The organism is Streptomyces sp. 35G-GA-8 (assembly GCF_023534745.1).
GTDB lineage: Bacteria > Actinomycetota > Actinomycetes > Streptomycetales > Streptomycetaceae > Streptomyces.
Genome location: NZ_JAMHJQ010000004.1, coordinates 403,700 through 512,803, shown reverse-complemented (window position 1 = coordinate 512,803; position 109,104 = coordinate 403,700). Strand labels below are relative to the sequence as shown.

Annotated in this window: 133 protein-coding genes, 1 tRNA gene and 1 pseudogene (2 of these 135 only partly in view); 28 read left to right on the top strand and 107 right to left on the bottom strand. The window is 69.6% G+C overall.

Features of this window, described 5'->3' with window-relative positions; all coding sequences use genetic code 11:
• The 3 genes from iolD to asnB form a co-directional block, all read left to right on the top strand.
• Positions 1-1,392, top strand: the 3' portion of a protein-coding gene (gene iolD / locus M1203_RS11635) for a 3D-(3,5/4)-trihydroxycyclohexane-1,2-dione acylhydrolase (decyclizing) (protein ID WP_249949509.1). 483 nt of this gene lie to the left of the window's left edge; the window shows 1,392 of its 1,875 coding nt (coding positions 484-1,875); its start codon lies beyond the left edge, outside the window; the stop codon is at positions 1,390-1,392.
• Positions 1,393-1,406: 14 nt separating this feature from the next.
• Positions 1,407-2,906: a CoA-acylating methylmalonate-semialdehyde dehydrogenase gene (mmsA, locus tag M1203_RS11630; RefSeq protein WP_249949508.1), complete on the top strand. Its 1,500-nt coding sequence runs from the start codon at positions 1,407-1,409 to the stop codon at positions 2,904-2,906.
• A gap of 486 nt (positions 2,907-3,392) precedes the next feature.
• Positions 3,393-5,234: an asparagine synthase (glutamine-hydrolyzing) gene (gene asnB, locus M1203_RS11625; protein WP_249949507.1), complete on the top strand. Its 1,842-nt coding sequence runs from the start codon at positions 3,393-3,395 to the stop codon at positions 5,232-5,234.
• A gap of 60 nt (positions 5,235-5,294) precedes the next feature.
• Here the strand turns inward: asnB and M1203_RS11620 are convergent, their stop codons facing one another.
• Positions 5,295-6,215, bottom strand: a complete 921-nt coding sequence (locus M1203_RS11620) for a TIGR03620 family F420-dependent LLM class oxidoreductase (protein WP_249949506.1) — start codon at positions 6,213-6,215, stop codon at positions 5,295-5,297.
• A gap of 280 nt (positions 6,216-6,495) precedes the next feature.
• Between M1203_RS11620 and M1203_RS11615 the strand changes: the two genes are divergently transcribed.
• Together M1203_RS11615 and M1203_RS11610 are read left to right on the top strand one after the other, a co-directional pair.
• Positions 6,496-9,132, top strand: coding sequence for an alpha/beta fold hydrolase (locus M1203_RS11615; protein ID WP_283958459.1), 2,637 nt, complete (start codon positions 6,496-6,498; stop codon positions 9,130-9,132).
• Positions 9,129-9,989 (top strand): ABC transporter permease, encoded by an 861-nt coding sequence (locus M1203_RS11610; RefSeq protein ID WP_249949505.1) that lies wholly within the window; start codon positions 9,129-9,131, stop codon positions 9,987-9,989. Before M1203_RS11615 ends, M1203_RS11610 begins: the two co-directional genes overlap by 4 nt.
• Before the next feature lie 40 nt (positions 9,990-10,029).
• Here M1203_RS11610 and M1203_RS11605 read toward each other — a convergent pair whose 3' ends face one another.
• Positions 10,030-10,740 (bottom strand): DNA-binding response regulator, encoded by a 711-nt coding sequence (locus M1203_RS11605; RefSeq protein ID WP_249949504.1) that lies wholly within the window; start codon positions 10,738-10,740, stop codon positions 10,030-10,032.
• Positions 10,741-11,035: 295 nt separating this feature from the next.
• On the opposite strand from M1203_RS11605, the gene M1203_RS11600 reads away from it, so the two are divergent.
• On the top strand, positions 11,036-11,497 hold the full coding sequence (locus tag M1203_RS11600; protein WP_249949503.1) for a DUF1772 domain-containing protein: 462 nt from the start codon (positions 11,036-11,038) through the stop codon (positions 11,495-11,497).
• A 98-nt stretch (positions 11,498-11,595) separates the two neighbouring features.
• On the opposite strand, the gene M1203_RS11595 is transcribed toward M1203_RS11600, so the two are convergent.
• Positions 11,596-12,219: an ATP-binding protein gene (locus tag M1203_RS11595; RefSeq protein ID WP_249949502.1), complete on the bottom strand. Its 624-nt coding sequence runs from the start codon at positions 12,217-12,219 to the stop codon at positions 11,596-11,598.
• 199 nt (positions 12,220-12,418) lie between these two features.
• On the opposite strand from M1203_RS11595, the gene M1203_RS11590 reads away from it, so the two are divergent.
• From M1203_RS11590 to M1203_RS11580, 3 genes are all read left to right on the top strand, one after another.
• Positions 12,419-13,279, top strand: a complete 861-nt coding sequence (locus M1203_RS11590) for a helix-turn-helix transcriptional regulator (RefSeq protein WP_249949501.1) — start codon at positions 12,419-12,421, stop codon at positions 13,277-13,279.
• On the top strand, positions 13,279-13,512 hold the full coding sequence (locus M1203_RS11585) for a DUF397 domain-containing protein (RefSeq protein WP_249949500.1): 234 nt from the start codon (positions 13,279-13,281) through the stop codon (positions 13,510-13,512). The genes M1203_RS11590 and M1203_RS11585 overlap by 1 nt, the downstream gene beginning before the upstream one ends.
• Before the next feature lie 154 nt (positions 13,513-13,666).
• A complete protein-coding gene (locus M1203_RS11580) occupies positions 13,667-14,485 on the top strand; it encodes an SAM-dependent methyltransferase (protein ID WP_249949499.1) in 819 nt (272 codons plus the stop codon).
• 43 nt (positions 14,486-14,528) lie between these two features.
• Here M1203_RS11580 and M1203_RS11575 read toward each other — a convergent pair whose 3' ends face one another.
• A complete protein-coding gene (locus tag M1203_RS11575) occupies positions 14,529-15,473 on the bottom strand; it encodes a phosphotransferase enzyme family protein (protein WP_249949498.1) in 945 nt (314 codons plus the stop codon).
• A gap of 387 nt (positions 15,474-15,860) precedes the next feature.
• Between M1203_RS11575 and M1203_RS11570 the strand changes: the two genes are divergently transcribed.
• Positions 15,861-16,349: a hypothetical protein gene (locus M1203_RS11570; protein WP_249949497.1), complete on the top strand. Its 489-nt coding sequence runs from the start codon at positions 15,861-15,863 to the stop codon at positions 16,347-16,349.
• Between the two features lie 123 nt (positions 16,350-16,472).
• On the opposite strand, the gene M1203_RS11565 is transcribed toward M1203_RS11570, so the two are convergent.
• Entirely contained in the window at positions 16,473-16,868 is a 396-nt protein-coding gene (locus tag M1203_RS11565; protein WP_249949496.1) for a fasciclin domain-containing protein, read from the bottom strand.
• On the opposite strand from M1203_RS11565, the gene M1203_RS11560 reads away from it, so the two are divergent.
• The gene (locus tag M1203_RS11560; RefSeq protein WP_249949495.1) at positions 16,855-17,187 is read left to right on the top strand and encodes a hypothetical protein; all 333 of its coding nucleotides are present in this window, start codon (positions 16,855-16,857) and stop codon (positions 17,185-17,187) included. The two genes, M1203_RS11565 and M1203_RS11560, sit on opposite strands and share 14 nt — an antisense overlap.
• 221 nt (positions 17,188-17,408) lie before the next feature.
• Here the strand turns inward: M1203_RS11560 and M1203_RS11555 are convergent, their stop codons facing one another.
• Positions 17,409-18,524 (bottom strand): YbhN family protein, encoded by a 1,116-nt coding sequence (locus M1203_RS11555; protein WP_249949494.1) that lies wholly within the window; start codon positions 18,522-18,524, stop codon positions 17,409-17,411.
• Positions 18,525-18,879: 355 nt separating this feature from the next.
• Entirely contained in the window at positions 18,880-19,254 is a 375-nt protein-coding gene (locus M1203_RS11550) for a hypothetical protein (protein ID WP_249949493.1), read from the bottom strand.
• A gap of 1,118 nt (positions 19,255-20,372) precedes the next feature.
• On the opposite strand from M1203_RS11550, the gene M1203_RS11545 reads away from it, so the two are divergent.
• The gene (locus M1203_RS11545; protein ID WP_249949492.1) at positions 20,373-20,600 is read left to right on the top strand and encodes a helix-turn-helix transcriptional regulator; all 228 of its coding nucleotides are present in this window, start codon (positions 20,373-20,375) and stop codon (positions 20,598-20,600) included.
• An 18-nt stretch (positions 20,601-20,618) separates the two neighbouring features.
• Here M1203_RS11545 and M1203_RS11540 read toward each other — a convergent pair whose 3' ends face one another.
• The 8 genes from M1203_RS11540 to M1203_RS11510 form a co-directional block, all read right to left on the bottom strand.
• Positions 20,619-20,807 carry a hypothetical protein gene (locus M1203_RS11540; protein ID WP_249949491.1) on the bottom strand — a complete coding sequence of 63 codons (189 nt, stop codon included), beginning with the start codon at positions 20,805-20,807 and terminating at the stop codon, positions 20,619-20,621.
• Positions 20,808-20,850: 43 nt separating this feature from the next.
• Positions 20,851-21,348: a hypothetical protein gene (locus M1203_RS11535; protein ID WP_249949490.1), complete on the bottom strand. Its 498-nt coding sequence runs from the start codon at positions 21,346-21,348 to the stop codon at positions 20,851-20,853.
• A gap of 271 nt (positions 21,349-21,619) precedes the next feature.
• On the bottom strand, positions 21,620-21,751 hold the full coding sequence (locus M1203_RS38705) for a hypothetical protein (RefSeq protein ID WP_283958455.1): 132 nt from the start codon (positions 21,749-21,751) through the stop codon (positions 21,620-21,622).
• A gap of 593 nt (positions 21,752-22,344) precedes the next feature.
• On the bottom strand, positions 22,345-22,515 hold the full coding sequence (locus tag M1203_RS11530) for a hypothetical protein (protein ID WP_249949489.1): 171 nt from the start codon (positions 22,513-22,515) through the stop codon (positions 22,345-22,347).
• Positions 22,512-22,673: a hypothetical protein gene (locus tag M1203_RS11525; RefSeq protein ID WP_249949488.1), complete on the bottom strand. Its 162-nt coding sequence runs from the start codon at positions 22,671-22,673 to the stop codon at positions 22,512-22,514. The genes M1203_RS11530 and M1203_RS11525 overlap by 4 nt, the downstream gene beginning before the upstream one ends.
• The gene (locus M1203_RS11520; protein WP_249949487.1) at positions 22,670-23,143 is read right to left on the bottom strand and encodes a hypothetical protein; all 474 of its coding nucleotides are present in this window, start codon (positions 23,141-23,143) and stop codon (positions 22,670-22,672) included. Before M1203_RS11520 ends, M1203_RS11525 begins: the two co-directional genes overlap by 4 nt.
• Positions 23,144-23,424: 281 nt before the next feature.
• Positions 23,425-24,600, bottom strand: coding sequence for a helix-turn-helix domain-containing protein (locus M1203_RS11515; protein ID WP_283958454.1), 1,176 nt, complete (start codon positions 24,598-24,600; stop codon positions 23,425-23,427).
• A gap of 87 nt (positions 24,601-24,687) precedes the next feature.
• Positions 24,688-25,329 carry an HAD family hydrolase gene (locus M1203_RS11510; protein ID WP_249949485.1) on the bottom strand — a complete coding sequence of 214 codons (642 nt, stop codon included), beginning with the start codon at positions 25,327-25,329 and terminating at the stop codon, positions 24,688-24,690.
• Positions 25,330-25,438: 109 nt separating this feature from the next.
• Between M1203_RS11510 and M1203_RS11505 the strand changes: the two genes are divergently transcribed.
• Positions 25,439-25,639, top strand: coding sequence for a hypothetical protein (locus M1203_RS11505; protein WP_249949484.1), 201 nt, complete (start codon positions 25,439-25,441; stop codon positions 25,637-25,639).
• Between the two features lie 154 nt (positions 25,640-25,793).
• The gene (locus tag M1203_RS11500; RefSeq protein WP_249949483.1) at positions 25,794-26,000 is read left to right on the top strand and encodes a hypothetical protein; all 207 of its coding nucleotides are present in this window, start codon (positions 25,794-25,796) and stop codon (positions 25,998-26,000) included.
• 60 nt (positions 26,001-26,060) lie between these two features.
• On the opposite strand, the gene M1203_RS11495 is transcribed toward M1203_RS11500, so the two are convergent.
• From M1203_RS11495 to M1203_RS11295, 42 genes and pseudogenes are all read right to left on the bottom strand, one after another.
• Positions 26,061-26,681 (bottom strand): hypothetical protein, encoded by a 621-nt coding sequence (locus M1203_RS11495; protein WP_249949482.1) that lies wholly within the window; start codon positions 26,679-26,681, stop codon positions 26,061-26,063.
• 3 nt (positions 26,682-26,684) lie between these two features.
• On the bottom strand, positions 26,685-26,888 hold the full coding sequence (locus tag M1203_RS11490; RefSeq protein WP_249949481.1) for a hypothetical protein: 204 nt from the start codon (positions 26,886-26,888) through the stop codon (positions 26,685-26,687).
• Positions 26,888-27,466 (bottom strand): hypothetical protein, encoded by a 579-nt coding sequence (locus M1203_RS11485; protein ID WP_249949480.1) that lies wholly within the window; start codon positions 27,464-27,466, stop codon positions 26,888-26,890. The genes M1203_RS11490 and M1203_RS11485 overlap by 1 nt, the downstream gene beginning before the upstream one ends.
• A complete protein-coding gene (locus M1203_RS11480) occupies positions 27,466-28,200 on the bottom strand; it encodes a hypothetical protein (RefSeq protein ID WP_249949479.1) in 735 nt (244 codons plus the stop codon). Before M1203_RS11480 ends, M1203_RS11485 begins: the two co-directional genes overlap by 1 nt.
• Positions 28,197-28,760, bottom strand: coding sequence for a hypothetical protein (locus tag M1203_RS11475; RefSeq protein ID WP_249949478.1), 564 nt, complete (start codon positions 28,758-28,760; stop codon positions 28,197-28,199). The genes M1203_RS11480 and M1203_RS11475 overlap by 4 nt, the downstream gene beginning before the upstream one ends.
• 13 nt (positions 28,761-28,773) lie before the next feature.
• Complete coding sequence (locus M1203_RS11470) at positions 28,774-29,913, bottom strand: DUF5047 domain-containing protein (RefSeq protein WP_249949477.1); 1,140 nt, start codon at positions 29,911-29,913, stop codon at positions 28,774-28,776.
• Positions 29,913-30,512: a hypothetical protein gene (locus tag M1203_RS11465; RefSeq protein WP_249949476.1), complete on the bottom strand. Its 600-nt coding sequence runs from the start codon at positions 30,510-30,512 to the stop codon at positions 29,913-29,915. Before M1203_RS11465 ends, M1203_RS11470 begins: the two co-directional genes overlap by 1 nt.
• A 3-nt stretch (positions 30,513-30,515) precedes the next feature.
• Positions 30,516-31,394 (bottom strand): hypothetical protein, encoded by an 879-nt coding sequence (locus tag M1203_RS11460; protein WP_249949475.1) that lies wholly within the window; start codon positions 31,392-31,394, stop codon positions 30,516-30,518.
• Positions 31,394-34,150 (bottom strand): hypothetical protein, encoded by a 2,757-nt coding sequence (locus M1203_RS11455; protein WP_249949474.1) that lies wholly within the window; start codon positions 34,148-34,150, stop codon positions 31,394-31,396. The genes M1203_RS11460 and M1203_RS11455 overlap by 1 nt, the downstream gene beginning before the upstream one ends.
• Before the next feature lie 18 nt (positions 34,151-34,168).
• Positions 34,169-34,699 (bottom strand): hypothetical protein, encoded by a 531-nt coding sequence (locus M1203_RS11450; RefSeq protein WP_249949473.1) that lies wholly within the window; start codon positions 34,697-34,699, stop codon positions 34,169-34,171.
• Positions 34,692-35,015 carry a hypothetical protein gene (locus tag M1203_RS11445; protein WP_249949472.1) on the bottom strand — a complete coding sequence of 108 codons (324 nt, stop codon included), beginning with the start codon at positions 35,013-35,015 and terminating at the stop codon, positions 34,692-34,694. The genes M1203_RS11450 and M1203_RS11445 overlap by 8 nt, the downstream gene beginning before the upstream one ends.
• Positions 35,016-35,018: 3 nt before the next feature.
• Entirely contained in the window at positions 35,019-35,243 is a 225-nt protein-coding gene (locus M1203_RS11440; RefSeq protein WP_249949471.1) for a hypothetical protein, read from the bottom strand.
• Between the two features lie 9 nt (positions 35,244-35,252).
• Positions 35,253-35,321, bottom strand: a pseudogene (locus tag M1203_RS39195) (hypothetical protein); the annotation flags it as partial.
• The gene (locus M1203_RS11435; RefSeq protein WP_249949470.1) at positions 35,305-35,571 is read right to left on the bottom strand and encodes a hypothetical protein; all 267 of its coding nucleotides are present in this window, start codon (positions 35,569-35,571) and stop codon (positions 35,305-35,307) included. The gene M1203_RS11435 and the pseudogene M1203_RS39195, both read right to left, overlap by 17 nt.
• Positions 35,572-35,574: 3 nt before the next feature.
• A complete protein-coding gene (locus M1203_RS11430; RefSeq protein ID WP_249949469.1) occupies positions 35,575-36,096 on the bottom strand; it encodes a hypothetical protein in 522 nt (173 codons plus the stop codon).
• The gene (locus M1203_RS11425) at positions 36,093-36,890 is read right to left on the bottom strand and encodes a hypothetical protein (protein ID WP_249949468.1); all 798 of its coding nucleotides are present in this window, start codon (positions 36,888-36,890) and stop codon (positions 36,093-36,095) included. Before M1203_RS11425 ends, M1203_RS11430 begins: the two co-directional genes overlap by 4 nt.
• A 61-nt stretch (positions 36,891-36,951) precedes the next feature.
• Complete coding sequence (locus M1203_RS11420; RefSeq protein ID WP_249949467.1) at positions 36,952-37,644, bottom strand: hypothetical protein; 693 nt, start codon at positions 37,642-37,644, stop codon at positions 36,952-36,954.
• Positions 37,644-37,883, bottom strand: coding sequence for a hypothetical protein (locus tag M1203_RS11415; RefSeq protein WP_249949466.1), 240 nt, complete (start codon positions 37,881-37,883; stop codon positions 37,644-37,646). Before M1203_RS11415 ends, M1203_RS11420 begins: the two co-directional genes overlap by 1 nt.
• On the bottom strand, positions 37,880-38,743 hold the full coding sequence (locus M1203_RS11410; RefSeq protein WP_249949465.1) for a hypothetical protein: 864 nt from the start codon (positions 38,741-38,743) through the stop codon (positions 37,880-37,882). Before M1203_RS11410 ends, M1203_RS11415 begins: the two co-directional genes overlap by 4 nt.
• Before the next feature lie 70 nt (positions 38,744-38,813).
• Positions 38,814-40,559, bottom strand: a complete 1,746-nt coding sequence (locus tag M1203_RS11405; protein WP_249949464.1) for a major capsid protein — start codon at positions 40,557-40,559, stop codon at positions 38,814-38,816.
• Positions 40,560-40,693: 134 nt separating this feature from the next.
• Entirely contained in the window at positions 40,694-40,846 is a 153-nt protein-coding gene (locus M1203_RS11400; RefSeq protein ID WP_249949463.1) for a hypothetical protein, read from the bottom strand.
• 1 nt (position 40,847) lies between these two features.
• Positions 40,848-42,101 carry a hypothetical protein gene (locus M1203_RS11395; RefSeq protein WP_249949462.1) on the bottom strand — a complete coding sequence of 418 codons (1,254 nt, stop codon included), beginning with the start codon at positions 42,099-42,101 and terminating at the stop codon, positions 40,848-40,850.
• 2 nt (positions 42,102-42,103) lie between these two features.
• Positions 42,104-42,907, bottom strand: a complete 804-nt coding sequence (locus tag M1203_RS39020; RefSeq protein WP_249949461.1) for a phage minor head protein — start codon at positions 42,905-42,907, stop codon at positions 42,104-42,106.
• Positions 42,904-44,736: a hypothetical protein gene (locus M1203_RS11385; protein ID WP_249949460.1), complete on the bottom strand. Its 1,833-nt coding sequence runs from the start codon at positions 44,734-44,736 to the stop codon at positions 42,904-42,906. The genes M1203_RS39020 and M1203_RS11385 overlap by 4 nt, the downstream gene beginning before the upstream one ends.
• Complete coding sequence (locus tag M1203_RS11380) at positions 44,736-45,029, bottom strand: DUF1360 domain-containing protein (protein ID WP_249949459.1); 294 nt, start codon at positions 45,027-45,029, stop codon at positions 44,736-44,738. Before M1203_RS11380 ends, M1203_RS11385 begins: the two co-directional genes overlap by 1 nt.
• A gap of 14 nt (positions 45,030-45,043) precedes the next feature.
• On the bottom strand, positions 45,044-46,426 hold the full coding sequence (locus tag M1203_RS11375; protein WP_249949458.1) for a terminase large subunit domain-containing protein: 1,383 nt from the start codon (positions 46,424-46,426) through the stop codon (positions 45,044-45,046).
• A complete protein-coding gene (locus M1203_RS11370) occupies positions 46,423-46,896 on the bottom strand; it encodes a hypothetical protein (RefSeq protein ID WP_249949457.1) in 474 nt (157 codons plus the stop codon). The genes M1203_RS11375 and M1203_RS11370 overlap by 4 nt, the downstream gene beginning before the upstream one ends.
• A 9-nt stretch (positions 46,897-46,905) precedes the next feature.
• Entirely contained in the window at positions 46,906-47,220 is a 315-nt protein-coding gene (locus M1203_RS11365; protein ID WP_249949456.1) for a hypothetical protein, read from the bottom strand.
• Positions 47,217-47,441, bottom strand: a complete 225-nt coding sequence (locus tag M1203_RS11360) for a holin (protein ID WP_249949455.1) — start codon at positions 47,439-47,441, stop codon at positions 47,217-47,219. Before M1203_RS11360 ends, M1203_RS11365 begins: the two co-directional genes overlap by 4 nt.
• A gap of 14 nt (positions 47,442-47,455) precedes the next feature.
• The gene (locus M1203_RS11355; RefSeq protein ID WP_249949454.1) at positions 47,456-48,376 is read right to left on the bottom strand and encodes an N-acetylmuramoyl-L-alanine amidase; all 921 of its coding nucleotides are present in this window, start codon (positions 48,374-48,376) and stop codon (positions 47,456-47,458) included.
• A 181-nt stretch (positions 48,377-48,557) separates the two neighbouring features.
• A complete protein-coding gene (locus tag M1203_RS11350) occupies positions 48,558-49,160 on the bottom strand; it encodes a hypothetical protein (protein WP_249949453.1) in 603 nt (200 codons plus the stop codon).
• 136 nt (positions 49,161-49,296) lie between these two features.
• Positions 49,297-49,485, bottom strand: a complete 189-nt coding sequence (locus M1203_RS11345) for a hypothetical protein (protein WP_249949452.1) — start codon at positions 49,483-49,485, stop codon at positions 49,297-49,299.
• A gap of 149 nt (positions 49,486-49,634) precedes the next feature.
• Positions 49,635-50,021, bottom strand: coding sequence for a hypothetical protein (locus M1203_RS11340; protein WP_249949451.1), 387 nt, complete (start codon positions 50,019-50,021; stop codon positions 49,635-49,637).
• A gap of 235 nt (positions 50,022-50,256) precedes the next feature.
• Complete coding sequence (locus tag M1203_RS11335; protein WP_249949450.1) at positions 50,257-50,430, bottom strand: hypothetical protein; 174 nt, start codon at positions 50,428-50,430, stop codon at positions 50,257-50,259.
• Between the two features lie 44 nt (positions 50,431-50,474).
• The gene (locus M1203_RS11330; RefSeq protein ID WP_249949449.1) at positions 50,475-50,642 is read right to left on the bottom strand and encodes a hypothetical protein; all 168 of its coding nucleotides are present in this window, start codon (positions 50,640-50,642) and stop codon (positions 50,475-50,477) included.
• A gap of 89 nt (positions 50,643-50,731) precedes the next feature.
• Positions 50,732-51,349 (bottom strand): hypothetical protein, encoded by a 618-nt coding sequence (locus M1203_RS11325; protein WP_249949448.1) that lies wholly within the window; start codon positions 51,347-51,349, stop codon positions 50,732-50,734.
• Entirely contained in the window at positions 51,346-51,846 is a 501-nt protein-coding gene (locus tag M1203_RS11320) for a hypothetical protein (protein WP_249949447.1), read from the bottom strand. The genes M1203_RS11325 and M1203_RS11320 overlap by 4 nt, the downstream gene beginning before the upstream one ends.
• Positions 51,843-52,613, bottom strand: a complete 771-nt coding sequence (locus tag M1203_RS11315) for a hypothetical protein (RefSeq protein ID WP_249949632.1) — start codon at positions 52,611-52,613, stop codon at positions 51,843-51,845. The genes M1203_RS11320 and M1203_RS11315 overlap by 4 nt, the downstream gene beginning before the upstream one ends.
• The gene (locus M1203_RS11310) at positions 52,613-53,629 is read right to left on the bottom strand and encodes a hypothetical protein (protein ID WP_249949446.1); all 1,017 of its coding nucleotides are present in this window, start codon (positions 53,627-53,629) and stop codon (positions 52,613-52,615) included. Before M1203_RS11310 ends, M1203_RS11315 begins: the two co-directional genes overlap by 1 nt.
• A 75-nt stretch (positions 53,630-53,704) precedes the next feature.
• Positions 53,705-53,857 (bottom strand): hypothetical protein, encoded by a 153-nt coding sequence (locus tag M1203_RS11305; RefSeq protein WP_249949445.1) that lies wholly within the window; start codon positions 53,855-53,857, stop codon positions 53,705-53,707.
• The gene (locus M1203_RS11300; protein WP_249949444.1) at positions 53,857-54,120 is read right to left on the bottom strand and encodes a hypothetical protein; all 264 of its coding nucleotides are present in this window, start codon (positions 54,118-54,120) and stop codon (positions 53,857-53,859) included. Before M1203_RS11300 ends, M1203_RS11305 begins: the two co-directional genes overlap by 1 nt.
• Positions 54,120-54,437, bottom strand: a complete 318-nt coding sequence (locus M1203_RS11295) for a hypothetical protein (protein ID WP_249949443.1) — start codon at positions 54,435-54,437, stop codon at positions 54,120-54,122. Before M1203_RS11295 ends, M1203_RS11300 begins: the two co-directional genes overlap by 1 nt.
• Positions 54,438-54,632: 195 nt before the next feature.
• Here M1203_RS11295 and M1203_RS11290 point away from each other — a divergent pair, with 195 nt between their 5' ends.
• The 4 genes from M1203_RS11290 to M1203_RS11275 all read left to right on the top strand — a co-directional run bounded on the left by M1203_RS11290 (position 54,633) and on the right by M1203_RS11275 (position 56,919).
• On the top strand, positions 54,633-54,932 hold the full coding sequence (locus M1203_RS11290; RefSeq protein ID WP_249949442.1) for a hypothetical protein: 300 nt from the start codon (positions 54,633-54,635) through the stop codon (positions 54,930-54,932).
• Positions 54,925-55,272, top strand: a complete 348-nt coding sequence (locus M1203_RS11285) for a DUF6221 family protein (protein WP_249949441.1) — start codon at positions 54,925-54,927, stop codon at positions 55,270-55,272. Before M1203_RS11290 ends, M1203_RS11285 begins: the two co-directional genes overlap by 8 nt.
• 186 nt (positions 55,273-55,458) lie before the next feature.
• Positions 55,459-55,782, top strand: a complete 324-nt coding sequence (locus M1203_RS11280) for a DUF6233 domain-containing protein (RefSeq protein WP_249949440.1) — start codon at positions 55,459-55,461, stop codon at positions 55,780-55,782.
• Positions 55,783-55,881: 99 nt separating this feature from the next.
• Positions 55,882-56,919, top strand: coding sequence for a hypothetical protein (locus M1203_RS11275; RefSeq protein WP_249949439.1), 1,038 nt, complete (start codon positions 55,882-55,884; stop codon positions 56,917-56,919).
• An 83-nt stretch (positions 56,920-57,002) separates the two neighbouring features.
• Here M1203_RS11275 and M1203_RS11270 read toward each other — a convergent pair whose 3' ends face one another.
• From M1203_RS11270 to M1203_RS39190, 32 genes are all read right to left on the bottom strand, one after another.
• Complete coding sequence (locus M1203_RS11270; RefSeq protein WP_249949438.1) at positions 57,003-57,677, bottom strand: HNH endonuclease family protein; 675 nt, start codon at positions 57,675-57,677, stop codon at positions 57,003-57,005.
• 134 nt (positions 57,678-57,811) lie between these two features.
• Positions 57,812-58,588, bottom strand: a complete 777-nt coding sequence (locus M1203_RS11265) for a phage antirepressor KilAC domain-containing protein (protein ID WP_249949437.1) — start codon at positions 58,586-58,588, stop codon at positions 57,812-57,814.
• Positions 58,589-59,175: 587 nt separating this feature from the next.
• On the bottom strand, positions 59,176-59,364 hold the full coding sequence (locus tag M1203_RS11260; protein WP_249949436.1) for a hypothetical protein: 189 nt from the start codon (positions 59,362-59,364) through the stop codon (positions 59,176-59,178).
• A gap of 116 nt (positions 59,365-59,480) precedes the next feature.
• Positions 59,481-59,756 (bottom strand): hypothetical protein, encoded by a 276-nt coding sequence (locus M1203_RS11255; protein ID WP_249949435.1) that lies wholly within the window; start codon positions 59,754-59,756, stop codon positions 59,481-59,483.
• Between the two features lie 2 nt (positions 59,757-59,758).
• Positions 59,759-60,160 carry a hypothetical protein gene (locus M1203_RS11250; RefSeq protein ID WP_249949434.1) on the bottom strand — a complete coding sequence of 134 codons (402 nt, stop codon included), beginning with the start codon at positions 60,158-60,160 and terminating at the stop codon, positions 59,759-59,761.
• Positions 60,153-60,440, bottom strand: a complete 288-nt coding sequence (locus tag M1203_RS11245; protein ID WP_249949433.1) for a hypothetical protein — start codon at positions 60,438-60,440, stop codon at positions 60,153-60,155. The genes M1203_RS11250 and M1203_RS11245 overlap by 8 nt, the downstream gene beginning before the upstream one ends.
• The gene (locus tag M1203_RS11240) at positions 60,437-60,829 is read right to left on the bottom strand and encodes a hypothetical protein (protein ID WP_249949432.1); all 393 of its coding nucleotides are present in this window, start codon (positions 60,827-60,829) and stop codon (positions 60,437-60,439) included. Before M1203_RS11240 ends, M1203_RS11245 begins: the two co-directional genes overlap by 4 nt.
• Positions 60,830-61,046: 217 nt before the next feature.
• A complete protein-coding gene (locus tag M1203_RS11235) occupies positions 61,047-61,436 on the bottom strand; it encodes an SLOG family protein (protein ID WP_249949431.1) in 390 nt (129 codons plus the stop codon).
• A 38-nt stretch (positions 61,437-61,474) separates the two neighbouring features.
• Positions 61,475-62,788, bottom strand: coding sequence for a hypothetical protein (locus M1203_RS11230; protein WP_249949430.1), 1,314 nt, complete (start codon positions 62,786-62,788; stop codon positions 61,475-61,477).
• Between the two features lie 74 nt (positions 62,789-62,862).
• A complete protein-coding gene (locus M1203_RS11225; RefSeq protein WP_249949429.1) occupies positions 62,863-63,282 on the bottom strand; it encodes a DUF4326 domain-containing protein in 420 nt (139 codons plus the stop codon).
• Between the two features lie 48 nt (positions 63,283-63,330).
• Positions 63,331-63,630, bottom strand: coding sequence for a hypothetical protein (locus tag M1203_RS11220; RefSeq protein ID WP_249949428.1), 300 nt, complete (start codon positions 63,628-63,630; stop codon positions 63,331-63,333).
• 65 nt (positions 63,631-63,695) lie between these two features.
• Positions 63,696-63,869 carry a hypothetical protein gene (locus M1203_RS11215; protein ID WP_249949427.1) on the bottom strand — a complete coding sequence of 58 codons (174 nt, stop codon included), beginning with the start codon at positions 63,867-63,869 and terminating at the stop codon, positions 63,696-63,698.
• A complete protein-coding gene (locus M1203_RS11210; RefSeq protein WP_249949631.1) occupies positions 63,866-64,579 on the bottom strand; it encodes a hypothetical protein in 714 nt (237 codons plus the stop codon). Before M1203_RS11210 ends, M1203_RS11215 begins: the two co-directional genes overlap by 4 nt.
• Entirely contained in the window at positions 64,576-65,457 is an 882-nt protein-coding gene (locus tag M1203_RS11205) for a hypothetical protein (RefSeq protein ID WP_249949426.1), read from the bottom strand. Before M1203_RS11205 ends, M1203_RS11210 begins: the two co-directional genes overlap by 4 nt.
• Before the next feature lie 91 nt (positions 65,458-65,548).
• Complete coding sequence (locus M1203_RS11200) at positions 65,549-65,920, bottom strand: hypothetical protein (RefSeq protein WP_249949425.1); 372 nt, start codon at positions 65,918-65,920, stop codon at positions 65,549-65,551.
• On the bottom strand, positions 65,917-66,144 hold the full coding sequence (locus M1203_RS11195; RefSeq protein WP_249949424.1) for a hypothetical protein: 228 nt from the start codon (positions 66,142-66,144) through the stop codon (positions 65,917-65,919). The genes M1203_RS11200 and M1203_RS11195 overlap by 4 nt, the downstream gene beginning before the upstream one ends.
• On the bottom strand, positions 66,141-66,407 hold the full coding sequence (locus tag M1203_RS11190) for a WhiB family transcriptional regulator (protein ID WP_249949423.1): 267 nt from the start codon (positions 66,405-66,407) through the stop codon (positions 66,141-66,143). The genes M1203_RS11195 and M1203_RS11190 overlap by 4 nt, the downstream gene beginning before the upstream one ends.
• Positions 66,404-66,823 carry a hypothetical protein gene (locus tag M1203_RS11185; protein ID WP_249949422.1) on the bottom strand — a complete coding sequence of 140 codons (420 nt, stop codon included), beginning with the start codon at positions 66,821-66,823 and terminating at the stop codon, positions 66,404-66,406. Before M1203_RS11185 ends, M1203_RS11190 begins: the two co-directional genes overlap by 4 nt.
• Positions 66,820-67,419 (bottom strand): hypothetical protein, encoded by a 600-nt coding sequence (locus M1203_RS11180; RefSeq protein WP_249949421.1) that lies wholly within the window; start codon positions 67,417-67,419, stop codon positions 66,820-66,822. Before M1203_RS11180 ends, M1203_RS11185 begins: the two co-directional genes overlap by 4 nt.
• On the bottom strand, positions 67,416-67,715 hold the full coding sequence (locus tag M1203_RS11175) for a snapin/pallidin family protein (protein WP_249949420.1): 300 nt from the start codon (positions 67,713-67,715) through the stop codon (positions 67,416-67,418). The genes M1203_RS11180 and M1203_RS11175 overlap by 4 nt, the downstream gene beginning before the upstream one ends.
• Positions 67,716-67,738: 23 nt before the next feature.
• Positions 67,739-68,485, bottom strand: a complete 747-nt coding sequence (locus M1203_RS11170; RefSeq protein WP_249949419.1) for an exonuclease domain-containing protein — start codon at positions 68,483-68,485, stop codon at positions 67,739-67,741.
• The gene (locus M1203_RS11165) at positions 68,482-69,642 is read right to left on the bottom strand and encodes a hypothetical protein (RefSeq protein ID WP_249949418.1); all 1,161 of its coding nucleotides are present in this window, start codon (positions 69,640-69,642) and stop codon (positions 68,482-68,484) included. The genes M1203_RS11170 and M1203_RS11165 overlap by 4 nt, the downstream gene beginning before the upstream one ends.
• Entirely contained in the window at positions 69,642-70,559 is a 918-nt protein-coding gene (locus tag M1203_RS11160; RefSeq protein ID WP_249949417.1) for a hypothetical protein, read from the bottom strand. The genes M1203_RS11165 and M1203_RS11160 overlap by 1 nt, the downstream gene beginning before the upstream one ends.
• Positions 70,556-71,104, bottom strand: coding sequence for a hypothetical protein (locus tag M1203_RS11155; protein ID WP_249949416.1), 549 nt, complete (start codon positions 71,102-71,104; stop codon positions 70,556-70,558). The genes M1203_RS11160 and M1203_RS11155 overlap by 4 nt, the downstream gene beginning before the upstream one ends.
• Positions 71,101-71,490, bottom strand: coding sequence for a hypothetical protein (locus tag M1203_RS11150; protein WP_249949415.1), 390 nt, complete (start codon positions 71,488-71,490; stop codon positions 71,101-71,103). The genes M1203_RS11155 and M1203_RS11150 overlap by 4 nt, the downstream gene beginning before the upstream one ends.
• Positions 71,483-71,899, bottom strand: coding sequence for a hypothetical protein (locus tag M1203_RS11145; protein ID WP_249949414.1), 417 nt, complete (start codon positions 71,897-71,899; stop codon positions 71,483-71,485). Before M1203_RS11145 ends, M1203_RS11150 begins: the two co-directional genes overlap by 8 nt.
• Positions 71,889-72,032: a hypothetical protein gene (locus M1203_RS11140; protein ID WP_249949413.1), complete on the bottom strand. Its 144-nt coding sequence runs from the start codon at positions 72,030-72,032 to the stop codon at positions 71,889-71,891. Before M1203_RS11140 ends, M1203_RS11145 begins: the two co-directional genes overlap by 11 nt.
• On the bottom strand, positions 72,029-72,631 hold the full coding sequence (locus tag M1203_RS11135) for a hypothetical protein (protein WP_249949412.1): 603 nt from the start codon (positions 72,629-72,631) through the stop codon (positions 72,029-72,031). The genes M1203_RS11140 and M1203_RS11135 overlap by 4 nt, the downstream gene beginning before the upstream one ends.
• Positions 72,628-72,954, bottom strand: a complete 327-nt coding sequence (locus M1203_RS11130; protein ID WP_249949411.1) for a hypothetical protein — start codon at positions 72,952-72,954, stop codon at positions 72,628-72,630. Before M1203_RS11130 ends, M1203_RS11135 begins: the two co-directional genes overlap by 4 nt.
• Positions 72,951-73,349, bottom strand: a complete 399-nt coding sequence (locus M1203_RS11125) for a hypothetical protein (RefSeq protein ID WP_249949410.1) — start codon at positions 73,347-73,349, stop codon at positions 72,951-72,953. The genes M1203_RS11130 and M1203_RS11125 overlap by 4 nt, the downstream gene beginning before the upstream one ends.
• A 150-nt stretch (positions 73,350-73,499) precedes the next feature.
• Positions 73,500-73,829, bottom strand: a complete 330-nt coding sequence (locus M1203_RS11120) for a hypothetical protein (protein ID WP_249949409.1) — start codon at positions 73,827-73,829, stop codon at positions 73,500-73,502.
• On the bottom strand, positions 73,732-74,052 hold the full coding sequence (locus M1203_RS39190) for a helix-turn-helix domain-containing protein (protein ID WP_374402762.1): 321 nt from the start codon (positions 74,050-74,052) through the stop codon (positions 73,732-73,734). The genes M1203_RS11120 and M1203_RS39190 overlap by 98 nt, the downstream gene beginning before the upstream one ends.
• A 275-nt stretch (positions 74,053-74,327) precedes the next feature.
• Between M1203_RS39190 and M1203_RS11115 the strand changes: the two genes are divergently transcribed.
• Positions 74,328-74,726: a hypothetical protein gene (locus tag M1203_RS11115; RefSeq protein ID WP_249949408.1), complete on the top strand. Its 399-nt coding sequence runs from the start codon at positions 74,328-74,330 to the stop codon at positions 74,724-74,726.
• A 389-nt stretch (positions 74,727-75,115) separates the two neighbouring features.
• Here M1203_RS11115 and M1203_RS11110 read toward each other — a convergent pair whose 3' ends face one another.
• Both M1203_RS11110 and M1203_RS11105 read right to left on the bottom strand, forming a co-directional pair.
• Positions 75,116-76,087, bottom strand: coding sequence for a tyrosine-type recombinase/integrase (locus tag M1203_RS11110; RefSeq protein WP_249949407.1), 972 nt, complete (start codon positions 76,085-76,087; stop codon positions 75,116-75,118).
• Between the two features lie 112 nt (positions 76,088-76,199).
• Positions 76,200-76,272, bottom strand: a tRNA-Arg gene (locus M1203_RS11105).
• A gap of 317 nt (positions 76,273-76,589) precedes the next feature.
• On the opposite strand from M1203_RS11105, the gene M1203_RS11100 reads away from it, so the two are divergent.
• The 7 genes from M1203_RS11100 to M1203_RS11070 all read left to right on the top strand — a co-directional run bounded on the left by M1203_RS11100 (position 76,590) and on the right by M1203_RS11070 (position 85,689).
• Positions 76,590-78,188, top strand: a complete 1,599-nt coding sequence (locus tag M1203_RS11100; protein ID WP_249949623.1) for a dynamin family protein — start codon at positions 76,590-76,592, stop codon at positions 78,186-78,188.
• 314 nt (positions 78,189-78,502) lie between these two features.
• On the top strand, positions 78,503-80,401 hold the full coding sequence (locus M1203_RS11095) for a GTPase (protein ID WP_374402678.1): 1,899 nt from the start codon (positions 78,503-78,505) through the stop codon (positions 80,399-80,401).
• A 103-nt stretch (positions 80,402-80,504) separates the two neighbouring features.
• Positions 80,505-81,038, top strand: coding sequence for a single-stranded DNA-binding protein (locus tag M1203_RS11090; protein WP_249949406.1), 534 nt, complete (start codon positions 80,505-80,507; stop codon positions 81,036-81,038).
• A gap of 222 nt (positions 81,039-81,260) precedes the next feature.
• A complete protein-coding gene (locus M1203_RS11085) occupies positions 81,261-82,685 on the top strand; it encodes a Cys-Gln thioester bond-forming surface protein (protein ID WP_249949405.1) in 1,425 nt (474 codons plus the stop codon).
• 199 nt (positions 82,686-82,884) lie between these two features.
• Positions 82,885-84,549, top strand: coding sequence for an energy-dependent translational throttle protein EttA (gene ettA / locus M1203_RS11080; RefSeq protein WP_249949404.1), 1,665 nt, complete (start codon positions 82,885-82,887; stop codon positions 84,547-84,549).
• Between the two features lies 1 nt (position 84,550).
• The gene (locus M1203_RS11075) at positions 84,551-84,994 is read left to right on the top strand and encodes a thioesterase family protein (protein WP_249949403.1); all 444 of its coding nucleotides are present in this window, start codon (positions 84,551-84,553) and stop codon (positions 84,992-84,994) included.
• Positions 84,991-85,689, top strand: a complete 699-nt coding sequence (locus M1203_RS11070) for a hypothetical protein (RefSeq protein ID WP_249949402.1) — start codon at positions 84,991-84,993, stop codon at positions 85,687-85,689. The genes M1203_RS11075 and M1203_RS11070 overlap by 4 nt, the downstream gene beginning before the upstream one ends.
• A gap of 76 nt (positions 85,690-85,765) precedes the next feature.
• On the opposite strand, the gene M1203_RS11065 is transcribed toward M1203_RS11070, so the two are convergent.
• The gene (locus M1203_RS11065) at positions 85,766-86,170 is read right to left on the bottom strand and encodes a globin (RefSeq protein WP_249949401.1); all 405 of its coding nucleotides are present in this window, start codon (positions 86,168-86,170) and stop codon (positions 85,766-85,768) included.
• A 151-nt stretch (positions 86,171-86,321) separates the two neighbouring features.
• On the opposite strand from M1203_RS11065, the gene M1203_RS11060 reads away from it, so the two are divergent.
• Positions 86,322-87,407, top strand: a complete 1,086-nt coding sequence (locus M1203_RS11060) for a methyltransferase domain-containing protein (RefSeq protein WP_249949400.1) — start codon at positions 86,322-86,324, stop codon at positions 87,405-87,407.
• Here the strand turns inward: M1203_RS11060 and M1203_RS11055 are convergent.
• The 14 genes from M1203_RS11055 to M1203_RS10990 form a co-directional block, all read right to left on the bottom strand.
• On the bottom strand, positions 87,388-88,563 hold the full coding sequence (locus tag M1203_RS11055) for an FHA domain-containing protein (RefSeq protein ID WP_249949399.1): 1,176 nt from the start codon (positions 88,561-88,563) through the stop codon (positions 87,388-87,390). The genes M1203_RS11060 and M1203_RS11055 overlap by 20 nt on opposite strands.
• 100 nt (positions 88,564-88,663) lie before the next feature.
• Positions 88,664-90,025 carry a VWA domain-containing protein gene (locus tag M1203_RS11050; protein WP_249949398.1) on the bottom strand — a complete coding sequence of 454 codons (1,362 nt, stop codon included), beginning with the start codon at positions 90,023-90,025 and terminating at the stop codon, positions 88,664-88,666.
• A 150-nt stretch (positions 90,026-90,175) separates the two neighbouring features.
• Positions 90,176-91,675 carry a PP2C family serine/threonine-protein phosphatase gene (locus M1203_RS11045; protein WP_249949397.1) on the bottom strand — a complete coding sequence of 500 codons (1,500 nt, stop codon included), beginning with the start codon at positions 91,673-91,675 and terminating at the stop codon, positions 90,176-90,178.
• Positions 91,676-91,678: 3 nt separating this feature from the next.
• Positions 91,679-94,402, bottom strand: a complete 2,724-nt coding sequence (locus M1203_RS11040) for a serine/threonine-protein kinase (protein ID WP_249949396.1) — start codon at positions 94,400-94,402, stop codon at positions 91,679-91,681.
• Positions 94,403-94,508: 106 nt separating this feature from the next.
• Positions 94,509-95,840 carry a hypothetical protein gene (locus tag M1203_RS11035; protein ID WP_249949395.1) on the bottom strand — a complete coding sequence of 444 codons (1,332 nt, stop codon included), beginning with the start codon at positions 95,838-95,840 and terminating at the stop codon, positions 94,509-94,511.
• Between the two features lie 85 nt (positions 95,841-95,925).
• On the bottom strand, positions 95,926-96,984 hold the full coding sequence (locus M1203_RS11030) for a glutamate ABC transporter substrate-binding protein (protein WP_249949394.1): 1,059 nt from the start codon (positions 96,982-96,984) through the stop codon (positions 95,926-95,928).
• A 17-nt stretch (positions 96,985-97,001) separates the two neighbouring features.
• Positions 97,002-98,414 carry a hypothetical protein gene (locus tag M1203_RS11025; protein ID WP_374402671.1) on the bottom strand — a complete coding sequence of 471 codons (1,413 nt, stop codon included), beginning with the start codon at positions 98,412-98,414 and terminating at the stop codon, positions 97,002-97,004.
• Positions 98,415-98,725: 311 nt separating this feature from the next.
• Positions 98,726-99,736, bottom strand: coding sequence for an N-acetylglucosamine kinase (locus tag M1203_RS11020; protein ID WP_374402669.1), 1,011 nt, complete (start codon positions 99,734-99,736; stop codon positions 98,726-98,728).
• A 2-nt stretch (positions 99,737-99,738) separates the two neighbouring features.
• Positions 99,739-101,004, bottom strand: coding sequence for a 6-phospho-beta-glucosidase (locus M1203_RS11015; protein ID WP_249949393.1), 1,266 nt, complete (start codon positions 101,002-101,004; stop codon positions 99,739-99,741).
• Between the two features lie 5 nt (positions 101,005-101,009).
• The gene (locus M1203_RS11010) at positions 101,010-101,921 is read right to left on the bottom strand and encodes a carbohydrate ABC transporter permease (RefSeq protein ID WP_249949392.1); all 912 of its coding nucleotides are present in this window, start codon (positions 101,919-101,921) and stop codon (positions 101,010-101,012) included.
• 1 nt (position 101,922) lies between these two features.
• On the bottom strand, positions 101,923-102,864 hold the full coding sequence (locus tag M1203_RS11005; RefSeq protein ID WP_249949391.1) for a carbohydrate ABC transporter permease: 942 nt from the start codon (positions 102,862-102,864) through the stop codon (positions 101,923-101,925).
• An 18-nt stretch (positions 102,865-102,882) separates the two neighbouring features.
• Complete coding sequence (locus M1203_RS11000) at positions 102,883-104,217, bottom strand: ABC transporter substrate-binding protein (RefSeq protein ID WP_249949390.1); 1,335 nt, start codon at positions 104,215-104,217, stop codon at positions 102,883-102,885.
• Between the two features lie 78 nt (positions 104,218-104,295).
• Complete coding sequence (locus M1203_RS10995) at positions 104,296-105,519, bottom strand: ROK family transcriptional regulator (protein ID WP_249949389.1); 1,224 nt, start codon at positions 105,517-105,519, stop codon at positions 104,296-104,298.
• 174 nt (positions 105,520-105,693) lie between these two features.
• Positions 105,694-106,761: a mechanosensitive ion channel family protein gene (locus tag M1203_RS10990; RefSeq protein ID WP_249949388.1), complete on the bottom strand. Its 1,068-nt coding sequence runs from the start codon at positions 106,759-106,761 to the stop codon at positions 105,694-105,696.
• A 275-nt stretch (positions 106,762-107,036) separates the two neighbouring features.
• Between M1203_RS10990 and M1203_RS10985 the strand changes: the two genes are divergently transcribed.
• Positions 107,037-107,576, top strand: coding sequence for an HNH endonuclease (locus M1203_RS10985; protein ID WP_249949387.1), 540 nt, complete (start codon positions 107,037-107,039; stop codon positions 107,574-107,576).
• A gap of 80 nt (positions 107,577-107,656) precedes the next feature.
• On the opposite strand, the gene M1203_RS10980 is transcribed toward M1203_RS10985, so the two are convergent.
• A protein-coding gene (locus M1203_RS10980; protein ID WP_249949386.1) for a beta-N-acetylglucosaminidase domain-containing protein crosses the window boundary here: on the bottom strand, positions 107,657-109,104 show its final stretch. The gene runs 1,582 nt beyond the window's last position; the window shows 1,448 of its 3,030 coding nt (coding positions 1,583-3,030); its start codon lies off the right edge, out of view; it ends in the stop codon at positions 107,657-107,659.

Genomic DNA, 109,104 nt, shown 5'->3' with positions numbered 1-109,104 from the left:
CTGATCCCGGCCGCGCTCGCCGCGATGCGCGTGCTCAGCGACCCTGCCGAGACCGGGGCCGTCACCCTCGCCCTCCCTCAGGACGTGCAGGTGGAGGCGTACGACTGGCCGGAGGAGTTCTTCTCCGAACGCGTCTGGCGAGTCCGCCGTCAGGCGCCCGATCCCGACGAACTCGCCGAGGCGGTACGGCTGGTACGGGAAGCGCGCCGTCCCCTGCTCGTCGCGGGCGGCGGAGTGCACCACAGCGCGGCGGAGGACGTGCTCGCCACGTTCGCCGAGGCGACCGGGATTCCGGTCGCCGCCACCCAGGCCGGCAAGGGCTCGCTGCCGTACGACCACCCCTGCGAGGTCGGCGGCATCGGCCACACCGGCACGGCCACCGCCAATGAACTGGCCAGGACCGCCGATCTGCTGATCGGCGTCGGCACCCGCTGGTCGGACTTCTCCACCGCGTCCGGCACGCTCTTCTCGAACCCCGACGTCCACTTCCTCAATCTCAATGTCACCGGCTTCGACGCCCACAAGCTCGCGGCCGACCCCCTGGTGGCGGACGCCCGTACCGCCCTGCAACTGCTCGCCGCGGGGCTCGTCGGCCACCGTGTCGCGCCCGCCTACGCGGCCGAGTACACCGAGGACAAGGAGCGCTGGGAGTACCGCGTCGCCGCCGCGTTCACCGCCGACGAGGATCTCGTACGCCCCACCCAGGCCCAGGTCCTCGGCGCGCTCGACGCCCTGGTCACTGGCGAGGACATCGTCATCAACGCGGCCGGATCGCTCCCCGGCGATCTCCACAAGCTGTGGCGGGCCCGCTCCCGTGACCAATACCACGTGGAGTACGGCTACTCCTGCATGGGCTACGAGATCCCGGCGGCCATCGGCGTGCAGCTCGCGGCGCCGGGCCGGCCGGTCTGGGCGCTCGTCGGCGACGGTACGTATCTGATGAACCCCACCGAGATCGTCACCGCCGTCCAGGAGCGGCTGCCCTTCAAGGTGGTGATCCTCCAGAACCACGGCTACGCCTCCATCGGCGGCCTGTCCGAGACGGTCGGCGCGGAACGGTTCGGCACGGCCTATCGTTTCCGTGCCCCCGACGGGACCTACACCGGCGCGCCGCTGCCCGTCGATCTCGCCGCCAACGCGGCCTCTCTCGGCATGCGGGTGATCCGTGCCAAGACTGTTCGTGACCTGCGTGAAGCCCTGGCCGAGGCGCGCGCCGCCGACGTTCCCACATGTGTCTACGTCGAGACCGAAACGGCAGACACTGTGTCGGGCGTCCCGCCGGCCCAGGCGTGGTGGGATGTCCCCGTGGCCGAGACCGCGACGCGTCCGTCCGCGGTCAAGGCCCGTGAGCAGTACGACCGGCACGTAGCCGCCCGCCGCCGCCAGCTGTGAAGGAGCACAACGGAATGAAGACCGTCAACCACTGGATCGGTGGCAAGACCGTCGAGGGCGCGTCGGGCAACTGGGGCCCGGTGACCGACCCGGCGACCGGCGCCGTCACCACACAGGTCGCGCTCGCCTCCGCCGAGGAGGTGGACAGCGCGGTCGCCGCCGCGAAGGCCGCCTACGCCACCTGGGGAACCTCGTCCCTCGCCCAGCGCACGGGCATCCTCTTCCGCTACCGCGCGCTGCTGGACGCACGCCGCGAGGACATCGCGGCCCTGATCACCGCCGAGCACGGCAAGGTGCACTCGGACGCGCTCGGCGAGGTCGCCCGGGGCCTGGAGATCGTCGAACTGGCCTGTGGGATCACCACCCAGCTCAAGGGCGAGCTGTCCACACAGGTCTCCAACCGCGTCGACGTCTCCTCGATCCGCCAGCCGCTGGGCGTCGTCGCGGGCATCACGCCGTTCAACTTCCCGGCGATGGTGCCGATGTGGATGTTCCCGCTGGCGGTCGCCTGCGGCAACACCTTCGTACTCAAGCCCAGCGAGAAGGACCCCTCGGCGGCGAACCTGCTGGCGGAGCTGGCCGCCGAGGCCGGGCTGCCCGACGGCGTGCTGAATGTCGTGCACGGCGACAAGGTCGCGGTGGACGCCCTGCTCGCCCACCCGGATGTGGCGGCGGTCTCGTTCGTCGGCTCCACCCCGATCGCCCGCTATATCCACACGACGGCCGCCGCCAACGGCAAGCGGGTCCAGGCGCTCGGCGGCGCCAAGAACCACATGCTGGTCCTGCCGGACGCGGACCTCGACGCCGCCGCGGACGCGGCGGTCTCGGCCGCCTACGGTTCGGCCGGCGAGCGCTGCATGGCGATCTCCGCGGTCGTGGCGGTGGGCGCGATCGGCGACGAACTGGTCGCCAAGATCCGCGAGCGCGCCGAGAAGATCAAGATCGGCCCCGGCAACGACCCGGCCTCCGAGATGGGCCCGCTCATCACCAGGGCCCACCGCGACAAGGTCGCCGGCTATGTCACGGGCGCCGCGGCCCAGGGCGCCGAAGTCGTCCTGGACGGTACGGGGCACACGGTCGAGGGCTTCGAGGAAGGCCACTGGATCGGGCTCTCGCTGCTCGACAAGGTCTCCACCGACTCCGACGCGTACCGTGACGAGATCTTCGGCCCGGTGCTGGTCGTGCTGCGTACGGAGACCTACGAGGAGGGCGTCGACCTGATCAACGCCTCGCCCTTCGGCAATGGCACGGCCATCTTCACCCGCGACGGCGGCGCCGCCCGCCGCTTCCAGCTGGAGGTCGAGGCCGGCATGGTCGGGGTGAACGTACCGATCCCGGTGCCCGTCGGCTACCACTCCTTCGGTGGCTGGAAGGACTCGCTCTTCGGCGACCATCACATCTACGGCAACGACGGTGTGCACTTCTACACGCGCGGCAAGGTGGTCACCACCCGCTGGCCGGACCCGTCCGAGGCTCCGACGGGTGTGGACCTCGGGTTCCCGCGCAACCACTGACGCACCACGCCCGGACGGACCAAGCCCGGACGCACCACTCTCGAAACGCACCACTCTCGAAGCGCACCACCCGGGACGCACCGCTCCCGGGCCTGATCGCAGCCGTGGCCCGTACGACGTCCCGCGTCGTACGGGCCACGGGCGTCTACCGCGTTCGTCCGGTCACCGGCCGGTTGATGAAGTCTTTGCCCATGGCCTGATCGGGACTCTCCTCGCGCCGCCGCCACCGCCGCGGCCCTGGTGCGCCCCCGGATCCCGCTCCAGAGCAATTCATTACCTTTCGCGGCGTACGGCTGAAAGTGCCCGGTTCGCGTAACCGGGTGCCGGGCGACCGCGTTGACCGGGCGCAGTCGTATGACTCACGCTCGTAATATAGGTGCTGGATACAACTGATCTGGCCCGGTGCCCCGTCCTGCCGTGAACCCCAGGCTTGTCCACGGTCTCTGACCTGCGCTCCGGCCTGGGATCGGAAGCAGGAGGACACACATGTGTGGCATCACCGGCTGGGTCTCCTTCGACCGTGATCTGCGTTCCGCGTCCGAGACATTGGATGCGATGACGGAAACCATGGCCTGTCGGGGCCCCGACGACCGAGGCACCTGGATCAGCGGCCCCGCGGCCCTCGGCCACCGCCGACTGGCGATCATCGACCTGCCGGGCGGACGTCAGCCCATGACGCTCGACACCCCGCAGGGCACCCTGGCGCTCGTCTACTCGGGCGAGACCTACAACTTCACCGAGCTACGGCGCGAGCTGACGGACCGGGGCCACCGGTTCCTCACCGACTCCGACACCGAGGTCGTCCTGCACGGCTATCAGGAGTGGGGCGAGGCGATGGCGGAACGGCTCAACGGCATGTACGCCTTCGCGATCTGGGACGGCCGCACCGAGACGCTGGTGATGATCCGCGACCGGATGGGCATCAAGCCCTTCTACTACTATCCGACCCCCGACGGTGTGCTGTTCGGCTCCGAGCCCAAGGCGATCCTCGCCAACCCGCTCGCCCGCGCCCGTGTCCGGCTGGACGGGGTGCGTGAACTCTTCTCCTTCGTGAAAACGCCCGGCCACGCCGTGTGGGACGGAATGCACGAGGTCGAACCCGGCACCGTACTGACCCTGAACCGGGCGGGACTGCGCCGGCGGCGCTACTGGTCGCTGGAGACCCGGCCGCACACCGACGACCGTGACACCACGGTGGCGCGGGTGCGGACCCTCCTCGACGACATCGTGCGGCGCCAGCTCGTCGCCGACGTACCGCGCTGCACGCTCCTCTCCGGCGGCCTCGACTCCTCCGCCATGACGGCGCTGGCCGCCCGTCAACTCGCCGAGACCGGCGAGCGGGTCCGCAGCTTCTCCGTCGACTTCCTCGGCCAGACCGAGAACTTCGTCGCCGACGAACTGCGCACGACTCCGGACGCCCCGTTCGTCCACGACGTCGCGCGCGCGTCGGACACGGAGCACCAGGACATCATGCTCGACTCCCACGCCCTGGCCGACCCGGAGGTGCGCAGCCGGATGATCCGGGCCCGCGACCTCCCCATGGGCTTCGGTGACATGGACTCCTCCCTCTACCTTCTCTTCCGGGCCATCCGGAAGCACTCGACGGTCGCGCTCTCCGGCGAATCGGCCGACGAGGTCTTCGGCGGCTACCTCCAGTTCTTCGACGAGGAGGCCAGGCAGGCCGAGATGTTCCCGTGGCTGGTGCGCTTCGCCGACCACTTCGGGGACGACGCCGACGTACTGCGCGCCGATGTGAGCGCGGCCGTGAACCTGCCGGACTTCCTCCACGAGAGCTATGTCACGGCCGTCGCCGGCATCGAACGCCTCGGCGGTGAGAGCGACTTCGAGTACCGGATGCGCAAGATCTGCTACCTCCACCTGACCCGCTTCGTACGGATCCTGCTGGACCGCAAGGACCGCGCGAGCATGGCCGTCGGCCTGGAGGTCAGGGTGCCGTTCTGCGACCACCGGCTCGTCGAATACGTCTACAACGCCCCGTGGTCCCTGAAGTCCTTCGACGGCAGGGAGAAGACCCTGCTGCGGGAGGCGACGGCCGATCTGCTGCCGAAGTCGGTGTACGACCGGGTGAAGAGCCCCTACCCGTCCACCCAGGACCCGAAGTACGCCGTCGCCCTCCAGGAACTCGCCAAGGACCTGCTCGCGCAACCGTCCCACCGGGTCTTCGACCTGGTGGACGCCGACCGCATCCGACAGGTGACGGAGCGCGACACCCCCCAGATCGCCCAGGCATCGCGCCGCGGCCTGGAACGCACGCTGGACCTGGCGATCTGGCTGGACATGTACAACCCGGAGATCACTCTCACCTGAGGGGCCGGGCTGCCGGAATCGCCGGCAGCCCGTCCCTCCCGCGGTCCGGATCACTCTGATTCAGGGCAGCAGGGCGGGAGCCAGCTCGCGCCATTCGCGCTCCGGCGCGGAGGCCGGGTCGGTGGTGAGGATCTGCAGACAGACATGGTCGGCTCCCGCGTCGAGGTGCTGCCGCACGCGTCGGCCGATCGCCTCCAGGTCTCCATAGGCGACGATCGCGTCCACCAGCCGGCGGCTCGGGCCTCCGACGATGTCGGCGTCGCCGAAGCCGAGCCGCCGTACGTTCGCCTCCTGGTGCGGCGCCATGGAGACATAGGCGGCCACATGGGCCGTGGCCACCTCGCGGGCGCGGGCGAGGTCGGTGTCCAGGACCACGGCCTGTTCGACGCCGAGAAAGGCAACCGGCCCCATGATCCGGCGCGCCCGTACGGTGTGCTCGACGGGTACGAAGTACGGATGCGCGCCCCAGGTGCGCCGGGCGGCCAGCTCCACCATCTTCGGGCCGAGGGCGGCCAGTAGGCGCCGCGGAGCGGGGTCCGGCACGGGGCCGTGGTGGGGGACGGCGTCCATGGCGTCCAGATAGGCGCGCATCGTGGACAACGCCCTGCCCCGGGCCGGCATGGGATATCCGTCTAGCTCATGGACGGTGTCGTCGATCCGGTGTCCGCCCAGGCCCAGCACATAGCGCCCGGGAAACGCCTCGCCGAGCGCGCGTGTCGCGGTAGCGGTGGCGATCGGGTCCCGGAACGCGATATTGACGATGCCGGACGCGACCACGATGCGGCGCGTTGCCGACAGCAGTAACCAGGCCTGCCCCACCGCGTCACGGCCGAGCGCCTCGCCGTACCAGATCGCTCCGTATCCCAGCTCCTCGATCTCCGCGGCGGATTCCCGTACGCGGCCGGCGGGCTGTCCGTCGAAGGCCAGGGTCCAGATACCGACCCGGCCAAGCTCATCGCACGCGCTGTCTGTTGTCCCCACGCCGTACTCCTCGGGTCGCAGCTTTCCGGAGGCTACCTCCGGTTGATCCAAGATATGGAGGGAGCCTCCGATTTGGCTACCCCGGAAAATGCCGCGACCGACGAAGGCGGGGACGACCATCACGCGCGGCCGGGCGATCCCCATCCCTTTTCCGTCGCCTCGGGAAGGTTCCGCATACCGCGTCTGGTGTACGGGGACGCCCTCCGTACTACCCGGGGAGACATTCGAGTTCCGACCGGTGTCAGTACGGTCGGGGCCGGGGCCCGTTTAGGGTTCAATCATGGAGCTACGAACCCCCCGCCGGTTTCGGCCGCGCGCGCGATGGCTCGCGGGCCTGGGCGTCGCCGCCGTGCTCGTCGGAGCAGGGACCTGGACCGCGGTCGCCTCGGATGGCGCGCCCGCCGTGCACCGTACGGATCAGGTGCTGTCGATGGACGGCGCCCGGATCGACACCTCGTACTTCACCGCCGGCAGCGGGCGGCGGCCGGCCGTGCTGGTCGGGCATGGTTTCGGCGGCAGCAAGGACGACGTACGGGCCCAGGCCGAGAAGCTCGCGCGGGACGGTTACGCGGTACTGACCTGGTCGGCGCGTGGTTTCGGGAAGTCGACCGGTGAGATCGGGCTCAATGATCCCGATCATGAGGTCAAGGACGTCTCCCGGATGATCGACTGGCTCGCCGCCAGACCCGAGGTGCGGCTCGACGCGAAGGGCGACCCCCGGGTCGGGGTGACCGGCGCCTCGTACGGTGGCGGCATCTCGCTGCTCGCCGCCGGATACGACAAGCGGGTCGACGCCATCGCCCCGCTGATCACGTACTGGAACCTCGCCGACGCGCTCTTCCCCAACGGCGTCTTCAAGAAGCTCTGGGCCGGGATCTTCTTCTCCACCGGTGGTGGCTGCCAGACGTTCCAGAAGGAACTCTGCGACATGTACCAGCGGGTCGCCGTCTCCGGCACACCCGATGACGCGGCCCGCAAGCTCCTGGAGGAGCGCAGCCCGTCCGCCGTCGGTGACCGTATCGACGTGCCCGCGCTGATCGTCCAGGGCCAGACCGACTCGCTCTTCCCGCTCGGCCAGGCCGACGCCATGGCGAAGGCGATCAGCGCCAATGGCGCACCCGTCGACGTCGACTGGATGGCGGGCGGGCACGACGGCGGTGACCGCGAGAACGCCCGGTTGGAGGGCCGGATCTCTTCCTGGTTCGACCGCTATCTCAAGGACGACAAGGGCGCGGACACCGGACCCGCGTTCCGCGTCAGCCGGACCGGAGGTATCGACTCCACCGACGGTCAGGCCCTGTTGCGGGGCGCGAGCAGCGACCGCTACCCCGGCCTGGAGAGCGGCACCACCGGCGTCCCGCTCAACGGCGGCACACAGACCTTCGCCAATCCGGCGGGCGGAAGCCCGCCCGCCATCTCCGCCGTACCGGGCGTCGGCGGCGGACTCTCCCAGCTCTCCTCGTTCGGCGTCGGGCTCTCCCTCGACTTCCCCGGACAGCACGCGCGCTTCGACTCCGCACCGCTCGACCGGTCGCTGCGGATCACCGGCTCGCCGACCGTCCGGGCCACCGTCACCTCCGACAGCGGTGACGCGGTTCTCTTCGCCAAGCTGTACGACGTCGGGCCCGACGGCCGCCAGCAAGTGCTGCCCAAGCAACTCGTCTCGCCCGTACGGGTCGAGGACGCGCGCGACGGCAGAACGGTGGAGCTCACCCTGCCCGCCGTGGACCATCAGGTCGTGCCCGGGCACCGGCTCCGCGTCGTGCTCTCCGCGACCGACCTCGGCTATGCCTCCCCGGCGGCCCCGGCCACCTACCGGGTCTCCGTCGACGGCCCGCTGACCGTGCCGACCGTGCCCGCGCTCACCTCCGGATCCACCGCACTGCCCTGGTGGACCTGGGGGCTGCCGGCCGCCGGTGTACTGATCGCGGCCACACTGCTGCTCACCGCCCGGCGCCGCACCAGCGCGCCGGCGCCCGATCCCGCGCTCGCGGACGTGCCGCTGCGGATCACCGGGCTGACGAAGCGGTACGCCGGAGCCGCCGACCGCTACGCGGTCCGTGATCTCTCCTTCCAGGTCGAAAAGGGCCAGGTGCTCGGTCTTCTCGGCCCGAACGGTGCCGGCAAGACCACCACCCTGCGCATGCTGATGGGGCTGATCAGCCCCGACGCGGGCGAGATCCGTGTCTTCGGGCACGCCATCAGGCCGGGCGCTCCGGTGCTCTCCCGGGTCGGCTCGTTCGTCGAGGGCGCGGGCTTCCTGCCGCATCTGTCGGGCCGGGCCAACCTGGAGCTGTACTGGCAGGCCACCGGCCGGCCCGCCGAGGACTCGCATATTGAGGAAGCCCTGGAGATCGCCGGGCTCGGCGACGCGCTGGCACGGGCCGTACGCACCTACTCGCAGGGCATGCGACAGCGGCTCGCGATCGCCCAGGCCATGCTCGGCATGCCGGATCTGCTGATCCTCGACGAACCGACCAATGGTCTCGACCCGCCCCAGATCCGTGAGATGCGGGACGTGATGATCAGATACGCGGCCGATGGCAGGACCGTGATCGTCTCCAGCCATCTCCTCTCCGAGGTCGAGCAGTCCTGCACCCATCTGGTCGTCATGGACCGCGGGCAGCTCGTCCAGGCCGGTCCGGTCGCGGAGATCACCGGCGCGGGCGACACCCTGCTCGTCACCACCGCCGAGGAGGTGCCGGAGCCCGTCGTCGAGAAGATCGCCACGCTGGCGGGCATCGGCTCGGCGGTCCGCACGGACGACGGACTCGGTCTGCTCGTACGGCTCGACGGGGCGAGCACCAACGCGCTGGTCACCGAGTTGATCCGGCTGGATGTCCCGCTGACGGGTGTCGGACCGCACCGCCGCCTGGAGGACGCGTTCCTCACCCTGATCTCAGGAGGCACCGCATGAGCGCGCTGATGGAATCGGCCCCCGGCTACCGGGCCCGGCGCACCCTGCCCCTGCGGGTCGAGGCGCTGCGCCAGCTGAAGCGCAGACGGACGTTGGCGATGGGCATCCTGCTCGCCGCCCTGCCCTTCATCCTGATCGTGGCGTTCGCGATCGGCGGCACCCCGGGCGCGGACGGCGAGAACAACCGGGTGACCCTGATGGACACCGCGACCGCCTCCGGCGCCAACTTCGCGGCCACCTGCCTCTTTGTCTCCGCAGGCTTTCTGCTGGTGGTCCCCGTCGCGCTGTTCCACGGGGACACGGTCGCCTCCGAGGCGAGCTGGTCCTCGCTGCGTTATCTCCTCGCCGCGCCCGTGCCACGGACCCGGCTGCTCTGGAGCAAGCTGGCGGTGGCGCTCGGTATGAGCGCGGCGGCGATGCTGCTGCTGCCGCTGGTCGCCCTGGCGGCGGGCACCGCGGCCTATGGCTGGAAGCCACTCGAACTGCCGACGGGCGGCTCCCTGGCCATCGCCGACGCGGTGCCCCGGCTGGCACTCGTCGTCGCGTTCATCTTCGTCTCCCAACTGGTGACCGCGGGCCTCGCGTTCTGGCTGTCCACCAAGACCGACGCACCCCTGGGCGCGGTCGGCGGGGCGGTCGGGCTGACGATCATCGGGAACGTGCTGGACGCCGTGACGGCGCTCGGTTCCTGGCGGGACTTCCTGCCGGCACACTGGCAGTTCGCCTGGGCGGACGCGCTCCAGCCGCAACTGGAGTGGAGCGGCATGGTGAAGGGCGCGGCGATCTCGGTGACCTACGCCGTGGTCCTGTTCGCGCTGGCCTTCCGGGGCTTCTCGCGCAAGGACGTCGTTTCGTAGCCGCCCGGCAGAGCCATCCCTGCTATTGCCGGGAGGGGCACTAGATCCACCCCCTTCGAGCCGCTTCCGCACCCGCCCGGAAGCGGCTCGTCGTGCCGAGGGCGGTGAGCAGATCGCCCACCCGACGGCTGTACGTACGGCTGGACATGCCCAGCCGGGTCGCGGCCGTCTCATCGGTGAGACCGGCGAGCAGCGCCTCCAGGACGGGCCGCAGATGTCCCGGCAGACCGCCGGGCGAGGGGAGCGCGGCGGTCGGCAGCTCCTCACCCGTGTCCCACCACGTCTGGTGCGTACGGACCAGGGCCTGGACAACCACCGGATCGCGGATCAACAGCAGCCCGTGGTAGTGGAGTTGGAGATCGAGAGGGACCGCGGCGACCGAGCGGTCCACCAGGACCATCTTGAACGGGATGGAGTCCGTCTGCCTGGCCCGGCCGGGCAGGTCCCGGGGGAGTGGATACGCCAGCCCGGCGAGCCCATGGCGCGGCACGATCCTGCGGACGCCGACCGCGCTCGACCGTCCGCGCGCTCTGCCTCCCGGGCCGCCGTCGTGCCAGCTCTGCTCGCCCGCCGCACGCACACAGGCACCGGCGAACTCAAGGAACTGCTCCGGGATGCACTGCCCCAGACAACTGCCCGGGTCGTCGAAGATCAGCAACTCCCGGCGGGCGGACCGGACCAGTGCCGTCAGCGTCGCCGTCACCTCCCGCACACCCTGGATCGGTCGGCCGGGCGGATGGGGCGTGTCCACCACGTCCTCCCGCGCTCCGCCCACCGGCAATGTCGACCTGTTGAGCACAGAACCCGAAACCTCTGCCACGGCTGACCACCCCCGCCATCCCCTCGGAGCCGTACGCCACTCCATGTACGCACATCATTGCTCACCGTGACAAGTGCCGGTACGGAGAGTGGCGACTCCATGCCAGAGCTTCCACAACCGGCTCATACTGCCGCAGTCTGGGTGATCGGCGCCGATCGAACCGGTGTGATCGAGAAGCCCTCAAGAACCCTGCCCCGGCGGCCTTTCCGTGCGCCATGATGTGCGCATGGCCACTCTGCTGCTCGCTCTCGCCGTGATCTCCACGGGTCTGTTCGCGGGGTACTTCCTGATCTTCCAGACCGGCATCATGCCCGCCCTGGGCCGGTTGAACGACGAGCAGTTCGTCGCGGCCATGCGTCGGGTCAACGAGTACGTTCCCCGCCCGGTCTTCCTGCTCACCTTCCTCGCCGTGGTGGCGTTCCCGGCCGCGGCGCTCGCCGTACCCGTCGACGGGCGCTCGGACACACAGCGCTGGCTCCTGGTGGCCGGACTGGTCTGCGCCGTCCTCAATCATCTGGTCACCATCGGCGGCAACGTACCGCTCAACAACGCGCTGGCTTCGGCGACTTCTTCACCCGACGGAGTGGCACGCGCGGCCTTCGAGTCCCGGTGGAACACCTTCCACCTCATCCGCACGCTCTTCTCCGTCGCGGCCTTCGCGCTGGTGGTCGGCGCCGCTCTCGCATAATCCGCGGCGGCCCCGGGTCGGCCCGGCCGGGCCGACCCGATCGGCAGACCCCTGTACTGCCGGTCGGGACGGCGACAGCCCGCGCCCCGACACGCCGTTCAGATGCCGGACCCGTGACCGTGACTCAGCGGGAGCATCGCCCACACCGTGCGCCCCGCCCCGCCCTCGCGGGATCCGACGCCCCATGCCTCGGCCAGACTCTCCACCAGCAGCAGTCCACGCCCGTTCTCCGCGCGGAAGTCGGGGCTGCGGGGGCTCGGTCCGCCCTCCCGCGCGCCCTGGTCGTGGACATCGAGCCGGACATGCTCGGCCAGGAGGCGGACCTCACAACTGATCAGCGCGCTGGCCGTGTGGAGCACGGCATTGGTGAACAGTTCGGAGACGACGAGAACGGCGACATCGCACAGATCCGTGTGCAGTCTCCACCGCTGAAGCTCATCACGGAGCCAGTGCCGCGCTCTGGAGACGGAGTCCCGCCGGCTGGGGAGCGTGAAGGCGCTTCTGTACGCGGGGTGCCGGCCGTGTTCGCGCAGGTCGTGCGCGTTCGTCTCGTGCGCGTACGCGTCGTGCCCATGCGCGTCGTGTCCGGGCGCCTCATGCCCATACGCGTCATGACCGTGGGTGTCGTGACAGTGCGTACGCGCACGGAGGCCGGGGCCGGTTCCCTCGTCCGGTCGGCTGACCGAGGCACACCAGGCGCCCCAGGGATGCCGAGCGCGCACTTGTAACTCCTGGGCGAGGGGCTGGGGTTGCTTGTGTGCACGGTGATCCGTGATGTGAGCCACGAGTTCACTATGGGCGTTGGCGGTCACAGGCCGCAACCGATCGTTCTGATAATTTCACAATGCTCCACATCTCCCTGGATAGAGCACCACTCACCTGTCAGACTCCATGAGATGAGTCGACGTCAGGAGACCCCACATGAGTGAGGCTCGTCCGGGAACCGCGCCCACCGTCCTCCGAATCGTTCTGGGCAAGCGGCTCGGGGCACTCCGTGAGAAGGCGGGGGTGTCTCGTGAGGCGGCGGCGAAAGTCCTGGATGTCGCTCCGCTGACCATTCGGCGTATGGAGAATTCCGAGGTCAGCCTCAAACTCCCCTATGTCCTGCTGCTGTTGCAGGCGTACGGAGTCACGGAGAGCGAGGCCGAGGAGTTCGCCGAGCTGGTCAAGGTCGCCAACAGGCCCGGCTGGTGGCATCGCTATCGGGACGCGCTGCCCGGCTGGTTCAGCGCGTACATCAGCCTGGAGGATCAGGCCAGTCTGATCAGGACGTACGAACCCCACTATGTGCCGGGCCTGTTGCAGACCGAGGAGTACGCCCGCGGCGTGCTGCGGGCGGGCTCGCACCGTAACGCCGAGGAGCTGGAGCGGCGCGTCGCGCTGCGCGTCAAGCGTCAGCAGCTGCTCGCCAAGGCACACGCGCCCTTTCTGTGGATTCTGATGGAAGAAGCGGTCCTTCGCAGACCCGTCGGCAATCCGGAGGTGATGCGGGCGCAGGTCGACCGGCTGCTGGAAACCACCGAGATCCCCAACGTCACTTTGCAGATCATGCCGTTCTCGATCGGACCGCATCTCGGGGCGTTCGGACCGTTCCATCTCTTCCGGTTCGACATACCCGAACTGCCCGATGTCGTCTACACCGAGAATCTCACCGGCGCCGTCTATATGGATCAGCGCCCCGATATCGCCGCCTATCTGGAAGTCCTGGACAATATGTCCGCCCGGGCGGCCCCCGTTGACGAAACCAGAGCTTTTCTCCAAGGGATACGCAAGGAGCTCTAATGCGGGAGATTTCCAACGGTATGCCGGCCGACGAACTGGGAGCCGACGGCTGGGAGAAGCCGTGGAGCGGTCCCAACGGCGGCAGTTGCGTCGAGACGAAGAAGGTGGACGGCGAGCGGGTCGCGATCCGCCAGTCGGCGGATCCGTCGGGACCGACCCTGATCTGCACCGCGGCCGCCATGGCCGACTTCGTCGCAGGCGCCAAGAACGGTCTCGCCGACTTCCTGCTGTAGTCGCCACCTCCGCCGGGCCCGCCCGGCTGCCCCCCGCCCCCCCTCGGACACCTCGCCCCCCAGCGATCCCCCACGGCCCCGAAGCCCCAAAGCCTCCAAGCCTCAAGTCCCAAAGCCCTCAAACCCCCCACGAGCCAGAAACGGACGGCCCCGCATGACGGACCTCGACCACCCGTCGGTAGACGAGATCGACACCACCAAGCCCCACCCGGCCCGGATGTACGACTTCTATCTCAACGGCAAGGACTACTACGAAGCCGACCAACTGGCCGCTGCCACCGTCGAGTCGGTTTTTCCCACCGTCAAGATCTGCGCCCAGACGAACCGTCATTTCATGCACCGGGCGACCCGCTGGCTCGCGGCGGAGGCCGGCATCCGGCAGTTCCTGGACATCGGTACGGGCATCCCCACCCGGCCCAATCTCCACCAGATAGCCCAGGAGGCCGCCCCGGACTCCCGTGTCGTGTACGTCGACAACGACCCGATCGTCCTGCGGCACGCCGAGGCCCTGATGCGCAGCTCGCCCGAGGGCCGAACCGCGTACATCCACGCCGACGTCCGGGACCCGAAGACCATCATCGAGTCGGAGCGGTTGCGGGACACGATCGACCTGACCCGCCCGGTCGCGCTGTCCCTCAACGCGCTGCTGCATTTCGTGCCGGACGAGTTCCGTCCGTACGAGACCGTCGGGTGTCTGGTCGACGCGCTGCCCTCCGGGAGCTACCTGGTTCTCTCCCACTGCACTCCGGACTTCGCGCCGGAGATGTGGGAGCGGGTGATCGGCGTGTACCACCGTGGCGGTATCCCCGCTCAGGTGCGCTCCCGGAGTGACGTCCTCCGTTTCTTTGCCGGGCTCGATCTGGTCGAACCCGGCCTCGCGGTGCCGCATCGCTGGCGCCCGGACGGCGAACCGCAGGACGGCGCCACCGATGCGGCGGTCTCCATCTACGCGGGCGTGGCGCGCAAGCCGTAGCGGAGGCCGTAGCGGACGTCGGCACCACGCGCGCGCCGTCCGGTCATACGAACGCCCCCAGGGCGCCGCTCTCCAGACGGGCCAGCGTACGGAGTCCCCGGGCCGTGACGTCGTGTTCGCCATGGTCCGGCCCGTACGCGAGACAGCTCGCGGCGTCGAGCGCGGCCAGACACGGCAGCGCTTGGCGCTCCGCGTCGGTCAGCGGGCGGCCGTACCCGTGGAAGAACGCGTCGCGCAGATCGTCGCGGTCCTGCCAGGGGCCGCAGGCCAGCCGTACGAAGTCCTGTACGGCGGGGGCGTACCGGGACCGCTCGAAGTCGATGACCGCCAGCTGTCCCGATGCCTCCCGCGTCGATGCCCGCTGTCCTGGCACCGCCGGGCCGGTCCAGAGGACGTTGCGCTCCTGGGCGTCGCCGTGGATATGGGCGGGCGCGAGCAGATCGGTCAGTTTCCTTACGTGGTCGGCCGAGCGGCGTACGAGCGCGCGCCGGCCCTCGGACATCAGGTCACCGGCGCGGGTGAGGTGGTGCTCGGCATCGTCGGCCAGCCGTTCCAGTGCGGTCCGGGCCTCCCGCCGCCCGGCACCCGGCATTTTGTCCGTGCCGTGCAGACGGCGCAGCAGTGCCCCGAACTGCCGGTGTGCCGAGCGGTGTTCCGGGCCGGAGAGGACGAGCCGCGATACGGGGGTGCCCGGCACGGCGGTCAGCAGCAGCGCCAGCTGTCGGGGGTCGGTCTCCACGAGCCGTGGGGCGCGGCCGAATCCCAGGGCGGGTACCGCGGACTGGTACCCGAAGGTCTCCCTCTCGTACAACGCGGCACTCGCCGACTGCTTGATGAAGAAGCGCCGGCCGCGACTGTCGGTGACATCCCAGACCCGGGAGGTCTCGCGTGGGTGTGACGCGTCCAGGACGGCGGGGAGGGGCCCGACGACGCGTTCCGCCCAGACGCGCAGCGACGGCGGCAGGGACTTGTCGTGACCGTGACTCATGCGCCCCACCTCGGTGACGGTCGTGATGACAGATCCGTGGCGGCCGGAACAGAAAGCACGGGAAGCACGGGAAGCGCCGACGACACCAGGGAAACGGGAGGCGCGGGGAGAGGGACGGGAGCGAGACGGGCGGGGGCGGGAACAGGTCGCATGATTCCTCCGGAGCGCGGGGTGTTGGAGTGGGCGCCCGGACAACGTCCCTGATCAAGAGCGTGTAACGGGGCACACCGGGGGAATCATAGAACAGACGTTCGATGGATTGAGGACCGCCGCGCGGCTTGATCTGCGCCGTTGACGGCCGGGGGGCGAAACGGGAAGCTCGGCGCGGCAGCGTCCGACGAGGGCCAATTCGGACCTCGGGTCAGCTGCAGGGGAGGGGTGGAGAACATGGTTGAGCGGAGAGTATCCCGATGGGCGTCGGCGGTGGCGCTGGTCGCCGCCGGGGCGGTCCTGGCCGTCGGCACGGCGGGCGCGGCCCACGCGGCGGGCGGGGCTCCCGAGGCACCGGCGGCGCGAGCGGCCTCAGCGGGGAGTGTCGCGTTCAGTAGCGATCCCACGCCGGAGGAGCAGGAGCGGCTTCGGCAGATAGCCGGCGCCATCTGGAACGACTCGCTGGCCGCCGGCTGGAACATGAACAGCGATGTGGCGGCCGTTCTCTCGACGGCCACCGGCGAAATCCTGAAGTGCTCGGAGGCGTTCGCGCTCGTACCCCGGCCCGCGGGCTTCGTTCCGGGGCTGGGTTATCTCGTCAACTACTGGAAGAACCTGCGTGACTACTTCCTCGTGGTCACCAACGACCGTACGTACGGCGTCTGCGTGAAGGCGACCGCGCTGAATTACCGCTCCGCCATCGAAATGGCCTCGGCGGGCATCTGACGCGTCCTCGGCACGGTGGATGGGCGGGCCCGGTCTCGCGAGCCCGCCCATCCGGGATTGTGCGTACGACGATGTGTGGACGCCCCGCCGAACGGTGATGTGCGTACGGCGAGGCGTGACGCGCTACTTCGGCGTCAGAACGGTGTCGATGGTGTACACCGTGGCGTTCGCCGTCTTGATGTTGCCGCACAGGATCTTCGCCGTGTCGTTCACCTTGAACGTCCGGTCGGACCCCGAGGTGGAGAGGGTCGTGCCCTCCCAGGTCGAGAAGACGCCGTTGGGGAGCTGGTCGGGGGCGACCTTCTTCTCCGCGATGTGGTACTTCACGACCTTCCTGAGCTGCGACTCGTTGTTCTTGATCTGGTCGAGTTCCGCCGTCGAGAGCTTCTTGAACGCCTCGTTGGTCGGCACGAAGACCGTGATGTCCTGCGCGCTGTTCAGCCTGTCGGTCAGCCCGGCCTTCTTCACCAGGGAGACGAACGTGCTGAAGTCCGGGTTGTGGGAAATGGCCGTCCCCACCGGCTCCTTGGCCATCTCGACGAAACTGCCGGTGCCGGTCTTCGGGATCGACGAGCATCCGGGACCGAACGGGACGGCCGCGTTGGGCACCGCGGTCCTGCTCGGTGAGGTGGACGGGCTGGGCGAGGTGGATGTGCCCGGCGACGTCGACTCGCTCGGCGACGCGGAAGCGCTCGGTGACGTGGGCGTGCCGGGTGTCACGGGCGCGCTCGGCGGTGTGGGGGTGCCGGGCGTGGCGGGGTCCGCGAAGGCCTGGGGTGCCATGACACCCAGGGAGACCGGGAGGGCCACCACGGCGGCAGCGGCCACAACGGTATGACGGATGCGGGAGGACTTCATGGTTCGATTCCTCTTCCTGTGGGAGGAGGGCCCCGGCTCGGGCCCGGGAGGCGTCGATGGCGGCCGGGGCGGCCGGTCCTGCAGGTGGCGCGGGATGCCGGACGGGGCGTTCTCACCGGTCCGGCCTGTCAATCGGTCAAGCCACCGCATAAAGCGTAGCCGCACCTGGTGGATATGAGCATCTTGGGAGGTATGACCAGGTCAGGCGCGGCTGTCGGCGGCGGACTCGCCGTCGGACCTGCCGTCGGACCTGTCGTCGGACCCGGGACCGGCGTGGCCGCGGCTCAGTGTCAGCCCGAGCCCGCTCACCCAGCCGATCGGCTGGAGCACCCAGTAACTCAGCACTCGGTACAGGAGGGTGACGGCGATCGCCTGCTCGGTGCTCAGCCCGTACAGCACGAGCAGCGCCGTCAGGCTCGTCTCGACCACGCCGAGACCGCCCGGCGTGAGCCGCAGGCTTCCGGCGAACTGCGTCAGCGCGTAGACGGCGAGAACGCCGTGCCACGGGACGGCGATCCCGAGACTCCACACGCACGCGACCAGACACGCGAGGTCGAAACACCAGTTGAGCACCGCCAGCGACGACGGCCACAGCCACGGGCGTATACCCGGCCTGGTGGTACGGACCTCATGGCGCAGACGCGACAGCGCCCGCTCGATGTCCCACAGCCGTCGGGAGCGCAGTCCGATCCGCCGCCACACCCGCAGGGCCCGGCGCCTTACCCGGGGAAACCGGAACAGGCCGGCCGCCACGCCCGCCACCAGGACCGCCACGGCGGCGAGCCCGATGACCACCGGCCGTACCCCGGCGACCGGGCCCGACGAACCGGCCGCCAGTACGCCCACCATCAGAAGGACGAAGAGGCTCAGCCCGGACAGCAGCCCCGCGACCACCAGCACGGTCCCGGCGAGGACCTGCCCCGCGCCCCTGCGGCGGAACTGCCGGAACACCCACGCTGCCGCGAACGCCGCCCCACCGGGCAGCGCCCCCGCGATGGCGTTGGCCGCCAGCACGACGGCGCCGACGACCCGGAGCCGGATCCGCGCACCCCCCGCGCGCAGCAGCCAGTGCTGCACGGCCGCCAGACAGGCCAGGGAAGCCGCCTCGAACCCGGCGGCGATCAGCAGCCTGGGGAGCCGGACGTCATCGATGAGATGTACGGCGGTGACCAGTTCGTGGCGCCGGGTGAGTGTGACGACCACGGCGGCGGCCACCAGCAGGGCGGACACGGCCCACCAGAGCGGCCGTACCGACGTGACCGCATCGGCCAGGGCGTGTCGCGAGGCCCCCTTGTGCCCCCCGGGGCGGCCCGCCACGCTGTCCACGATACGACCCGGTCGGCTCTCCGGCCGCGAGCCGTACTCCCCGGGTCCGCCGCACGGTATGCCGGGATCCGGTTCGTGACACTGGGCCGTTCGGGTGTTGAGCGAGCCGTCGGCGAGCAGTTTCAGCGGACCTGTCTCCTGCCGTACGCCGGGGATCCCCCCGGCGTACGCCCCCCTGGAGCCGCGCGTCGTTCATCTCGGTGGTCACGGACGACAGTTGGGCGGTGGCCGTGGGCGCCGGATCACCGGGGACCCGACACCCGGTGATCCGGCATGGCCGTGGGGGCATGTCACTGAAGTGTGCCGCCGCGGCCGGCCGCATATGTTCGGTGGATTCCCGGAACCGTCACAGACAGTTGGGAATTCCGGGGGTGAGCTTTTCGAGCTTGAAGCCGACGATCCACCTGTTGGGCTGCCCCTCAAGCTGGTACCAGGTGTATCCGCCGCCGCGGCCCTTGCACTTCAGATGGACCGTCTCCGTGTTGTAGATCAGCCCCCACTCCTCGGCGTTCAGGTGCTTGGCCTTGTGGACATTCGCGTTCTGGGGGCCCTTGATGACGCCGGTGTACTCCGCCTGCGGCTCCATGGCACCACGCGGCGCTCCGGAGGCGGAGCCGGAGCCGGAACCCTCTGTCTGTACGGCCGAGGCGATTCCCGTGCCACCGACCGCGAGTACGGCGAGAACGGTGAGGACACCGGCCTTGCTGCGTAATCTGCGCATGCTTCCCTCATTCCATTGACGGGGAATTTCCCCCGTCCTTTATGGCACTCCGGAAAGTGCGCAGGGAAGGGGGAGCGAGTGCATGTCATCCGTACGAGTCCTCGGCACCGGTGAATACGATGTTCACGCGAGGGGAAAGCTCCGGCGCACGCCGGGAATCAATGTGACATTTGGCATTGCCGCGCCAAATGAATACGCAATCCGCTACGCATAATGTGATTCATTCTCCATGGCCCACGCAATCATGCCGGGCGTCGGGGCGTCGGGGGCGTCTCGGCGCCGGGGGCCGACGGCCGGCGCCGGGGGCCGGGGAGCGGCGTGGGTAACGGACTACGGGCACACCCGGGGGCTGCCCGGTCGTCGCCGTCGCCGTCGCCGTCCGGCCGATTCCGTTGCGCCCCGACCTGCCGACGCCCTCGCACGCGACGCGCCGAGCGGCCTCGGCCGAGCGCGCGAGGTGCCGCCTTCGAGCAGACGCCGGGGACGGACAGGAGCTCTGTCGCGAGGGCCCGGTCCTGGTGGTGTCGGGAAGGCGTCCGGGCGGGCCAGGGGTCCGGCAGGGCCGGGTAACTCCCCGGGCGCCGGCGTCGGTGGCGCCGGTGCTTACGCCAGCGCTACGCCGCACCCGCTAAGGTGCCTCTGACCTGCGGAAAGGCCCTCCCTTGGGGAGGGCCGCGCACCGCGCGTAGAAAAGCGCCCCCGGCAGGACTCGAACCTGCGGCCAAGTGCTTAGAAGGCATACGTGTCTGAGCGATGTGCTGACCTGCGTTTTCCCTGCTCCGCGTAAACCAAAGTAGGGAAAGGCACTTGGCCTATCTCCGGGGAAGATTCGGCGGAGAATCGACGGTCCGTGCTTCGCCGCCCTGCGCTCCAAGGCGGAGCGCAGGGCGACCCGGGAGCGGCGGCTCCACCATCTGAGTGGAGCGGCTGACCTCGCGCGAGATGCCTGCCGTCGCCCCCTCGGTCCGCCGGTGTCGGCGGACATCCAAGGTGGGGAAGTCGCCCGTGGGCGAGTACCCCTGGCCATCAAGATCAAACATTTTGTTATGCATCGTAAAGACAATTGATCATCCGGCGACAACTGTGAGCGGGTGCCGTCTTCCCGTCCGACTGAGCGTGTGCTCACCCGCCGCCGGGAGATCGGGGATCACATCCGGGGTGCTCGCCTGCACGCGAACCTCACCCAAGAGGCGGTTGCGCTTCGAGCAGGAATGACGCTGGCGCAGTACAACCGGATCGAGCAGGGCCACTCGTCTCCATTGCTCGACACACTGATCCGCATCGCCGACGCGATCGGCGTGCCCCTCGCGCACCTCGTGAGAGAAGAGCCCCGGCCGGCGCCGTGACGTCGGCCGGAGCGGTAATCAGCGACCCGTCTTGTACGGAGTCAGGGTCGCCGGGTCAACCACGATGACGAACGGGTCACCGTACGGTCGCTTCGACCAGCCCTTGCGTCGTGGCTGCGGCCCCGCGGCGGACTTCGTAGTCCGATAGCGGGCCACCACCTCGGCATATCGCGGATCGATCCACTCGTCCATGGGCTTGTTCTCCATCCTCTGACGGTAGAGCCGACGGTGAACCGGGCGCCATCAGACGTCAGTTCGGGCCGGTGTTGGAGCAGTCGCCGTTGCAGGTGCCCTCGGGCGGGGCCGGGGAGTGCTCGCAGCTGGCGGCGACAGGGATGCTCGTGTCGCTGGGGCCGGTCCACATGGCAGGTACGGGGGTGTAGCCGGCCGCCTCGATGGCGGCCTGGGTGCGGGCCAGGGCGTGCGGGTCGTGGCGGCTGGTGTCGGGGGCCTCCGGTACGTGGTGCACGAAGATGCCCAGTGTCTTGGCGAGTCGGGCCTTGATGCGGGTGTGGAGGATCAGGGCGTGCCAGCCCTCATCAACCACCCTGCTCGGCTTCAGACGGGCGCCGGGGTTGAAGGCGCAGGCGGCCTCGAACTTCAGGGCCTCCAGCGTGATTTCCTCCGCGACGGCGGTGCCCATGCCGGGGTTGTTGATCTGGACCGTGGCGGTGACGGCCTCAAGTTCCTCGGCGGTGAGAAGGTCGCGGGCGTCCCGTGTGACGGGTGCCTCGGTGGTGATACTCATGGGTGGCGCCTCCTGGTCTGGTGGATGGGTGGTGCAGCCGCTCCGGCCGGTCTCCTTGCTGGGATACGGCCGGCCGGGGCGGGGTTTGTGGCCGCTCGGCGGCTGGGTGGCTCAGCGGCCCGCAGGGGCCATCGGGCGGATGCGGCCGCTACTTCTTGTGCTGTGCGCGGGGGAGCTTTATCGGGACAGGGCCGACGGCCGTGACAGGCGTTGACCCTGTCCCATCCGTGCTCCCGCGGGGGAACGGCGGAGCACGGAGTCTGTGATGTAGCTACGCCCGGATCAGCCGCATGACCACGGCCGCGACGAGGGCGACGAGCGCGGCCATCAGCAGCCACACGCCCGCGCAGCACCTGATGATCGTCGTGTATTCCGCCTTGTCCGGCCGCTTCATCGTCGCCACGACGGAGGCCGCGGATCGTCGGGGTGCTCGGTGACGTAGGCGTCTACAACTTGCTGCGGAAGTGCTCCGCCGTCGGACAGAAAGTGGCCGCGCGTGTGGGCCCACTTCCGGACCCGCCGTGCCCATGCCGCCGCGACCTGACGCGGGGTGCGCGGCGGCTCCGGAGGCTCTGCGGGGATCGTGTCTGCCCTCGTGTCCGGATCCGTGGGGACTGCCCGCCACATCGTGGTGGTCGTGGCCCGGTAGTCCCGGTGAGACGGGTTCTGTCCGGTATGGAGCAGCGCCCATACCTCCGGGCCAATCCGTGACCCTTCTTCAGCCGGTGATCGCTCACCGCACGTGGCGCACTCAGACTGATATGAGGGCGGCACCGGGGCGCCGTGGGACGCGTCCTGGCGGAGCGTCCAGAGAACCGACCGAATGATCGTTCTAGGTGCCACGGGGCGCCCCTCCGTCCTTCCGGTGGAGTGGACAGCCGCACTCGGGGAACCGTGACGTCTCGTCAGGCTCTTTCGCCGGCGTCACCGTGTGGAGAGGCTTGACGGTGGTCCGCTTCCCGGTGGAGCTGCTCGTTCGGTAGACCCGGATCCACATCATTGCGTCGTCCGCTGCTGGTGGCAGGAGCACGCGCAGCGAAGGGTCTCGATGGGCGGCTGCGTGGCCGTCTGCCAGTCGAGTCGTGTCTCCCCGGGGCCGGGGCATTCGCCGTGCTCGTCGATCGTGCAGGCGGGCATGGTGTACGCGCCAGCCTTGGTCGTTGTCACTGTGTCTCACCCGCTTCGCGTGGCCAGGATGCGTGGCTGTGGCAGTGGTAGTGATCGCCGTCGTGGCCGTCGTGCTCGGTGCAGCGCAGGACATCGTCCGGCCGCTCGATCCAGCAGAGCGAGGGGATGTGGGTACGGGGCGTCTCGGGGTCGATCACGGTGCGACACCTTCGAGGCGGGCCCGCCCGACCCGAAGCAACTCGGCCACGGCCGCAGCGGAACACAGCCTCCCCGCCTGCTCCACGGGAACGGCCCAGTACGGGGTGACCGGTGTCGGCTCCGTACGGTCCGGGCGGGGGATGCCGAGCCAGCCGCCTCGGCCGCGGACCACAGCTTCCGCCGACCGCCACGTCTCGCAAGTTCCCGGCGGTACGAGCGCGTAGTACCAGTGACACGGGTGACAGATCACCGGGCCGTCGAGGACCTCGGCCAGCACGCCGGCGACGACGTCCGGGGCGCGGCTCTCGGCCGCCGCGTGGACCAGGACGAGCGGCATTCGGACGGCGTCGTAGGGGCCGCCGGTGCGCAGCATTGCGGGGCGGTCGTGCTGCCATGCCTCGTGGGCGGCTGCGGGAGTCGGGCTGGAGGACGTCAGCCACCGCGCCACTTGGTCGGTCGATGTGATCACGATCGGTCTCCTGCCTTGCAGCCGCAGGTGACGATCGGCCAGACTCGGCAGGTGCCGACGAGCGTGATGCGGCCAGCCGAGGCGAGCGACTTCGAGACAGCTCCGCAGTAGAAGCACGCCTCGCCGTGCAGGCGGGCGATGCTGACCGGTCCCTCTACCGGGGTAGGGGGCGGTTGCAGTACATCGGGCATCTCGGGTCCCATCTGGCTGTCGATGTGCGGACAGACAGATGGTGGGCCTGGGCAAGGCCCCTAAGTACTACAGCGTGTATCACCCCAGACTCAGATGGCGCCGATCCATTCGGCGAACGCCGTGAGTTCCTCGTCGGAGCGCTTCACACGGCGAAGGGTTGCCGTGTCCTCACGCGCCCAAGGATGCTCTCGGGTGTGCTGAGGAGCTGCGGTTCGGGCGACCTTAAGGGACTCGAAGGCGTCATCCATGAGACCCGCCCACAACTGAGCTCGGGCCAGCTCGATGTAGAACGCGCTACGTCGCTCGCTGGGGAGGTCCCGCGGCGGCTTCCACTCTTGCGCCACGTCCAGGGCCCGCGAGACATGGGCGGCACCGAGGCTCACGGCAACGGATACCTGGTGAATGCGCAGTGAGCTGGGGCCGAACGCGGTTCCGTCGTAGATGTCCTCCGGCACGAGCGCGGCCAGAGTCTCGGCCTCGGCGAGGTGGGTGTCCGCAGCCGTCTCGTTTTCTGCTCGTCCAGCGACGACGGCGGCCCGCATGTGGAGCGCGCCGCGCGCTGCGATGGACCTAGGGTCCGTGGGGGGCGGGGCCGCGTCTACGGCGGCTTCGAGAGCACGGAGACCGACGGCGTAGGACCGTGCGGCGAGAAAGGTCTCAGTGCGCACGTACGCGGTAGTCGCGTTGAGAAGCGGGTCCTCAGCCTGTGTGCAGGCCCACCGCATCAGCTCAACAAGTCTGGCGGAGAGGTCGTAGGCACCGAACTTGTACGCGACGGCGTCTGCGGCGCGCGCAGTTGAGGCGAGCAACTGCGCGGCGCCCTTCTGCTGGCGGCCCTTGGCCGTGTGCAGAGTACGCAGCGCGTCACCGAGCAGGGCCGGTGCCTGGACTGCGAGGCGGCTGTACTGCGCGCCGAGGCGCCAGCTCACGGCGTCGTTGACCGCGGAGGTCAGCTCCGGCAACTTCCGGGCTGCCGGGCCGTCGGGGATGTCGTATCCGGCGATGGCCGCAGAGATGTGAGGGAGCGCGCCGTGTACGCGTCCGGACGTACGGGAGTTTCCGTTGACCAGCCGGGAGGGGTCGACATCGAGAGCGGCGGCGAGGCTGTCGAGGGTCTTGTCGCTCGGAGAGCGGACGCCGCGCTCGATCCCCCTGATCATGGACAGCGACACGAATGACGCTCGGGAGAGGTCGGCCTGAGTCATACGGCGCGCGTGACGGCGTGCCGCGATGCGCTTTCCGACGTGTCCTGGCGTATCGGCCATGTGTCTCCCTCGTGCGCCGTTGTCGGCACCGTACCCAAGCGGCGGCAGGCCGGCCCCGAAAACGGACGCGCTGCACCCTGCCGAGTGTCAGGGGGCGACGATCGAGGCGAGCTGGGTCAGGCTGTCGATTCGCCAGTCCGCCGCCTCGATCACCTCCGGGTCGTCCGCCCACAGATAGCCCCATGGCCCGCGCCGCAGATGGGCGACAAGCAGGCCGGCCTCCCGGGCGGGGAAGACGTCGTTGGCTGGATGGTCGCCGACGTACAGGGTCTCGTATGCGAGCGCGCCGGACGCGTCGAGGGCGCGAGCAAAGAACTCCGGGGACGGCTTGGCCACGCCCCACTCGCCCGAGGTGGCGATGAAGTCGACAGGCAGGTCAAGGTCACGCAGCAGCTGTGCGGCTTTCACGGTCTGGTTGCCTGCAACGACGACGCGGACGCCGAGGGCCCGGACGCTGGCCAGGGCAGGGCGCACATCGGGATAGAGGTCGGATTCGTCGAGGTGCTCTCCTCGGCCGGCAGCCTCGCGTGCTTGGTATTCCGCAGCGACGTCGATGTCTGGCCGGATGAGTCGGAGGGCGTCGGCGTTGTCCCGGCCTTGAGCGACGACGGCGCCGACCAGAGCAGCGACGGTATGTCTGGGAGCGTCAAGCCAGTCAGCCCATGCGGTCCAGTAGCGGTCGTCTCGTACGAGGGTTTCGCCAACGTCGAGGATTACTGCGCGGATCATGGCGGCGAGTGTATGGAGATTTCCATACGTTGAGGAGGGCGTATCGGGCGCACGGCACGCTGGCGCGCCGATCGTGCTGGCGGGTAGGCCGGCGCTTACGATCCGCCTCGTGGCAATCGAACTGAGTGACGAACTAGTCCGGCTCGAAGAGAGAGCTTGGCAAGAGCAGCAGCACGGCGCCCTCACCGTGGAAACCGCGAACGCCGTACAGGACGCCATCACCGCCCACGCTGCGGCGACCGGCCAGAACCGGTACGAGGTGGAAAAGGAGCTGAAGCGGGTTGTACGGCACCCCGAGCCGGACGAGTAACAGATCCCGGACGCGCGAAGGCGCCCCCTGCCCAGCCCGCGCAAGCGCCCCTGACCTCCCGTAGGAGAACAGGGCCGCGGCCGTGTGATACCGCTCACGCGTGGTGTGTGCCGCAGGACCAGACACCGGGCGGGCCCCGCGTCACCCTTGGGGCATGACGAGATACTTCTACGTGATCACGATCGACACGGGCGCTGGCATGGTGTCGGTGGACAGCACACTGCACGCGTCTGAGGTGACCACGAGGCAGCAGCGGTATAAAGCCGCGTACGCCGACGCGTGCAAGAAGATCAGGGCCTCCAAAATCGACATCCCGGACGGGGCGCCGACGCTCTTCTACACGTGCGAGCCAGACGAATAGAACCTCGGGCGGAACAACGGCGCCCCTGCCCCGGCCGAGGCCAGGACAGGGGCCCGTCGCTTACCCCTGCGTCATCCGAATGAGCGTCAGGTTCCGGTTGTTGACCGTGATCGACGGGATCGTCGCCGTATGCGTCGGCGTCCACGCCAAGTTGAAGAAATCCGTCGTGCCGTTACACAAGGCGCCACCGGACGTCACCAGCTGGGCCGTCCCATCCGCGGCCAAGGTGTTGCCGTTGATACCGCTCCTGCTCACGATCGTGGAGTCGTTGAGCAGGAGCACGATCGACGTATTGATCGGAGCCACCCCACCCGCCACCTTCGGGAAGCTCGCAGCACCGAACGCCATCCAGAACCCCGGCAGCTTCGGGATCACACGGTAGAAACTTCCCGCACCGATCACCTGATAGTTCTGCTGGTTGAAGCCGTTGCCCGCGACCGCGGCGCCCACGTTGAAGTCGAAGTACTCGAACGGTAGACCGCGTAGCGAACCGGAGACGACGTTGTTGTACTTCGCCGTGGACTGTCCGACCGCCTTCACTGAGGGGCGCGAAGAAATGCCGTTGTAGACCGCCTGCACATCCGTATCGACAGCCGACGCCAGATCCTGCATCGCCTGCGGCACGTCCGCCGGATCATCAGGCACCGGATACGGATAGCCGCGCGTAGTGGTGGCCGGCATCGGTCAGCCTCCCGTCCCGGGGCCGGTCTCCTCGCCGTTGTCCGGCGGCGTAGGCGGCTCCGGCTCGGGCGGTGGGGGGTTCTGGGGGTCGTCGCCGGGGGTGCCGACGCCGGTGGTGGGGTCAGGCTCCGGCGGGGTCTCGGGCTCCGGTCCGGGGCCGGGCTCTTCGGGGCCGGGGGTCCAGGCGTCTTCGGGGATGGTCGTCATTACGGGAGTCCTCCAACGATTGAGATTCGGGTGGCTGTGAGGTTGCGGGCACCGACGGATTTGGCGGTGGTGTGGTCGTGGAAGAAGCTGACGCCGAGGGTCTCGCCGACGGCGGCGACGTAGTAGATGGCGTACAGGTCAGGGCGCGTGGGCCCGGTCTGAGACATACGGAGGGACTGAGCGACGGGTGTCGGCCCGAAGGCTCCGGAGGTGACCATCTGGGTGTACGTACCGACCTCGGTTGCGGTGCCGCTGACCGCGACCTCAAGGCGGGTGGAGAGCAGGTAGATCCCGGTGGCCGTGAACGTGATCACCGTTGGGGTGGCCGCGTTCCACATGCCCGCGTTGTCGTACGAGGCCGCAGACCATGTCAGCGGCGTCACTGTGGAGCCGTTCACGCTCTGCGCGGTGGAGCTGCCCACGCGCACGGTCGGCTCGTCCAGAGCAGCCAGCCGCGCCGCGTCCAGCACCGCCACGTCGTTGTTGACCGCGGTCGCCAGGGCCTGAAGGTCCGCGGGCGGATTCTGCGGGTCGGTGTACAGCGGGTACGGATACCCGCGGGACGTGTTCTGCGGCATCAGGTCCTCCGTCGTGCTACGGCCAGGTCCCAGTTCAGGGACGCGTCCGCGCTGGTCGTGGAGCGGAGCGCGATCCGCATGTAGCCGGTCACCGGCGCCGTCACAGTGCCCGACAACGTCGAGAACGGCGGCGCGGCCGGCACGTCCACCGCGCTGGCGATGACCGTGTCTGCGGACGAGGTCGTCGGGTACAGGTCCGCCGGGGCGGCGAACCACAGCGCGAGCAGATCCCCGTCCGCGGTCTCCGGGGCGTCGGCGACGTAGCTGCCCCACACGTACACGGACACCGCGAAGGCATCGCCGATCGTGACGGGGATGGGATCGGAGTAAAGCAGAGCCACCGCGGGCGCTCCGTCGGTGGCGGCGTTGACGTAGAAGGCGCCGTCGGGCGCGCTGTCCACGGGCCCGACGAGGGTGATGGATGAGGCCCCGGACAGGTCGTACGCCGTCCAGTTGATGATCTCGGAGGGGTTGTCCTCGAAGCTCGCATTGATGATCTCGTTGCTGCCGACGCCGGCCAGCGCACCGAGCACGCACCATGACGCGTCCTGCCGAAGCAGGAGCACGAGGTCGCCCTCTGTCGCTTCGTAGCCGATGAGGTAGCTCGCGGTGATGGTGGTGCCGGCCACGTTGACGCGGAGCGTGTTGTCGGAGACGCCGGTGATGCTGCCGGTGCGGACCTGTGCATACGGGCCGGTCTGCGCGGCCACGAGCATGGGAGTGGAATTGGTCATCCGGCCACGATCCTGACCAGCTCCATGCGGGAGCCGAACGTGATCGACGTGCCGGGGGCGGCGTGGCGGATCTGGTTGGTGAGGAAGTCGCCCTGGTCCAGGTGCAGGGAGTAGAAGAACTGCTGCGCCTGCGCGCTGATCCCATTCGTGTTCCGGCTGTAGCCCTGCCAGTTCCCTCGGGGCGCCCCGTTGAGGGTGAGACGCGAGCGCAGGTGGAGCTGGAGGGTGGACGTGGCGAAGACGTAGCCCATGACGAGGTACCAGCCAGAACGCTGGATGGCGAAGCCGCCGCGCGCCGGGTCCCACAGGCCGACCCGGTTGTTCCAGGAGAAGCCGCCATAGACGACGTTGAAGTCGGACTCGGTGGTCGTGATGCCGTTGGCGAAGATCTTGGCGCAGTCCGGGTACGCCATCTCGTCGGAGATCCGGTCCCGGAGCGTCTGCACGTCCGCGTTGATGGCATCCGCGAGCCCCTTCACCTGGATGATGTCCGAGGCATCCTTCTGCACCGGCGGCTCGCACTCCGGGTACGGGTAGCCGCGCGCGGTCGTCTGCTTCATACGGTCTCTCCTCTCAGGTCAGCGTGTCGGGCGGCACCGGGCCGCGGCCGGCCAGGGACTGCGCGGTGGTGGTGTCGAGCGGGTAGGTGATGCGGTCGAGGATCTGGTCGCCCATGAGGCGGTCGTTGGTGCCGGTGCCGGAGACGATGTAGCGGAGGGCGTCGCCGGGTTCGAGGGAGTAGTCCGGTACGCAGGAGACGTCCCACTGTTCGGTGAGGCCGATGGACGCGCCGAGCTGCGCGAGCGACAAGGTTTTGGCCTCGGCCTGGGTCAATGGCGTCTGCACGGAGATGACTTGGGCGACGCGGCCGAAGCGGTCGCCGTACCGGGTGGGCGAGCCGCTGGCGGTGTTGCGTGAGGTGGAGCGCACCGGGTTGGTGCCGTCGGTCCGTTCGGACACCACGGTCACGGAATTGGCGACGCCGTCGCGGGACCGGCTGATCCGGGCCGCGCTGATCGTCCCGCCCGGCCCGTCAGTGAGGGTGACGGACGGCGTACCGATCACGTACGGCAGCCGCTGCACGGTGAACGAGCCGTCACCACGGGCGTACCACCGGGCGCCGAGCGCCTGCGCGAGCTGATCGAGCGCCTGGCCTCGGTCCTTGTCCCAGTTGAGCTCTGGCACGCGCGCGTCGACCGCGTCGCTGGCCGTGAATGTGGCGGAGGGGAGTGCATCGCGGATGAGTGCCCGGATCTCCGCAAGCACGCTGCCCCTGTTGCGGACGGTCCAGATCTGTTCGAGCTGGCAGCCGACCACGTCTGCGGCAAAGTCGTCGCACTGCACGGTGACCTCACCGGCCTCGGTCCGCGTCACGTCGTACACCCTGCCGGTGAAGACCGGGAAGGTTTCCTCGGTTCCGTCCCCGTACCGCAGCCCGGCGCTGATCCGGATCACGGCTGCCTCCGGGGCGAACGCGGCTGATGCCGTGCGCGGGTACCAGTCGTCCGTGACGGTCAGCGTCGCCGTTCTCGTCACCCGGTTCGTCATTGACGCCGTCACGGATCCCTTGGAGAACGGAATGTCGCGCAGCAGCGGCGCCCCCAGCGAGTCGACCGTGAGGGGCACCCCGGCGATGTCAGTTGAGGTGACGTGGAAGGCGACCTGGTGCGGCCGGGCCAGGGCTTGCCGGTAGAGGGCGGAGGTCGGTCGCATCAGGCGATACCGGCCCATGTCGCGTTGGCCGACGGGGTGATCCCTGTCATGGTGATCGTTGCGGGCAGCGATGTCTGCGCGGCCGGACCGTTCGCGAAGCGCGAGGCCCCGGTGGCGAGGTTGAAGTTGCCGACGGTGGACGCGGACGAGGACGACTGACCGAGCGCCGGCGGCGTGCCAGCGTTCGCGAGGACCGCGACGTAGTAGCGGCCCGGCACCGCAGCGTACGGCGCGGTGAGCGCGATGACCTTAGCGCCGCTGGTGGAGAAGTCGCCGGTGCAGTCCGCGGACTGGGCAAGCCGGGTGCCGCTGGAGGAGTAGAGGCCCACGAAGTTCTGTCCGGCCGTACCGCCGGTCGCCGCGGTGTTCACGTGGAGGGCCACGGACGTGATGCTCACAGACTGCGTCACATAGGGCAGTTTGATCAGTCGAACCGTCCCAGACGTTGGCGCGGCTGAGGTGCTGATCTGCGCCACGTCGTACGTCCAGGCCAGCAGGCCGTGGTCGTTGGCGTCGAAACCCCCGTGCGCAAGCGCCGCGAGCGCGAAGTTGAGAGGGCTGCCCCACGAGGGGGTGCCGACAACAGGCAGGGTGATCATGCTCTAGCCTCCGTAGATTCCATCGCCATACAGTCCGTCGCCGTAGCCGTCTGTACTGGTCCCGCACACGAGCGTCCCGGCCGCCAGGTCCTGGTAGGTGCCGCCCGCCGCGGCGAGGTCGGCGAAGGTCGGGAAAACCTCCTCCACCACGCACCAGTTCGCGCACGCCGAGCCCTGCTTCGGCCCCACCGGCGCATCCACCACCGTGTACGGCATCGTCCACATCCGATGCGGGCGCCGCTGGTCCGCATACAGATACGACTCCCGCAGCCTCCCGGGCTGGATGTAGATGTCCGGCTGCCCGTACACCGGCGGGAGTTGGAGCATGAGCGGGCCGCCGGCCGTGAACAGGTCGTAGACCTCGTCCTTCGCGTCCAACGTCCGGGTCATGAACGAGATCGTGCCGCCGTGGCTCTTGCGGCGGGACCAGACCACGGCCGGGGTCTCGGACCCGGTCAGGGGGAACAGGCCGGCGTCCTCCTCGCGGTCGCGGTCCCCGAACCCGACCCACACCCGTTCGGGGTTCGGCGTGCTGCACACGTCGCTGTGGCCCTCGATGCCGCCCGAACAGAAGTCGAAGTCCCGGTCTGCCCAGGGCCTCAGAGGGTCCTTCACCCACACCGAACCCTCCTGCGGCAGCTGCGCGGGGCCCGCGAACAGCTCCTGGTTCGTGCCGGGATGGCCGATGGCCCGGTACCAGACAGGGGTGCCGATCGGTGCGCCGGTGTCGTAGAAGACCGCCCTCTGCCCCAAGAGCGGCACGGTCTGGAGGAATGTCCACGGGCCCGCCGCAGACACGGCGGAGCGGTAGATGTCGCCGGTGGTCTGCGTGCCCGCGGTGCCGGTCCAGGTGACCGTGAGGACGACGTATGGATCGGTCATCAGAAGCGGACCCCCTGCGCGGCCACGCGGTCACGCGCCGCCTGACGCTCGTCGATACGGACGGTGACGTACCGGTCGACGGCCTCATTGCCGATGGTCACGAACACCGGTGGCGGCGTGTAGGCCACCTGAGGGCGCACCATGCGACCTGAGTCGGTCTGCGCTGGCAGCATTCCGGGGAGTGCCACCGTGACGTCGTTGAGCTGCCGTTTCAGGTCGGGGATGGAGTCGCTGATGCCCTTCGTGAAGCCGTCCATGATCGAGCGGCCAGCGGGGATCAGGATCCGCTTGTCGAGGTCTTCTGGGCCCTTCCAGTCGGGGATCCGGCTGGTGATTCCGCTGAGGACGCTGGTAAGGGATCCGATCATCGACCGGATACCACTGATAAGGCCTGAGATGACGGATCGTCCGGCCGCGAAGAGGAGCCCGCTCATATTTCCTACGGCGGATCGGATCTGGCCGGGGACCGCACGCATGCGCGTAAGGAGATTATTGATTCCTTGGACGATCCCTTGCACGAGTCGCTGCCCCGCTTCTGTTGCCTGTCCAGCGATGGTGGAAACGATCGACACCATGATGTTAGTAATCTGAGTTTTCAGGTTGTTGAAGCCCTGTACAGCGTTATTGACCATTTGGTTCACCATTTGTACTGCGCCATTCAGGGCACCCCGGAAATCTCCGTTGAGGAGATCTGCCACGATTCGGATCGCGGGGATCACTACGTCACGCAGGACATCGGAGATGAAGTGAAGGGCGCCGCCGAGGAGGCTGGTCAGGATCCGGGCTAGGTCCGCCACCACAGGCATCACGAAGCTGAGGACTGCCACCTGGAATTCAAGAAACTTGGCGATCAAAGGAGCAAGTTCAACCAGAAGTTCCGCTGTGGCGGTCGTAATTTCCAGCAGAGACGGGGCGAGGTCAATCAAAGTCTGCGTAAGTAGAGGGATTACCTGCTCGGCGAGTTCGAGGAATTTCGGAAGAATTTGCTCAAGAATTGGGGTAATCGATTCGAGCAAAGGTACGAGCTGAATTCCTATATTTTCCGCTAGTTGGGCGATCAGGGGATTGAGTAGAGCGATTGAATCCCCAAGAAATTCAAAAAGCGGGAGGAGTGCGGGAAGAATTGCGACTGCCAAATCGCCAGCCAGGGTAATCAAAGGTGATGCGGCAACGATAAGGCCACCGAAGGCTTCAGCGAGGGCCAGCAGAACCGGATCAAGTTCGGTCAGGATTCGACCGAGTTGTTGCCCGAGCAACTCAATGATCTGCTGCACCGGCGGGGCCAGTGTGGTGATGATCGGCCCAAGAATCGCGAAAGCCTGCGCGAGGAGCGGCCCGACGGTCCGAGCCAGCGTGCTCATCACGTCGGACAGCGCGCCAAGGGCATCCTGAAAGCCCTTGGTGGCCGTGATGTCGGCCAGCGTCCCAGTGATGGTCTCCAGGACCGTGAAGAGGCCCTCGCCGTCCTGCGCGACCGCGCCCATGACGTTGCCGAGGATCTGGAAGACGTCCCCGGCGATGCGGCCGAGCTGCACGAGCAGATCGACCGCTGTACCGATCGCTTCCTCCAGCGCCCCGGACGCGAACGCCTTGGAGAGAGACGCGGCAACTTTGTCAGCGACCCCGGCCGCCGCCGTGGTAATCCGCTCAAACGACGGGCCAGCCGCTGCGGCAAGCTGCCCGAACGCGGTAACCGCCTGACCAGGGAGCCTCTCCAGATCCACCAGGCCCGCGTTCGCCGACTTCAACGCGGCCCCGAGAATGCCCGAGGTGCCCAGCGTGACCGCTGCATCGGACGCTCCGATGGCCATGCGGTTGAGGGAGACGGCACTCGCGTTCAAAGACGCCTGGACGTCTGGCAGTACGGATCGGCTCAACTCCCGGAGCGAGTCGTCAAAGTCCTGAAAGAACCGATCCTGAACTCCCTGCTGAAGGCCCCGCAGTTCCTTCTGCATCCCCTGAAGCTCGGTGACGAACGCCTTCGCCTCTGGAGCCAGCTTCTCCATCGCCTTGGCGAGGTCTTCCGGTGTGGCCTCAGGATCAAAAGCGGTCTCGATCGCGTCCGATACTCCGATCATGGCCAGCTTCACGGCGCCGGAGGCCGACTGGAGAGCCAGCAGCCCCGTCGTCGCCACGGCCGAGGCCGGCAGGAGGTTTTCCACTGCCGTGACCACGCCCGCCAGCAGGGGCGCCGCAGTGCCGGCCGCCGCGCCCGCCGTGCCGAGCGTCCCGCTGAGTCCCCCCAGCGCGCCGACGGCCGACAAGACGGAGCGGGAGAGCCGGTTGGTGGAGTCGTCGACTCTCCGCAGGGAGTCATCATCGACGCGTACACCGATACGGATATCCGGGGCAGTGGCTTGCGCAGTTGCGGCAACACGTTGGAGTTGGCCCCGTACGGCGCGCAGGGTTTCGGGGCCGTTGAGCACTCCCTGAAGCGTCACCGGGTCGACCGCTGAGCCGGTGGTCGCGGCGGCGGTCACCCTGTTCAGGTCCGAGCGGAGTTGGCGGAGGGTCCGCTGCTGGTCCAGGACCGCGTCGAGGTCGATATCGGCGGCGCCCGCCGCTGCGGCGGCGACGGCTCGGTCGAGGTCTCGGTTCAGACTGTCGATGCTCTGTGTCAGGTCCAGCGCGGCTTGGACGTCGACATCAGGTGCGCCGTTTTCGGCGATGGTGACGATGCGCGACAGGTCCCGCTCCAACTCGGGGAGAGCGCGGGTCGCGTTGATGATGAGATCGACCTCAGCCTCTGACGCCATGATTCACCTCCTCTCCTCTCAGCTCATGCCGGGCAGGTTGCGGGCGGCTTCGGCCATCGCGGCGAAGTCCTGGTCGTCGTCCCACTCGTCCTCGAAGCCGGGCGGAGGCGCGGCCAACTGCGAGTCGAACTTGAAGACGTCCTGCTCCTTGGCATTGCGAGTCAGCAGCGTGTAGACCGCCGCGCACCACTCCCCGAGCGTCCGTTCCGTCGGGTCGACTCCGGCGAGCACCAGGTGCCCGAGGGTGGCCGTGTCCGTGCTGAGGACGCCGAGCCGGTACGTCTCCCACCACGGCCGGCCGCCGACCGCGGTGAGCGCGTCGTATGAGCCCTGCACCGCGGTCTCCAGAGGCAGTGTCCCGGCGGCGAGCTGGTCGATCAGCCATGTCCGGGACGACTCGTCGGCGACCCGCATGAGGGCGAGTGAGGGGCGTGAGTCCGCGAGCGCGGTGAGCCACGCGGCGGCCGGCCGGTACGGGATCGTGACGGGGTACCCCGCCACGGTGATGGTGACGGGGCTTCGGGAGATCGCGGCGTAGGGGTCAGTCACCGGTCTTGCCGGACAGCTGGGTGAGGACACTGGTCATCTCAGAGAACTCCACGACGCCGGTGAGGAGCTGTTCGTTCATCCAGCGCCAGTTGGCATCGCCAACAGCCGAGCGGATGACCGTGCGGACGGCGGCGAAGAGGGCGTCAGTCCCGTCGTCCTTGGACATCTGGATGGCGACGAGCTGCCCTTCGGTGACGCGCTTCCCGCGCAGCGTCTTCCCGGCGAAGACGAAGTTCAGGGGCAGTTCCACCCGCTCGGGCTGCGGAATGGTCTGCTCGATGGGCCCTTGTGTGGCGATGTCCAGCGTGTTCATCATGTGTTATCCCTGTCTGAAGCTGTATCCGCGTGCTGCGGCTGTCTCTCGAAGCGCCTGGTCCAGAAAGGGGCGGGCGCGGGTGCCGGGGTGGTGGACGACCTTCGCGTAGACGACCCGGCCGCCGATCACGAATCTGAGGGCCTGTGCGCGGCGTGGCCGGATGATGTGCGGGCCGGTGCCGTCGTTGACCATGGCCGCGTACTCCACGTCGGAGCCGACCGTCACCATCGGCCGAAGCGTGAAAGTTCGGCGGAACTCCATGCGCAAGCTCGTGCGCAGGCGCCCCGTATCAACCGGGGCCAGCACGCTCGCCCGATTCAGAAGCTGCCGGCCCGCCGTCTCCAGCTCCCTGCGGTTCGCTCCACGGATCGTTCGGTTCAGCGCCGCCCGGTCCAACCTGATTCGTGCCACCGGCGTCCACCACCTTCACGAGCCCCGCGTTGATCCAGCCCTGCACCCGTCCGTTCAGGTCGACGGCCCCGGTGTCCCCGGCGACCATGCCGTTGAAGGATGTGAGGACCTCGATCCGTACACGCGTGGTCTTCTTCCGTGTCATGTCTCAGCACTCCGAGCAGTCGAGGGTCACCAGCACGCTCTGCGTGGACCACAGCGCGCCGCCTTCCGGACCGTGCGGCACCCAAGCGCCCGGAGCGGCAGCAGCCACGGGGAAGTTGTCAGTTACGACCGGCGTGAAGCAGCACAGTGCCCGGCGCATGGCCGCCGCGTCCGCGTCCATCAGCAGCGCCGCAGCCGTCCACTCATCACACGATGGGCCCGCCGCGACCGTTCCGTACGGCAGGCAGCGGACCGCAGCCATCTCCAGCTCGATCTGCCACGCGCTGGCAGAGCAGTTCAGCTCCGTGTCGGCGCCGCCCGGGATCAGAACCTGGGCCGGGCTGATCCCGACGACCCGCACCCACGCCAGGCCACACGCCTCGTTCTCCGCCGTCCCGGCCGAGATGGGGATCGTCTCGCCCGCGCGCAAGCAGACTTTGTCCGCAGGGATCGGCGCCGGGCCGGCATCCAGCTCGGCGTGGAAGCAGGTGAGGAGCTGCTGCGCGAGGTCTCCGGGGAAGCTCATGACACCCACCTCGTGGCCGGGACGTCCGGGGAGTGGACGCGCGAGCGTTGGCGCTTCCCGGTGGGGTTGACGGAGCGGATCCAAAGGTCGACGTTTGCGATGCCCGTCATCCCTTCGGAGAGCACGGCCTGCGGGTCCACGACCTGGACGTTGATGCCCTGGCGGGACAGCGATTGGAGCTGCTGCGGCAGGGCACATGAGGAGTCGCCCGCGCATGCCTTCGCGAACTCGCACGCGAGCTCACCGGCGGCGATCGCACCCGCAAGCGGGAGGGACAGGCCGCGTCGGTACGTGACCGCGAAGGCTCCCGCCTCGCCGACGCCGAGTCCCATGTCCTGGCACTGGGGCCAGCACTCGCCGTCCGTACGGACCAGCAGATATCCGCTGTCAACCCGGTACGCGGTCGGGTCCAGGACCAGGCCGTCGACACGGACCTCGGTGACCTCGTCGACCGGGCCGGGCAGTGGCACCTCGCAGCGGGCGCGGCAGGTACAGGACCCCGAGCACGAGCAGTTCCGCCACGCGCCGGCGCCGTCGATGTACGGCAGCATCCACGGCATGCCGTTGCTGCGGTTGTAGCCGTCACGGGTGACGGGGAACGTCATGTAGCCGCCCCAGTCGGCGCACTTGGGGCCGCAGGGGCGGACGGTGACGGGGCACTGGCTGAACTGGTGGCCGGTGAGGCTGTCGAGGATTCCCATGGCCCACGCCGTGGCGGCAGCCTGAACGGCCGGGTCGTAGCTGCCCCAGTCGGGGCAGCACGACGTGTCCAACGTCCAGTCGCATGCGGGCATGGCGCTCCTCGCGCTTGGTCCGGGCCCGCCGCCGGGGGTGGAACGGCGGGCCCGGAGCGGGTTAGGACGCCAGTGCTACGGCGCCGCAGGCGGGGGTGGGCGGGGTGACCGTGGTGACCTCGAAGTGCTGGTGCACGCTCGCGCCGATCGCGGTTTCGAGGGGGCCCTCGGCGAACGGGGTCACGGCGCTCTTGACGACGTCGTACGGGCCGACGCCCCAGCCTGATCCGGTGCTCGTGCGCGCGGTCAGCGTGAGGGTGAGGGCCGCGTTCGCGATGGTGGCCTCGCCGATGCGGGCCTGGACGACGAACGGCCAGAGCCAGTAGCCGTATTCGAGGCCGCCCGTGCCGCAGGACTGGCCGGTCTTCCCGGACCAGACCTCCAGTGCGAAGTTCGCGGTGCCGGTGAGGTCGGAGTCGAGGCGCCAGCCGACGCTGGACGGCGTGGTCGCATCGTTCACCACCAGCGGGTTCCCGGTGATGATGTTGATCGCCTCGGGGTCGATGTTGCAGAACACCATGCTCAGGTCGACCCAGCGGAGCGCCGGGCGCCCCTGGTCATCGATGCACAAGTCGCCGTTGGCGTCAGGCTGTGTGATCTCCTCCGGGTCCTGATAGTTCGGCGTCATACCGACGCTCACGAACCCCTTGGTGACCAGCGTGCCGGTCGGGCCGGGCACGGGCGTACCGCACTCGTCCAAGCGCGTCAGACGCATGACCTTGCCGCGCGCGTAGCTTCCACAGATGGCAGGCATCAGGCGCCACCCTTCTTTGTCGTGGTGGAGGCGGCGCGGCGCTTCGAAGCGGCGCTGACCTTGTCGTGGTAGGCGTCAGCCAGCTCGGCCGGGACGACGAACTCGTTGCCGCCCGCGACCGTGCGTACGTCCTGCGGGTCGTCGGCCAGCTCCAGCAGCAGCCGGGCCGTGTCCTTGGTCTCTCCGGGCGGCGGGACCACCCGGCTGTGCTCGCTCATCAGCGTCTCCATGGGGGTCATGCCGGGGTGATATCGACGGTGGCCGGGGCGGCGACGGGTACCTGCACGGCGTGGACGATGGGGCAGGCCCACGTGTGCGCGTACACCCGCTCCGCGAGCGCCATGTACTGGTTGTGGATGCGGTCCATCGTCTGGACGACGTCCGGAACGATCGGCCGGGCCATACGGCGGATCCACACCGGTGGCGTCATGAACGCCCACACCGATCCGGCAGCCGGGGCGGCGCCGGCCGGGCCGGTGATGCCGTAGCCGGAGCCGATGGACCACTGCGAACCGAGCGGCGTGGTGAGAACGCCGGCCGACGGAGAGTCGCTGATCAACTCGGCGTAGGTGAGGGCCGCGTACGCCCTCGTGTTGATGTGGATGGTGCCGATGTAGCCGTACGCGTCGTAGAAGGACTGTTCCAGCGCGGCGATCGCGGCGCCGGCGCCGGGTGCGTCCGGGGTGACCGTGACGACGCCTGCCGTGGTGGTGAGTGCCGGGTCCACGGGCGGGCTCGTGCCGCCCCAGATCGCGGCCTCTACCTGCTCCTGTTCCGCGCCCGCCAGTTTCCGCCGGACGGTCCGCTCGATCTCCTGCGGGGTGCGGCCCACGCTGCCGCACTTGTGGGTGGCGTACACCCAGTACGGGTCACCCGCGACGTAGCCGAGGCCCTCGTCGAAGGTCTTTGTTGGGTTGGTGTCGCAGTTTGCGTCGTACAGGCGGGCGACGCCGCAGTCCTCCGCAGGGAACTGGAAGCCTGCGGCGACAGTGCGGTCGTCGAGGTCGTCCGTGAGCCGAGCTGCGGTGAAGACGCCGTACCGCAGCCTGCCCGGTGAAGGCGCCTCGACGAGCTGGGGATTGGTGAGGATTCCTGCCATGGTCCCTCCCTTCTGTGGTGAGTGGCGGCCGGGCCAGGGACGGGGCCCGGCCGCCGGTCAGAGGGGAAGGTCAGGCCGCGGCGGCAGGAACGGCGCAGGACGACCAGACCTGAGCGCCGGTGGCGCCGGACGGGCAGAGCTGCGCGGTGTACTGGCGGACGGAGCCGCACGGGTAGATGGGCTGGAAGCCCTCCTCGCTGAAGAGCCTGGTGAACAGGTTCTGCTGGAGGTTCGCCGCGTCGTACACGCTGGAGAGGGTGACGACGTCCTGGCGGGCGAGGACGACCGCGCCGGCCGGGTAGATCAGGAAGGTCACGGTGACTGGGAGGGCCGTGAGCGCCGCCGTGCCGCCGGGGAGGCCGGTGGGCGGGGTGGTGGCGTAGGCGTCCTGGAAGTCGTACACGAACTGCGGCCGGATGTTCCGGGTCGTGAACCAGTTGACGATCATCTGGTTGGTGATCGCGAACGGGTCGTTCGGGTACGCGTTCCGGCGGGACAGGTCCGCGCGGATCTGCGCGAGCGACCACGCCGGGAGGATCACCTCGAACGTCTGCGAGAACGGCATCCGCTCCCGGTACCGCATGTCCGTCGCCGCGAGCTCCAGCGCCGCCAGCAGAGACGCCGTCGCCGACGAGTCCGGGCCTGAGCCCGGCGCCGGGGTCGCGCCCTGAGCGGGGATCACCGTGGCTGCGCCGGCCTTGGTGGCGATCCTCGCGATGATGTTGCCGTTCAACCTGTGGGAGTGGTTGGTGAGCAGGCCGTCGACGTAGTTGTTGACCCACTCCGGGTATCCGGCCATCTGCATGAACGACGCGGTGATGCAGGACACCGCGACGTCGAGGCGGGCGTCCGTAAACGTGGGGCAGGGGATCTCGGCGCAGTTCTTTGCGGTGTCGGCGATGACCTGCGCCTCGGTGAGGACGGTGAAGCTCGTGGACGCCTGGAGATCCGCGTACGTGGGCTGGTTGCTCGCGTAGTTGAAGCCACCGCGCGACGCGGTGAGGGTCGGCAGATCGAGCATGCCGTCCATGGACCACAGGCCACAGGTGTCGTACAGGTTCTCCGACGGCGCACACCATCCGGCCGCCGCAGTCAGCGAGTTGGCGTCCTCGGTGACCTGGGCACCCCACGCCTTGAGGAGCGATCCGCCATCGAGGCGCGACTCCTTCCGGGCGCGCTCGATCGCCGTGTAGTCGTCCTCCTCGCCGCGGCCGAGCTGGAACTCATCGCCGCGGTTACGGGTGAACTGGGCCAAGGTGCGCTTGCTGGACTGGCCCCCTCCGGCACGCCCGTACGAAGAGAAGCTCTTGGCGACGGCTGCGGAGACGTCGGCGACGGTGACCTCCTCCCCGTAGCGCTTGCCCACGGAGGCGGCGCCGTCGGAGGTGAGGACGATGGAGAACTGGTTGCGGCGCTCGCGGCCGAGGACCACCGGGGGCTCCGGCGGCGTGGCACCCAGCTCGCTCACGGACGGCACCGCCGTGACTACGGCGGCCGGTTCGGCTGGAGGCGCCGGTGTCTCGGGCGTGGCCGGGGGCTCCGGGGCCGCGGGCGCGGTGAGGTCGGGGAGCGCGGCGAAGGAGGCGCGGCGCGCGGCGAGCTGTGCGGCGGCGGCCTCGCGGCTTTCGATCTCGGCCCGGACGACGTCGACGCGGTCGCCGAGGACGGTGAACTCGCTGATCTCGTCGGCGGTGAGGTCCGTCTTGGCGGAGAGTTCGGCGCCACGCTCGCGGATGCGCCCGTACTCGGCGTACAGGGCCTCGTCGTTGAGCGCGGTCGCGTCGAACGGCTCGGGGGTGTTCGGCTCGTCGGCCATGGTGCTGCTCCTGTGGGAGTCGGCGCGGATCGGTGAAGTGGTTCGTCACGTCTCCGGGCCGGCTCACAGCTCAGCACCCGTAAGGCTGTGCACAGGGTAGCGCGATTTCGCGCCAAGTGGGGAACGGGCCCCGTTTACTTCTTCGGAACGGCCTTGTACGTGCCGCCGCTCTGCGCGATGAGGATCCGGGCCTCGGCGACGGAGGGGACGGTCTTGGTCTCGCCCGTGTTGAGCTTGACCTCGTAGTCGACGTTGGATGCGGCTCGGCCGCAGGTGCCACAGGCCATGTCAGATGCCTTCCTTCTCATTCCAGACGGCGCGCGCCCACTTGGCGCGGGCCTCGGTACTGTCCGGGCCGATCTCCGGCTCGGGCACGGTGACGGCCACGGCCGGTTCGGCGTCCTCGACGACGCGACCACGCATGGGGCCGAACGTTCCGATCAGCGCGCGCTGCGCCCCGGCGGCAAACTTCACCAACGTCCTGGGCACAGGGAACCCCGGGGTGTTCACGCTGCACACGGCGATCAGCTCCAGCGATCCGCCGATACGCCGCCAATCCCCGCTGACCGGGGACGCCTTGAACTGCTCCACCCGCACCGGGTCCGCGTCGGGCAGGATCCAGCCGGATACCCAGATTCCGTGCTCGTCCTCACCCGCGAGCACCCGCGCGACGGCTGTGCCGATGTCGTCGTAGTGCTCGGCCGCTGCTCGGAACCCGAGCTGCGGGTCCGCGTGGCCGCCGCCCACAGTGAGCGTGCCCACGGGCACCGTGGCGCCGTCGGCGGTGCGCTGCTCCCCGACCATGAAGTAGCTGTAGCCGGTCTGCGAGGCAGGCGGCGTGACGCAGCCGGGCAGTCCGACGTGGCACGAGTCCCAGCCAGCAACGTGCCCGTACACGCGGCCATCAGCGGTCACCGTGAGCGGAGTCAGCGCGGGAAGGGCCGGGTTGGTGAACCACTCCAGAGGCGGAAGTGCCCTCGTGTGCACAAGCGCCTGAGCGGCTGCGCTCGCGAACGAGGCGAGCTGTGCGGCATACGACGGCGCGTACTCCGGGTACCACTCGGGCTCGGTAACCGGCTCGGACGCGGCGACCGCGCGCTCCAACTCCTCGATCTCCGCGTCCGTCGGCGGCGCCGGGAGCGGCTGAAGAGTGATCGACACGTCCGGGAAAGCGGGAATGGCCACCAGCGTCGTCCCTGCGATGCGGCCCTTCGTGATGACCGCCCGGTCCTGGTCATCGATCACGTACTCCAGATCGTCCAGGTCCACGCTCGGGCCGATCACTCCAGCCTCGATGTGCTCGATCACCTGCCATCCAGCTTCGGACAGCAGCGACCCGGAGGCGGTCACCATGTTGTCAGTGATCGAGATGGACTCGATCCGACCTACCACGACCGAGCCGGAGTGGCCGTCGTCGCTCTCGCGCTGCCAGGACAGAGGGAGCGGCAGGTTCCGTGAGGTGATGGCGCCAGGAGCAAGGATACGGCCGTCTCCGGTCGGCACCCCGATCCGGGCGAGTACGGCGGTCCAACGTCTTGTCATGGTCAACCCCTTGGGTTCTGTCGTGACGTCCAGTCGAGCGTTTCGCCGAGCACCACCGGCAATAGCGAGCACCGGCACTGAATAACCTCCTGCGCCGGGCCGCGTGGATCCCCCGGGAACAGGAGCTGCGCGCCACCTACTTCGAACGGGGAGCCCAGAAGCGTGCGCTGCCCGTCCGCCGCACGATGCGACGGCCGCGTACGGGTGTCCTCGGTCGCCAGCCACACCTTCATAGGCGCCATGTCGCCGCGGGCTTCCGCGTCCAGCTGCGCACTGCGGAAGACGCTGGCGTTGACCGCGCCCATGACCTCCGTGCGAGCCACCACTCGCGCCCGGTTCGGCCACAGCTCCGAGCCCGACGCCGTGAGGATCCGCTGCACATCCTCTGTCACATCCGGGATCGGCCGGCCCTCCCGGATCCCGCGTTCGATCTCCACCACGATCCGGGCGTACACCTCGTCTGGCACGCGCCGGAGCCGGTTGCCCGCATCGTTCAGGTAGTCCGCCACGTACGGATCGGTGACCGGGTCTCCAGCGCGGGTGACGCGGCGCCACGTACGGCGCAGCACGTTGGAGATCTCCGGTACTACCTGGACGGTGACCTCGTCGGTCCAGAACTGCGAGCTGTCGCTCACCCTGTTGGGGTCGAGCGGCCCGTCCGGCGGCGCGACGGCGGGCCGTACGCGGTCCAGGAAGCGCGACAGGGACCGGAACCAGGCACGGCCGATCCGCTGCTCGCCGTCGCGGATGATGGCCTGCGCACGCAGCCGCGCGGGCAGATGCTCATCCTCCGGCGGGGTACTCACCGCAGGTACCTCAACAGGTCGGCGCGCTCGTGCGGCTCGATCCACTGGAGTCGGTTGTCGACGTACTCACGGACTCGGCTCTCAAAGCGCTCCGAATCCAGGCCGAACGCCTCAGCCACATGGCCGGCGAACTGGAAGGACCCCTCAGTCAGCCGTGTGCGCTCGCTGCGGTCGGTGTCGAAGGGGATCTGCAAGTACAGCTCGTGCTTCGGAACGTGCCCGAACTGCCCCCGGAGCGGGGCCTTCAGGAGACGCCCGCCCGCGCGGGACAGAGCGTCGAACACGACCAGTTCGGCGGCAGCCACCAGGCCATCGGGAAGTGTCGTAGCAGTGGAGGCGGCGAGCGCCGGGGGCTGGTCGTTCTGCGTCGCGGGCAGCGCGCGCTGATCCCGCGCCGGCGGGACATCCACCTGCGGAGCGTGGCCGCCCTCAATCTGAGGGACCGCGGGCGTACGAGCGATCTCGAACCCGAACAGAAGCTCCGAGACCCGCGGGTCATCGGCCAACGATGGAGCCGCGACCACGGCCCTTGCGAGGCGCCGCAGCTGGACCTGCTCCTCGTCGGGAATGTCGTCGTCCCCAACTCCGACTTCGGCACGCATCGCGTCGTCGCTAATGAGTTCGTTGTCCCAGAGCCACTTGAGGTCTTCCGTGCGGTTCGGCCGCTGGACGATCTCGGACGTGTTCCAGGCGAGCCTGTACCTGTCCGGGTCCGCGACGCCCATCTTCTTCAGGGTCGGCCGGTACCAGTGCGTGGTGAGCGCGTCTCCAATGCGGTCAAGAAGAGGCTCGATGTAGATCTTGTAGGTGTCCTCCTCCACCTTCCAAGATCCCCAGTGGTTCGCGTCCCCGGTCGAGCCAACGGCTACCTCGTTCGGCATGTCGAGCGACTCGGCAAGCCGCCGGATGCCGTCAACGCGCAGCGCGACCACCGACGCGTCAAAGTCGGTCGAGAGATCCAAATGCTTGATCTTCTCTACCAGCTCGCCGGGCAGCGTGGCCGTGATCGGTACCTGCGCCGCAGCCGTACCGGGGGATTGCATAGACCTGGCCATGACGCCTGCCAGGTACTCCATGAACCCCTCGGCGCCCGTGGCACCGGATGCCTGCTCCGGAAAGTCGACCTCTTCGGGCATGAGCAGCAGCCCGTTGCCCGCGAGTCTGCTGTCGAGGCGGGCGGCGATGTTCTGCGACGCCTTCTCAATCTCCCGTAGCACAGGCAGGGCGGGCCGGACCGCGCTGTCTGCGTGGTACTGGATCCGCGGGTGCGGGGACCACACGCGCATCAGCAGGTCGTCCGAGGCGAGGTCCTTCTTGACCCCGGTCATGGGGTCCTTGTACGACCAGCGGGCGCCGGAGTAGTCGACCTCTGTACCCGACAGGGCGACCCATTCGTCCGGCGTGGTCTCTCCGCGCCGGGTGCCCGTGCCGGGACGTACGAGGACGAACACCTCGCCGGGGATTTGCCAGTTGACGGCCATCGTGTACTGGAGCTGCGCGCGCATGGCCGCGCCGCCGAGCGCGCGGGCGACGGCGGCCTGCGCCTGGACGTTGTCGGTCGGGCCAGTTGGCATGCCGGTCGCCGCGTCGACCTCGGCCGCGTACAGCTCGGCGCGGCTGACCGCGTTTGCGATCCAGGTAACGGCGGACCGGAGTTCGCCGCACGCGTCGTAGTGGTACCAGGCGTCCCGCTGCCAGGAGGTGTCTCCCTGCCGGGCGGTCCATGCCTCGCGGGCATCAGAGCCCGTAACAGGTACCGCAGCAGCGAGAACCACCCGCGGCCTCGTGCCGCGTTCCTCTGCGCCCTTGCGGCGCTTGAGCAGGGGCATCACTCACCACTCTCTCGGCCGCTGAGCCAGCCGGTGACGTAGCTGAACGCCAGCGCGGCGGTGGCGGCAGCGAACCACCGGTCGCCGCCCCACGCCCACCAGGCGACGCCCATGCCCGCGCCGACGTAGATGGACGAGCACCAAGCGCACACGAGCAGGTAGGAGAGGAGCGACTCGCGGGGCAACCTGCGAATGATCCAGTTGCGGGGGGCCTCCGTGATCCGGTCGGCGGTGATCAGGCGAGTGAGCCGGGCGGTGGCCAGCGCGGCGAGCACGAGCGTCAGGGTGTCCATAGTCGTCGTCATCTCTATGCAGGCCTGCCCTGCGGCGCGGCGTGAGGTGAAGCAAGAACCATCCGCGCCCGGTCGCGCTTCATCAGGTGCGTGACGGCGTGAACCATCGCGTCGATCCGGTCCGGGGACGCCGAGTCCTCCTCGGGAATCCACGTCGCCAGCTGGTCCTCCAACTCCCCGTGGACACCGACGTGCCGCACGCGCTGCTGCTCGTACCGCATCGCGACCGGCTGCGCCCGCAGCTTCTTGCCGACCGTGGCCGTGACGCGGCGCAGCGGCGGATGGGGAGTGCTGCCGTGGAGTTCCTTCCACGCGTCCTTCAGAACCTGCTCCACCCACTGCTTACCGAGGTTGTCCTCGTACACGAGCGCATCTGCGGATACGTCATCGACGAGCGCCCATGCGCGGCGGGCGGCTTCGCGGGGGCTCATCTTCTTCGACACGTCGCGCAGCACGTAGTCCACGCCGTCCGTGCCGCGGCCGGCCGCGATGAGGCCGGTCTCGTCTCCCGCGCCGGTGCCAGCGGGGTCCATGCCGACAACGATGAGTTCGAGGGCGGGGGCCGTCTCAACGCGTCCGCCCTCGATGATGCTGCGGGCCACGAGCGCGCCGGGCATGTCGTCCAGGACTTCGGCGTCCAGTTCCTGCCGTCCGAGCGTCGTGCCCTCGTACTTGGAGACGACGGCCCGGCGGAAGGTCGGCGCGAGGTTGTGCAAGTTGTCATACGTGGAGCCGCGGACGACGTTCGTCGCCGGGTCCTTCAACAGTTCTTTGATGACGGGGAGCGGCCGTGGGGTGGTGGTGATGCAGATCCTGGGGTGGTCGCCGAGGCGCATCCCCATCTGTGCCATGTCCCAGGTGGAGCGGAGGCGCCGCCAGGCCGCCAGCTCGTCGAACCATCCGTAGTGGTGCTGCGGTCCGCGGAGCCGGTCCGGCTCGTCCGCGCTGTACAGCGTTTGGATCGCTCCGTTGGGGTAGGTCACGCGGCGCTTCGACGGCTCGTACAGTGGCCGGAAACGCGCCGGGGCGCAGGCGAGGATCCCTGACTCACCCTCCACCAGGATGTCGCGCGTGTCTGCGGCGGTCGGCCCGATGAGGGCCCCGCGCTCGTACTGCTTGGCCATACGCCACACCCACTCGGCGCCCGTCCGTGTCTTCCCGAATCCCCGGCCAGCAAGGAGGAGCCAGGTATCCCACGAGTTCCCGCCGGGCGGCCGCTGGGAGGTACGGGCGTGCGCGCCTTCGCGGCCAGGGTGGGGCAGGCCGTCGCAAGCACGCCGGTCGCACAGCCACGGCACGCGGCCGCGCTGCTTGTCCTGGAGAGCGGCTTCGAGGCGGGTGAGGAGTTCCTGCTGCGCCGCCGCCGGCCACCTCGCGATCTCTGCGCGAGTAGTCACTCCTCCACTCCCAACTTGTCGAGGATGGAGGCGATCTTGTCGGCAAGCTCCGTGCTCTTCGGGGCGTCCGGCTTGTTGTAGTCGAGGAGCGTCGTGCGGGCCTTGCACGCCGCGGAGAACGCCTGCGTCCACCGGATACTGGGGTCCTCGCCCGGCGGCAGCGTGTCCAGGGACTGGTTGAGGCGGTCGAAGAGCTTGTCCGTCAACGCGGACTGCTGCTGTGTGGTCTTGCGGACCATCACCGCGTAGGACTCGGTGCGCACGCCGATGAGGTGCTGGTCGTACGAGCGGCAGCGCTCCACCCAGCCGTGCCGGGCGCTCCACTGCTTGAGGAGCACCACCGATTTGCCGATCGTCTCTGCGGACGCGGCCAGTGAGCGGGAGGAGCCCATGTCCCGGTACACGGTGAACGCCTCGTACGCCGGATCGGACTCGTTGCCCTGGCGTACCCACGGGTCCAGCTCGCTCACGACAACCCCCTACGCCCCGCCGTTGGTACCCAGGGAGAACACTCCGGCGACCCACAGGAGGAATGCCACCGCCAGCGGTGCGCCGAGCGACGTCCACGCGATCCTGCGGTTCGTCAGCCCCCGGTCACGCTCGGCCTTTATGTCCATCTCGACGCGCTCGATGCGCTGCCCGACGAGCTGGTTGTCGGTCGCCCGCTGCTCCTGGGTGACGATCTTCGCCTCCAGTGACGCAACGAGATTCGCCAGGCTCGTGAGCTGGAGGCCCTGGGTACGAATCAGTTCGTAGACCGTGGGCGCGGTCGGGTCGGGGGTGGGCGCCGTCACCGCAGGGCGCCCGTGCGCGGGGAGTGCTTCGCCGCCCATCCGGACACGAAGGCGATCGCGGTCGGAACGATGGCGAGGACGAACGGGGACAGCCCGTCCGGCAGGAACGAGATGAGCCGGGCGTCGTCCTGGACGGCGGCGAGGATCGCGAGAAGCCCGGTCGACGCAAGGAACGTCGCGACGGACGCGGCGGTGACCTTCTTTTCCACGGGAGCGTCCATGGGGGTGCCTTCTTTCAGGAAGTGACGGTGAAGCCGTACTTGGCGCCGAGGCGCTTGAGGGAGGCGGAGCCGGGAATGCCATCGGCGGCCTGACCGGTGTAGGAGCCGCCGGCCTTCGACCGCTGCCAGCGGGCGTACGCGGCCACGGTGTCGGTGCCGAAGTGCCCGTCCAGTCGTGCCTTCGTGAGGAGCCCGGCGTTCACGAGCGCGGCCTCGACGGTGCGTACGCCGGAATAGGAGACGGGCGTGCCCTTCGCCTTCGGATCCTTCTTCGCCGCGGCGATGAGCTTGGACAGGGAGACGCTCGGTTTGGTCGGCTTCGGAGGCGCGGGCACGGGCTTGGTCTCCTTGAGCCGGTCGGCGACCCGGTCCCGCATGGACGCCATCGTGAAGCCGCGGGGGTCGATTTTCCCCGGCTGCCACTCCAGATGTCCGATGACCGAGCGTGCGCCCCAGTTGTGCGCGCGGCAGATCGCCGCCGACACCCTCTCTATCGCCTCCAGCTGGGCGGCTGGCCACGGGTCCGTGCCATTGCCCAAGTTCTCGCACTCAAAGCCGTAGAAGTAGCGGTTGCCGTCGGTGTCGGCCTCGTTGTCGGTGGGCAGTGCCGACTCGTTGATCACCGCGCGCAGGACGTCGTCGTCGCCGAGTCCAGCGTGGTTGGCCCGGCCGTAGCCGACTAGGTGCACGGTGCCGTCCTTGGCTATGACGCCGTGGCAGAGGGGGCCGGGGAGGGTGCTGTGGCCGTCGCGGCAGAGTCGGACGGTGGCAGCGGTGCCGGAGGTGACGGTGTGGTGGATCATCACGCCGTGGACCGGGCCCCAAGCGCCCTTCGAATTGCGATTGTGCGTGCGCCAGTTGCCGACTTCCACGACCCGCACACCTTCGGCGTGCAGGGCCGCGATGAATGCGGTGGCGGACAGCGGTTGAGCCATGTGTGCCCCCTTTTCGGCCAGTCCTGGGGCGAGCATAACTGAAACACGTTCTAATTCACTACATCTGTAGTGACTGACCGGGGTGGACCATCGGGCACGCAAAAGGGGCCCGACGTGGCGCGGGCCCCTTCTCGACTTGTTCAGCTCATCTTCGCCCGCAGCGTTGGCGGCGCGCAGACCTCTACTTGATGGTGCCGGTCCAGTGCGGGTCCTCGGCAAGGATGTCGACGCTGTCGTCCACGCGGGTCATGGTGAACACGACCTCTGCCCCGTCCTTCTTGGCGAGCGCGTACTCGAAGGTGAAGCTGCCCTTCTTGCCCGGCGCGAGGCGACCTGTCATCTGCTTCGACCCCTTCTCCGCAGACACGAACTCGGTCTGGCCGCCCGTGGTCGCGCCCTGCGCGTTGACCCCCCACGTATCGAGATCCAGCGGAGTCTTCGCGTTGTTCGTCACGTCCAACAGGACACGGAACCCGGTCTTGTCGACGCCGGGCTTGAGGTCGAATTCCCCGAAATCGGTGGCATTCAGCCTGTTGATTCCGGTGACGGTCAGCAGGACACCATCCTTGTAACGGAAGCCATCGCCGACCGCGAGTTCGGTGTCCGGCGCCTTCTCCTCAACGGGCTCTTCGGCCGGCGCCGCGTCTTCCGTCACCGACTGCTGCGGCGCCACGCCCCGCTCGGCGGTGCCCTGTTCGCTGCTGCTGCATGCCGCGGTGAGGGGGAGGAGCGCGGCGGCTGTGGTGGCCAGGATGGCGGTGCGGATTCTGGTGCGGGTGTACATGGTCCCCCCAAGGACGTGTGGATGAGAGGACATCGTGACGGATGTGCAGGTGGGGTGTCTGGTGGGTGACGGGTTCGTGACCTGTTGGCTCAGTGTCAGCCTGCGCTGTAGCCCGAGGGGCGGTGGGCGTCGTCGATCACATTGCTTCCCAGGGGATGTCTCTGACCCATCGCCAGACGCCGGCCTCGTCGGGTGCGTAGAGGCTGCGCCCGCCGTGGCTGCTGGTGACCTCAGTCCACGGTTCGGCGTCCAGGTCAACCAGGACGGTCTGGCCGTCGAGCGGACCGCCGTGCAACTGGACCGCGAGGGCCGCGCTGTCGCTCATAGCGCCATGGTGGCATAGGGAGCGCCGGGTGAGGGCGAGTATGGGTGAGCCCCCGCCGACGGGGGACGGCGAGGGCTCGGTCCAAGCGGCGCAGCAGCCAGATGCGCGGATGAGATGACGTCAGCCTATGGCGCGGGCTGACAGCGGGGTCAGATGCGCGGGCGGTCGGTCTCCGTTTCAGCCAGGGCAAGAGCGCCGGCGGCTGTGAGCGCGTCTCGCAGACTCCCCCCGAGGGACTCGGCGTGGACTCGGGCCTGGCGCAAGGCGCTTCGGGTGCTGAGGACTTGGCTCTCAGTCTCCTGCTTTCCGTCCGTGCTGACGATCCGCCCGGCGGATTGGAGGTCGTACAGCAGGTGAGAGACCTGTTCGAGGGGCTGAATGAGGCCGAAGGCGCTTGCGGCCAGGCTGCGGATCACCTCGTAGGCGTCGTCGGGGTTCTCCCAGGCCGGGCCGGGTCGGGGGCCCGTTGCGTGCGTGAGCAGGCGGATCGCTTCGGCCGCGTCGCCAGCGAGCTGAGCAGGGGTTCGGTCGGTCATTGTTCTATCGTCCTGTCTTCGGTGTTCCTGGGGTGGGCTTTTCTGGTGCTTTGACCCAGCCGCCACGCGATGCTTGGTAGGTGGTCTGCTGCTTCGGGTCCGGCCGGGTGCCGGGGGCCATGGGCATGGTGCGCCGGAGTGGCATGATGCGGGTTCCTGTCTCGTGTACGGGATAGGGGTTCGGGGCGGCCGGGATGCCTGGCAGCTGTCGGCCGCCCCGGGGCACGTAGGTGGGTCAGCGCTCTTCGCCGTCTGCGATACCGGGCCACGGTTCGCTGTCGTCGGCTTCTTCGGCCTCGACGACGGCGTTGCGGGCGTCGTCCTCCGCGTCGAGCCGGTACTCGTCGGCTTGGTCCATCTCGTGCAACTCGTCGGCGGTGAAGACGTCGGCGTTCGTCATCTCGTCCATCTCGTGTCCGATCTCTCGTGTCCGGGGCTGTCCCGGCTCATGGGTTAGTCCTGCGCTCGCTGGATCGCCTCGGTGAGGGCAGCGACGCCGTCCGGGCCCTCTTCCACGAGGACTTGGGCCGCCACCTCGGCGGCCCCAGTGATGTCGCCCTGGCCACGTGCGGTGAGGATGTCCTTGGCGCGGGAGTCGTAGTACTCGCGGTCGCTGTTCATGGGTGCCTCTTCCGGTTGGGGTAGACCGGCGGTAGATCCGCCGGTAGATCAGGGGTAGATGCCGGTAGACAGCGCGGTAGACGTGCAGGTCAGGCGGCGGTAGACGGGGCGGTAGACGCCTCGGGGGCTGTCTGCGGGGAGAGGGCCAGGAGGGCGCTCTTGCGGACGCCTCGGGTGGGCGACTTGCCGCCCGCTTTGACCTTGAGTGCGACGGGGATGTCCAGGGCCTCCAGACGGGTCTTCAGGTCGCTGACGGACTGCCCCTTCGCCTGGCCCTGCGCCTGGAGGTGCCGGAGGACTTCGCTGAGGTGGACCGCGTCGCGGTCGCCGCAGACCTCCAGGAGCAGGGCGACGACGACGCTCCTCGCATCGGGCAACTCGGGGTCCCCGGGGGCTGCGTTCTTCGGCTCTTCCTTCTCGCCGTCCGCGTCGTCGTCGGGCGGGGCGGCGCGTACGGCGGACCAGCACCACACGGGGACGATGAGCCACAGCAGCCCGGGGACGGCGCGGATCAGGCGCCACAGCAGGTATCCGCCGAGGAGGGCGAGCAGCACGCGGAGCCAGACGCCGAGGACGGCTGCGAGGCCGGTGAGGTCGTCGCGGCGGCCGGCCCGGATCCACGCGGCGACGCGGGCGCCGAGCTGGCGGGCGCGGATGAGAGAGCCGTCCCACAGGCGGGCGGCGAGGCGCTGAAGGGGATTGCTCACAGGCCCTGTCCCTCGAACAGGGACACGCCGGCGGCGCCGAGGCCGTTGGCGATGCCGGGCAGGCTGTCGAGCGCGCCAGCCACGCCAGCGGTCGCGCACAAGATGCTGCCCGCGACGATGGCGCCGGTCAGGCGGCCCTTCTCCTCCTTGTTGAACGCCTTGTACGCGGCGATCGTGGCGACGAACAGCAGGAAGACGACGACGCCGCCCTCTTCGCTGAGTGCGCCCATGGAGCCGGTGGCGATGGGGCCGCTGGAGACCGTTCCGGTGGTGCCGGACACGGCGGTGCCGCCGCCGAAGTTGACGGCCTGACGGGTGCAGCCGGACAACCACCCGGCGAGGCCGCCGACGCACACGGTGCTCATCGCGCCGGTGATGAGGCCCTGCACGGTGGGGACCAGATCTTTCAGCGCCCGGCCGCCGGTCCACCACTTGCGCATGCTGAGGAAGAGGATCGCGACGGCGATGGTGGCGCCCGCGAGGGTGGTGCCGATCATGGGGTGACTCCGGTGATCCAGGTGACGGGGTCGTACGGGTCGATGGCGCCGAACGCGCCGACGAATGTGGTGGCGAGGAAGAACACCCGCAGGAAGCTGGATCCGTCGCGGCGCTGTTCGCGCTTCCTGACCAGGGCGTATCCGCCGAGGAAGAGGGCGCCTCCGCCTATGGCGTAGCCCCAGCCAGTGCCGAACTCACGGGCCTGGCCGACGGTGTAGTACCAGGTCCCGGCGCAGGAGTAGCCGCGGGGCAGGATCGGCGCGACCGCCAGGACGAGCCCGGTGACTGCCTGGAGCGGGGTGGCGTACGTGCGGAGCCACGCCCACAGTCGCTCGCGCCGGGTCGGTTCGGGCGGGAGGGCCATGGGGGCGAAGGTGACGCGGACTTCGATCGGCCCGTACGGCGGGGGGCTGGCGCCTGGCCCGTGCCACGGGTCGCTGGCCGGAGGGACCGCTGGAGGCGCAGGGGGTGTTGCTGCGGGCTGCGGGCGCCAGGGCGGAATGTCGTCGGGCTCGGGCGGCCGGTCGGGCAGGGGCGCGCCGGCCGGGATTACCCGGGTCGGAATGACGACACGGTCCCGAGACTGGGCAACGGCCCTGTCGACCCAGTCCTCTTCCGTCGGCTTGATGTCGGGGGCGTAGCCGGGCGGGGGCGGCGCGGCATCGGCCGGTTCGCCAGACTCGGCCTGATCGGCGGTCGGGCCGTCGATTCGCTGTCGCAGCTGCTGCGCGATACGGCGCTCGTTCTCGTCGGGCTCGGCGCTCATCACGCCTCCTTGCGGGCGCGGGCGGCGCGCTCGCGGTTGACGATCCGGGTCACGGTGGACGGGAGGACGGCCTGTCCGTGGACTGTCCGGACGACAGCGAGGATCGCCGCGTCGTCCTCGATCCCGTTGTCCATGGACTGCCGGATCGTGTCCGTGATCGTGGGCGGAACCCCGCGCAATGTCGGCGCTGAGCCGCTGTCCTTACTGTCCCGCTCGGCATCCACAGCAGCGCGGACGGTGTCCTCGTCGTACGGAACTCCGAGCCGGGTGAGGTGCTCAACGACCTCGTCGGCGGACAGCCCGGGGACAGTGGACAGGACAGCCTGGACAGCGCGGACACTGTCCCGGGCCTGTCCCACGGTGTCCCGCTCGGCGAACACAACCGGCACGGGGTCGGCGAGCTGAGCGGCTGCGATCATCGCCGCGTGCTGCCCGCGGACGCGTACCAGCTGCCGCCGCTGCGCCGCGAGAGCCAGCTCCGCGCCGGCCTCGCCGCGGAGAACGTTCAGCAGGGCCTGGGTCCGGTACGGCAGGGGCTGAGCAGTGTGCCGGAGGACCAGGGCCCACAGGATTTTCGCGATGGCGGAGATGACCGATCCGGCGATGCCGACGATGAGGTCCGAGGCCATCGCGCCGTGCACGCAGATCACGGCCATGGCGATCAGGAGGAAGACGTATCCGGCGATGCGCGGTCCGCGGGCGCGGTCGGGGTCGTACCTGGACAGCCATTCCAGTGCCATGCAGGTGAGCCATGCGGCGTCGTAGGCGCCGGCCGCAGGGTAGGCGACGAGGGGGGAGGCGGTGAGGGAGAGGAGCGCCCCGGCGGACACGGTGGACCAGGCGACGGATACACCGGTGAAGGCGATCGCGACCGCGGTGGCGGCGGTGAGGACGATGTGGTCCCAGTCGCGTGGGGGCACGGGGATCTCGACGGGGTAGGGCTCGGTGATGGTTCGTGTCTCGCCGATTTCGGTGTGCGGGACTTCGCGGTACCGGGTGACGGTGCGCGTCTTCACGGTGGGTGTCTCCATGGTGGGGCCGGGCCGCGCGGTTGGTGTGGCACGCGCGACCCGGCCGGTCAGGGGGTGGGGTCAGCGGGCGGCGGTGTTGCTGCCGGCGGCGCGGGTGTCCGCGTCAGCCTTGGCAGAAGTGCGGCGACGCTCGGCCTCGGCGCGGGCAGCGTCCAGGCCCCGCTTGTACGCGGCGGCGGCGTCCTTGTCGCTGACGCCTTTCGGCTTGCCCATCAGCGGGTCACCGCCCCGAGTTGCTCACGCAGACGCTCCGCGTACGCGCCGCGGGATCCGGTGAGCGGCAGCTCTGCGACGGCGGCGAGCGTGTCGGTGATGTCGCGGCCGACCGCAGCGTCGTTGTAGATCCCGTGCCAGTCCCAGACGCTGAGCTGCACCTCGGACTGGAGGGCGCCCACGCTGATGGCGGTGGCCGGGCTCATGACGGTGAGCCGGTCGGCGGTGGCACGGAGCACGATGTCGAGGGCCGCGGCGTCCATCACAGCTCCTTCGCAGCGGCGCGGAGGCGGAGCGCGTACTCGCCGCAGGTGGTCCACGCACCGCGGTCGATCTGCGGCAGGGCGGCCAGCGCGCGGGTGGCGGCGTCGCCCTGCACAGCGGCGGGGAGCGGGCCGAGGGTGCTGGCCGCGGCGATAGCGAGGGCGAGGGCGAGGATGCGGTGGGTGAACGTGGCGGTCGGCCGGCTGTCGTCGAGCCGGTCAGCAAGCGCGGTGAGCAGCTGCGCGGCGTAGCTGGGTGTGGCCAGGGCGCGGCGCAGCCCTTCGTCCTGCTGGGTGGGGTGGATACGATCAGCCATAGGTCATTCCTCCTGGTGATGCAGGTGGATGGCTGGCCCCGGCGGAGTTCGCAGCTCCGGCCGGGGCCGTTCCATTGGGCACGAGACCAGGGAGCCGGCCTCGTTCAACCAAGCTAGACCCTAGGGTCTGTTCATTGCAAGACCCTAGGGTCTATCGTGGTGCTTGGCCGCGCCCCGCAGTCGAAGGGAGCGGGAGTGGAAGACCAACCCGAGGAGGTGCAGAGGCTCTTGGAAGCCATCGCGGCGCTGGAGGGCATCAAAGACGACGCGGCGTGCGCAAGCGCCGTGACTCAGGTCCTGAACGATTGGCCCGATCTCCACTCTCGGCTGCGTGAGATTCGGCAGCAGCGCGTTCAGGCGCTCAAGGCGCAGGGCAAGACGTGGAAGGAGATCGCCGAGATCCTCGGCGGCATTCATCCCACGCGGGCGCAGCAGATCGGCGCGGGGCTGCGCGGGAGCAAGCGGCCCTTGAAGAAGGAGCCGGACGGTGGATGAGCTGCTGGCCTTTCTGCGGGCTCGGCTCGACGAGGGCGAGCGGACTGCACGGGAGGCTGACCCTGACCTGAGCGCGGTCTTCACTCGCATCGAGTGCTTCGACACGGAGATGGCGGCGGATGAGCGCCACATCATGGCCCATCGTCCGGCGCGGGTGCTGCGCGAGATCGAGGCGCACCGCACCACCGTCGACGAGTACGACATCGCCCTGGGAGCGCCCGCCGCAACCGACCAGGCCGCGTACTGGAAGGGGCACACCGAGACCCTGCGGGAGGTCTGCCAGCGCATCGCAACCGTGTACGCCGACCACTCGGACTACCGCGAGGAGTGGCGGCCGTAGCCGCACGCAAAAACAGAGCCCCCGCCTCGTTGCTTGAGGTCGGGGGCTCGTCGCGTTCGGTGTCGCAGTTCGGCTGCGCCTTGCGGCGCCGGGAGTCGTACCCGCGTCGTGGCCATCACGGTAGTCGACCGGGCAGCCTGGCGGGTGGATGTCGAGGCGCGTGTCGCCCCACTTAGACTCGAACGCATGAACGAATCGTCGCGTCTGGAAGCTCTCCGCTTCCTGGAGAAGGTCCAGCTCCAAAACCTGGAACGCACGCGGCGCTGGATCGCCGTCGAAGAGGGCCGCGCCGCCGAGGCTGCCGTCGAACGACCGTCACCACCACTGGAGTGGGTAGTCGAGCAGGGGATCGGAGCCAGACCCGTGGACACGTTGCACGTCGGATCCTGCTGGGTGCCGGGAAAGCGAGCGCAATCGATCACCCGACAACAGGCAGCCGCGATGTTTGCTGGGCAGGGCCAGGCATGCGATGTGTGCCGGCCAGACACGAGCCTCGGCGTGCTGGACTAGGCGCTGCTCCGAGTTCTGCTGTTCCGTCTCGCGGGTAAGTGACCTCTCGCAGTGCGACGGCGTACGTCTGACGGCAGCTCGGGGACGGGGGGAACGAACGTGTCGGAGGCTATATACGGCTTGCTCGGCGCATTGGGAGGCGCGCTGGTTACCAGTGCGGCGGCCTTTTGGGGGCCGTTGCAGATTCAGCGCCGCGCCCGGGAAGAGACAGAGCAGCGTGCTGAGCAGGAGAGAACAGCGTCTGCTGTTCGGCGAGATGCTGAACGCGTGGAGGCTGCCGCTCGCGAGGCACAGACTCGCAGGGAGGCTGAGATTAACCGCATCATCGGCGTGCGGGCTACTTTTCGCGATTGGTCTGATCTCCTGGCTCGGGCTATCCAGGACCTTGAACTGGGTCGGTCCCTGAGCATCGACGACTTCGACATCGCGGTGGCGAGTGCCCAGAATGACGCACAGGCCGCTCTGGATCACGTTTTGCATGACGGCGCCTGGATTCCTCAGTCCAACTACGGATTTCCACTACGACCTACAGATCCGACTCTGGAAGGTCAGCGGTTGCGGGTACTGACCGCTGCGCTCAAACACGCCACCAGCCTCGTCCGTGCGGCGGTGATCCCGGGCAGGCCCTTCAGCGAGGCTGAAGCAGAAGATCTGAGAAGGACTCTGGAGCAGGCTGACGCAGCTCGCGGCGCTCTGTCGACAGCCCTGCTAAATCGGCTGGAAGAGGCCATGCGTGTCACTGTGATTGACCAAACGGCTGCTACAGCCAGTCCCAGCGCCGCAGCATTCGTGAGACCGGATGCGGTTCCTTCCCTGCGAAGTGGCCACGAAGATACGGATGACTTTGCCCGCGATCCGCTCACTGGGCTCACCCTGTTGGAAGTCCGAGCAAACCAAAGACTGGCGGGCGCGCAGAGCGCGTTGGAGGATGGGTACTCGCTTGCTGCCTTCGACAATGCCGATTCGGCGGTGAGGATGTACGAACGCCTGGAGCGGAGGACGGGGCGGTCCGGGCGGCTGTCGGAAGCTCGGGACGTGCGCAGAATCGCAAACGAGCGACGGGGTTTCGATCCACTCCGTGACCTCGACGAACGCAGTACCCTCACAAATGGAACGACGCCCGAGGCAGAACGCTGAACTTCCTTAGGCTTCCGGCGCCGAGCAGCGGCATTCGGGCATGAGTACGCCCGCCCCATAGATGGGGCGGGCGTCGCTCGGGATTACGGGGCGGGAGTGTAGTCCACCGTCTCCTGTCCGCAGCCGCCAGCGATCCTGGTGAGCGCGGTCTGCTCGGCTTGGTCGACGGAGAGCTGCCAGCGGAGTTTCGTCGACACCCAGTCCGCGATGTACGTACAGCGGGCGTCGGCCAGCGGCGGCAGCCACGTCGTTGGGTCCTGGTCGGCCTTGCTGCGGTTGGTCTTCGCGCTCACCGCCAGGAGACTGCGGGGCGAGTTGAGGTCGTTGGCGTAGGCCTCGCGGCGCTCCGGCTTCCACATGAAGGCCCCGGAGTCCCACGCCTCGGCGAGCGGCACCATGTGGTCGATGTCGAGCTTCGACGGATCGTTGAAGGTCAGGCCGTCGTAGTACGAGTACCAGGTGCCTGCGGTGACTTTGCAGCCAGCTTCGATGGTCGGCTTGGTGCGTGACTCCTCGATCAGCACCTCCATGCGGGTGTTGCAGCCGTCGCGGTCAGCGTCTACCCAGTGCTTGAACAGGGTCCGCTTGTAGCCCTCGCGTACTTCTTCGGCCACGGGGAGGAGGTTGATGCCGTCGGTGAGCGTCATGGGGGCGACGACTGCGGGGGCCGTGTCGGCGGCGGCCGGGGCCGGCGCAGCGGTCAGGGGGAGGATGAGGAGTGCGGCGGCAGCGAGGCCGCGCTTCACGGTCGTCAGCATGATCCGTTGATACCGGCGGCTGGGCATCCTGCGGCGGTGAATCCGGGCGGCGTCACCCGGGCGAGGGGAATGGTCATACCGGAGGTGGCCCCGGGGGTGCCCCGCCAGTTGTTGGCTGGCGGGGCACGATGGGCTTATGCGGCGTTTCTCTTGTCCCACTCGCCGATGATGAAGTCGGCGCCTTCGAGGGTGGCGTAGGCGACCTCGTAGGACACCTTGCCGTTCGACTCGCCCTTGATCACGAAGTGGCCCGACGTCTGGTACATGCGGCGTGGCATGTTCGTGTTCGCGCCGAATCTTGACCTCTGCTTGCGGAACACCCCGATGTCGACGAGCCAGTTCGTCAGGTCTTTCACCGGCATGTTGAGCATGTCGGCGATGGCTGTCATGCCGATGAGGCCCTCGGCGTTCATGAACCGGTCCCACTTGCTCGCCTTGGGCGCGAGGACCTTGTTCTCGGCGGCGAGCGCCTTCGTCTCCCGAACCTGGCCGAGCAGGGCGACGAGGGCTTCCTCATAGTCCTGCGGCAGGGCCGGCGCGGTGGTGGCTGCGGTCTCGGCCTTGCGGGTCTGGACGGCGAAGTACGTCTGCGCCGCAGCGACTTCGGGCTTCCGGGGGTCGCCGTTCATCGCGACCATGTACGAGCCGTACCGCGTGAGCTTGAAGTTCATGCGGCGCGTGGTGCCAGAGCTTGAGCGGAGCACTTCCGGACGCGCAGAAGCGTGCAGGTCAGCGGTCTGTCCGCTGTTGGCAATGGCCACCTTGGCGCGCTCGATGGAGTTTTTGAAGTCCTCCCACTTCGAGTATCCGAGCAACGGCTGGAGGTCTCGGGCGGACCACCACTCGCCGTTTTCGTCTGTGCGGCGTATCGCGTCGAATGGACTAGACCCCCCACTGTTGCCAGCGGGCATGGGGGCGTTACTGTTGGACGGACTCAAGGCTTTCTCCCTTGATCGCATAGCCCTCGGCGGACCCACATCCGCGCGAGGGCGTAACTCTGTCGCCTTCGGGTTGAAGGTGACCGGCAGTCAGGTTATCGGTCGGCACTGACAGCGCCCGTACGTCACGTCCGTACGTCAGTCTGGCCTCGGCTGATGAACGTTCATGGAACCTCAGATTCCGTGGTGTGCTGTGCCTCTCTACGACCCCTCGTTGCGTCCAGGGCTGCGGAACGGCTCTGACGTCGCCCTCTGTCGTCTACCTGTGACCTTGTTGTTCAAGCCGCCTATGCGTCGCTGCGCAGGTGAAGTGGGCCGGGGCTTCGTCGGACGAGTCGGGAACGAGTTCCCGTTCCGGTAGCGGAACTCGAAGTTGCGGATCTTACGGGCGGCACGGAACTTGCCGCCGGCGCGGGTACTTGTCGGTGGGATTCATCTTGAGGCGGTTCAGCGACTCCGTCATGTCCCTCCAGAACGGAGGGTTGGCCGACGGGTCTACGCTCGGGAGACAACTACGCTGCGGCTCAGATCCTGGAGCGCGGTTCGGTTGTGGGGGCCTTTCAGAAGGCGGCAAACTTGCCGGGGCGCCTCCTCTCCGGCAGGTCCAGCTCCTTCGCTGCTTGTCGCGCTTCGTCGATCAGGCGGTGTTCCCGGCCGCTCTCGGATGTGCCTGTGTTCTGGGCTTCGATGATGTCTGCGAGGTCTCGCAGAAGGTGGGCGAGAAGAGCCGGGTTGTCTGCGTATGTCATGGGCGCCCCTTCCAGTGGGTGGCGGACCGTTTTCCCGCTGACATGGTTATGTGGGGGCAGCGGCGAAATGTGACGCCCGATCTCAGGGAACTTCAGCCGCGGGCATGTCCGCCCGGTCAGTTCCCCTTGGTCTGCTGAGTGGCGCGGAGGGACGGTCGCTTCCTTGCCGACGCCCGTTCGGCGGTGACGGTGTAGCCCGCGTCTCCGAGCGCGGTGGCGTACTGGGCGAGGTGAGCAAGCTCGTCGGGGCCGTCGTGCCAGATCCGGGCTGTGGTGGGGCTGGCCTGCTGTACGCGGTGGCCGGCGGACCAGGCGGGCCCCGTCTGGGAGTTCGTGTGGCCGTGGTCGGTGAGGGTGCGGGCTACTTCGGCGGCGAAGACTCGGTAGTGCAAGGTCACTCCTTCGGTTCGTTGAGTGCGGCGTGCAGCTCGGGCAGGGCGGTGTTTTTGCGGTCGGCGGTGTACCGCCAGCGCTCGGCGAGTTGGCGCACGCGTGCGATGGTGGCCTCGGCGCGGTCGCCGCGCTCCTGCCACGCGTACCGCTCGACGGCCATGTCGTTCCGCTGCTCGAAGAGACGGCGGCTGATGGTCTGCTCGTTCGCCAGCTGGTCGGTGAGACGGGCTTGGTCGGCGTAGAGCCGGTCCAGTTCGTCGTCGGTGATCGTGTCGGCGGTGTGGCGCTGCACCCCTGCGGACGCCCCGGCGACGCAGGGAGGCTCGTGGGTGTGCCCGTTGAGGCAGGCCGGGTTACAGGGCGAGTCGTCGCTGATGGACGGAGTCTCGGGCAGCTCAAGCATGGCAGGGCTCCTTGGTGCAGTCGGGGTGGTGCGAGTACGTGTGGCTGGGCTCCCACCAGCCGGGGCAGCAGGCGTGTTCCACGGCCGCGCGGTGGAGCGCGAGTTCGTCGAGTGCGGCCCGGTGCGGGCAGCTGCATGGCGGCCGGGCGTGCTGCTCCGCGGTACGGGCAGCGCGCCAACGGGTCTGGCGCTGTTCGGCGTGGAGCATCGCGGCGAGCGCGGCCGCGGCAGTGAGGAGCAGCAGGGGGATGCCGGCGCCGATCCAGCGGGCGGCGGTCACTGGGTGCCGTTGATCTGCCGGGCCACGGCGAGAGCGTGGCGATCCGGGCCGATCTGCTCGGCGTCCTCCGCCGCGCTGTCCAGCCACTCCGCGACGAGCAGTCCGAGGGTGGGGCCCATGGCGGCGATGTACGTGGCGTGCTGGGTCTGCATGCGGGTCGGCCGCTGCGGGCTGCCGCCGTGCAGTAGGGGCGGCCAGGCGATGCGGCGGTTGTCGTCGCGGGTGAGGTAGTCGCCGTAGAGGTGGCTGGTGCCGTTGTCGTCGTTGGGCCAGCAGAGCTTGGTATTCCAGGTGGTGGTGGGGGTGCCGTCGGTGTTGGTGGAGGCGGCGGTGGCGAGGGCGCGCAGCTTTTCGGCTGCGGTGCGGAGTTCGTCGGCGGGTGTGGTCATGGGGTGTCCGTTCCGTGGGGGCTCTGTGTGGTCGTCTGTGGGCCTGGCGGGAGCTGGGGTGAGGAATCTGTGCGCTGCGGGGCTTACGGGCTGCCTGAGGGGCGTACGCGCCGTTCTGTGGGCCTGCCGTGCTGTCAGCGCCACGGCGGGTGCGCCCAATGCGCCAACGGAAGGCCGGCGGTGACGATGACGAGGACCACGAACAGCACGGTGTCGATCACGCGGTCCATCTCCTCGTTGGGATCCCGGCCTGCTCGGCAAGCTGAGCTGTGTGGCTGGCGCCGCGACTGGAGTCCTTGATGAAGGCCAGACAGACATCAGCACCGAGCTGGACCATGTGGGCGTTGCGGATGAACCCGGCCCGCTTGCCGTTGATCTGCCAGTTCGCGCGGTGCCGTTCGAACTCGATGAGGGGCGATCGGCGTGAGTGCCAGCGTGCCCAGTCGTCGGCCATGGCGTCGGCGCCGGAGGGGCACGCGCCGTGGACGATGACGGTGGTCCGGTCGTGGAAGGTGTTGGCGGCGGCGAGGGCGGTGAGGGTGTCGTCGATGACGCGGCGGTTGTTCCAGTCGCGGCTGCCGGTGATGAGGATCCGGTACGGGGCCATGGCGGTCTCCTGGGTTGGGTCGGGGGATTGTTGGGTGGTCACTGCTGCTGCGCCCCGCCTTCGTTGACGACGGTCTCGGTCACGGTGGTGGTGATGGCGATAAGGCGGTGCTCGTAGTCCGGCCACCGGTCGCGCGCCGTGGTCAACTGCTGGTCGGCTTTCTCTCGGCTCTGCCAGGACCAGTTGGCGCCGATGCCGGGGGTGTTCGGCTGCCAGGCGGTGTCGCCGGGGTTGCGGTGCTCCAGCCGGTACGAGAGCCGGACCGTCGCAGGCGCCCCGTCCTCGGCCTGCCCACCGAACCCGGCGGCGGTCTCGGCGGCCAGACGACGAAGTCCGAGGACGATGTCACGGATCGCGGTGCAGTACCGGGGGTCGTGCTCCAGGTCCAGCGAGTCCCGGAGCACACCTTCGTAGAAGTCGGCCCGCTCACGGAGGACGGTGGCGCGGGCCTGCTCCAACTCGGCACGCAGACGGGCGTTCTGCTGGCGGATGGCGGCGGTGAATCTGACTGCCGCGTTGGCCATCTCCTGCTGCTCCTCGTCCGCGACAGCCATGACCGCGTCGGCAAGGTCGCTGATGACCTGCTCCTCTCCGCCGGTCATCAGGTCCGGGTCGTCGCACACGGCGCCTCGCATTGCCGCCGCGTACCGCTCGCGCCGCGCGTCGGGCTGGCTTTGAGGGGGCTTTGGGCCGAGTGTGCCCGTGCAGACTTTCCCCAAAGAGCCCGTCCCGGCGGTGGGCTGCTGCGCCTCGTCGGCCTGCTCGGACTCGGCGAGGAGACGCAGCACCTTCACGGCGCGCGTCATGCCGCGCCGGTAGTCGCTGCTCTCGCCGCTGGACGCGGCATCCCGATCCAACTGCAGGGCTTTCGCGGCTGCGAGCAGCTCCGAGAGCCCGTTGTCCTTGCCGGGCCGGTCGGTGGCGGGCTCGGGCAGCACAGCCAGCACCGCGTCGGCGAACATCTCCGGCTCGCCCTCCACCACCGTAAGGCGGCCGTGGTGCCAAACGAAGGGCTGGATGCGTTCCTTGGTGCACTCCGCCTCGGTCTTGTCGCAGTCACCGGGGCAGGCGGCGTCTCGGATGGCGTCGGCGATGCGCTCGTGGAGGGCGGCCCGGTCGGCCGGCTGTCCGGCGGCGGTACGGATCGCGGCCACCACCTGCTCGGTGTCGGCGAGCGGGATGTAGACGAGCGGGTTCTCCGGGTCTGTCGCGTCCTTGGGCACCTGAATGCCGAGGGACACGACGGGGATCGTGCCGTTGTAGGTGCTGGCGTCGACGTGGACGACGGTGAGGGTGTGGCCGAATGGGTCGGTGGGGTCGGTGTACCGGAACGGCTCGGGCTGGGTGGTCACGGGTTCTCCTGGGGTGTGTGGAAGGCTGTCGGGGCGCCCGCCCCTGTTACGAGCAGGGGCGGGCGTGCTACGTGTCACGGGGTGGGGTTGGCCAGGGCCAGCAGAACGGCGGCGTGGCAGTGGTCCGGGTCACCGGGCGCGGGGAGTGGGCACCAGCACATGAGGTCCCGGCCCGCCAACTCAGCACGGGCCGCGGCAACCACCCCCGGCAACTGAGCGAGCCGTCGCCGGTACAGCTCCGTCGCCTGCTCGCGGGTGGCGTCCTTCACCAGGTGCCATGTCACGGTCTTGTCGGGGTGGACGAAGGCGTGCTGCTGGCCGGATGTCTTGCCGAGGCGGCCTTCGTGCTCCCAATCGGATCCGTCGAGGGCGGGGTAACGGACTTGGGTGCAGGGGTTGCCCCAGCGGGTGCCGCGTCCGACGTAGACGGCTCCGGCGGGTGCGCGCCAGCCCTTGGTGCGCTTGCGTTGGATGCGGGTGGGTTGGCCGGTCATGTCAGGTCCTTAGGTTGGCTAACGTTCTGCGTAGGTGAGGCGTAGCGGTCAGCTCAGGTCGGGCACGACGATCCAGCCGGGTTCGGTGATCGGGGTCACTGCGAGAGTCTCGGCGGCAGCCCGGAGTTGTTCGTCCCAGTCCTCGTACTGGCCCTGTGTGGCGTCGTGAGGCCGGACCGTCTTGTACGTACCGAGGCGGACCTCAACGCACTGGGTGACGAGGAAGACCATGTCGCGGTCGTAGTCGCCTGCGAGCAGGTAGCCGAGTTCCAGGTCTTCGAGCCGGTCGGGGTCGGTCTGAGGGATCTGGAAGCCGTAGGCGAAGTAGGTGGAGTGGTACATGCCCATGGGTTCTCCTCGGAGTGGTGGGCGTAGCGCGCGGGCCGGCGGGAACCGGATACGCGGCGGGTCTCTCATGCGGCGGCGGGTTCGTCGGTGATGTGCAGCCCCCAGCCGCTGGAGGCGAGGTACTCGGCGACTCGTTCGGCCGCTTCGTCGGGTGTTTGTTGCTCGGTGGGGGTGGTGAGGCGGTAGTCGTCGAGTGCGGCGGCGATGGTGGTGACGGCGGCCTGCGGCATGTGGGTCACGAAGCCGCTCCGTTCTTCGGCGGCCACGTGCCGGCCGGTGCCGGTATGGCGGGTGCGGGTGTCATCGCGGTGGTGGCGGCTTCGGTGCGGGAGGGGTGTGCACCGGCGGTGAGGGTGTGGCGGGCCCCTCCGCGGCCGGGGCGGGTGCAGGGTCGGCCGGCATACGCGCGGCAGGTCTCGACCGGGCAGGCGACAGCAAGGGCGTCAGGGAGACCGGCGCGGATGGTTCGCTCCCGCTCCGCACGGGCTGGCCGCAGGGCACGCAGAGCGCCGGCGACGGAGGGGGGCATGTACTTCCCGAGTTCGGCCATGCGCCGCTCGACTTCGGCGGCGGCCGGCCCGGAGGTGAGCGCCTCGTGCTCGACGGGTGGTTCCTGGCCGGTGATGACGGCGCGGCGGTGGGCGGCGAGTGCGTGGCGGTAGGCGGCTTCGTTGTCGGGGTCGACGGGCGGGGCCGGATCCACGTCGCGGTTCATGCGGTCGCGGACGGTGGAGGCCCACTGGGTGGCGATGTCCGCGGGGAGGATCGGCCACGTCGACTTGGCGTAGTGGGTCTGGATGGCGCGGACGGCGTAGTCGTATGGGACTTCGGCGAGGATGCCGGCCCACATGTGGATTTGGGCGCGGCGTTCCATCTCATCGGCGCGGCGGACGCGGGGGTCGGCTAGCGCGACCTGGGCGAGGAGTTGCGGCAACTCGGAGGCTTTCACTGGGCGTTCCTCTCTGCGGCGTCTTCGGCGGCGCGAAGTTCGGCGGCGATGTTGGCCATGTCGGCGAGGTATTCGGACGTGGCGGATGGCGGGCCAGGGATTGCGCGCGGGCCGGTGTAGGCGGGTGCGTCTTGGAGGCCGGTCCAGCCGGTGAGGAAGTAACGGGCTGAGTAGGGCGTGGTTTTGGCGGCTTGCCAGGCGCGGGCGGCGTGGTCGACGAGGGCGGGTACGCCGACGCGGCGTATGGCGTCGCGGAGTTCGAGCCATTCGGTGGCTTGGAAGGTCCAGGAGATGTTCATGCCGCGGGCGGCCATGGCCTCGATGAGGGGTTGGACTTCTCCTCTTCCGGAGGGCTCGGCCACGGCGGTGCCGGGGGTGTTCGTGGAGGGGGGAGGGGGAGGAGGTTCCTCCGTAGGAGGAACCGGACGGGACGGGGATGGGGACGGGGTGTCGTTACTCCCCCCGTTACGCGACGCGTTACGGGATGCGTTAGTAACGCCGTTACTTTCGATCTCGTCGGCGTTCCGCTTCGCGTCCTGCTCGGCCTTCTTCCGCTCCCGATATGCCTGCTGACGTGCTGCGTTGGCTTCGCGGTCGGCTTTCACCTTTGCGCGGTCGGGGTTGTACTCAAGGAAGTCGTGAATCATCCAGCCGTCTTCAACCCGGTCCCACAGCCGAGCATCTTCAAGTTCCCTGGCCGTCTTTTTCATGTCGCGTACGCGTGCCACGAGTGTCAATTCGCGGTCGGTGAGCTTGCCTTCGGTGAGGTTTTCGGAGGACCAGCAGAGAGCGGAGACGTATAGCCGGAACGCGCGATCCGACAGCAACGCGACCTTCCGGTGCGAGGGGAATCTGTCGTCCAGGCGGACCCAGGGCATGTGCGTCTTCCTTCACGAGTGCGGGGTGGTGCGGTGTCTCGTCCGGGGCAGGGTTCGGGGCCGGCCGCCCCGGACGGTGGAGCGGGGTGCGTCAGGCGTTCGGGTGTTCGGCGGCCGTGGCGATGTCTTCGCGCGCGTTGTTGCGGTCGGTACCGCAGGGGCCGCACGATTCGACGCCGCAGTCCTTGCCGAGGCGGTGTTCGGTTTCGACGGTCCACGCGTAGCCGTGGTGCAGGACGACCGCGTACATGACCGGGTCGTACTCGCTGGTGGAGTTGAACCGCATCTGCGCGAAGGTGGCGTTCAATTCGTTCGCCAGGTTCAGCGCGCCGCCGAGGGTCTTCCTGTCGTGGATCTCGTCCATGCCGCTCACCCACACGGACCACTCCTGGTCCTCGTAGCCGAGTCGGTGCCGGTCGGGGCCGAAGAGCTGGGTGGTGGGGTTAGTGATGTTCGTGCTCATGCGAGGTGTCCGTTCTGGTCGTAGGCCTCTTGGGCTTCGGCGGCCTGCTGCTGGAGGGCGGCCTCCGCGCACGTCTTGTGCGCCGGAGACCGCTTCGAGTCACGGAGTTGGGTCGGACCGCCGCAGTACCGGCACGGCCGCGGTCCCCTGCTGTCCCAGTGCGAGGAATCGCCCCAGTCGAGGAGCCCGCCGGGCGGCGGCTGTGGGCGTGGTCGGCGCGTCATGCCGCGTCCTGCTCGTCCTTGGCATCTGCGGCGTCTGCGGTCTTGCGGCGGAGCCGGGTCCGTTCCCGGGCCGACATGCCGCCCCATACGCCCTGCGTCTCGGGCACGGTGAGGGCGTGAGTCAGGCAGTCGGTGCGGACGGGGCAGCCCATGCAGATGCGGCGGGCGGCGGCGCTGGTGACGCCTTTCTCGGGGTGGAACAGGTCGGGATCGACCTCGGAGCACACGGCGCTGGCCATCCAGGAAGGCGGCGAGGGGATCATGCGGACACCTGCCCGAAGATCGAGGCGAACCGCTCGCGCATGGGCCGGTCCTCCACGTGCGCTGGCGCCACGCAGCCGTCGTAGCCGCAGCCCGGCCGTACGTTCCCGATCGGGTCCCGGTCGTACTGGAGCCGGAACGCCATCACCGCGGCGCTGACGCGCTGGTTGCGGATGGTCAGCGAGGGAGTTCCGGCGTTGACGTACCCGGTCCAGCGGAGGTGACCGTCGCCGTCGTGGGCGGTGCGGGCGTAGAACTGCTGTGCCGGGTCGAGGGGCTGGGTGCCGCGGAGCGGGGCGATTCCGAGTGCGTCGCGGGTGGCGGTGACGGTCTTGGTGCCGACGTGGAGTTGGGCGGCGATGCGGTAGACGGGGATGCCCTGGTGCAGGAGGTTGGCGATGTCGGCGCGGATCTTCACCGGGCCACCACCGGGGTCTGCTCCGGCCACGCCACGCCGCCCAACGCCCGCGTGTGTGTGGGCGGTAGTTCGGTGGTGGGGTAGCCGAGCCAGTGCAGGCCGAGGTGCGCCATGCTCGCGGCGTCGGCTTGGTCGTACCGGCCGGGCCCGTCGCACTCGATCCCGAAGTGCGTCCGTACGCCGTCGCGGACCATGCCCTTCGAGGCGTTGCCCTTGCCGGTGGCGTACATGGCGCGCTGCGACGGTGGGCACACCGCGTACGGGATCTCGCGGCGCCACAGGTCGTGGGCGATGAGCCACCACAGGCCGGCCATCTCGTGGTGCCCGGCCATCGCGCCGTGCCCGTACGACGGGCCCTCGATGACGACGAGGTCCGCCGCGCGAGTGCGGTCGGCGATCTCGGTACGGAGCCAGGAGAGGCGGAGGTGGCCGCGGTTGTGGGTTTTGCGGGGGCGGAGGGCGTCGGCCCAGTCGGCTCCGGCGATGCCGCAGGAGGTGAGGGACGGGTCTATGCCGATGACGAGGGGGCGAGGGCCCGCCCCGGCCGAAGCCGGGGCGGGAAGGATGGGCGTGGCGGGATCGAAGAGGGTCGTCACCGCTTCACTCCGCTCGGGCCGGGAAGCGGCTTGTCGCTGCGCCGCTGCTGCCACAGGTCGCCCGAGTCGACGGCCGGCGAGGTGATGCCGACGGCGTCGTCGAGGCGCTGCTGGAGCCGGTCCGCGCGGCGTGTCTGCGTGGTGAGCGCGGTGGACAGGCGGGCGACAGCGCGCGCCATGCGGGCGATGCGCCGCTGGTAGCTGATGGACTCGCTGACGCTGTCCGCGAAGTCCTCGGTGCGCGCGTCGTCCAGCTGCGCGGCGAGCTGTTCGACGCGGGCCTGCATGGCGGCCAAACGGCCACGGGAGATCCACGGCATCAGGCACCGCCCCGCTGGCCCGGGATGAGCGGCCACGAGCCGTCAATCACTTTGTCCGGCGCCCCGCCCTGCTCCGGCGTCGCTTTCGTCCGGAACCACTTCTGGAGGCCGGCCTGCTGCTCCGCCCGCCACGCCTTCTGCGCCGCGAACAACTGCGCGGGCCCGTACGTCTGGAGCTGCGGGTACCGCTCGAACTGCGCTTCCGCGATCAGCAGCGCAGCCAGCGCGTCGGCCTCTGCGGTGTGCCAGTCCTCCAGCTCGACGCCGTACACCTCGGACGTCGGCTTGAGTTTCCGCATCCCCGAGCCCTTGCGGTACTTGTCGACCTGCTTGTCGATGACGTGCGGATCCACCAGCGGCAGCGCGCCCATTCCGGGCAGTCGCTCGGCCATGGAAGGGAGCCCATGCCGTTCCAGATCGCGGGTCAGGACGGTCCAGTCGTAGGCGAGGTTGAACGCGATGACCGGCATGCCGTACCGCAGCGCCGCGGCGAGCCGGTCGGCGATGTCGTCCAGGGCATCCTTCGGATCGGCGCCCTCGGCGGCCTTGGCGTCGTCGATGCCGTGGACCGCGGTGGTCTCCGGCGGGATGGGGACGCCGGGGTTGATGAGCCAGCTCATGACGTTGTCGTTTCGGCCGCCGCCGCGGACGATGAGGGCGGCGGTGACGATGCGGGCTTCGTTGGGGTCGGGCGCGGTGGTCTCGGTGTCGAATGAGACCTTGCGGATGTCGGCGAAGGTGGTCACGCGCGGGCTCCCTTCAGGGCGGTGAGGAAGGCGCGCAGCCGGTCGGCGCTGGCCGTGCTCGGGTGGAGTCCGCCGTTGGCCTGGGCGAAGCGCTGCTCGACTTGGTCGGTGGTGAGGCCGAGGGGCCCGGCGGCGGCGATGATCTGGAACCAGATGCCATCGGTGTCGGTGTCCTCGTCGTCGACGATCTCGGCGTCGTGGACGAACTCGTCGATCTGCTCCTGGCTGGCATCGCCGTAGTCGGCCGGGTTGAGGATCCGCTCGGTGTCGTCCGGGTGAGGCCCGTCGTCCTCCTGCGCCCCGGGCGGCGTCTGCGGCTTCAGGGCCTTGCCGCGGGCCTTCAGGGTTGCGGCGAGATCGTCGTCGAGGTGCCCGGCCCGGTTTGCCTGGGTCCAGAGCTTCCCGACCTCCTCAGCGGTCTCGGCGACCGCGGCGAGCGCGGCGTAGTCCGGCCGACCGCCGGTGATGGCGACGCGCTCCGGGCCGGACGCGACCGCCGGGGCGCCGATGGTCTGCCCGGACATCAGCGCGGCTGGGGTGATCTCGACGTCGAGGGTCGGGACCATGAAGCGGGCCGGGCCCTCGTCGCGCTGGACGAGCTTCTCCTCCATGCCGAGCCATCCGGCGACGTACCCGTCGGCCTGTGCCAGCAGTTCGGCGGCCGGGGGGAGTTCGGTTGCGGCGTAGTAGCCCTTGGTGATCAGCAGCCACTGGCCGAGGGCGGGGACGTCGCGGAGCATGACGTTGACCCGGGTGGTGATCTTGCACTCGCGGTCCTCGGGATCGCAGAGGCACGGCCGGTCCCGCTTGTGCTCGGTGACGCCGTCGCATCGGCGCTGGCACTTCGATCCGGCGTACAGCTCGTACCACTGGGATACGGCGTCGCGCGGGGGGATGAGGACGGGAAGCCGGTTGGCGGTGGAGTACACCTCGAACTCGGACGGTCCGCCGTTCGCGGGCGTCCAGGGCTTGACCTCGCCGCCGTACAGTTCGGCGACGCTGGCGAGGATCTCCCGGGACGGGGAGGTGAAGCGGAAGTGGTTGAGCTTGGCCGGGCGGGTGTACGCCTTGCCCTGCTTGCTCGTACCGGCGACGACGTGGCCGATCCGGATTTCACCGAGCTGCCGCATGCGGCGCTGGAGGTCGATGATGGGCATCAGGCAGCCGCCTTCTGATCGTTGGTCGGGAGGGTGAGGGCGGGCTGGACGACGGTCTTGGACAGGCCAGACACCCACGCCGCGGCCTGCTGCACGATCTGGAACGCGGCGAACACCTGGTCGTCGCAGACGACGGGGATGAGCCGGTAGCCCTCCGGCCGCAGGTGGAGGACCACCCCGGTGGAGTGCGTCGCGGGCATCGGCACCGTGGACCCGTCGCGCAGCCACGCCACTTCGGCCCGGCGGTACGCGGCCATCTGGAGCGCGGCCTCGGGGTAGACGCCCTTGACGTCCAGCTCGCCGCCGGTCTTCGTGTCGCCCATCAGCACGGTGGTCGCGGGGGCACCGAACTCGGCGGCGATCAGCGGGGAGCGGAGCAGGTAGTCGAGGGTGCCGGCGTATCCGGCGGTGCGGTTGCCGACGACCATCTCGGACGCCTCGAAGGTGACCTGCCACTCCTCCATGAAGCGGAGGAAGTTGTCGAGGTACGGGACCATCTCGGGGTCGTCGACCAGCTCGGTGGGGATCGGCTGCCCGAGGACGTGCGCTTCGATGATCTGGTGGACTGCCGAGCCGATGTCCGCGCGTTCGTCCTTCTTGCGCAGCGGGGCGCGGCGCAGCCAGTCGTACGTCTCGGTGCGCTGCTCGGGCGTGCGGGCGGAGACGAGGCGGGGCAGGTGGGCGAGCGCGGTCTCTGCGACGAGGTTCGCGGCCCAGAGGGCGAGGACGTCGCCCTTGGTGGAGCCCTGGGACAAGATGGTGGTGACGCGGCGGAGCTTGTCGCCCGTCACGCGGTCGCGGTACCAGCCCTGGGAGGGGCGGGGGATTCGGTCGGGTCCGGTGGGTGCGGCCTTGGGCTTGCGCCGGGGGCCGGCGGCTGGGGCGGTGTTCGCCCCGGCCTGCGCGACGGTTGTCATGAGGCGCCGTCCTTCCGGGTGTTGAGGCGGTAGAAGCGGCGGCCGGGCTCGTCGATCAGGACGAGCCAGCCCATGGCGCGCAGCGACTGGAGGTCGCGGCGGCATGTGGCGCGCTTCGGGGCCTGGGAGAGGTAGAAGCGCCGCACGTCTTCGGTGGTCCAGGTGCGGCTGGGGTGGCGGCGGATGTGGGTGAGGAGGGTGGCGAGCCGGTCGCGGAGGGCACCAGCGGGGGCCCATTCGCCGGACTGCTCGGGCTGGGGAGTGACCGCGGCCCCATTCGGGGTGGTCTTCTCCACCGGCCCGGGGGCGATCTGCTCCGTGAGCCTGCGGGCGGCGTACATCACGCCGCGCTCGTGCCCGGTGCGGTCGCCGGTGATTGGCGTGCCGATCTCCTCCAGGAACGCGACGGCCTTGCCCAGTACCTCGGCGCGGACCTCGTCCCGGTAGCGCTGGAGCCGGATGCTGGCCCACCCCTCGGGGTACGGGAGCGTGGCGGCCATGGGGGTGGTGAGGAGGTCGGAGTGCAGCGACTCGCGGGCGCTCATGCCGTCCTCCGTTCGGGCAGCGACGGCACCGCCGCGAGCGGCTGCGGGTTGAACCGCGACAGCTTCGCGATCACCTCGTCCAGCTCGTCGCGAAGCCGCAGCGCGTCCGACAGGCTGATGTCGATCTCGGCCGTGTCGAGCGCCGCCGCGTCCTCCACGGCCTCCGTGAGCGCGTCCAACTCCCCCTCACGGGGGGACTGGACGGCCTCGGCGAGCGCGTCGAGCTGCGAGATGACGTCCTCGCAGGCGTCCGTCTCGCCCCAGTGCTGGACGAGGCCGATCAGGGTGTGGTGGCGGATGAGGTCGACGCGGAAGATGGCCTTGAGCCAGTCGGAGCGGAGCCGTACGGACAGGCCCGGCTTCGTGCTCAGGTTCAGGTCAGCCACGGTCGCCACCGCCCTCGGTGCCGGGGCTGATCGGCGCCCAGATCGCAGCGATCGTCCGGGCCCGGTCGGTCAGCCACGTACGCACGGCGGGCTCGTCCGCCCGGTCGATGACGCACTCGGTGGACCTGAGGATCGCCTTGCGCTGGAGGACCCAGTACACGGCCAGCGTCTCCGGCGGAAGTTCCTCGCCGTCCTCGTAGTCGTCCGGGTTCGGGCGCTTCCAGTCCCAGCGGAAGACGAGGTTCAGGTCCGGGTCGGTGTCGGCCCAGTCTTCGTAGAAGGCAGCCCACGAGGGGTACTCGGTGTGCAAGCCGTCGCTGGGCCTGGCGTAGAAGTTGCCCTCGGTGCAGTAGTACGGGTGGTCGATCTCCCACAGGCGGGGGCCGACGGGCGTCTGGTCAGCGTGCATTGCGGCCTCCGTGGGGGCGCAGCAGGGCAGCGAGGTAGGCGAACGGGTGACGGTCGTCGAGCGCGGCGACGAGCGCGGCACAGCCGAGGCCCCAGACGATCAGGGCGTAGGAGATCCACAGCAGGACCGTCATCGCGGATCACCCGCCTCGGTGATCAGCACGTCCCTGCCGCACTGCTCCGGCCCCGGCCAGCCCCACGTGCACAGCCCGCCGTCGGGCAGGTTCTCGGAGGTGAGCGGAGTCAGACCCATCCAGCCGTCCCCGTGCTCCCGGCACAGCAGCACCCCGGGCCGGTCGCTGTTGCGGTAGGCGACGATGCGGTCCGCCTCGGCATCCGGGCCGGGAGCGGTGTTGTGCGCGTGCTGCGCCTCAGCAGTCAGACGCCACGTCATGCACGCCTTCTCGATCTCCACGAGCGTGGCCGCGTCGTCGGTCTCGGGCCGGTAGTAGTCGATGGCCGCAGCCGCCAACTCCCCCAGGAACTCATGGCGGTCGTCGTCGTCCATCAGCGCGACCCAAGGGAACGCGGGACCGTACTCCTCAGCCGGGGCCCGCGCGGCCTCCAGCTCGGCGACCCGGGCCCGCAGCGCGGTCAGCTCCGCCGCCGTCTCCGGCGACATCAACATCCCCGCCGAATCCACCGCCAACGCAACACCCGTCGCCGTCTGCCGACGCTGCTGCGCGTCATGAATCAACGCCGCCAACGCCGTCACCGCACGCGTCGAACTCACAGCGCACCGCCCGTCTCCGGGGCGTCGGCCAGCGACCAGATCGTCACGGGGATACCGCTCACATCGGCCAGCGCTTCCGTGTACAGCCGAGAACTGGTGGCACTGTGCGGGCCCTCGGTGACCTTGGCCCCAAGCGCGGCAGCGAGCAGCCGCACACCCTCCGGGTTCTTGAAAAAGTTCACGTCCACGCTGGGGCTGTCCGGGGCGAAGTCGTGGCACTGGACCGAGACGGTCGACGGCGGGATCGGACCGACCTGCTGCACGTACAAGGCCACCGAGTGCGCGGCAAGCAGGCTCCGCCTCTGCGTGTCGTGGATGCTCATGCCGTCACCTCGACAGCGTCCGCAGCCGCGTACAGCACCGCGACAACCGACTCCGCCGTCCGGCCCGGGACGTCCCCCCACGCCGCGATGTGCTCCTCCAGCGAGAGAATGTCCCCGTAATACGGGCCCATCTCCCCGCCGACCTCCAGCCGCAGCGCCAAGACCTCGATCGCCTTGTTCGCCAGCGCGGTATCCACATGCGGGTCCCCGGTCACCGCCGTCTTCAGCGCGGCCACGATGCTCATCGGCCGCAGGAAGTGCGGGACGCACATCTCCCGGTCGAATGGGTCAGGGACGTAATCCCCGCCCTGGTAGTGCCCGTTCGACGCGATCACGCGGGCCGCAGCCCGGAACGTCGCGGACACGGTGGTCGGGCGGGGGAGTTCAACGTCCAAGCGGACCGTCCGCCGGTGACCGGCGGGCAAATCCGTAGGACGGATAGTCTGTGTACTCAAGGTGATCCACTTCTCTCGTTGTGCTGGTGGATTGCCGAGGGGCTGCCATGGACCAGGCCCGGTCCGGGCGGCCCCGCTTCATGAGGTGACTCAGGCGGCGCTGGGGTGGCCGGCCGACAGCGCGGCGATCTCCTGCGCGACCGCCTTCTGCTTCGCCTGCTTCGCCATCTCGCTCTTGATCCGCCGGGCCTGAGCCGACTTGAGCGCCAGATCCGTGTAGTGCGCCTTCCGCAGCGAATCGGCAACCTGCTCGATCTGCGCGTCCGTCGCATGGGGGTGCAGCTCGCGGGCCTTGTCCAGGAACCGGGTGTGATGGCTGGCCTTACGGGCGGCGGCCGTCCGGCTCGCCCTGTCGAGGGTGTTGCCCCAGCTCTTGTGCGCGGCGAGCCGCATTCGCTGGGAGCGCTCGCTGGTGGTCATCTCTGCCCTTTCCGTGATTGCCCACGCCCACGGGCGTGGGCAATGGCTCAAAAAAGAGAGCGCCGGTGTGGACTCCGAGGATCTCCGCGATGTCGTCTGCGGTCTCTCGCGTCACAGTGGCGCGCTCCTCGTGGAGGAGTGCACTGATCTTGCTCTTGGAGAGGCCGACCCGTTCCCCAAGGCTCTTGCCGCTGATGGGCCGCCCGTTCGGTGAGTGCTGCATGAGGTGCCGCAGAACGTGCGGGTCTATCAGGCGGAGTCTGGGGTGGGACATTCGTTCCTCCGTTGCGCTGTCCACGTTCGTGGACATCCCCACTAAAGCACATCGCTTGAGCGCTGTCCACGATCGTGGGCGACATTGCAGTTAGGCAATATCCAGACGGAGTGGCCTCGACTGGCCCCGTGGCGCCCGCGATCGTGGACAATAGCGACCGAGCGCGAATGGTTGCGCGCTCTGACCTGGCATTTCCGGGATCCCCCCACTCGTAAGGTGTGGACGTGGCGGTAAGAGAGGCGGCCGTGGTGCCCGAGCAGCGTGATGCGCTGACCGAGCTGGTGCAGCAGCACGTTGGCATCGGGAAGCGCTGGAGTACCCGAGACTTCTCCGAGATCGCCGTGGACCCCGAAACCGGATGGTCTCCCAGTAAATCCCTCGTCGGGAAGATCATTAGCGGTGCCGGGTACACCGTGACGCCCAAGCTGGTGTCTGCCCTCGCGGTTGGTCTCGCCCTGCCGCGCGACGTAGTGGCGGCTGCTGCGCACCTCCAGGTGATCGGATACGCGGAGTCCGAACTCGCGGTCGGCGCGCCGGCCGTCCTCATTCGTCGTCTCGACGTGCCGCTGACCGACACTCCCAAGTCCCGTGCTGTGGCGGAGCGTTGGGATGAAGAGGGCTGATCGACCGCCCTGTTTGTCATCTAAAATCAACGATCTCTGAACGGTCACGATGCGGAGTGTTCGCCCCCGATTCTCCCTATGGCCTGCACCAATGGGTTGCGTAGCCGTATGGTTACTGGACCTCGCGCAGAAACGAACGCGTGTGCGAACCGGCATGCCGGAGCCAGCGGGACAGGGGGCTATGTGACGGGTGTTCGAGTGGAATGCGCAGACCTGGACGACGGCATTCCCGTGATGTACCGAGATTTCGGAGACCGTGTCCGGATGGCGTACGACCCCAGCCAGATCGAGGAAGCCGTAGCACTCACGCTTTTGATTGCGCGTGTACCACGGCTCGTCGGCAGCCTCGAACTGGTCCGCCCCGGACGCTGAACCCCAACGGCGGCCGGCTACTTCAGCCGGTCGCCGGGGCTCAGCCTCCGGTGAGCCAACGCCGCCCGCTCCGAGCCCGCAGACGCGGCGTAGCGCGTCAGCATCTGCCTGGACTTCCACCCGGTGATCCGCATCAAGTCGTCCTCGTTGCCCCCGTTGACCTTCCATTGATGAGCAAACGTGTGCCGGAACTGGTGGGGGTGGAGCTCCGGGATTCCGGCCTCCGCACATCGGCGTTTCAGCATCGTGCCCACACCCCACAATGTCAGCCGCTGCCCCCGGTTGCGCTCTCCCCACCACAGCCACATGTCGCCCTCCAACGGCTTGCCCTTGTGCTTTGCCGCCGCCCGCAGGTACCGGTCCAATGCGGTCGCGCACGTCCGCCCGAACGGCACCGGCCTCCTGACGTTGCCCTTGCCGAGGACGTGCAGCACCTTCAAGTCCAGGTCAAGATCTTCGACCCGCCGGTCCGTCGCCTCAGAGAGCCGGACGCCGGTGTCGAGGAACAGCATCAGCAGCGCCGTGTCCCGCCGGTCCGCGTACGTCTTGCCCGCGCACGCCTTGAAAAGCTTCGAGAGGTCGCCCTCGCTGATGATCGGGACCTCCACCTCCGGGATCGCCGGCGGCTTCATCGTGCGCATGGGCGAGCGGTCGATCTCCTCTTCGTCGACAAGCCAGTTGAACATGGTCTTGAGGGATCGGAACCGCTGGTTCGCGGTGCTCGCAGAGGTGCGCTTCATGGTGGCCGTGATGTACGCCTCGACATGCTCGCGGTGGATCTCCTCCAGTGAGGTCGGTACCGGGCGCCCCTCCGTGCCGTCCTCGTCGACCGGCGGGCGGTAGCCGATCTCCTCGTCAAGGAGGAACGCGGCGAAGTCGCTGACGGCACGGGTGTAGACACGGATGGTGTTGTCGGCGAGGTTCTGGGAGCGCAGGGCGCGGATCCACGAGGCGGCCATGGGCGCGAGGTTGTATCGCTCGGCTGTCATGGATTCACCATGGCGTCCACCATCGTGGACAGTCAAGGCACTTGGTTTGGTAGCGATGTGCATTGAGCCAGAGACGCCAATGACCAGCGTTTCCGCTGGTCATCGCGCGTAGCGCCCCCGGCAGGACTCGAACCTGCGGCCAAGTGCTTAGAAGGCACCTGCTCTATCCACTGAGCTACGGGGGCCGGGTGGTGGCCTCGGTATACCTGGAGCCCGGGTTGGGTGGTTCCGCGACCTTGCCGGGACAAGGATAGGGCTCCGATCACCTTGACCCGGTTGCTTCACGCCCGTGGCACGTTGTGGAGGTTCAGTGAAGCGAACCGATAATCGCAGGCAGGTGCGATTCACGCATCGCTTTTGGCCCTCGGCGCCCCGGGTGTTGTGCAGTCGTTATGCCTGTGCCCCACTCGTCCCGTCTGTCCCGAGTATGTGATCGGCGCGCAGGGATGTCCATACGCTTCAAAAAGGCTCCAAAATTGGGCATTCTTCGCATGTGGTGACCTTGGACGTACGGCCCCAGCTGATCGACGCACTCTCCGCACTGCGCGACCGTGTCGCTGCCGTGCGTCTTCCACTGCCTCTCACCGGGGCGCCGCGTGCCCGGCAGACCAGGGCCGAGCTGCTCGCGCAGCTCGACGACTACCTGCTGCCCCGGCTCAGGGACCCCGAAGCACCTCTTCTCGTGGTCGTCGGGGGATCCACCGGTGCCGGAAAGTCCACGCTCGTCAACTCCCTTGTGGGGCGGCGGGTCAGTGAGGCGGGGGTGCTCCGCCCCACCACACGTACCCCCGTTCTCGTCTGCCACCCCGATGACCACCACTGGTTCGCCGGGATGCGGGTGTTGCCGCACCTGACGCGCGTCTGGCTGCCGCAGCAGGAGGACGACGGGGGGATCGGTACGGACGGCACGGGCCCCGTGGAGCAGAGCGCGCTACGGATCGACACCGCGGCCGCCCTGCCCCGCGGGCTCGCACTGCTCGACGCACCCGACATCGACTCGCTCGTGGTGGAGAACCGGCTGCTGGCCGCCGAGTTGATCTGCGCCGCGGACGTATGGGTCATGGTGACCACCGCCTCCCGCTACGCGGACGCCGTGCCCTGGCATCTGCTCCGTACCGCGAAGGAGTACGACGCGTCCCTGGTCACCGTCCTCGATCGGGTGCCGCACCAGATGATCGACGAGGTGTCACGGCAGTACGCGGCGCTGCTGACCCGGGCCGGGCTCGGCGACGTACCGCGGTTCACCATCCCCGAACTGCCCGAGTCCGCGGGCGCCGGGCGGGGCCTGCTGCCCACGACCGCCGTCGCACCGCTGCTCGCCTGGCTCGCGCACCGGGTGCAGGATCCGGCGGCTCGTCAGCAGGCCCTGGTGCGCACCGCGGCCGGGGTCATCGACTCGCTGAACGCGCGGATGCCGGAGCTGGCGGGGGCGGTGGCCGCGCAGTACGCCGCCGCCGTGCGGCTGACGGGCGCGGTCGAGGAGGCCTACGGGTCCGAGGGCGAGCGGGTGCGGCGGCAGCTCCAGCGCGGGGCCGTGCTCGCCGGGGACGCGCGCACGCGCTGGCGCGGCTACCCCCGGGACAGTTCGGCGCGTGAGCTGCTCGACTCACTGGTGGAGAGCCTGGGTGCCCTCCTCCAGTGCGCGGTGGCCGCGGCCGAGGAACGGGTGGAGGAGGTATGGCGGCGTGAGCCGGCCGCCGGGGCGCTGCCCATGCCGGGACCGGACGGGGAGACGGCGGAACGGGTCGGGATGGCCGTACGCCGCTGGCGGCGCGTCCTTGAGGAGTTGGCCGAGGAGGAGATCCGGCAGCTCGAACGGACCCCCGCGCCCGACGCGGAGACCGTCGCCGCCCTGCTCGCGGCGGCCCTGCTCGGGGGCCGGCGCGCCCGGCTCGCGGGGGAGCGGCTCGCGGAGCGGGTCGGGGCGCACGTGGCGCTGCGGCTGCGCGACCGGGGCGGCGAGTTGGTGACGACGTACATCGATCGCGTACTGCACGCGGAGCGCGACCGGCGGCTGGGACCCCTCGACGCGCTTGAGGTGACCCCGGAGCCGCAGGCCGAGTTGATCGCCGCGCTGTCCGTACTCCAGAGGGAAAGGTGACCGATGTGTCTCAGGTGACTGATGTTGCTGATGGGGCCAACGAGATCGACGAAGTCAATGGGGTCGATGAGTCCGGCAGGTCTCATGAGGCCGACGGAACCGACGGAGCCGACGACGCCGACAGAGATGACAGCGCTGACGGAGCCGACGGAACTGACGGAGCCGGCCCGGCTGATGCTGACAAGGCTCCTGAGAACGGAGTGGAGGGCGTCGAGGACTCCATGGAACCCGGGAAGTCCCCGATGTTCGCGAAATTCATGAAGCCCGCGAAATTCATGAAGTCGGCGAGATCCGCGGAATCCAATGGGCCCGACGTGGCCGCGGAGGTCCAAGAGGTCCAAGAGGCACGCGAATCCGCGGAGTACGCCGAGTCGGTGGCGTATGCCGAGTCCGTAGAGTCCGCGGAGTCCGCGGAGTCCGGGGAGTACGCCACGTCCGTCGAGTACGCCGAGCCCGCCGCGCTCCCCGCCCCCGACGAGTCCGGCCCCGCCGCGGGCAGCTGGGACGACGGGCTGATCGCCCGCCGCGCCTCCGAGAAGGACTCCCTGGACGGCCTCAGGGGCGTGGACGGTCTCGACGGCATTCCGGGCGCCGGTTCCGACGAGTCCGAGGCCCACACGCCCATCGGAGGCGCGTACGGCGGCTCGCTGCGCCTGCGCCTCGATGCCCTGGGCGAACTGGTGGGACTCTCGCGGACCCGGCTCGACGGATCCGTACTCGCCGAGGCCGGGCGCGTACTGGACGAGGCGTCCGCCCGGCAGCGGCTCTCCTCGCGCCATACCGTCGTCGCCATCGCGGGAGCGACGGGCAGTGGCAAGTCGACGCTGTTCAACGCCCTGGCCGAGGTGCCGATCTCGGAGACGGGCCTGCGCAGGCCCACCACCTCCGCGCCCATCGCCTGCGTCTGGTCCGAGGGCGCGGCGGGGCTGCTCGACCGGCTGGCCATCCCCGGACGGCTGCGGCGCAAGCCGCTCGCGGGCGGGGACGGCGACGAGGAACTGCACGGCCTGGTCCTCGTCGATCTTCCGGACCACGACTCGGCCGTAGTCCGCCACCGTGAGCAAGTGGACCGGGTGCTCGCGCTCGTGGACGCGGTGATCTGGGTCGTCGACCCCGAGAAGTACGCGGACGCCGCGCTCCACGAGCGCTATCTGCGGCCGCTCGCCGGCCACGCGGAGATCACCTTCGTCGTGCTCAACCAGATCGACCGGCTCCCCGGCGAGGCCGCCGACCAGGTGCTCGACGATCTGCGCCGGCTGCTGGACGAGGACGGGATGGCCCTTGGCGAACACGGCGAGCCCGGCGCGACGGTGCTCGCGGTATCCGCGCTCAGCGGGCACGGCGTGGGCGAACTGCGTGAGCTGCTGGGGCGGTTCGTCCAGGAGCGGAGCGCCGCGGAACGGCGGCTGTCCGCCGATGTGGACGCGGCGGCGTGGCGGTTGCGGTCCGCGTATGTCGCCGAAGGGCGCGCCGGACTCGGCGAGCGCTCCCGCGAACAGTTCGCCGACCGGCTGGCCTGGGCGGTCGGCGCGGTGGCCGCGGGCCAGTCGGCGGAGCGCGCCTGGCGCAGGAACGCGGGCCGCGCGTGCGGGACACCCTGGCTGAGGCTGTGGCGGTGGTACGAGTCGACGCGGATGCCCGGCGGCAAGGCGCAGCGGCCCCCGGCGATCGCGGAGGAGGAGCTGACGGCACGTCAGCGGGTCGAACAGGCCGTGCGTACGGTGGCGGAGGAGGCGTCCGCCGGGCTGCCAGGACCCTGGGCGCACTCCGTGCGCGAGGCGGCGGCACGCGGCGCGGAGGGGCTGCCCGAGGCGCTGGACGATCTGGCGATGACGGCGGCCACCCCGAGCAGCCGGCCGCCGCGGCCCGCCTGGTGGCCGGCGGCCGTGCTGGCACAGGCATCCATGACGCTGCTTCAGATCTTCGGCGCACTCTGGCTGGTGGGGCAGATCATCGGCGTAATGGAACCGGGACTGCTGCCGCCCGTGCTGGTGATGGTCGCCGGGATCGTCGGCGGGCCGTTCGTGGAGTGGGCGTGCGGGGCGGCCGCGATGGGGCCGGCACGGCGGTACGGGCAGGACGCCGAGCGGCGGCTGCGCGAGGCGGCGGCGGCCTGTGGGCGGGCGAGGGTGCTGGACCCGATCTCGGCGGAGCTGATGCGCTACCGAGAGGTGCGGGAGCAGTACGTGACCGTTTCCCGCACCAGCGGGTGACGGGGTTTTCCACAACTCACAGGTAATACACAGGCGGCAGCGCGTTCTTTCCATCCGGTCCAGCATGGGATCAGTCAATGCAGCCGGACGGGGAGAGGCCGTTATGAACGACACCGTGGTAACCGTGGTGGGGAATGTCGCAACGGGTGTGGAATTCAGGGAGTCGGCCACGGGCGGGGTGGCCCGCTTCCGATTCGCGGTGACGGGGCGCCGGTGGGACCGGCAGAAGAACGGCTGGGCCGACGGGCCCACGAGCTTCTACACGGTGTGGGCGTGGCGGACGCTGGGGGCGAATCTGGCGGCCTCGGTCTCCGTCGGTGAGCCTCTGGTGGTGCACGGCCGATTGCGGGTGCGGGAGGACGAACGGGAAGGGCAGCGCCGGACGTCCGTGGAGATCGACGCGGTGGCGGTCGGACACGATCTGACGCGCGGGACCGCCGCGTTCAGGCGTGTGACCAGGGCCACTCCCTCCTTGACGGAGCGTCACAAGTCCACGACGGAGGGGGAGGAGCGGGGGCGGGCGCGGCCTCAAGGGCCGGATCCGGTGCGGCTTCCGGTGCAGCTTCGCGTCTCGGAGGGGACGCCGGACGTGGCACCCGCCCGCGCGCTGGTCACGGCGTCGACCGCGTTTTCCTGAGCGGAGGTTGTGGAGACATGTCGATATACTCGGTCGCATTGCATAGCTCTGCCGGAGTGTCGATAACGATTCCGATTCGGAACGGTTATCAGAGTGCGTGAGTGGACTCCGGTGGTTCGCGCCGTCCATAGGATTCGCAGTACTCACGGGGCACTTGAGTCTGCTGGCGAGGCATCCCCCCACGCGTTCGACGCGGAAGAATCTCGCCCGAAGGGGAATTCTGTGTTTTCTGCGATATCTGCGTCATCCGTACGGAAGCGAGGCGCCGCCCGTCTCGCCGCCGCGGTACTCGTCTCGGGTCTGGTGGCGATGGGCTCGGTGGCCGGCGCCGGCGCGGCCTCCGCCGACGAGGTCCCGCAGCACCAGGGTGGCGCCGCGGCCACCCTCGACGGACTGAAGACCTACGACGGCGCCGTGCTCCACACCGACGGCAAGGACCAGCAACTCCCCGCCGGACTGTTCGAGATGACCGTGGACGGCGGCGGCAAGCTCAAGACGTACTGCATCGATATCCACAACCCCACACAGGACCAGGCGAAGTACCTGGAGACCCCCTGGAACCAGACCTCGCTCGGCGCCAACAAGAACGCCGGCAAGATCCGCTGGATCCTGGAGCACTCCTACCCGCAGATAGACGACCTCTCGGCGCTCGCCAAGAGCGCGGAGACCGGGCCTCTCACCGAGAAGACGGCGGCGGCGGGCACGCAGGTCGCCATCTGGCGCTACTCGGACAACGCCGATGTCGACGCCAGCGACCCGGCGGCCGAGAAGCTCGCCGACTGGCTGGAGAAGAGCGCCCAGGACGCCGCCGAGCCCAAGGCGTCCCTCACCCTTGAGCCCGGCGCCGTCTCCGGCAAGGCCGGTGAGAAGCTCGGACCGATCACCGTCCGCACCAACGCCGCCGGTGCCACCGTCACGCCGCCCGCCGACGCCGCCGCCAGCGGCGTCACGATCACGGACAAGGACGGCGCCCCGGTCACCACCGCCGTCAACGGCACGCAGCTGTACTTCGACGTGCCGTCCGACGCCTCCGACGGCACCGCCGCGCTCGGTGTGCAGGCCACCACCTCCGTACCGGTCGGCCGGGCCTTCGCCGGTGTGACCAAGAGCCAGACGCAGATCCTGGCCGGGTCCAGCGAGTCCACCGTCTCGGCGACGGCGACCGCGACATGGGCCGAGCAGGGCGCGATCCCCGCCGTGACCGCTCAGAAGAACTGCGCCGAGGGCGGCGTCGACATCACCGCCACCAACAAGGGCGAGGAGCCGTTCGTGTTCGAGCTCAAGGGCACCGAGCACTCGGTCCCGGCCGGTGAGTCCAAGACCGTCACCGTCCCGGTCGGCGAGGACGAGGCGTACGACTTCACCATCACCGGGCCCGCCGGGTTCACACAGAACTTCAAGGGCGTCCTGGACTGCCTGACCACCAGCGACTCGGGCCCCGTGACCCAGCAGGAGTCCGCGCAGCCTCTTCCGGCCTCGGCCGGCGGCTCCTCGGCCGCCGCCACGGACAACCTCGCGGAGACCGGCTCCTCCAGCGCCACCCCGATCATCGCGGGCATCGCGATCGCGCTCGTGGTGCTCGGTGGCGGCGCCGTCTTCCTCCTCCGCAAGAAGAACGCCTCGACGCCTCCGGCATCCGGAGAGTGAGGTACGTCTCGCGCTGAGTGAGACCCCGCAGCCAGTGGCCCCCGGTACGCACCCGCGTACCGGGGGCCACTGGCGTGAGAGCCGTCCGGGGAGCGGTACTGGTTTCCATCAGGGGATGGACATGCGGCAAGATGGCGTGTATCTGCCCTCACGCGGCGGAGCCGCACATTGGCCCTTCTCGATTGCCGGACGGTTTCTCTTGGCTGAGTACATCTACACGATGCGCAAGGCGCGCAAGGCGCACGGCGACAAGGTCATCCTCGATGACGTGACGCAGAGCTTCCTGCCGGGCGCGAAGATCGGTGTGGTGGGTCCGAACGGCGCCGGTAAGTCCACTGTGCTGAAGATCATGGCGGGTCTGGAGCAGCCGTCCAACGGCGACGCGTTCCTGTCCCCGGGATACACCGTCGGCATCCTCCTCCAGGAACCGCCCCTGGACGAGTCCAAGACCGTGCTGCAGAACGTCCAGGACGGCGCGGCCGAGATCATGGGCAAGCTCAACCGCTTCAACGAAGTGGCCGAGCTGATGGCGACCGACTACTCCGACGCGCTGATGGAGGAGATGGGCAAGCTCCAGGAGGACCTCGACCACGCCAACGCGTGGGACCTGGACACCCAGCTCGAACAGGCCATGGACGCGCTCGGCTGCCCGCCCGGCGACTGGCCCGTCACCAACCTCTCCGGTGGTGAGCGCCGTCGCGTCGCGCTCTGCAAGCTGCTGCTCGAAGCCCCCGACCTGCTGCTCCTCGACGAGCCCACCAACCACCTGGACGCCGAGTCCGTGCAGTGGCTGGAGCAGCACCTCGCCAAGTACCCCGGCACCATCGTCGCCGTCACCCACGACCGGTACTTCCTCGACAATGTCGCCGGGTGGATCTGCGAGGTCGACCGCGGCCGTCTCCACGGCTACGAGGGCAACTACTCCAAGTACCTGGAGACCAAGCAGGCCCGCCTCAAGGTCGAGGGCCAGAAGGACGCCAAGCGCGCCAAGCGGCTCAAGGACGAGCTGGAGTGGGTGCGGTCGAACGCCAAGGGGCGCCAGGCCAAGTCCAAGGCCCGACTGGCCCGTTACGAGGAGATGGCCGCCGAGGCCGACAAGATGCGGAAGCTGGACTTCGAGGAGATCCAGATCCCGCCGGGCCCGCGGCTCGGCAGCGTCGTCGTCGAGGTGGAGAACCTCTCCAAGGCGTTCGGCGAGAAGGTTCTGATCGACGACCTGTCGTTCTCGCTCCCGCGCAACGGCATCGTCGGGGTCATCGGCCCGAACGGCGCCGGCAAGACTACGCTCTTCAAGATGATCCAGGGCCTGGAGGAGCCGGACTCGGGCTCCATCAAGGTCGGCGACACCGTCAAGATCAGCTACGCCGACCAGGGTCGCGACAACATCGACCCGAAGAGGACGCTGTGGGCGGTCGTCTCCGACGAGCTGGACTACATCAATGTCGGCAATGTCGAGATGCCCTCGCGCGCCTATGTCTCCGCCTTCGGCTTCAAGGGCCCGGACCAGCAGAAGCCGGCCGGTGTGCTCTCCGGCGGTGAGCGCAACCGGCTGAACCTGGCGCTGACCCTCAAGCAGGGCGGCAATCTGCTGCTCCTCGACGAGCCGACGAACGACCTGGACGTCGAGACGCTGTCCTCGCTGGAGAACGCGCTGCTGGAGTTCCCCGGCGCGGCCGTGGTCGTCTCCCACGACCGGTGGTTCCTGGACAGGGTCGCCACGCACATCCTGGCGTACGAGGGCGAATCCAAGTGGTTCTGGTTCGAGGGCAACTTCGAGTCGTACGAGAAGAACAAGGTCGAGCGGCTCGGCGCGGACGCCGCCCGTCCGCACCGCGCCACCTACAAGAAGCTGACGCGAGGCTGAGATGGCCCGCCACTACTACAGCTGCCCGCTGCGCTGGTCGGACATGGACGCCTTCGGGCATGTCAACAACGCGGTCTTCATCAGTTATCTGGAGGAGGCCCGGATCGACTTCATGTTCCGGCTGGCGCCAGGGGACGGCTCGCCGTCCTTCTCCGGCGGGTCCGTGGTGGCCCGGCACGAGATCGACTACAAGCGGCCGTTGGTCCACCGGCACGAGCCGGTGACCATCGAGTCGTGGGTGACGAAGATCAACGCCGCGTCGCTGACGATCGCGTACGAGATCAAGGACGGTGACGACACCGACCAGGTGTATGTACGGGCCTCGACCGTCGTCGTGCCGTACGACCTGGCGGCCGGGCGGCCACGGCGGATCACCGAGGAGGAGAGGATGTATCTCCTGAAGTACCTCGACGACGCCGAGAACAAGGACGCGCTCGCGGCATGACCGGGCCCGAACGGACAGTGGAGTTCGCCGACGCGCGGGAGGCGGCCGATCTCGGCGCCTTCCTCGCCCGGCTGATCCACTACGACCGCGCCGCCGCCGTACGGCTCCAGGCCGGGGGCGGCGCGCTCGCCGTCTTCGGCCGGCCGGCGTCCTTCGAGGTGCTCGCCATCCGTACGGCCAGACTGGCCGCGCGGTACGCGTTCGATGTCACCGTCTCGGCCGGGGAACTCCTCGAAGCGATCGACGAGACGGCGGGCAGCGTGGTCGTCCCGACAGCCGTCACCGGCCCGCCCTGGGCCGGGGTGCTGCCACCGCGCGGCGGCTGGCGGCAGATGCCCGGACTGCCGGGCACGGACGCCATGCGCCGTGCGCTGACCGTCGCGGTCGCCGAATTCCGGTCCCGGGACGAACGGTTGACGCCCGGCGACGGGACGCGCGCGGAACGCGACCGGATCGGCCGGGAGATCTGGTCCCGGACCCTCGGCGACACCCATCTGCCGCTGCGTGCGGTGCACGCGGCGCGGTCGCTGGGGTTCCTGCGGCCGGTCCGCGCCATGGTCCCGGCCGCGGCGCCCGTCGAGGAACAGCCGGTGGCGCTGCTGGAGTCGGGCCGCTGGCTTCGGCTCCGTACGCCGTACGGCTCGATCGCGGTACGGCGCGAGGGGATCGGCGGCCTCACGGTCACCCCGGTCTGAACGGGACCTCGGGGATCGGGGAGCTCACGGACGCGCGGGGTCGGCGCGTCCGTGCGTCGGTGCGACCGGGGAGGGATCAGCCCGGTGTGTTCACCATCGAGGCGGCGGCGTACGTGAGGTAGTCCCACAGCTGCCGCTGGTGCGCCTCCGAGAGCTCCAGCTCCTCGACGGCCACCCGCATGTGCTTGAGCCAGGCGTCGTGCGCGGCGCTGTCCACCGTGAACGGGGCGTGGCGCATCCGCAGCCGAGGGTGGCCGCGGTTGTCGCTGTAGGTGCGGGGACCGCCCCAGTACTGCATCAGGAAGAGGACGAGCCGCTCCTCGGCGGGGCCCAGATCCTCCTCGGGGTACATCGGCCGCAGCAGCGGATCCTCGGCCACCCCCTGGTAGAACCGGTGGACCAGGCGCCGGAAGGTCTCCTCGCCGCCGACCTGCTCGTAGAAGGTCTGCTCCTGAAGCGTGCCTCGCGGAATCTCGTTCACCTGTCCATGGTCTCAGACGGACCGGCGGAGGACCTCAGCCCTAGGACCGGTTGTCCGGCGCCGGTCCTCCTCCGCGGGAACTGTCCGAATAGTGGCGCGCAGATGCCAAGGCCCACTCGCTTCCGGGCCGCTCACCCAGGACAGTGGAGAGATGGGCGCACACCGGGAGGACGTGTACGGGCCGGACGAGGCGGATGTCGCCGACGCACGCGCCGGACTGATCCGGGAGATCGCACTGACCGGGGCGCTCGACGACCCGGCCTGGCGGGCGGCGTTCGAGGCGGTACCGCGCCATCTCTTCGTGCCGTACTACTTCGTCGGCCGGCCCGGCGGCTACGACCGGCTGTGGTGCGGAGACCCCGACCCGGCGCGGCGCCGCCGCTGGCTGCGCGGGGCGTACGCGGACGGGCCGCTCGCGACCCGGGTGCGCGACGGCGAGTTGATCTCCTCAAGCAGCCAGCCCTCGCTCATGGCCCGGATGCTGGTGGAGCTGGATGTACGGGACGGGGACCGCGTCCTGGAGATCGGCGCGGGCAGTGGCTACAACGCGGCCCTTCTCTGTCACCGGCTGGGCGACGCACGTGTCACCACCGTCGATGTCGATCCGGAGATCACCGAGTCGGCCCGGGGCCATCTCGCCACGGCCGGTTACCGGCCCGCCGTCATCACCGGTGACGGCGCGCGCGGCTGCCCTGAGCGCGCTCCGTTCGACCGGATCATCGCGACCTGCACCCTGCCGTCGGTGCCGACGTCCTGGTTGGCGCAGTGCCGGCCGGGAGCACGGATCCTGGCTCCGCTCGCCACCGGGCTGATCAGCCTTGTCGTCGGCAGTGGACCCCACGGGAACGGGACCCATGGGAACGGCGCACATGGGGGTGGGGGAGGGCGCGGCGAAGGGGAGCGCGGCACCTGTGCGGAAGGGCACTTCCTGAACACCGCCGCCTACTTCGTACCGCTGCGCGGCGTGCCCGGGAGCAGGGCCCTGGCACGCCGGCCCCTCGGCGGACTGCCGAGGCGCGCGAGCGAGAACGAACTCTTCCGCTTCCTGCTGACCCTGACCGCGGGCAGCCTGGATCCGCACGAGGCGCTCTCCCTCTGGGAGCGAGAGCGCCGCCCGGAACGGGACCGGTTCGGCGTCACCATCACCGGCGGCCGTCAGTGGGCCTGGCTGGATGACCCGGCGGGGCCGTACGTATGGCCCCTCAGCCCTGGTGGGGTCAGCCTCGACGGATCGTGATCGTCGTCCAGGCGCCGACATGCACCCGGTCGCCGTCCTTGAGCGGGACGGGGACATAGGGCTGTATCGGGTCCTCGGCGCCATTGATCGTGGTGCCGTTGGTGGAGTTCTGGTCGACCACCGCCCAGCTGCCGTCCGGCTGGTGGACCAGGACCGCGTGCTGATGCGAGACGCCCGGGTCCTCCGGCGGGACCGACAGGTCGATCTCCGGCGACTCACCGGTGGAGTGCCGGCGACGGCCGATGGTGACCTGGTTCCCGGCCAGCGGCAGACGCTGCTCGGGGGAGTACGCGGGCAGATTCAGCCCGGTGGCCTCGGGGCCGCTGCGCTGCATCATCGCCATGAAGTACTCACGGTCGGGGCCGATCACCGCGGTCCAGCCGGCCGGCGGCTGCTGGTACTGCCGCATCGGGTCGTGCTGCTGGGGCACCTGGGCCCGTGCGTGTGCCTGCGACTGCTGTGACGACTGCGACTGCGCGTGCTGCTGCGATCCCGGGGCCCCTGGCTGGGCCGGGGCCGATGCCGCCGAGGGCGGCGGCAGCATCCAGTCGTCGTCACCGGCCGGCCGTGTCGGCGAGGGCGCCTGCGGAGCGGCGGACCCCTGCTGGAAGGCGGGCGGGGGCGGCGGTCCCTGCTGCTGATACGGCGGCGGGGGCGGCGGCCCCTGCTGGTGCGGGTTCTGCGGCGAGGGCGCGGAGGGCGGCGACGGCGGCTCGGGCGACAGCGGCTCGGCGGGCCGGTTCAGCTGCGACGGGCGCGAACTCTGGTACTCGTACGGATCCGCCGGCGGCCGGGGCGGCTGCTGGGCCTGGAAGCCCGGCGGCAGGTTCAGTCCGGGCACGGGGCCGCCGGGGCCCGGCTGCTGCGGAGCCAGCGGGGTGTACGACGTCGCCGTGTTCGTCAGGAAGTTCCAGCGGCACTCCTCGCAGAACGGAGCCATCGGCTCGCGCGGAGTGCGGCACTGCGGGCACAGCTCGGCCTGGACGGTGGCGTTGGGCCCCGGCCCCGGCGGGTAGCCGTAGCCGGGCGCGGGCGGCGGCGGGGGAGGCGGCGGCGGTACGGCACCCGTGGGAGCGCCGGGTCCGGCCATGCGATGGCCACAGACCTCGCACCAGTCGTCGGAACCCGACTGGTGTCCGTTCGGGCAGGTCGGCATGTCGGCGCTTCCCCCTCTCCTCGTTCGGCCCGCAGGCCGCTGTTCTCTGTGTCTCCGGGCCGCGGACTCTTCGTTACGCGGTGACGCGGTGATGCGGTTACTACTGCTTCTTGACGCGAACGGTCTTGGTGGAGCGCGTTTCGAGGGTCATCTCGTCCGCGTCCGCGACCTTCGCCTTCAGTCGCACAGTACCTGTCGCCGCATCGACGACGTCCACCACCTTCGAAAGCAATTTCGCGGTATCGGCGTTCCCCGACGAGGCGGCGAGCTGCACCGCGCGTCCCAGTTTCGCGGTCGCGTCGTCGAAATCGCCCGACTTGCGGGCGTCCAGACCCTGTTGGATGACTTGCGCCAGTTCGGCTTGACCCGTGTAGTGCGCGACCTGGGGGTTTATCGAGGTGGAGGCCGCCATGTCATCCGTCCACACCGCTCGTACCAGCCCCTGGGACAGCACCTCGGGGGCTCCGTCGCCCGGCGCGGGAAGGATCAGCGAGACCCGTGCGGCCAGCATCTCCTGGCCGATGCCGGCCTCCGGAACCCGTACACACACGTGGTAATCGCGCGATTCGTCACCCCAGGAACCGGTGGGATAGTCCCCGGCCCGGGGCCCCGCCTCCGTACGGCGGCCGGTCAGATCCTCGACCGTGGGCGCCACCTGCTTGATGAAGGCGATCTCCACGCCGACAGGTGTCCACAGCCGCAGCGCCACATCCGCGACCTCCTTGCCCATCGCGTTCTCCATCATGCTGGTGAAGTCCGCTGCCAGACCCGCCGGGTCGGCGACGATATCGGCCGTCCCGAGCAGCGCGGAGGCGATGGCCGTGACCTCCTTCACCTCCCAGTCCGTGCCGACCCCGCGGGCGTCGCAGGTGAACCGGCCCGCGCAGGAGTCGAGCGCGGCCCTCAGATCCTCCGGCGCCTCGTGCTCGTTACGGCCGTCGGTGAGCAGGATGCCGTGCCGGATCGCGACATCGGCGGTGGACAGCAGCCGGTCGGCCAGCCGCAGCCAGGTGCCGATGGCCGTACCGCCGCCCGCGCTGAGCCGGCGCAGCGCCTCCTTGGCCTGGGCTCTGGTTCCTCGGTCGGCGATCGCGAGTCTTCCGTTGCCCGGGAAGACCTCCTTGGCCACATGCGTACCGCCGACGATCGCGAAGGCGACGCCGTCGCGCAGGGTGTCGACGGCGGCGGCCGTGGCGTCGCGCGCGTTGCGCATCTTCGTCGGCGGGTAGTCCATGGACCCCGAACAGTCGACCATGATCACCACGGCCGCGTTCGGGCCCTGCCGGGGAAGGGCGGAGGGCGTGGACGAGGCTCCTGTCAGGGGCACTCCACCGGTGGTGCCGCCGCCCGTCGAGGTGACCGTGACGATCGCGTTGACCTCGCGCCCGCCTTCCGGCAGGTACTCGTTCTGGTACACGTCGACGGAGAACCGCGGCACGTTCGACTTGGAGAAGTTCGCCATCTGTATCGGCTCCTTGACGCTCCACACAGCAGAGACAAGTCAGTGAAAGGGGCAGTAAAAGGTCTTCCGTTGATCAGCGATTGGTCAGTAATCGGTCAGTGATTGTTCATGATTGGTCTGTTTCGGGGCATGCGTGACCGAAAACAAGACTCACGTCGAGCTGTAGGCGGATCCTGCCCCTTGCGACGGCAGGGCGAACGGCAGCACCGCCACTGTTACGTTGTCGTGGCCCCCACCGTCGAGCGCGTGTCCGACCAGTACCTGGGCGGCGTGCAGCGGCCGTCGCGCCGCGTCGGCTGGCAGGGCCCTGGCCATCTCGTCCGCGCCCTCCGCGTAGTTCCACAGCCCGTCCGTGCAGACCACCACCACACCGGGGCGGTCCGGCTTGAACGACGCCGTGTGCGGCTCCAGTTCGTACGCGTCGGCGCCGAGCCAGCCGGTGATGGCGTGGGCGCGGGCGTCCGCGTACGCCTCCGCCTCGTTCATCAGCCCCGCCGCGACCATCTGCGCGGCCCAGGAGTCGTCCTCGGTGAGCCGGGCGGGCGGGCCGCCGCGGTCGTCGGGGACCCAGTAGACCCGGCTGTCGCCGACCCAGCCGACGACCAGCAGACCGCTCGCGACCACCGCGCCGACGATGGTGCACGCGGGGGCGTTCTGGTGGCGGTGCGGGTCATGGTCCCGCCCGCCCGGGGCCGTGGCCAGGGCGTTGACCGCCTCGGCCGCGACCACGATCGCGTCGTGCATCGACTGCTGGGGATGCGTACCGCGCTCCAGCGCGGCCAGCAGCGACTCGTTCGCCGCGCCCGCCGCCGCCGCCGAGGCCTCGTCGGGGCGGGTCGCGGACGACACACCGTCGCAGACGACCGCGACCACGGCGGGGGAGCCGTCCGGCAGGGCGGCGGACGCCACGGCGAACGCGTCCTCGTTGCGGTGATGCCGCAGGCCGCGGTCGCTGACCGCCGCCACCGCGCCCAACTCCTGCTCCACATGGTCACGTTCGCGTGGCTGGGCGTGGCCGCAGTTCTCGCAGTAGCCGTCCGTGTCGACCCGGCCGGCCCGGCAGGCGACACAGAGCTTGCCGCCGGCCGGGAGGGCCGCGCCGGGGTCCGCGGTGCGCGGGTCGGTGGCCTTCCCGTGCGTGCTCTCCGGGCCGGCGCTCTCGGAGCCGGCCCTCTCCGGGCCCGCGCTCTCCTGGGCCGTGTTCTCCGCGGGCGTGCTCTCCGGGGCCGCGTAGTCGCGCGCCGAGCTGTCACGGATCAGGGCGCTGGGCGCGGGCAGTTCGAAATCACCTGGATGGGCGGGCAGCCGCGAGCCGCTCGACTCCAGTCCCGGCAACTCCTCGGGCAGCTGCGGCGGCGGTGTGCCCGAGCTGTCGGTCCCCGAGACCGTGGGCCACTCCACACCGGCCGCCGGAGCACCGGCCGCCGGAGCACTGGCCACCGGAGCGCCGGCCACCGGCGTGTCGGGCGCGCGCGTGTCGGGGACCGCCGGTCCCAGGCCGTTCATGACGAGGGTCGGTCTGTCGTCCGGGCGCGGCGGCACGACCGACAGGTCGTAACCGCACGCGCCGCAGAACAGGTCGCCGGACTCCAGCGGCTCCTCGCAGCTGGGGCAGGTCGGCAGCTGCGCCGACTTGGGCTTCTGGGACATCAATCACACCCACGTCCGGGGGCGGAAACGGTTGGCCCGTTCCACCAGTTCGATCCTCTCCTCGCCGCGCTGAGCGAGCCGGGCGAGCACCCGGTACGAGCGTTCCAGTCCGAAACGCAGCCCGCGCTCGTCCAGTTCACTGCCGAGCAGTACGGCCCGCACCGGACGGGAGCCGGGACTACCGGAGAGTACCCAGTCCAGGGCCGTCCCCAGTACTTCCGTCGACAACTGCTCGCGCCGTACCGCGTCCAGACCGAACTGCTGAAGCGCGGACACTTGATGGGCCGCCGCCGTGAGATCGTCGATCAGCGGCCCCTCCTGGCCGGGACCGGCGGCGGCCGTCGGCGCTCCACGCTGCCGGAGTCTGGCCCGTACGGCCGCGACCCGCGCCGCCGTGTAGTGGATCGACGCCTCGGGCACGGACTCCAGGGACCGTACGGCGCCGACCCGGTCACCCGCGGCCAGCTGCACCCGGGCGAGACCGAACGCCGCGCTGACATAGCTCGGATCGGTCGTCCAGACGAGGCGGTAGTACTCGGCGGCGTTGTCCAGCTGGCCGAGCACCTCGGCGCAGACGCCCAGGGCCAGCTTCGGGGCCGGTTCGCCGGGGAACGCGTCGTATATCGCGTCGAAGGAGAGCGCCGCCGTCTCGTGGTCGCCCGTGGCGAGCGAGGCGACTCCCCGGTACCAGACCACCCGCCAGTCGTCCGGACGCCGCTCCTCCAGGGCGGCCAGCGACTCGGCGGCCGTGCTCAGTTCACCCATCTCCAGCCGGGCGCGCAGCTCGCGCAGTCCGCGCTCCAGGGAGTCGGCGGGGGCGGCGGCCAGCGCGGTGATCAGCTCGGCGGGTGCCGAGGCCAGCAGACCCGCGAGGAAGCCGGCGTTCGGGTCGTTCGGATCGACTCGCGGTACGGGCAGGGCCAGCGCGACCGCGCGGGTGTCGAGCGGCGCGAGCCGGGGCACGCCCGAACCCGCGGCGCCCATTGCGAGCGCACCGGAAGCCATCCCGCCCGGAGTCACCGCACCGGAAGCCATCTGGCCAGGACCCGGCTCGGAGCGGGGCGAGGGCAGATACGGCGGGGCCGCCGGGGCGAGTCCACCGGCCCCCGGCGCCAGGGCCGGCGCGGCTCCCGTCCCGTCGCCGCCCGGGAGAGCCGGGCCCGTCCCCGCCGCTCGGGCGCGCCGCCCGAACAGGCCACCGCCCCGCGCCGGTTCGGCGCGTACCCCCAGCCGTGAGACCTCCTCGGTCAGCTCCGCGAACAGCTCAGTGTCCGTGACCCGCAGCTCGGGACCGAACAGCGTGGACAGCGAAGGACGCGGACGCCCCGTCTGCAGCGCCACCACCTCCCGCAACACGCCCGTCAGCTGCTCCGCCATCTCCTGCGCCGACGAGAAGCGCCGCGCCGGGTCCGGGTCCGTCGCGCGGACCAGCAGCCGGTAGAAGGACTCGTACGTCCGGAAGACCTCGATGTTGTCCGGGTCGGGGAGCGAGTCCACGAACACGTTCGTGTAGCCCTGGAAGTCGAAGGTCAGCACCGCCAGCGTGCGGGCGACCGTATACAGGTCGGAGGCCACCGACGGGCCGAGCTCCGCGACCTCGGGCGCCTGGTAGCCGACGGTGCCGTAGATCGCCGACTCGTGGTCGTCCATCCTGCGGACCGCGCCCATGTCGATGAGCTTGAGCTGATCCTCGGTCTGGATCGCGTTGTCCACCTTGAAGTCGCAGTAGAGCAGATTGCGGCTGTGCAGATGGCCGAGCGCCTCCAGCGCCTCGATGCCGTACGCGCAGGCCTGCTCCACCGGCAGCGGATCGCGCCTGCCCGCGGCCGTGCGCCGCTCGTTGGCGATCTCCTTGAGCGACTTGCCGCCGACGTACTCCATGACTATGTAGCCGTCCATGGAGCCGGTCCGCTGGTCCAGATGTTCCACGAAGTTGTAGATGCGGACGATGTTGGAGTGCTCGATCTCCGCGAGGAAGCGGCGCTCGGAGATCGCGGCCTCCATGGCGTCCTGGTCGCCGGTGTCCAGCAGGCCCTTGAGCACCACCCAGCGGTTCGAGACCGCGCGGTCGATCGCGAGATAGACCCAGCCCAGACCGCCGTGGGCCAGACACCCCACCACCTCGTACTGGCCGTGCACGACATTGCCCTCGTGCAGCTTCGGCACGAACGAGTACGGGTGCCCGCACTTGGTGCAGAACCCTTCCGTACGCCCCGGCCGGTCCCCCCGCGCACGGCCCACCGGCGCCCCGCAGTCCGAGCGTGAGCAGAACCGCTTGCGCTCGGGCACTTCCGGGTGCTCCATCACCGCGGAGCGCGGGTCCGGACGCGGTACGTCCGGTACGGAGACGAGGCCCGCGCCGAGGCGGTTACGGCCAGAGGCGGCCGTCGACGAGCCGGAGCTGCGTACCGACACCGACTGGGTCGACAGCCGCCCCGACAGGGTGCGCGAGAGCCGTCCTGAGACCGAGCGCCGAGACGTCGAGGAGCGCGAGGAGCCGCGCGAGGAGGTCCGCGCGGAGGAGCCGGACGAGGAGCGCCCGGACGCGCCACGCCCGGAACCGCTGCTCCGTCCGCCGCCCGTGATGCCGGTGGGCGGCGAGGACAGCGATCCGTTGGGCGAGACGACGGGCGCCAGACCGCAGGTGTCGCAGTACAGCTCACCGCCGCCCATGTCCTCGTAGGAACCCTCGCAGCCGGGGCGCTGGCATGCGTTCGTCCCGCTCATCTGTCCCCCCGTTGGCCCGCCGGCATCTCTGCCGCGACTCGCTCCGTCGTCCGTCTCCCGGCCGTCCGTCCCCCGGCCGTGATCCCCGCCACCGCGTGCGGCGCCCTCATGTGTCCCCCCGGCGGTCGGCGGGGCCGGGCCCGCCGGGGACCAGCACATCCGCCGCCGCCCGCTGATAGCGCAGCACCGCCTCCTCCGCCACGCGCAGATCGCAGGGCGCGCTCCACAGCATCCGGCGCGCCGCGTCGTACCGCTCGATCAGGACCGGGTCCTCGGCCAGTCCGTGCCGGGCGACCTTCGCCTTGTACGCGTCCAGCCGGCCGCGCAGCTCCGCGCGGACCGCGAGCGGCGCCGTGACCGCGGTCAACGACTCGCGGGCCCTCAGCAGTTCGTCCTCGGCGTCCCGCTCCAGCGACTCCAGGAGCGGTGAGAGCCGGTGCCACTGGGCGTGTCTGCGGTACTCGGCGGCGGTCGAGAGCCGCTCCTGAAGGGCCGTCGGCGGACCGCTCACGGCGGGCACCTCGGAGGCGGCGATCTTCGCCAGCACCTCGCCGCGCGCCGACCGGGCCTCGGTGAGCGTACGGTCCGCCCGCGACAGTACGTCCCGCAGCCGCATCAGCCGCTCCTCGGAGTCCTGGCGCACCCGCAGCACCGCCTCGATCTCCCGCCGTACGTCCTCCAGCGCGCGGGCCGCGCGGTCGTAGCGCTCGGTGTCGGGCCGGCCGCCGCCCGGGGCCGAACTGCCGGGCGCGGGCCGCCAGAACGCCAGCGGGTCGGAGACGACCTGGTCGCGCAGCATGCTCAGTTCCTGAGTGATCGACTCCAGGTCGTCACCGGCCGGATGCTCGCCGGGCCGTACGCCCACGGAGTGCGCGAGCGAGCGGGTGCGCCGCAGCTCGGCGGCGAGCAGATCGATGCGCGCGGGCAGCGCGGACCACACCGAGTCCGCGGCCACGACCATGTCCAGCGACGACGCGTACAGCTCGTTCATCCTGGCCACCAGCTCCGCGAGCGTGAAGCGCTCGGTGAGCCTGGCCGGACCACCGAGAGGGGCGGGCCGCGCTCCTGCGGCGCCCGCGACCACGACACCGCGGCCGCGCAGCGTCTCCGTCAGCTCCAGCAGATCGTCGCGGTTGGGCCAGCGTCGTCTGGCGCGCGCCTCACGCGCTCCGTTCAGCGCCGCGGTGTAGCTGTCGAAGTACGTCCAGAGCAGGGTGATCGACAGCTCGGCGGTGGCCCAGCGGTCCTTGGTGACACCGGTCAGCTCGGCGCCTTCGAGGAGCCTGCGGCCCGCGTGGTCCTGGAGGGCGAGCAGCGAGGTCTCGATCGCCTCGTACTCCGCTTCGAGGCGTGACAGGGCGCGGTCCACCTCGTCCCGGTCCATCACCGGTCCCGGTGGCCTCCCCGTCGAGTCGGGGAAGGAACCCGTGACGCCCATCGCTCACCTCTCCGCTCGTCTCTTCAGCCCTGTCGGCGCGGGGAACGGCCCGGCGCACCGGCCGGCACGCCGCGTGTCCGGCCGCCTAGTCCTTATACGTGGCCGTGGGCGGTTTCGTGATGCCCGGCAGCCCCGCCGCCAGCCACCGCTCGTACGACTTCATCCAGGGGCTTTCGGGCCCGCCCGCGCGGTACTCCTCCAGCACGTGGTTCACCCGGCGCACCAGGTCGTCGTTGCCACGCTTGGCCGCGACACCGTAGTACTCCGGCTTGAGCGGCTTCCCGCGCAGCTCGACGGCCGGGTCCTGGGCCGCCTGGCCCGCCGCGAGTGCGTTGTCCGTCATCAGGGCGTCGACCTCGTCCAACTGGAGCCGGACCAGACAGTCGAGCTGGTTGGGCACCGTCAACTGATCCTTGTCCGAAGGCTTCCCCTCATTCTCGTCCTCGAATATCGCGCCGAACGACTCGCTCTTCAGCGTCTCGTTCGCGATCGAACCCTCGGCCGTGCAGACCCGCTTCCCGGCCAGTGACTCGTCGTACCCCGTGATGGTCGACCCCTTGGGGACCAGTATCTGCTGGCCCGTCTGGAAGTAGGCGGTGGAGAAGGAGACGTCCTTGAGCCGGTCACAGGTGATCGTCATCGTCCGGACGACGAGGTCCACCGTGCCACTCTTCAGCGCCTCGGTTCGCTGGTTGGTGGGGATGGTACGGAAGACGATGGCGTCCGGACTGCCCAGTATGTCCGCCGCTATGGCCTTCGCGAGATCGATGTCGAAGCCCTCCAGATCGCCGGTGTCCGGGTTGCGGGCGCCCCAGCGGTAGCTGTTCTGATCGACTCCGACGATCAGCTTCCTGTCATCACCCTTACGGTCTCTGATCGCCTTGACGCCCGGGGCGTTGTTGTTATTGACGGGCCGGAGACTGGCCTCCGGGGACGGGCAGTCGTCGGCCTTCGCCGGCAGGGCCGTGGAGGTGCGCTGCTCGGAGCTCTCCAGCCCCTCCGAGGTCGTATGGGCCAGTGGCAGCAGGGTGATCACGGCCGTCAGCACACAGGCGCCCGCCATGGCCGAGACACCGCCCCAGCCACGGAGCCCGCGGAACGGGCCGGGTCCGCGGAGCCGGCGCGGCCTGTCCGTCGAGGTCATCCCGTCCCCTTCCCCTCTCACCGGTACTCCGAGAGCCTGCGGCCGATCCCCAGGATCGCGCCCACCGCGGCCACCAGCGCCAGCGCGCCGGCCCCGATCGCCAGACCGTTCAGCGCGCCGAGACCGTCCGAGGCGTAGGAGTCGAACTCCTTCTGCTCCAGCTCGATCGCCAGCTTCAGGGACGAGTCGACCTGGCGGAAGGACTCGCCGGTGGAGTTCTCCGTACCGATCACCTTCGCCAGCGCGGTCTTGTAGTCACCGGTCTTGTCGGCCGCGCTGGCCAGGGCGTGGCGCCCGCGCCATTCGGAGACCGAGGCGATCGCGTCGTCCACCGGTGCCCGCCCCTCGCTGTTGTCGGCGAGCCCCTTGGCCCTGCCGAGCGCGGCGCTGAGCTCGTCCATGCCCGTGTTGTAGTCCGTCTCGTACTTGTCCTTGTTGTCCTCGTTGAGGACGGCGCCCCTCGCGACCAGTGTGAGGTTCTCATTCGCGCGGGCCTTGAGCGAGTTGATCCGCGCGTCGTTGAGGACCTTGAGCGACGCCTGGCCGTGCGTCTGCGCGTTGTCCAGCTCCGAGCGGGCCACGGTCTGCGCGGCGGCCAGCCAGAGCAGCAGGACAGTGGAGGCGGCGGTGGCGGCGAGCAGGCCGTGGTTGAACACCCTGTTCGTCCGCAGATAGTTGCGCCGCTGCGCCCAGAAGAGGCCGCCGAACGCCACCGCTCCCAGCGCCGTCGACACGTACGGCCACAGCCGCGCGTCGTCGTTGTCCGTCACGAGCCGGTCCGTCTCCGCCGCGTACAGCTTCTCGGCGGCGGGCAGCAGTTCGTTCGTCATCAGCTGGTTCGCGTACCGCAGATAGGCGCCGCCCAGCGGCAGTCCCTGCCGGTTGTAGGCGCGGGCCTGCTCGATCAGACCGGTGTAGCGGGGAAGTCCCTCGTTGAGCGTGGCGATCTGACGGCCCGACTCGCTGGCCCCGTCCGTGTGGGTGGCGGCCGTGATCAGCAGCCCGGACGCGGTCGTGATGTCCGTGCTGTACGTCTTCCGCACATCCGCGGGCTCCGGCGCGCCCGCCAGGAAGCCGCTCGCCGCGGCCGTGTCGGCGTCGGCCAGCGAGCGGTAGATGTCCGCCGCGTCCACGCTCAGCGGCTGACTGCGGTTCACCACGTCGTCGGCGGCGGTGAACCGGTCCGACGCCTCCCATGCCGTCACCGCCCCGAACGCGACGACCAGCAGGGCCAGGGCGGCCCCGATGATCCGCAGTCGGCCGGGCTCGGTCGTCGCGGCGGCGCGCAGCCGCTCCGAGGCCTCGGCCCACGCCGCCCGCCGCGCGGGCACCGGACCGGTCGGCGGAGCCGACGGTGGCATCGGCGGCCGCGCGGGCGCGTGCTGCGGAGCCGACGGTGGCGCGGGGCGCACATTCGGCGGGTTTGTCACGTGACCTCCCCCTCGGTCATGGACATCGGCGGCCCGCCCCCTGCGGGTCGGAGGACAACTCCAGGTCAGCAGTATGGCCGCAGGCACTGACAACTACACCAGGGTTGACTGGATCTTGTCCTTCTCGCGCCGACCGCGGCCGGTCGATCTCCCCACCATCTCCTCTTCATGAATACGCCGGGGCCCCGTGAGCGGTTCCCGTTCACGGGGCTTTCCTTACGCGTACGGCCACCCAATGCCCACCCGGAGCACGCCCGGAGCTCACCCGGAACACGCCCCAAGGCCCCGGAGCCCGTCCGGCGGCTCCCGGGTCAGGCGTAATGCGCCCCGAGCCTGGCGTGCGCCTCCGCGCTCGCCCCCACCTGGTCGAGACCGAGCAGCGCGGCCCCCAGCACCGGCGGCGCCGTCACGACTTCCACGACCGCCTTGGGCGCCCTGGCCGCGAGCAGCTCCGCGATCCGGGCGTCGAGCTGCGGATGACGGGCCGCCAGGACGCTGCCGCCGAGCAGCACCGGTACCTCCTCGTCGAGCAGCCCGAGCCTGCCGAGCGCCACCGAGGCCAGCACGACGACCTCCTCGGCCAGCCGGTCGACCACGGAATGGGCGACCGCGTCGCCGGCCGCGCTCGTCGCGAACAGCACCGGCGTCAGCTCATGCCTGCGCACGAACGGGATATGCCCCAGATGCAGCGCCTCGATCAGCTCGTACATCGAGCCGAGCCCGAAGTGGCCGGGCAGCGTCCGCACCAGCTCCGTGGGCTCGCCGCGGCCGTCCTCGGCCCGCGCGGCGAACCACAGGGCCTCCTCCGCGAGGCCCGAACCCCCGCCCCAGTCACCGGAGATCCGGCCGATCGCCGGGAACCGCGCGGTACGGCCGTCCGGCAGCATCCCCACGCAGTTGATGCCCGCGCCACAGACGACGGCCACGCCCCTCGGCTCCGCGCCGCTCGGCAGACCGGCGCGCAGTATCGCGAAGGTGTCGTTGCGCACCTCCGTCGTGCGCCCCCAGCCGCGCGCCTGTACGGCCTCGGCCAACTCCCGCTCCTCGACCGGGAGATCGGCGTTGGCGAGACAGGCCGACACATGGCCGACCAGGTCGCGCGCCGGCAGCCCGGCCGCCGAGGCGGCCTCGGCGACCGTCACCGCCAGCGCGTCGACCGCCGTCTCGATCCCGACGACCGGCGGCTGGAAGCCGCCCCCGCGGGCCGTACCGAGCACCGAGCCGTCGGCGCCGATCACGGCCACATCGGTCTTGCTGTTCCCGGCGTCGACGGCCAGGACGCTCGCGCGCCCCACCGTCTCGCCGGCAGTGCTCACCGCCACGCTCACACCCACGCGAGATGCTCCCGGTTGTGCGCGATCAGCTGGTCGGTGAGCGCCTCGGCGTACGCGAACTGGCCGATCAGCGGATGCGAGAGCAGCGCCTTGAAGACCCGGTCCCGGCCGCCGTGCAGCGCGGCCTCCAGCGCCAGGTCCTCGTACGCCGTGACATTCGCGATCAGGCCCGCGTACAGCGGATCCAGCTCGGACACCGGGAGCGGCACCGCGCCCGACCTGTCCACCCGCGCCTGGACCTCGATCACCGCGTCGTCCGCCAGGAACGGCAGCGTGCCGTTGTTGTACGTGTTCACCACCTGGATCGGGCTGCCGCCGCCGCGCAGCAGCGAGGCCGCCAGATCCACCGCGGCCTCCGAGTAGAAGGCACCGCCGCGCTTGGAGAGCAGCTCGGGCTTCTCGTCCAGCGCGGGGTCGCCGTACATCTCCAGCAGCCGCTTCTCCATCTCGGCCACCTCGGCGGCCCGGGACGGCTTGGTCCGCAGCTCCCGTACGACCTCGTCGTGCGCGTAGAAGTAGCGCAGATAGTACGAGGGCACCACCCCGAGCCGGTCCAGCAGCACGCGGGGCAGCCGCAGATCGGCCGCGAGCGAGTCGCCGTGCTCGGCCAGCAGCTTGGGCAGCAGATCGGCGCCGTCCGGGCCGCCGAGCCGTACGCCGCGCTCCCAGGTCAGATGGTTCAGCCCCACATGCTCCAGGTACACCTCGGAGGGCGCGACTTCCAGCAGCTTCGCGAACCTGCGCTGGAAACCGATCGCCACGTTGCACAGCCCCACGGCCTTGTGACCGGCCTGGAGCAGCGCCCGGGTCACGATCCCCACCGGGTTGGTGAAGTCGATGATCCACGCGTCGGGGTTGGCGCGCCGCACCCGCTCGGCGATGTCAAGGACCACCGGGACCGTGCGCAGCGCCTTGGCGAGACCGCCCGCGCCCGTCGTCTCCTGGCCGACACAGCCGCACTCCAGCGGCCAGGTCTCGTCCTGGTTCCGCGCGGCCTGCCCGCCGACCCGCAGCTGGAGCAGTACCGCGTCGGCGTCGGCGACACCCGCGTCCACGTCCGAGGTGGTGGTGATACGGCCGGGGTGGCCCTGCTTGGCGAAGATACGCCGGGCCAGCCCTCCGACCAGTTCAAGACGGTCGGCCGCGGGGTCGACCAGTACGAGTTCCTCGATCGGCAAGGTGTCCCGCAACCGAGAGAATCCGTCGATGAGTTCGGGTGTGTAGGTCGATCCTCCGCCTACCACGGCGAGCTTCATGGTTCTCAGCCCTTCACTCCGGTCAGTGTGACTCCCTCGACGAACGCCTTCTGGGCGAAGAAGAACACGAGGATCACAGGGGCCATGACCAGTACGGTCGCGGCCATGGTCAGATTCCAGTCGGTATGGTGTGCGCCCTTGAAGGACTCCAGGCCGTAACTGAGCGTCCAGGCGGCCGGGTTCTCCGAAGCGTAGATCTGTGGGCCGAAGTAGTCGTTCCAGGCGTAGAAGAACTGGAACAGCGCGACGGCCGCGATCCCGGGCCTGGCCATCGGCAGCACGACCTTGATCAGGGTACGGAACTCGCCGCAGCCGTCGACCTTGGCGGCGTCCAGGTACTCATTGGGGATCGTCAGCAGGAACTGGCGCAGCAGGAAGATGGAGAACGCGTCACCGAACGCCATCGGGATGATCAGCGGCCACAGCGAGCCCGACAGATCGAGCTGCTTCGCCCAGAACAGATACATCGGAATGATGATCACCTGGGGCGGCAGCATCATCATCGAGATGACGAGCATCAGCGAGAGCTGCCGGCCGCGGAAGCGGAATTTGGCGAGCGCGTACGCCACCGGGATCGAGGAGAGCACCGACAGGACGGTGCCGAGCCCCGCGTACAGCAGGGTGTTCTTCCACCAGGTCAGAAAGCCCGGGGTGTCGAACACCTTCGCGTAGTTGCCCCACTCCCAGGAATTGGGGGTCAGATCGCGGGTGAGCGCCTGATGGTCGCTCATCACCGAGGTCAGGAAGAGGAAGACGAACGGCAGCACGAAGAAGAGCGCGGCGGCGACGCCCAGGGAGTGCACGGCGATCCAGTGCAGCAGCGCCTTGCGGCGGGCGCTGCGGGCGGCGGGCGTACGGTCGGGCGCGTCGGGCGCGGCCGTCGTCGGCGAGCCGGGCCGGCCGAGGAGTTGTGTCATCTCAGTCACCCGATCCGATCAGTCCGCCGCGCCGCCGCATCAGCAGCGCCGTGAAGGCCATGGCCAGCGCGAACAGCACGAGCGCGACCACACACGCGGCGCCGTAGTCGAAGCGCTGGAAGCCCAGGTTGTAGACCAGCTGCGGCAGGGTCAGCGTGGACTTGTCCGGGTAGCCGGGCTCGAAGGCCTGCCCGGAGCCGCCGATGACCCCGGAGGCGACCTTGCCCGCGACCAGCGGCTGCGAGTAGTACTGCATCGCCGAGATCACGCCGGTGACCACGGCGAACATCACGATCGGCGAGATGTTCGGCAGGGTCACGTACCGGAAGCGGTGCCAGGCCGACGCGCCGTCCAGCTCGGCGGCCTCGTACTGCTCCTTGGGTACGTCGAGCAGCGCGGCCATGAAGATCACCATCAGGTCGCCGATGCCCCAGACGGCCAGCAGGGTGAGCGCGGGCTTGGACCAGCCGGGGTCGTTGAACCAGCCGGGGGTCGGCAGGCCGAGGTCCCCGAGAATGGTGTTGACCGGCCCCGTACCCGGGTTGAGCAGGAAGACGAACGCGAGTGTCGCGGCGACCGGCGGCGCCAGATACGGCAGATAGAAGAGGGTGCGGAAGATTCCCGTACCGGTCTTGATCTTGGTGATCAGCATGCCGATGCCGAGTCCGAAGACCACCCGGCAGGTCACCATGATCACGACGAGCCAGAGGGTGTTGCGCAGGGACGGCCAGAACATCGGGTAGTCGCTGAAGACGTACGACCAGTTCCCCAGACCGTTCCAGACGGGCGAGTTGAAGCCGTCGTACTTCATGAAGGAGAAGTAGACGGTCGAGATCAGCGGATACGCGAAGAAGACGGTGAAGCCGATCAACCAGGGCGACATGAACGCCGCCGTCCGAAGCGCCGACGCGCGGCGCTTCGAACGGAGCGTGTGCGTGGACATCGGTGACGTCCCGGCCCGCTACTTGGCCTGCTCGATGTCGCGGTCGATCTGCTGGGCGGTCTTCTCCAGACCCGCCTGGAGATCCTTCACCTTGCCCTGCTCGTACTGGTAGCCGAAGTCCTGGAGCGTCTGCTGGTACGTCGAGCCGTTGACGGCGGCCGGCGGAGTGCTGGACTTCGGGTGCTGCGCGATGTCGAGGAAGGTCTTGAAGCGCGGGTCGAACTTCAGGCCGGGGGACTTGAGGGCCTCCAGCGTGGAGGGCACATTGCGGATGCCGTTCGCGAACTGGACGACCGCCTCGGTGTCGGTCGTCATGTACTTCACCAGCTCCCACGCGGCGTTCTGCTTCTTGCTCTGCGGCGCGATCCCCATGATCGTGCCGGAGAGGAAGCCCTTGCCGTAGCTGTCCGCCTCGTCGTCCGCCACCGGCATCGGCGCGACACCGATCTCGAACGGCACCTTGGCGTCCTCGGCCATGCCGAGCCGCCACTCGCCGTCCAGCTGCATGGCGACCTGGCCGGTGTGGAACGGGTGCTTGGCGCCCCACTCGTCACCGAACGTGGAGCGGTACTTCTCCAGCTTCTCGTATCCGCCGAGGTCGTCGACCAGCTTCTTCTGGTACGTGAACATCTTGGCGAAGGCCGGGTCCTTGGCGATGTTCGACTTGCCGTCCTGGTCGAAGTACGCGTGGTCCCAGCTCGACATGTAGTGGTCGACGACCGTCTCGTAGCCGTGGTACGTCGGCATCAGACCGACCTGCTCGTAGCTGTCGCCCTTGGTCTTCGTGAGCTTCTTGGCGACGGAGGCCAGCTCCGACATCGTCCTCGGCGGGGCGGTGATCCCGGCCTTCTCGAAGGCGTCCTTGTTGTAGTAGAGCCCGTACGCGTCACTGAGCAGCGGCAGCGCGCAGCGCTTGCCCTCGAACTGGGTGTACTCCAGCAGCACCTTGGGGAAGGTCTTCGCCAGGTCCAGCTCGGACTTCTCGATGAACGGGGCCAGATCGGCGAAGGCGCCCGACGAGCAGAACTTGCCGACGTTCGAGGTGGTGAAGGAGGACACCACATCCGGCCCCTTGGAACCGCCCGCGCGCAGCGCCTGGTTGAGCTTGTCGTCGTTGATATTGCCGACGACGTTCACCGTGATGTTCGGATGCGCCTTCTCGAACCGGTCGATGTTGTCCTGGATGGCCTTCACCTCGCCGGGCGCGCTCCAGCCGTGCCAGAAGGTGATGGAGGTCTTGGCGTTCGGATCGTCGGACGCGTCGGCGCCGGACTGCCCGGTACACGAGGTGGCGAGCACGGATATCGCGGCCACGGCGACGGCGGAGGCGGCGAGACGACGGTTTTTGAGCATGGCGGTACTCCCGGTGATGGGTACGGGGGTCGGTGAGGGAGATACGGGGGGTGTGCGGCGGAAGGGGTCGGACGGTGATCAGCGGGCGGTGTCGAAGACCTCGTCGCGGGTGGCAGCCAGGGCGCTCTCCAGCGCGCCCCGCAGAACCGGACGGTGCTGGACCTCGCCGATGAGGAGCCGGGGGCGGGACGCGGCCAGTTCGGCCAGCTCCGCCTGGACGAGTGCGCGCAGCGGCTCACCGCCGGCGGCGGTCACCCCGCCCGCCAGGACGATCAGTTCGGGGTCGAGTACGGCGGTCACCGAAGCGAGACCGGTGGCGAGCCGCTGGGCGTACAGCCGCAGCAGCTCGGCCAGCCGCTCGTCCCGCTCGTGCTCCGCGGCGGCGCGGGTCAGCAGCCCGGCCGCGACCTCGGCGTACGGCGTCTCCGGGGTGTCGATGCCGAGGGTCTTCGCGAGCCTCGGCACGGACTGGGCGCCCGCCAGCTCCTGGAAGCCACCGCTGTTGGCCCGGACCACCTGGCGTACCAGCGGAGTTCCGGGCACCGGCAGGAAGCCGACCTCGCCGGCGCCGCCGGTGAAGCCGCGGTGCAGCCGCCCGCCGATGAACAGGGCGGCGCCGAGGCCGTCCTCGTTCCACAGCAGGACGAAGTCCTCGTCGCCGCGGGCCACTCCGAGGCGCTGCTCGGCGACCGCCGCGAGGTTCACGTCGTTCTCGTACTCGACGGGCATCGGCAGGACCGCGGCCAACTCGTCGAGGAGCGAGGCGGAGTGCCAGCCGGGCAGATGGGACGCGTACCGCAGCCGGCCGGTGGACGGATCGAACGCGCCGGGCGTACCGATCACGACCCGGCGCACGTCGGCGGTGGCGAGACCGGCGGCCTTCACGGCCCCCTCCAGCGCGTCCGTGACCTGATGGACGACACTGTCGGCGCGGCGCCCCGGGGTGGGCAGTTCGAACTCCCCGACGGTCGTTCCGGTGATATCGGCGACGGCGGCCAGGATCCGCCGCGGATTCACATCGAGCCCCCCGGCGTACGCGGCGTGCGCGTTGACCGCGTACAGCTGGGCGTTGGGCCCCGGCCGGCCCTCGGTGGTGCCGGTGGCGACGACCAGACCGGCCGCTTCGAGACGGGCGAGCAGCTGGGAGGCGGTCGGCTTCGAGAGTCCGGTGAGCTTGCCTATCCGGGTCCGCGAGAGCGGGCCGTGGGCGAGCAGCAGATCGAGCGCGGCCCGGTCGTTCATGGCCCGCAGCACACGCGGCGTCCCCGGTGACGGAGTGGGTGATCCGGTCGCATCGGTCATGGACCCGGCACCTGCCCTTCCACTGTTCACTCTCCCGATGACACTGTTAGGAAAGTTTCCTATCGGGGTGCGAGGAAAGTAGGCCGGAAGCCTCGAAGGCGTCAATACCCTCCGGCGCAAGACACCCCCGAGGCAACCAAAGCGTTACCTGCGGGGGTGCCTGAGAAGGGCGTGCTACTTCGCGAGGTTCGGGGGCGGCGCGATCGGGGCCGCCGCCAGGGACTGCGGGGACGTCGGACTCGCCAGCGCCGAGGGGGCGGCGACACCCGCCGCCGGGTCCGGCGCCGCGGCGGCCGTCTCCACCGCCGGGAAGAGGCCGCCGACGATCTGGATGCCCGCCTCGTCGAACGCGCGCTTGATCCGCCAGCGCAGCTCGCGCTCCACCCCGAGCGCCTGGCCCGGCATCGTCTTCGCCGAGATCCGCACCGTCATCGAGTCCAGCAGCACGGCGTCCAGACCGAGCACCTCGACCGGGCCCCACAGCCGCTCGTTCCACGGGTCGTCCTTGGCCATCTTCTCCGCTACCGCCGTGATGACCGTACGGACCGTCTCCAGGTCCTCCGTCGGCCGCACCATCACATCGACCCCCGCCGTCGCCCAGCCCTGGCTGAGGTTGCCGATCCGCTTCACCTCACCGTTGCGCACGTACCAGATCTCGCCGTTGTCGCCCCGCAGCTTGGTGACCCGCAGACCGACCTCGATCACCTCACCGGAGGCCACCCCCGCGTCGATGGTGTCCCCGACGCCGTACTGGTCCTCCAGGATCATGAAGACCCCGGACAGGAAGTCCGTCACAAGATTGCGCGCGCCGAACCCCAGCGCCACCCCCGCGACGCCCGCCGAGGCCAGCAGCGGGGCCAGATTGATATTGAGCGCGCCCAGCATCATCAGCGCAGCCGTGCCCAGGATCAGGAACGACGTGACCGAGCGGAGCACCGACCCGATCGCCTCGGAACGCTGCCGGCGCCGCTCCGCGTTCACCAGCAGCCCGCCGAGCGCGGTGCCCTCGACCGTCTGCACGCTGCGGTTCATCCGGTCTATCAGCTTGGTCAGGGCGCGGCGGATGACATGGCGCAGCACCAGCGCGATCACCAGGATCAGCAGCATGCGCAGGCCGGTGCTCAGCCAGGTGGCCCAGTTGTCCCCGACCCAGCTCGCGGCGTCGTTCGCCCGGTCCGCGGCCTCGTCGAAAGTGACGGGGTCAGACGACGGGCCGGCGGCCTGCGGGGCGGACCAGGACACGACAGAAACCTCCAGGTATCGGCGGGGTGGACCAACCACACTAACGGGGCCCTCCCGCGCGACCGCCGCCCCGGAGGCCGGAGAGACGCGCCTCACGTATATGCCCCTTCCAGGGCCCCTGGGCCGGGCCGCACACGGGGCCGAGCCGTCATGTGGTCGAAAACACTCATGGCCCGTTACCTGGACGTGGTGGCGTTTCGACCAGGCATGAGGAGAGACTGAGAGCAGATCGTCCCGGCGCGAGCCACGTGCCGCCGGCGTACAAGGAGGCATCCGTGCCGCATGTCCTGGTCCTCAACGCGTCGTACGAGCCACTCGGCGTCGTACCGCTCCGCCGCGCGCTCGTCCTCGTTCTGGAGAACAAGGCCCTCTGCCTAGAGGAATCCGGCGCCTTCATGCACAGTGAAACCCGGGTCATCCCGGCCCCCAGCGTCGTACGGCTCAAGCGCTTCGTCCGGGTCCCCTACAGGGGGCCCGTTCCGCTGACCCGCCGTGCCCTCTTCGCCCGAGACGGCGGTCGCTGTATGTACTGCGGTGGCGTCGCAACCAGCGTCGACCACGTCATCCCGCGCAGCCGCGGCGGGCAGCACCGATGGGACAACGTGGTGGCGGCCTGCCGCCGCTGCAACCACGTCAAGGCGGACAGGCACCTACGGGAACTGGGCTGGCGCCTCAACCACCAGCCCGAACCCCCGTCGGGCCTGGCCTGGCGCATCATCGGCACGGGCCACCGCGATCCGCGCTGGATGCCGTACCTCCAGCCGTACGGGGCGGAGGACGCGGTGGCCCGAATCGACGCGCCCCGAGCGTCTTAGGGGGGCCGGGGTTCGTTTCGGCGGGGGCCGGTGGTCGCTCAAGCGGGCCGGGCCGACCACGCAACCGCAACCGCCCCCGCCTAGCCAGACGCAGCCACCCCGTACACCTCCACCCCGAACAGCGAGTACCCGAACCGCGTCCCCCGCCCCTCCCCCTGCACCCGCACGAATCGCGCGTCCCTCGCGTCCATTCCCACCGTTTCCCGCCCGCCCCCGCTGTCCGTCACCACCGCCGCCGTCCGCCACGTGCTCCCGTCCGCCGAGACCTGGATCCGGTAGCGGCTCGCGTACGCGTCCTGCCAGTGCAGCACCACCCGGCCCACCCTGGCCGGCCGCGCCAGCTCCACCTGCCACCACGCGCCGTCGTCCACGGGTGAGGACCAGCGGCTGACCGGATCGCCGTCGATCGCGGCGGTGGCCGGGAAGTCCGGCGTCTCGTCGCCGGACGACATGGCCGTGCCCGTACGCGCCAGATCGGGGCCGCCGGTGACCGGCGACGCACGCACCGTGAGCGTGCGCTCCTCGCCGTCGAAGGCGAGCGGCACCTCGTACGTTCCGGCCGGGGTCCCCGCGGGGACGCTGACCTTCACGGGAACGTGCGTACGGGAGCCACGCGGCACCCTCGTCTGCTTGGGCACCGTCACCCGAATGCCGGAAGGCGGCTTCGCCGTGATCGCGCCCCGCACCTCGCCGGGGCGCCGCGCCGCCACTCGTGCCTCGACCGTCTCGGGCTCGCCGCCGATCTGGGCGTTCGCCGCTCCGCGCGGCAGATCGAGGCTGGCCCGCGGCTCGTCGGCGAACCAGGGCACGAGATGCCGTACGGACGGCGTGGACCCACCGGGTCCCCCGGGCCCGGCGCCCGCGTCCGACCAGACGATCCGTACCGCGTCGACCCGCTGCCCGTTCAGCGCTTTCGCGTCCGACTCGGTCCAGCCGCTCGTCGAGAGCGGCCCCAGGCCGCGCCAGCCCTGGCCGGGTACCCGCGCCTCGACGGTCGCGCCCGCGCCTGTGCCGGGGTCGGTCATCGTGTTGACCGTCTCCAGGGGCCTGGCCCGCCCCAGCTCGACGGTGTAGGACCGCGCGTCGCGGGCCACGCCCTCGCCGGTGGCCCCCGCGCGTCCCACCGCGCGATCCGCTCCCGTCCACGCCGCCGACTCCTTGGCCGCCCGCTTCAGGAACGGTCCCAGCACGCCCTCGCCGACCGTCACCCGGCTCGCCTCGGCGGCCTCGCGCAGGGGCTCCAGGGCCACCGACGCCCGCCATGCCGCCGCGCCGTCGCCGCGGTCCTGGGCCCGGAGCATGTCGACGGCCAGTTCGCCGGCGGTGCCGTACCGCGCGAGCTGGTCCAGCCAGGGCCGCACCTCGTCGTACAGCTGTCCTCCGGCCACCCCCGAAAGCCGCGGCGGGGCCTCCCGCATCATCGTGAACGCGGCCTTCAGTCTGCTCGCCGCCGAGCTTCTGGCCGCCGCGTCCGTGGTCGTACGGGACCGCCAGAACGCGTCGAGCAGCGGCTTCAGATACGCCGACT

Excerpts from the sequence above, each read along its gene's own strand:
- mmsA (WP_249949508.1), top strand. The coding sequence starts at position 1,407 with ATGAAGACCGTCAACCACTGGATCGGTGGCAAGACCGTCGAGGGCGCG.
- asnB (WP_249949507.1), top strand. The coding sequence starts at position 3,393 with ATGTGTGGCATCACCGGCTGGGTCTCCTTCGACCGTGATCTGCGTTCC.
- M1203_RS11615 (WP_283958459.1), top strand. The coding sequence starts at position 6,496 with ATGGAGCTACGAACCCCCCGCCGGTTTCGGCCGCGCGCGCGATGGCTC.
- M1203_RS11610 (WP_249949505.1), top strand. The coding sequence starts at position 9,129 with ATGAGCGCGCTGATGGAATCGGCCCCCGGCTACCGGGCCCGGCGCACC.
- M1203_RS11600 (WP_249949503.1), top strand. The coding sequence starts at position 11,036 with ATGGCCACTCTGCTGCTCGCTCTCGCCGTGATCTCCACGGGTCTGTTC.
- M1203_RS11590 (WP_249949501.1), top strand. The coding sequence starts at position 12,419 with ATGAGTGAGGCTCGTCCGGGAACCGCGCCCACCGTCCTCCGAATCGTT.
- M1203_RS11585 (WP_249949500.1), top strand. The coding sequence starts at position 13,279 with ATGCGGGAGATTTCCAACGGTATGCCGGCCGACGAACTGGGAGCCGAC.
- M1203_RS11580 (WP_249949499.1), top strand. The coding sequence starts at position 13,667 with ATGACGGACCTCGACCACCCGTCGGTAGACGAGATCGACACCACCAAG.
- M1203_RS11575 (WP_249949498.1), bottom strand. The coding sequence starts at position 15,473 with ATGAGTCACGGTCACGACAAGTCCCTGCCGCCGTCGCTGCGCGTCTGG.
- M1203_RS11570 (WP_249949497.1), top strand. The coding sequence starts at position 15,861 with ATGGTTGAGCGGAGAGTATCCCGATGGGCGTCGGCGGTGGCGCTGGTC.
- M1203_RS11560 (WP_249949495.1), top strand. The coding sequence starts at position 16,855 with ATGGCCGTCCCCACCGGCTCCTTGGCCATCTCGACGAAACTGCCGGTG.
- M1203_RS11550 (WP_249949493.1), bottom strand. The coding sequence starts at position 19,254 with ATGCGCAGATTACGCAGCAAGGCCGGTGTCCTCACCGTTCTCGCCGTA.
- M1203_RS11540 (WP_249949491.1), bottom strand. The coding sequence starts at position 20,807 with ATGGAGAACAAGCCCATGGACGAGTGGATCGATCCGCGATATGCCGAG.
- M1203_RS11535 (WP_249949490.1), bottom strand. The coding sequence starts at position 21,348 with ATGAGTATCACCACCGAGGCACCCGTCACACGGGACGCCCGCGACCTT.
- M1203_RS11515 (WP_283958454.1), bottom strand. The coding sequence starts at position 24,600 with ATGGCCGATACGCCAGGACACGTCGGAAAGCGCATCGCGGCACGCCGT.
- M1203_RS11510 (WP_249949485.1), bottom strand. The coding sequence starts at position 25,329 with ATGATCCGCGCAGTAATCCTCGACGTTGGCGAAACCCTCGTACGAGAC.
- M1203_RS11500 (WP_249949483.1), top strand. The coding sequence starts at position 25,794 with ATGACGAGATACTTCTACGTGATCACGATCGACACGGGCGCTGGCATG.
- M1203_RS11495 (WP_249949482.1), bottom strand. The coding sequence starts at position 26,681 with ATGCCGGCCACCACTACGCGCGGCTATCCGTATCCGGTGCCTGATGAT.
- M1203_RS11490 (WP_249949481.1), bottom strand. The coding sequence starts at position 26,888 with ATGACGACCATCCCCGAAGACGCCTGGACCCCCGGCCCCGAAGAGCCC.
- M1203_RS11485 (WP_249949480.1), bottom strand. The coding sequence starts at position 27,466 with ATGCCGCAGAACACGTCCCGCGGGTATCCGTACCCGCTGTACACCGAC.
- M1203_RS11480 (WP_249949479.1), bottom strand. The coding sequence starts at position 28,200 with ATGACCAATTCCACTCCCATGCTCGTGGCCGCGCAGACCGGCCCGTAT.
- M1203_RS11475 (WP_249949478.1), bottom strand. The coding sequence starts at position 28,760 with ATGAAGCAGACGACCGCGCGCGGCTACCCGTACCCGGAGTGCGAGCCG.
- M1203_RS11470 (WP_249949477.1), bottom strand. The coding sequence starts at position 29,913 with ATGCGACCGACCTCCGCCCTCTACCGGCAAGCCCTGGCCCGGCCGCAC.
- M1203_RS11465 (WP_249949476.1), bottom strand. The coding sequence starts at position 30,512 with ATGATCACCCTGCCTGTTGTCGGCACCCCCTCGTGGGGCAGCCCTCTC.
- M1203_RS11460 (WP_249949475.1), bottom strand. The coding sequence starts at position 31,394 with ATGACCGATCCATACGTCGTCCTCACGGTCACCTGGACCGGCACCGCG.
- M1203_RS11455 (WP_249949474.1), bottom strand. The coding sequence starts at position 34,150 with ATGGCGTCAGAGGCTGAGGTCGATCTCATCATCAACGCGACCCGCGCT.
- M1203_RS11445 (WP_249949472.1), bottom strand. The coding sequence starts at position 35,015 with ATGATGAACACGCTGGACATCGCCACACAAGGGCCCATCGAGCAGACC.
- M1203_RS11440 (WP_249949471.1), bottom strand. The coding sequence starts at position 35,243 with ATGGTGACGGTCGGCTCCGACGTGGAGTACGCGGCCATGGTCAACGAC.
- M1203_RS11435 (WP_249949470.1), bottom strand. The coding sequence starts at position 35,571 with ATGACACGGAAGAAGACCACGCGTGTACGGATCGAGGTCCTCACATCC.
- M1203_RS11430 (WP_249949469.1), bottom strand. The coding sequence starts at position 36,096 with ATGAGCTTCCCCGGAGACCTCGCGCAGCAGCTCCTCACCTGCTTCCAC.
- M1203_RS11425 (WP_249949468.1), bottom strand. The coding sequence starts at position 36,890 with ATGCCCGCATGCGACTGGACGTTGGACACGTCGTGCTGCCCCGACTGG.
- M1203_RS11420 (WP_249949467.1), bottom strand. The coding sequence starts at position 37,644 with ATGCCTGCCATCTGTGGAAGCTACGCGCGCGGCAAGGTCATGCGTCTG.
- M1203_RS11415 (WP_249949466.1), bottom strand. The coding sequence starts at position 37,883 with ATGACCCCCATGGAGACGCTGATGAGCGAGCACAGCCGGGTGGTCCCG.
- M1203_RS11410 (WP_249949465.1), bottom strand. The coding sequence starts at position 38,743 with ATGGCAGGAATCCTCACCAATCCCCAGCTCGTCGAGGCGCCTTCACCG.
- M1203_RS11405 (WP_249949464.1), bottom strand. The coding sequence starts at position 40,559 with ATGGCCGACGAGCCGAACACCCCCGAGCCGTTCGACGCGACCGCGCTC.
- M1203_RS11400 (WP_249949463.1), bottom strand. The coding sequence starts at position 40,846 with ATGGCCTGTGGCACCTGCGGCCGAGCCGCATCCAACGTCGACTACGAG.
- M1203_RS11395 (WP_249949462.1), bottom strand. The coding sequence starts at position 42,101 with ATGACAAGACGTTGGACCGCCGTACTCGCCCGGATCGGGGTGCCGACC.
- M1203_RS11385 (WP_249949460.1), bottom strand. The coding sequence starts at position 44,736 with ATGCCCCTGCTCAAGCGCCGCAAGGGCGCAGAGGAACGCGGCACGAGG.
- M1203_RS11380 (WP_249949459.1), bottom strand. The coding sequence starts at position 45,029 with ATGGACACCCTGACGCTCGTGCTCGCCGCGCTGGCCACCGCCCGGCTC.
- M1203_RS11360 (WP_249949455.1), bottom strand. The coding sequence starts at position 47,441 with ATGGACGCTCCCGTGGAAAAGAAGGTCACCGCCGCGTCCGTCGCGACG.
- M1203_RS11355 (WP_249949454.1), bottom strand. The coding sequence starts at position 48,376 with ATGGCTCAACCGCTGTCCGCCACCGCATTCATCGCGGCCCTGCACGCC.
- M1203_RS11350 (WP_249949453.1), bottom strand. The coding sequence starts at position 49,160 with ATGTACACCCGCACCAGAATCCGCACCGCCATCCTGGCCACCACAGCC.
- M1203_RS11345 (WP_249949452.1), bottom strand. The coding sequence starts at position 49,485 with ATGAGCGACAGCGCGGCCCTCGCGGTCCAGTTGCACGGCGGTCCGCTC.
- M1203_RS11340 (WP_249949451.1), bottom strand. The coding sequence starts at position 50,021 with ATGACCGACCGAACCCCTGCTCAGCTCGCTGGCGACGCGGCCGAAGCG.
- M1203_RS11335 (WP_249949450.1), bottom strand. The coding sequence starts at position 50,430 with ATGGACGAGATGACGAACGCCGACGTCTTCACCGCCGACGAGTTGCAC.
- M1203_RS11330 (WP_249949449.1), bottom strand. The coding sequence starts at position 50,642 with ATGAACAGCGACCGCGAGTACTACGACTCCCGCGCCAAGGACATCCTC.
- M1203_RS11320 (WP_249949447.1), bottom strand. The coding sequence starts at position 51,846 with ATGATCGGCACCACCCTCGCGGGCGCCACCATCGCCGTCGCGATCCTC.
- M1203_RS11315 (WP_249949632.1), bottom strand. The coding sequence starts at position 52,613 with ATGAGCGCCGAGCCCGACGAGAACGAGCGCCGTATCGCGCAGCAGCTG.
- M1203_RS11305 (WP_249949445.1), bottom strand. The coding sequence starts at position 53,857 with ATGGGCAAGCCGAAAGGCGTCAGCGACAAGGACGCCGCCGCCGCGTAC.
- M1203_RS11300 (WP_249949444.1), bottom strand. The coding sequence starts at position 54,120 with ATGGACGCCGCGGCCCTCGACATCGTGCTCCGTGCCACCGCCGACCGG.
- M1203_RS11295 (WP_249949443.1), bottom strand. The coding sequence starts at position 54,437 with ATGGCTGATCGTATCCACCCCACCCAGCAGGACGAAGGGCTGCGCCGC.
- M1203_RS11280 (WP_249949440.1), top strand. The coding sequence starts at position 55,459 with ATGAACGAATCGTCGCGTCTGGAAGCTCTCCGCTTCCTGGAGAAGGTC.
- M1203_RS11270 (WP_249949438.1), bottom strand. The coding sequence starts at position 57,677 with ATGCTGACGACCGTGAAGCGCGGCCTCGCTGCCGCCGCACTCCTCATC.
- M1203_RS11265 (WP_249949437.1), bottom strand. The coding sequence starts at position 58,588 with ATGCCCGCTGGCAACAGTGGGGGGTCTAGTCCATTCGACGCGATACGC.
- M1203_RS11260 (WP_249949436.1), bottom strand. The coding sequence starts at position 59,364 with ATGACATACGCAGACAACCCGGCTCTTCTCGCCCACCTTCTGCGAGAC.
- M1203_RS11250 (WP_249949434.1), bottom strand. The coding sequence starts at position 60,160 with ATGCTTGAGCTGCCCGAGACTCCGTCCATCAGCGACGACTCGCCCTGT.
- M1203_RS11240 (WP_249949432.1), bottom strand. The coding sequence starts at position 60,829 with ATGACCACACCCGCCGACGAACTCCGCACCGCAGCCGAAAAGCTGCGC.
- M1203_RS11235 (WP_249949431.1), bottom strand. The coding sequence starts at position 61,436 with ATGGCCCCGTACCGGATCCTCATCACCGGCAGCCGCGACTGGAACAAC.
- M1203_RS11225 (WP_249949429.1), bottom strand. The coding sequence starts at position 63,282 with ATGACCGGCCAACCCACCCGCATCCAACGCAAGCGCACCAAGGGCTGG.
- M1203_RS11220 (WP_249949428.1), bottom strand. The coding sequence starts at position 63,630 with ATGGGCATGTACCACTCCACCTACTTCGCCTACGGCTTCCAGATCCCT.
- M1203_RS11205 (WP_249949426.1), bottom strand. The coding sequence starts at position 65,457 with ATGCCCTGGGTCCGCCTGGACGACAGATTCCCCTCGCACCGGAAGGTC.
- M1203_RS11200 (WP_249949425.1), bottom strand. The coding sequence starts at position 65,920 with ATGAGCACGAACATCACTAACCCCACCACCCAGCTCTTCGGCCCCGAC.
- M1203_RS11195 (WP_249949424.1), bottom strand. The coding sequence starts at position 66,144 with ATGACGCGCCGACCACGCCCACAGCCGCCGCCCGGCGGGCTCCTCGAC.
- M1203_RS11190 (WP_249949423.1), bottom strand. The coding sequence starts at position 66,407 with ATGATCCCCTCGCCGCCTTCCTGGATGGCCAGCGCCGTGTGCTCCGAG.
- M1203_RS11165 (WP_249949418.1), bottom strand. The coding sequence starts at position 69,642 with ATGCCCATCATCGACCTCCAGCGCCGCATGCGGCAGCTCGGTGAAATC.
- M1203_RS11160 (WP_249949417.1), bottom strand. The coding sequence starts at position 70,559 with ATGACAACCGTCGCGCAGGCCGGGGCGAACACCGCCCCAGCCGCCGGC.
- M1203_RS11155 (WP_249949416.1), bottom strand. The coding sequence starts at position 71,104 with ATGAGCGCCCGCGAGTCGCTGCACTCCGACCTCCTCACCACCCCCATG.
- M1203_RS11145 (WP_249949414.1), bottom strand. The coding sequence starts at position 71,899 with ATGCACGCTGACCAGACGCCCGTCGGCCCCCGCCTGTGGGAGATCGAC.
- M1203_RS11140 (WP_249949413.1), bottom strand. The coding sequence starts at position 72,032 with ATGACGGTCCTGCTGTGGATCTCCTACGCCCTGATCGTCTGGGGCCTC.
- M1203_RS11130 (WP_249949411.1), bottom strand. The coding sequence starts at position 72,954 with ATGAGCATCCACGACACGCAGAGGCGGAGCCTGCTTGCCGCGCACTCG.
- M1203_RS11120 (WP_249949409.1), bottom strand. The coding sequence starts at position 73,829 with ATGACCACCAGCGAGCGCTCCCAGCGAATGCGGCTCGCCGCGCACAAG.
- M1203_RS39190 (WP_374402762.1), bottom strand. The coding sequence starts at position 74,052 with ATGCAGCACTCACCGAACGGGCGGCCCATCAGCGGCAAGAGCCTTGGG.
- M1203_RS11110 (WP_249949407.1), bottom strand. The coding sequence starts at position 76,087 with ATGACAGCCGAGCGATACAACCTCGCGCCCATGGCCGCCTCGTGGATC.
- M1203_RS11090 (WP_249949406.1), top strand. The coding sequence starts at position 80,505 with ATGAACGACACCGTGGTAACCGTGGTGGGGAATGTCGCAACGGGTGTG.
- M1203_RS11075 (WP_249949403.1), top strand. The coding sequence starts at position 84,551 with ATGGCCCGCCACTACTACAGCTGCCCGCTGCGCTGGTCGGACATGGAC.
- M1203_RS11070 (WP_249949402.1), top strand. The coding sequence starts at position 84,991 with ATGACCGGGCCCGAACGGACAGTGGAGTTCGCCGACGCGCGGGAGGCG.
- M1203_RS11060 (WP_249949400.1), top strand. The coding sequence starts at position 86,322 with ATGGGCGCACACCGGGAGGACGTGTACGGGCCGGACGAGGCGGATGTC.
- M1203_RS11055 (WP_249949399.1), bottom strand. The coding sequence starts at position 88,563 with ATGCCGACCTGCCCGAACGGACACCAGTCGGGTTCCGACGACTGGTGC.
- M1203_RS11050 (WP_249949398.1), bottom strand. The coding sequence starts at position 90,025 with ATGGCGAACTTCTCCAAGTCGAACGTGCCGCGGTTCTCCGTCGACGTG.
- M1203_RS11045 (WP_249949397.1), bottom strand. The coding sequence starts at position 91,675 with ATGTCCCAGAAGCCCAAGTCGGCGCAGCTGCCGACCTGCCCCAGCTGC.
- M1203_RS11040 (WP_249949396.1), bottom strand. The coding sequence starts at position 94,402 with ATGAGCGGGACGAACGCATGCCAGCGCCCCGGCTGCGAGGGTTCCTAC.
- M1203_RS11035 (WP_249949395.1), bottom strand. The coding sequence starts at position 95,840 with ATGGGCGTCACGGGTTCCTTCCCCGACTCGACGGGGAGGCCACCGGGA.
- M1203_RS11030 (WP_249949394.1), bottom strand. The coding sequence starts at position 96,984 with ATGACCTCGACGGACAGGCCGCGCCGGCTCCGCGGACCCGGCCCGTTC.
- M1203_RS11015 (WP_249949393.1), bottom strand. The coding sequence starts at position 101,004 with ATGAAGCTCGCCGTGGTAGGCGGAGGATCGACCTACACACCCGAACTC.
- M1203_RS11010 (WP_249949392.1), bottom strand. The coding sequence starts at position 101,921 with ATGACACAACTCCTCGGCCGGCCCGGCTCGCCGACGACGGCCGCGCCC.
- M1203_RS11005 (WP_249949391.1), bottom strand. The coding sequence starts at position 102,864 with ATGTCCACGCACACGCTCCGTTCGAAGCGCCGCGCGTCGGCGCTTCGG.
- M1203_RS11000 (WP_249949390.1), bottom strand. The coding sequence starts at position 104,217 with ATGCTCAAAAACCGTCGTCTCGCCGCCTCCGCCGTCGCCGTGGCCGCG.
- M1203_RS10995 (WP_249949389.1), bottom strand. The coding sequence starts at position 105,519 with ATGACCGATGCGACCGGATCACCCACTCCGTCACCGGGGACGCCGCGT.